This window comes from Pseudomonas sp. QS1027 (assembly GCF_002814235.1).
GTDB lineage: Bacteria > Pseudomonadota > Gammaproteobacteria > Pseudomonadales > Pseudomonadaceae > Aquipseudomonas.
In genome coordinates this window covers 112,364-223,591 of record NZ_PHSU01000020.1, presented here as the reverse complement: position 1 = coordinate 223,591, position 111,228 = coordinate 112,364, and the positions used below count along the sequence as shown (strand labels likewise).

The 111,228-nt window shown below is 63.3% G+C and carries 108 protein-coding genes (2 of these 108 only partly in view); 54 read left to right on the top strand and 54 right to left on the bottom strand.

What is annotated here, in order from left to right:
* From tssM to CWE01_RS19625, 9 genes are all read left to right on the top strand, one after another.
* On the top strand, positions 1–1,457 hold the end of the coding sequence (gene tssM, locus CWE01_RS19665; protein WP_100942205.1) for a type VI secretion system membrane subunit TssM. The gene continues 2,047 nt to the left of window position 1, outside the view; only the last 1,457 of its 3,504 coding nucleotides appear in the window; its start codon lies beyond the left edge, outside the window; its stop codon occupies positions 1,455–1,457.
* Positions 1,454–2,107 carry a type VI secretion system-associated protein TagF gene (tagF, locus tag CWE01_RS19660; protein WP_100942204.1) on the top strand — a complete coding sequence of 218 codons (654 nt, stop codon included), beginning with the start codon at positions 1,454–1,456 and terminating at the stop codon, positions 2,105–2,107. The genes tssM and tagF overlap by 4 nt, the downstream gene beginning before the upstream one ends.
* On the top strand, positions 2,108–2,836 hold the full coding sequence (locus tag CWE01_RS19655) for a PP2C family serine/threonine-protein phosphatase (protein ID WP_100942203.1): 729 nt from the start codon (positions 2,108–2,110) through the stop codon (positions 2,834–2,836).
* 14 nt (positions 2,837–2,850) lie between these two features.
* Positions 2,851–5,919, top strand: coding sequence for a serine/threonine-protein kinase (locus tag CWE01_RS19650; protein ID WP_100942202.1), 3,069 nt, complete (start codon positions 2,851–2,853; stop codon positions 5,917–5,919).
* Positions 5,919–6,635, top strand: coding sequence for an ABC transporter ATP-binding protein (locus CWE01_RS19645; RefSeq protein ID WP_100942201.1), 717 nt, complete (start codon positions 5,919–5,921; stop codon positions 6,633–6,635). The genes CWE01_RS19650 and CWE01_RS19645 overlap by 1 nt, the downstream gene beginning before the upstream one ends.
* Positions 6,632–7,837, top strand: a complete 1,206-nt coding sequence (locus CWE01_RS19640) for an FtsX-like permease family protein (protein WP_100942200.1) — start codon at positions 6,632–6,634, stop codon at positions 7,835–7,837. The genes CWE01_RS19645 and CWE01_RS19640 overlap by 4 nt, the downstream gene beginning before the upstream one ends.
* Positions 7,830–9,557, top strand: coding sequence for an SUMF1/EgtB/PvdO family nonheme iron enzyme (locus CWE01_RS19635; protein WP_100942199.1), 1,728 nt, complete (start codon positions 7,830–7,832; stop codon positions 9,555–9,557). Before CWE01_RS19640 ends, CWE01_RS19635 begins: the two co-directional genes overlap by 8 nt.
* A gap of 83 nt (positions 9,558–9,640) precedes the next feature.
* The gene (gene tagQ, locus CWE01_RS19630; RefSeq protein WP_100942198.1) at positions 9,641–10,582 is read left to right on the top strand and encodes a type VI secretion system-associated lipoprotein TagQ; all 942 of its coding nucleotides are present in this window, start codon (positions 9,641–9,643) and stop codon (positions 10,580–10,582) included.
* Between the two features lie 140 nt (positions 10,583–10,722).
* Entirely contained in the window at positions 10,723–11,100 is a 378-nt protein-coding gene (locus CWE01_RS19625; protein WP_100942197.1) for an SCP2 sterol-binding domain-containing protein, read from the top strand.
* A 30-nt stretch (positions 11,101–11,130) separates the two neighbouring features.
* Here the strand turns inward: CWE01_RS19625 and CWE01_RS19620 are convergent, their stop codons facing one another.
* The 6 genes from CWE01_RS19620 to exbB form a co-directional block, all read right to left on the bottom strand.
* A complete protein-coding gene (locus CWE01_RS19620) occupies positions 11,131–12,531 on the bottom strand; it encodes an aminoacyl-tRNA deacylase and HDOD domain-containing protein (RefSeq protein ID WP_100942196.1) in 1,401 nt (466 codons plus the stop codon).
* Between the two features lie 78 nt (positions 12,532–12,609).
* A complete protein-coding gene (recG, locus tag CWE01_RS19615; protein WP_100942217.1) occupies positions 12,610–14,685 on the bottom strand; it encodes an ATP-dependent DNA helicase RecG in 2,076 nt (691 codons plus the stop codon).
* A 5-nt stretch (positions 14,686–14,690) separates the two neighbouring features.
* On the bottom strand, positions 14,691–15,611 hold the full coding sequence (locus tag CWE01_RS19610; RefSeq protein ID WP_100942195.1) for a hydrogen peroxide-inducible genes activator: 921 nt from the start codon (positions 15,609–15,611) through the stop codon (positions 14,691–14,693).
* Between the two features lie 187 nt (positions 15,612–15,798).
* Positions 15,799–16,548, bottom strand: a complete 750-nt coding sequence (locus tag CWE01_RS19605; protein ID WP_100942194.1) for an energy transducer TonB — start codon at positions 16,546–16,548, stop codon at positions 15,799–15,801.
* The gene (gene exbD / locus CWE01_RS19600) at positions 16,545–16,970 is read right to left on the bottom strand and encodes a TonB system transport protein ExbD (RefSeq protein ID WP_100942193.1); all 426 of its coding nucleotides are present in this window, start codon (positions 16,968–16,970) and stop codon (positions 16,545–16,547) included. The genes CWE01_RS19605 and exbD overlap by 4 nt, the downstream gene beginning before the upstream one ends.
* 6 nt (positions 16,971–16,976) lie before the next feature.
* Positions 16,977–17,951, bottom strand: coding sequence for a tonB-system energizer ExbB (exbB, locus tag CWE01_RS19595; protein ID WP_100942192.1), 975 nt, complete (start codon positions 17,949–17,951; stop codon positions 16,977–16,979).
* A 191-nt stretch (positions 17,952–18,142) separates the two neighbouring features.
* On the opposite strand from exbB, the gene CWE01_RS19590 reads away from it, so the two are divergent.
* Positions 18,143–19,000: an SDR family oxidoreductase gene (locus CWE01_RS19590; protein ID WP_100942191.1), complete on the top strand. Its 858-nt coding sequence runs from the start codon at positions 18,143–18,145 to the stop codon at positions 18,998–19,000.
* 1 nt (position 19,001) lies between these two features.
* On the opposite strand, the gene CWE01_RS19585 is transcribed toward CWE01_RS19590, so the two are convergent.
* The 6 genes from CWE01_RS19585 to CWE01_RS19560 all read right to left on the bottom strand — a co-directional run bounded on the left by CWE01_RS19585 (position 19,002) and on the right by CWE01_RS19560 (position 24,335).
* Positions 19,002–19,736 carry a hypothetical protein gene (locus CWE01_RS19585; protein WP_100942190.1) on the bottom strand — a complete coding sequence of 245 codons (735 nt, stop codon included), beginning with the start codon at positions 19,734–19,736 and terminating at the stop codon, positions 19,002–19,004.
* 79 nt (positions 19,737–19,815) lie between these two features.
* Positions 19,816–20,196 (bottom strand): RidA family protein, encoded by a 381-nt coding sequence (locus tag CWE01_RS19580; protein ID WP_100942189.1) that lies wholly within the window; start codon positions 20,194–20,196, stop codon positions 19,816–19,818.
* 45 nt (positions 20,197–20,241) lie between these two features.
* Complete coding sequence (gene spoT, locus CWE01_RS19575) at positions 20,242–22,347, bottom strand: bifunctional GTP diphosphokinase/guanosine-3',5'-bis pyrophosphate 3'-pyrophosphohydrolase (protein WP_100942188.1); 2,106 nt, start codon at positions 22,345–22,347, stop codon at positions 20,242–20,244.
* 60 nt (positions 22,348–22,407) lie between these two features.
* A complete protein-coding gene (gene rpoZ / locus CWE01_RS19570) occupies positions 22,408–22,671 on the bottom strand; it encodes a DNA-directed RNA polymerase subunit omega (RefSeq protein WP_100942187.1) in 264 nt (87 codons plus the stop codon).
* A gap of 167 nt (positions 22,672–22,838) precedes the next feature.
* Positions 22,839–23,459 carry a guanylate kinase gene (gmk, locus tag CWE01_RS19565; protein WP_100942186.1) on the bottom strand — a complete coding sequence of 207 codons (621 nt, stop codon included), beginning with the start codon at positions 23,457–23,459 and terminating at the stop codon, positions 22,839–22,841.
* A 12-nt stretch (positions 23,460–23,471) separates the two neighbouring features.
* Positions 23,472–24,335, bottom strand: a complete 864-nt coding sequence (locus tag CWE01_RS19560; protein WP_100942185.1) for a YicC/YloC family endoribonuclease — start codon at positions 24,333–24,335, stop codon at positions 23,472–23,474.
* Positions 24,336–24,560: 225 nt separating this feature from the next.
* On the opposite strand from CWE01_RS19560, the gene rph reads away from it, so the two are divergent.
* Positions 24,561–25,283, top strand: coding sequence for a ribonuclease PH (gene rph, locus CWE01_RS19555; protein ID WP_100942184.1), 723 nt, complete (start codon positions 24,561–24,563; stop codon positions 25,281–25,283).
* A 35-nt stretch (positions 25,284–25,318) separates the two neighbouring features.
* Positions 25,319–25,687 (top strand): DUF4870 domain-containing protein, encoded by a 369-nt coding sequence (locus CWE01_RS19550; protein ID WP_100942183.1) that lies wholly within the window; start codon positions 25,319–25,321, stop codon positions 25,685–25,687.
* A 65-nt stretch (positions 25,688–25,752) separates the two neighbouring features.
* On the opposite strand, the gene CWE01_RS19545 is transcribed toward CWE01_RS19550, so the two are convergent.
* Positions 25,753–26,532, bottom strand: coding sequence for an exodeoxyribonuclease III (locus CWE01_RS19545; protein ID WP_003176915.1), 780 nt, complete (start codon positions 26,530–26,532; stop codon positions 25,753–25,755).
* An 83-nt stretch (positions 26,533–26,615) separates the two neighbouring features.
* On the opposite strand from CWE01_RS19545, the gene pyrE reads away from it, so the two are divergent.
* Both pyrE and CWE01_RS19535 read left to right on the top strand, forming a co-directional pair.
* Positions 26,616–27,257, top strand: coding sequence for an orotate phosphoribosyltransferase (pyrE, locus tag CWE01_RS19540; protein ID WP_100942182.1), 642 nt, complete (start codon positions 26,616–26,618; stop codon positions 27,255–27,257).
* 36 nt (positions 27,258–27,293) lie between these two features.
* Positions 27,294–27,851 (top strand): DUF4124 domain-containing protein, encoded by a 558-nt coding sequence (locus CWE01_RS19535; protein WP_100942181.1) that lies wholly within the window; start codon positions 27,294–27,296, stop codon positions 27,849–27,851.
* A 190-nt stretch (positions 27,852–28,041) separates the two neighbouring features.
* Here CWE01_RS19535 and argB read toward each other — a convergent pair whose 3' ends face one another.
* The 4 genes from argB to coaBC all read right to left on the bottom strand — a co-directional run bounded on the left by argB (position 28,042) and on the right by coaBC (position 33,331).
* Positions 28,042–28,947 carry an acetylglutamate kinase gene (gene argB, locus CWE01_RS19530; protein ID WP_100942180.1) on the bottom strand — a complete coding sequence of 302 codons (906 nt, stop codon included), beginning with the start codon at positions 28,945–28,947 and terminating at the stop codon, positions 28,042–28,044.
* A 64-nt stretch (positions 28,948–29,011) separates the two neighbouring features.
* Entirely contained in the window at positions 29,012–30,397 is a 1,386-nt protein-coding gene (locus tag CWE01_RS33695) for a phosphomannomutase/phosphoglucomutase (protein ID WP_218176790.1), read from the bottom strand.
* A gap of 1,264 nt (positions 30,398–31,661) precedes the next feature.
* Positions 31,662–32,117 carry a dUTP diphosphatase gene (gene dut, locus CWE01_RS19520; protein ID WP_100942178.1) on the bottom strand — a complete coding sequence of 152 codons (456 nt, stop codon included), beginning with the start codon at positions 32,115–32,117 and terminating at the stop codon, positions 31,662–31,664.
* Between the two features lie 5 nt (positions 32,118–32,122).
* Positions 32,123–33,331 carry a bifunctional phosphopantothenoylcysteine decarboxylase/phosphopantothenate--cysteine ligase CoaBC gene (gene coaBC, locus CWE01_RS19515; protein WP_100942177.1) on the bottom strand — a complete coding sequence of 403 codons (1,209 nt, stop codon included), beginning with the start codon at positions 33,329–33,331 and terminating at the stop codon, positions 32,123–32,125.
* 134 nt (positions 33,332–33,465) lie between these two features.
* Between coaBC and radC the strand changes: the two genes are divergently transcribed.
* Complete coding sequence (gene radC / locus CWE01_RS19510) at positions 33,466–34,140, top strand: DNA repair protein RadC (RefSeq protein ID WP_100942176.1); 675 nt, start codon at positions 33,466–33,468, stop codon at positions 34,138–34,140.
* Between the two features lie 119 nt (positions 34,141–34,259).
* On the opposite strand, the gene CWE01_RS19505 is transcribed toward radC, so the two are convergent.
* On the bottom strand, positions 34,260–35,849 hold the full coding sequence (locus CWE01_RS19505; RefSeq protein WP_100942175.1) for an ABC transporter substrate-binding protein: 1,590 nt from the start codon (positions 35,847–35,849) through the stop codon (positions 34,260–34,262).
* A gap of 450 nt (positions 35,850–36,299) precedes the next feature.
* Here CWE01_RS19505 and rpmB point away from each other — a divergent pair, with 450 nt between their 5' ends.
* The 3 genes from rpmB to CWE01_RS19490 all read left to right on the top strand — a co-directional run bounded on the left by rpmB (position 36,300) and on the right by CWE01_RS19490 (position 38,241).
* Positions 36,300–36,533 (top strand): 50S ribosomal protein L28, encoded by a 234-nt coding sequence (rpmB, locus tag CWE01_RS19500; protein ID WP_100942174.1) that lies wholly within the window; start codon positions 36,300–36,302, stop codon positions 36,531–36,533.
* Between the two features lie 11 nt (positions 36,534–36,544).
* The gene (gene rpmG / locus CWE01_RS19495; protein WP_003177274.1) at positions 36,545–36,700 is read left to right on the top strand and encodes a 50S ribosomal protein L33; all 156 of its coding nucleotides are present in this window, start codon (positions 36,545–36,547) and stop codon (positions 36,698–36,700) included.
* Positions 36,701–36,861: 161 nt separating this feature from the next.
* On the top strand, positions 36,862–38,241 hold the full coding sequence (locus CWE01_RS19490; protein WP_100942173.1) for a hypothetical protein: 1,380 nt from the start codon (positions 36,862–36,864) through the stop codon (positions 38,239–38,241).
* Here CWE01_RS19490 and CWE01_RS19485 read toward each other — a convergent pair whose 3' ends face one another.
* Entirely contained in the window at positions 38,242–38,604 is a 363-nt protein-coding gene (locus CWE01_RS19485; RefSeq protein ID WP_100942172.1) for a cupin domain-containing protein, read from the bottom strand.
* A 237-nt stretch (positions 38,605–38,841) separates the two neighbouring features.
* On the opposite strand from CWE01_RS19485, the gene CWE01_RS19480 reads away from it, so the two are divergent.
* Together CWE01_RS19480 and CWE01_RS19475 are read left to right on the top strand one after the other, a co-directional pair.
* Positions 38,842–40,335 carry an aldehyde dehydrogenase gene (locus CWE01_RS19480; RefSeq protein WP_100942171.1) on the top strand — a complete coding sequence of 498 codons (1,494 nt, stop codon included), beginning with the start codon at positions 38,842–38,844 and terminating at the stop codon, positions 40,333–40,335.
* A gap of 227 nt (positions 40,336–40,562) precedes the next feature.
* The gene (locus tag CWE01_RS19475) at positions 40,563–41,708 is read left to right on the top strand and encodes an MFS transporter (protein WP_100942170.1); all 1,146 of its coding nucleotides are present in this window, start codon (positions 40,563–40,565) and stop codon (positions 41,706–41,708) included.
* A 10-nt stretch (positions 41,709–41,718) separates the two neighbouring features.
* On the opposite strand, the gene CWE01_RS19470 is transcribed toward CWE01_RS19475, so the two are convergent.
* Both CWE01_RS19470 and CWE01_RS19465 read right to left on the bottom strand, forming a co-directional pair.
* Positions 41,719–43,272: a phospholipase D family protein gene (locus CWE01_RS19470; protein WP_100942169.1), complete on the bottom strand. Its 1,554-nt coding sequence runs from the start codon at positions 43,270–43,272 to the stop codon at positions 41,719–41,721.
* 60 nt (positions 43,273–43,332) lie between these two features.
* A complete protein-coding gene (locus CWE01_RS19465) occupies positions 43,333–44,766 on the bottom strand; it encodes a PLP-dependent aminotransferase family protein (RefSeq protein ID WP_100942168.1) in 1,434 nt (477 codons plus the stop codon).
* Between the two features lie 182 nt (positions 44,767–44,948).
* On the opposite strand from CWE01_RS19465, the gene CWE01_RS19460 reads away from it, so the two are divergent.
* Both CWE01_RS19460 and CWE01_RS19455 read left to right on the top strand, forming a co-directional pair.
* Positions 44,949–45,194 carry a DUF1127 domain-containing protein gene (locus CWE01_RS19460; protein WP_100942167.1) on the top strand — a complete coding sequence of 82 codons (246 nt, stop codon included), beginning with the start codon at positions 44,949–44,951 and terminating at the stop codon, positions 45,192–45,194.
* A gap of 236 nt (positions 45,195–45,430) precedes the next feature.
* Entirely contained in the window at positions 45,431–45,784 is a 354-nt protein-coding gene (locus CWE01_RS19455) for a YkgJ family cysteine cluster protein (protein WP_100942166.1), read from the top strand.
* 2 nt (positions 45,785–45,786) lie between these two features.
* Here the strand turns inward: CWE01_RS19455 and CWE01_RS19450 are convergent, their stop codons facing one another.
* A complete protein-coding gene (locus CWE01_RS19450; protein ID WP_017125528.1) occupies positions 45,787–46,275 on the bottom strand; it encodes an Lrp/AsnC ligand binding domain-containing protein in 489 nt (162 codons plus the stop codon).
* Between the two features lie 159 nt (positions 46,276–46,434).
* On the opposite strand from CWE01_RS19450, the gene dadA reads away from it, so the two are divergent.
* From dadA to CWE01_RS19420, 6 genes are all read left to right on the top strand, one after another.
* On the top strand, positions 46,435–47,739 hold the full coding sequence (gene dadA / locus CWE01_RS19445; protein WP_100942165.1) for a D-amino acid dehydrogenase: 1,305 nt from the start codon (positions 46,435–46,437) through the stop codon (positions 47,737–47,739).
* The gene (locus CWE01_RS19440) at positions 47,711–48,064 is read left to right on the top strand and encodes a RidA family protein (protein ID WP_100942164.1); all 354 of its coding nucleotides are present in this window, start codon (positions 47,711–47,713) and stop codon (positions 48,062–48,064) included. The genes dadA and CWE01_RS19440 overlap by 29 nt, the downstream gene beginning before the upstream one ends.
* Before the next feature lie 88 nt (positions 48,065–48,152).
* On the top strand, positions 48,153–49,226 hold the full coding sequence (alr, locus tag CWE01_RS19435; RefSeq protein ID WP_100942163.1) for an alanine racemase: 1,074 nt from the start codon (positions 48,153–48,155) through the stop codon (positions 49,224–49,226).
* Positions 49,227–49,354: 128 nt separating this feature from the next.
* Positions 49,355–49,903 (top strand): cupin domain-containing protein, encoded by a 549-nt coding sequence (locus tag CWE01_RS19430; protein WP_100942162.1) that lies wholly within the window; start codon positions 49,355–49,357, stop codon positions 49,901–49,903.
* 185 nt (positions 49,904–50,088) lie between these two features.
* Positions 50,089–50,508 (top strand): cytochrome c5 family protein, encoded by a 420-nt coding sequence (locus CWE01_RS19425; protein ID WP_100942161.1) that lies wholly within the window; start codon positions 50,089–50,091, stop codon positions 50,506–50,508.
* A gap of 145 nt (positions 50,509–50,653) precedes the next feature.
* Positions 50,654–52,576: an acetyl-CoA hydrolase/transferase C-terminal domain-containing protein gene (locus CWE01_RS19420; RefSeq protein ID WP_100942160.1), complete on the top strand. Its 1,923-nt coding sequence runs from the start codon at positions 50,654–50,656 to the stop codon at positions 52,574–52,576.
* 30 nt (positions 52,577–52,606) lie between these two features.
* Here the strand turns inward: CWE01_RS19420 and CWE01_RS19415 are convergent, their stop codons facing one another.
* From CWE01_RS19415 to CWE01_RS19385, 7 genes are all read right to left on the bottom strand, one after another.
* Entirely contained in the window at positions 52,607–53,128 is a 522-nt protein-coding gene (locus CWE01_RS19415) for a fimbrial protein (protein ID WP_100942159.1), read from the bottom strand.
* 59 nt (positions 53,129–53,187) lie between these two features.
* Positions 53,188–53,721, bottom strand: a complete 534-nt coding sequence (locus CWE01_RS19410; protein ID WP_100942158.1) for a fimbrial protein — start codon at positions 53,719–53,721, stop codon at positions 53,188–53,190.
* A 62-nt stretch (positions 53,722–53,783) separates the two neighbouring features.
* Positions 53,784–54,734: a fimbrial protein gene (locus tag CWE01_RS19405; RefSeq protein ID WP_256579385.1), complete on the bottom strand. Its 951-nt coding sequence runs from the start codon at positions 54,732–54,734 to the stop codon at positions 53,784–53,786.
* Between the two features lie 96 nt (positions 54,735–54,830).
* Positions 54,831–57,443, bottom strand: a complete 2,613-nt coding sequence (locus CWE01_RS19400) for a fimbria/pilus outer membrane usher protein (protein ID WP_100942157.1) — start codon at positions 57,441–57,443, stop codon at positions 54,831–54,833.
* A gap of 135 nt (positions 57,444–57,578) precedes the next feature.
* Positions 57,579–58,364 (bottom strand): fimbria/pilus periplasmic chaperone, encoded by a 786-nt coding sequence (locus tag CWE01_RS19395; RefSeq protein WP_100942156.1) that lies wholly within the window; start codon positions 58,362–58,364, stop codon positions 57,579–57,581.
* A 19-nt stretch (positions 58,365–58,383) separates the two neighbouring features.
* The gene (locus tag CWE01_RS19390) at positions 58,384–59,154 is read right to left on the bottom strand and encodes a fimbria/pilus periplasmic chaperone (RefSeq protein ID WP_100942155.1); all 771 of its coding nucleotides are present in this window, start codon (positions 59,152–59,154) and stop codon (positions 58,384–58,386) included.
* A 63-nt stretch (positions 59,155–59,217) separates the two neighbouring features.
* Positions 59,218–59,781: a fimbrial protein gene (locus CWE01_RS19385; protein WP_100942154.1), complete on the bottom strand. Its 564-nt coding sequence runs from the start codon at positions 59,779–59,781 to the stop codon at positions 59,218–59,220.
* Positions 59,782–60,081: 300 nt separating this feature from the next.
* Here CWE01_RS19385 and CWE01_RS19380 point away from each other — a divergent pair, with 300 nt between their 5' ends.
* Positions 60,082–60,750 carry a response regulator transcription factor gene (locus CWE01_RS19380; protein ID WP_100942153.1) on the top strand — a complete coding sequence of 223 codons (669 nt, stop codon included), beginning with the start codon at positions 60,082–60,084 and terminating at the stop codon, positions 60,748–60,750.
* A gap of 14 nt (positions 60,751–60,764) precedes the next feature.
* Here the strand turns inward: CWE01_RS19380 and CWE01_RS19375 are convergent, their stop codons facing one another.
* Together CWE01_RS19375 and rep are read right to left on the bottom strand one after the other, a co-directional pair.
* On the bottom strand, positions 60,765–61,334 hold the full coding sequence (locus CWE01_RS19375) for a xanthine phosphoribosyltransferase (RefSeq protein ID WP_100942152.1): 570 nt from the start codon (positions 61,332–61,334) through the stop codon (positions 60,765–60,767).
* 56 nt (positions 61,335–61,390) lie between these two features.
* Complete coding sequence (gene rep, locus CWE01_RS19370) at positions 61,391–63,400, bottom strand: DNA helicase Rep (protein WP_100942151.1); 2,010 nt, start codon at positions 63,398–63,400, stop codon at positions 61,391–61,393.
* Positions 63,401–63,666: 266 nt separating this feature from the next.
* Here rep and CWE01_RS19365 point away from each other — a divergent pair, with 266 nt between their 5' ends.
* Complete coding sequence (locus CWE01_RS19365) at positions 63,667–65,337, top strand: bifunctional diguanylate cyclase/phosphodiesterase (protein ID WP_100942150.1); 1,671 nt, start codon at positions 63,667–63,669, stop codon at positions 65,335–65,337.
* A gap of 24 nt (positions 65,338–65,361) precedes the next feature.
* Here CWE01_RS19365 and CWE01_RS19360 read toward each other — a convergent pair whose 3' ends face one another.
* Positions 65,362–66,765 (bottom strand): NorM family multidrug efflux MATE transporter, encoded by a 1,404-nt coding sequence (locus CWE01_RS19360; protein ID WP_100942149.1) that lies wholly within the window; start codon positions 66,763–66,765, stop codon positions 65,362–65,364.
* Positions 66,766–66,917: 152 nt separating this feature from the next.
* Between CWE01_RS19360 and CWE01_RS19355 the strand changes: the two genes are divergently transcribed.
* From CWE01_RS19355 to CWE01_RS19345, 3 genes are all read left to right on the top strand, one after another.
* A complete protein-coding gene (locus tag CWE01_RS19355; protein ID WP_100942148.1) occupies positions 66,918–67,838 on the top strand; it encodes a LysR substrate-binding domain-containing protein in 921 nt (306 codons plus the stop codon).
* Between the two features lie 180 nt (positions 67,839–68,018).
* A complete protein-coding gene (locus tag CWE01_RS19350; protein ID WP_100942147.1) occupies positions 68,019–69,995 on the top strand; it encodes a methyl-accepting chemotaxis protein in 1,977 nt (658 codons plus the stop codon).
* 140 nt (positions 69,996–70,135) lie between these two features.
* Positions 70,136–71,350, top strand: a complete 1,215-nt coding sequence (locus CWE01_RS19345; protein WP_100942146.1) for an aldose 1-epimerase family protein — start codon at positions 70,136–70,138, stop codon at positions 71,348–71,350.
* A 66-nt stretch (positions 71,351–71,416) separates the two neighbouring features.
* Here CWE01_RS19345 and CWE01_RS19340 read toward each other — a convergent pair whose 3' ends face one another.
* The 4 genes from CWE01_RS19340 to CWE01_RS19325 form a co-directional block, all read right to left on the bottom strand.
* Positions 71,417–72,910, bottom strand: coding sequence for a YifB family Mg chelatase-like AAA ATPase (locus CWE01_RS19340; RefSeq protein WP_100942145.1), 1,494 nt, complete (start codon positions 72,908–72,910; stop codon positions 71,417–71,419).
* A gap of 377 nt (positions 72,911–73,287) precedes the next feature.
* The gene (locus tag CWE01_RS19335; protein ID WP_100942144.1) at positions 73,288–73,587 is read right to left on the bottom strand and encodes a DNA-binding protein; all 300 of its coding nucleotides are present in this window, start codon (positions 73,585–73,587) and stop codon (positions 73,288–73,290) included.
* The gene (locus CWE01_RS19330) at positions 73,584–73,922 is read right to left on the bottom strand and encodes a type II toxin-antitoxin system RelE/ParE family toxin (protein WP_100942215.1); all 339 of its coding nucleotides are present in this window, start codon (positions 73,920–73,922) and stop codon (positions 73,584–73,586) included. Before CWE01_RS19330 ends, CWE01_RS19335 begins: the two co-directional genes overlap by 4 nt.
* Positions 73,923–74,300: 378 nt before the next feature.
* Positions 74,301–74,561 carry an accessory factor UbiK family protein gene (locus CWE01_RS19325; RefSeq protein WP_100942143.1) on the bottom strand — a complete coding sequence of 87 codons (261 nt, stop codon included), beginning with the start codon at positions 74,559–74,561 and terminating at the stop codon, positions 74,301–74,303.
* Between the two features lie 417 nt (positions 74,562–74,978).
* On the opposite strand from CWE01_RS19325, the gene glnK reads away from it, so the two are divergent.
* The 4 genes from glnK to sutA all read left to right on the top strand — a co-directional run bounded on the left by glnK (position 74,979) and on the right by sutA (position 77,765).
* Complete coding sequence (gene glnK, locus CWE01_RS19320) at positions 74,979–75,317, top strand: P-II family nitrogen regulator (RefSeq protein WP_002555808.1); 339 nt, start codon at positions 74,979–74,981, stop codon at positions 75,315–75,317.
* A 34-nt stretch (positions 75,318–75,351) separates the two neighbouring features.
* Entirely contained in the window at positions 75,352–76,692 is a 1,341-nt protein-coding gene (locus CWE01_RS19315; RefSeq protein ID WP_100942142.1) for an ammonium transporter, read from the top strand.
* Between the two features lie 212 nt (positions 76,693–76,904).
* Positions 76,905–77,330 carry a secondary thiamine-phosphate synthase enzyme YjbQ gene (locus CWE01_RS19310; protein ID WP_100942141.1) on the top strand — a complete coding sequence of 142 codons (426 nt, stop codon included), beginning with the start codon at positions 76,905–76,907 and terminating at the stop codon, positions 77,328–77,330.
* A gap of 102 nt (positions 77,331–77,432) precedes the next feature.
* Positions 77,433–77,765, top strand: a complete 333-nt coding sequence (gene sutA / locus CWE01_RS19305) for a transcriptional regulator SutA (protein ID WP_100942140.1) — start codon at positions 77,433–77,435, stop codon at positions 77,763–77,765.
* Between the two features lie 132 nt (positions 77,766–77,897).
* Here the strand turns inward: sutA and CWE01_RS19300 are convergent, their stop codons facing one another.
* Genes CWE01_RS19300 through CWE01_RS19275 form a run of 6 tightly spaced genes read right to left on the bottom strand, consistent with a single transcriptional unit; the run spans position 77,898 to position 82,496 of the window.
* Positions 77,898–78,605 carry an HAD family hydrolase gene (locus tag CWE01_RS19300; RefSeq protein WP_100942139.1) on the bottom strand — a complete coding sequence of 236 codons (708 nt, stop codon included), beginning with the start codon at positions 78,603–78,605 and terminating at the stop codon, positions 77,898–77,900.
* The gene (gene xerC / locus CWE01_RS19295; RefSeq protein ID WP_100942138.1) at positions 78,605–79,501 is read right to left on the bottom strand and encodes a tyrosine recombinase XerC; all 897 of its coding nucleotides are present in this window, start codon (positions 79,499–79,501) and stop codon (positions 78,605–78,607) included. Before xerC ends, CWE01_RS19300 begins: the two co-directional genes overlap by 1 nt.
* A gap of 2 nt (positions 79,502–79,503) precedes the next feature.
* Complete coding sequence (locus CWE01_RS19290) at positions 79,504–80,229, bottom strand: DUF484 family protein (protein WP_100942137.1); 726 nt, start codon at positions 80,227–80,229, stop codon at positions 79,504–79,506.
* A 13-nt stretch (positions 80,230–80,242) separates the two neighbouring features.
* A complete protein-coding gene (dapF, locus tag CWE01_RS19285) occupies positions 80,243–81,073 on the bottom strand; it encodes a diaminopimelate epimerase (protein WP_100942136.1) in 831 nt (276 codons plus the stop codon).
* A gap of 4 nt (positions 81,074–81,077) precedes the next feature.
* On the bottom strand, positions 81,078–82,325 hold the full coding sequence (gene lysA / locus CWE01_RS19280; RefSeq protein ID WP_100942135.1) for a diaminopimelate decarboxylase: 1,248 nt from the start codon (positions 82,323–82,325) through the stop codon (positions 81,078–81,080).
* A 9-nt stretch (positions 82,326–82,334) separates the two neighbouring features.
* On the bottom strand, positions 82,335–82,496 hold the full coding sequence (locus CWE01_RS19275) for a lipoprotein (RefSeq protein ID WP_100942134.1): 162 nt from the start codon (positions 82,494–82,496) through the stop codon (positions 82,335–82,337).
* Positions 82,497–82,710: 214 nt separating this feature from the next.
* Between CWE01_RS19275 and cyaY the strand changes: the two genes are divergently transcribed.
* From cyaY to rnk, 3 genes are all read left to right on the top strand, one after another.
* The gene (cyaY, locus tag CWE01_RS19270; RefSeq protein ID WP_100942133.1) at positions 82,711–83,067 is read left to right on the top strand and encodes an iron donor protein CyaY; all 357 of its coding nucleotides are present in this window, start codon (positions 82,711–82,713) and stop codon (positions 83,065–83,067) included.
* Positions 83,067–83,291: a DUF1289 domain-containing protein gene (locus tag CWE01_RS19265; protein ID WP_100942214.1), complete on the top strand. Its 225-nt coding sequence runs from the start codon at positions 83,067–83,069 to the stop codon at positions 83,289–83,291. The genes cyaY and CWE01_RS19265 overlap by 1 nt, the downstream gene beginning before the upstream one ends.
* Before the next feature lie 158 nt (positions 83,292–83,449).
* On the top strand, positions 83,450–83,863 hold the full coding sequence (rnk, locus tag CWE01_RS19260; RefSeq protein ID WP_100942132.1) for a nucleoside diphosphate kinase regulator: 414 nt from the start codon (positions 83,450–83,452) through the stop codon (positions 83,861–83,863).
* Between the two features lie 58 nt (positions 83,864–83,921).
* Here rnk and CWE01_RS19255 read toward each other — a convergent pair whose 3' ends face one another.
* The 3 genes from CWE01_RS19255 to CWE01_RS19245 form a co-directional block, all read right to left on the bottom strand.
* Positions 83,922–86,768 (bottom strand): class I adenylate cyclase, encoded by a 2,847-nt coding sequence (locus tag CWE01_RS19255; RefSeq protein WP_100942131.1) that lies wholly within the window; start codon positions 86,766–86,768, stop codon positions 83,922–83,924.
* Between the two features lie 176 nt (positions 86,769–86,944).
* Positions 86,945–87,190 (bottom strand): TIGR02647 family protein, encoded by a 246-nt coding sequence (locus tag CWE01_RS19250; RefSeq protein WP_100942130.1) that lies wholly within the window; start codon positions 87,188–87,190, stop codon positions 86,945–86,947.
* A 176-nt stretch (positions 87,191–87,366) separates the two neighbouring features.
* A complete protein-coding gene (locus tag CWE01_RS19245) occupies positions 87,367–87,651 on the bottom strand; it encodes a hypothetical protein (protein WP_100942129.1) in 285 nt (94 codons plus the stop codon).
* 125 nt (positions 87,652–87,776) lie between these two features.
* Between CWE01_RS19245 and CWE01_RS19240 the strand changes: the two genes are divergently transcribed.
* A complete protein-coding gene (locus CWE01_RS19240) occupies positions 87,777–88,436 on the top strand; it encodes a glutathione S-transferase family protein (protein ID WP_100942128.1) in 660 nt (219 codons plus the stop codon).
* A 98-nt stretch (positions 88,437–88,534) separates the two neighbouring features.
* Here CWE01_RS19240 and argH read toward each other — a convergent pair whose 3' ends face one another.
* Positions 88,535–89,929 (bottom strand): argininosuccinate lyase, encoded by a 1,395-nt coding sequence (gene argH / locus CWE01_RS19235; protein ID WP_100942127.1) that lies wholly within the window; start codon positions 89,927–89,929, stop codon positions 88,535–88,537.
* A 185-nt stretch (positions 89,930–90,114) separates the two neighbouring features.
* Between argH and CWE01_RS19230 the strand changes: the two genes are divergently transcribed.
* The 8 genes from CWE01_RS19230 to rsd all read left to right on the top strand — a co-directional run bounded on the left by CWE01_RS19230 (position 90,115) and on the right by rsd (position 97,539).
* On the top strand, positions 90,115–91,197 hold the full coding sequence (locus tag CWE01_RS19230) for a sensor histidine kinase (protein ID WP_100942126.1): 1,083 nt from the start codon (positions 90,115–90,117) through the stop codon (positions 91,195–91,197).
* The gene (locus tag CWE01_RS19225; RefSeq protein ID WP_100942125.1) at positions 91,194–91,940 is read left to right on the top strand and encodes a LytTR family DNA-binding domain-containing protein; all 747 of its coding nucleotides are present in this window, start codon (positions 91,194–91,196) and stop codon (positions 91,938–91,940) included. Before CWE01_RS19230 ends, CWE01_RS19225 begins: the two co-directional genes overlap by 4 nt.
* A 139-nt stretch (positions 91,941–92,079) precedes the next feature.
* Positions 92,080–93,021 (top strand): hydroxymethylbilane synthase, encoded by a 942-nt coding sequence (hemC, locus tag CWE01_RS19220; protein ID WP_100942124.1) that lies wholly within the window; start codon positions 92,080–92,082, stop codon positions 93,019–93,021.
* Positions 93,018–93,785, top strand: a complete 768-nt coding sequence (locus CWE01_RS33910) for a uroporphyrinogen-III synthase (protein ID WP_177145348.1) — start codon at positions 93,018–93,020, stop codon at positions 93,783–93,785. Before hemC ends, CWE01_RS33910 begins: the two co-directional genes overlap by 4 nt.
* A gap of 18 nt (positions 93,786–93,803) precedes the next feature.
* A complete protein-coding gene (locus CWE01_RS33905) occupies positions 93,804–94,931 on the top strand; it encodes a uroporphyrinogen-III C-methyltransferase (protein ID WP_177145349.1) in 1,128 nt (375 codons plus the stop codon).
* Positions 94,928–96,151 carry a heme biosynthesis HemY N-terminal domain-containing protein gene (locus tag CWE01_RS19210; protein WP_100942123.1) on the top strand — a complete coding sequence of 408 codons (1,224 nt, stop codon included), beginning with the start codon at positions 94,928–94,930 and terminating at the stop codon, positions 96,149–96,151. Before CWE01_RS33905 ends, CWE01_RS19210 begins: the two co-directional genes overlap by 4 nt.
* A 225-nt stretch (positions 96,152–96,376) precedes the next feature.
* A complete protein-coding gene (locus CWE01_RS19205) occupies positions 96,377–96,892 on the top strand; it encodes a disulfide bond formation protein B (protein ID WP_100942122.1) in 516 nt (171 codons plus the stop codon).
* Positions 96,893–97,080: 188 nt separating this feature from the next.
* Positions 97,081–97,539, top strand: coding sequence for a sigma D regulator (gene rsd / locus CWE01_RS19200; RefSeq protein ID WP_100942121.1), 459 nt, complete (start codon positions 97,081–97,083; stop codon positions 97,537–97,539).
* 64 nt (positions 97,540–97,603) lie between these two features.
* Here rsd and CWE01_RS19195 read toward each other — a convergent pair whose 3' ends face one another.
* Positions 97,604–98,269: an FKBP-type peptidyl-prolyl cis-trans isomerase gene (locus tag CWE01_RS19195; protein WP_100942120.1), complete on the bottom strand. Its 666-nt coding sequence runs from the start codon at positions 98,267–98,269 to the stop codon at positions 97,604–97,606.
* Positions 98,270–98,442: 173 nt separating this feature from the next.
* Here CWE01_RS19195 and CWE01_RS19190 point away from each other — a divergent pair, with 173 nt between their 5' ends.
* The gene (locus CWE01_RS19190) at positions 98,443–99,486 is read left to right on the top strand and encodes an AlgP family protein (protein WP_100942119.1); all 1,044 of its coding nucleotides are present in this window, start codon (positions 98,443–98,445) and stop codon (positions 99,484–99,486) included.
* Here CWE01_RS19190 and CWE01_RS19185 read toward each other — a convergent pair.
* The gene (locus CWE01_RS19185) at positions 99,483–99,947 is read right to left on the bottom strand and encodes a TIGR02444 family protein (protein WP_100942118.1); all 465 of its coding nucleotides are present in this window, start codon (positions 99,945–99,947) and stop codon (positions 99,483–99,485) included. The two genes, CWE01_RS19190 and CWE01_RS19185, sit on opposite strands and share 4 nt — an antisense overlap.
* 50 nt (positions 99,948–99,997) lie before the next feature.
* Here CWE01_RS19185 and CWE01_RS19180 point away from each other — a divergent pair, with 50 nt between their 5' ends.
* Complete coding sequence (locus CWE01_RS19180; RefSeq protein ID WP_100942117.1) at positions 99,998–101,908, top strand: ATP-binding cassette domain-containing protein; 1,911 nt, start codon at positions 99,998–100,000, stop codon at positions 101,906–101,908.
* Positions 101,909–101,988: 80 nt separating this feature from the next.
* A complete protein-coding gene (locus CWE01_RS19175; RefSeq protein ID WP_100942213.1) occupies positions 101,989–102,621 on the top strand; it encodes a LysE family transporter in 633 nt (210 codons plus the stop codon).
* A 119-nt stretch (positions 102,622–102,740) separates the two neighbouring features.
* Here CWE01_RS19175 and CWE01_RS19170 read toward each other — a convergent pair whose 3' ends face one another.
* From CWE01_RS19170 to CWE01_RS19150, 5 genes are all read right to left on the bottom strand, one after another.
* Positions 102,741–103,484, bottom strand: a complete 744-nt coding sequence (locus CWE01_RS19170; protein ID WP_100942116.1) for a penicillin-binding protein activator LpoB — start codon at positions 103,482–103,484, stop codon at positions 102,741–102,743.
* Between the two features lie 3 nt (positions 103,485–103,487).
* Positions 103,488–104,078, bottom strand: coding sequence for a penicillin-binding protein activator LpoB (gene lpoB / locus CWE01_RS19165; protein ID WP_100942115.1), 591 nt, complete (start codon positions 104,076–104,078; stop codon positions 103,488–103,490).
* A gap of 42 nt (positions 104,079–104,120) precedes the next feature.
* Positions 104,121–104,498: a YcfL family protein gene (locus CWE01_RS19160; protein ID WP_100942114.1), complete on the bottom strand. Its 378-nt coding sequence runs from the start codon at positions 104,496–104,498 to the stop codon at positions 104,121–104,123.
* 17 nt (positions 104,499–104,515) lie between these two features.
* A complete protein-coding gene (locus CWE01_RS19155; RefSeq protein WP_100942113.1) occupies positions 104,516–105,913 on the bottom strand; it encodes a COG3014 family protein in 1,398 nt (465 codons plus the stop codon).
* Between the two features lie 174 nt (positions 105,914–106,087).
* Entirely contained in the window at positions 106,088–107,440 is a 1,353-nt protein-coding gene (locus CWE01_RS19150; RefSeq protein ID WP_100942112.1) for a COG3014 family protein, read from the bottom strand.
* A 204-nt stretch (positions 107,441–107,644) separates the two neighbouring features.
* On the opposite strand from CWE01_RS19150, the gene CWE01_RS19145 reads away from it, so the two are divergent.
* Together CWE01_RS19145 and CWE01_RS19140 are read left to right on the top strand one after the other, a co-directional pair.
* Positions 107,645–109,543, top strand: coding sequence for a cytochrome c/FTR1 family iron permease (locus tag CWE01_RS19145; protein WP_100942111.1), 1,899 nt, complete (start codon positions 107,645–107,647; stop codon positions 109,541–109,543).
* A gap of 154 nt (positions 109,544–109,697) precedes the next feature.
* Positions 109,698–110,939 (top strand): sterol desaturase family protein, encoded by a 1,242-nt coding sequence (locus CWE01_RS19140; RefSeq protein ID WP_100942110.1) that lies wholly within the window; start codon positions 109,698–109,700, stop codon positions 110,937–110,939.
* On the opposite strand, the gene CWE01_RS19135 is transcribed toward CWE01_RS19140, so the two are convergent.
* Positions 110,917–111,228, bottom strand: the 3' portion of a protein-coding gene (locus CWE01_RS19135) for a DedA family protein (RefSeq protein WP_100942109.1). 291 nt of this gene lie beyond the right edge of the window; 312 of the gene's 603 nt are visible here — the last part of the coding sequence; its start codon lies beyond the right edge, outside the window — the gene reads right to left on this strand; the stop codon is at positions 110,917–110,919. The two genes, CWE01_RS19140 and CWE01_RS19135, sit on opposite strands and share 23 nt — an antisense overlap.

Genomic DNA, 111,228 nt, shown 5'->3' with positions numbered 1-111,228 from the left:
AGCCCCTGGGCGATCCCCTGAGCGGCTTCTTCACCGCCAAGGGTTATCGCCAGGCCTTCCTGCTGACCAGCCTGAACCAGGCCAATACCGTTGCCGAAGAGCAATGGGTGCTGGGCCGCGACCCGGCCGAACAGCAGAACGTCGCCAGCCTGGCGGCGGATGTGCGGCGCCTGTATTTCCAGGACTACCTGCGCCAGTGGGACGCCTTGCTCGCCGATATCGACTTCGTGCCCATTACCAGCGTGGCCCAGGCCTCCGATGTGCTGCGGGTGATTTCCGGGCCGACCTCGCCGCTGAAAAAGCTGCTGGTGGCGGTGGCCAAGGAAACCGATCTGCAACAGGAAGAGCGCCAGTTGGCGGCCCAGGGCAAGCCGGTCGAGGGCAATGTCGACCAGCTCAAGCAACGCCTCGGTTCCCTGCTTGGTCAGGAACAGGCGACGGGCAACACCGCGCCGGTGGAGACGCAGGATCCGGTCAGCGCACACTTCGCCGAGCTCAATGCCCTGGTCAACAAGGGTGAAGGCGAGCCGGCGGCCATCGATGCCTTGCTGGCGGACCTGAATGCGCTTTATGTGCAGGTCAGCGCCATGTCCGGCGCCAGTGGCGATGCGCTGCTCGGTGAGGCGAAGAACCAGGCCTCGGCCGCTGCCACACGGGTCAGCCTGAATGCCGAACGCCAGCCACCGCTGGTCCAGGGGCTGGTCAAGTCGGTGGTCACGTCCACCACCAACAGCATGATGGGCGGAGTGCGTAATCAACTGAACGCGGCCTGGACCAGCGAAGTGCTCAACGTCTACCGGCAATCCCTCAGCGGCCGTTATCCGCTGGCGCCCGGCAGTGCCCGGGATGCGACGCTGGAGGACTTCGGCCTGTTCTTCGGGGTTGGCGGGGTGATGGACAACTACTTCCGCAAGTACCTGCAACCCTACGTCGACACCTCGGCGACCCCTTGGCGTTGGCAGCCGGGGGCGGCGCAGAAGCTCGGGATTTCCCCTGGCGTGTTGCAGACCTTCCAGCGTGCCGCGGCGATTCGCGATGCGTTCTTCCGTTCCGGTGGCACCCAGCCGACCGTGCGTTTTGAACTCAAGCCGGTAGCGATGGATGCGTCCATCACCCAGTTCCAGCTTGAGCTCGACGGCCAGCAGGTCGGTTATGACCACGGCCCGAGCCGGCCGGTGGCAATGCAATGGCCGAACCCCGGCAGCGTCGGCGTGGTGCGCCTGTCGATCACGCCGCCGTCGGCCAGCGGGCGTTCCGGGATCACCCTGGACGGGCCCTGGGCCTGGTTCCGCCTGCTGGAGCAATCGGACCTGGTGGCCGGCAACGCGCCGGATCGTTTCAACCTGCGGTTGCAGGTGGACGGCGCGAGCATCTCCTACGAGTTGCGCGCCAGCAGCGCCTTCAATCCCTTCAAGAGCCGCGTGCTCAATGGCTTCAGCCTGCCGGAGCGGTTATGACGACGGTGGGTTTCTACGGCAAGCTGGCCAGCCGCGGCGACTTTGTCAGCCGTGGCCTGCCGCAGAGCTTTATCCAGCCCTGGGATGCCTGGCTGGCTTCGGGCTTGCTCGCCAGCCAGCAGCAACTCGGTGCTGACTGGCTGGGCGTGTACCTGGTCAGCCCGCTCTGGCGTTTTGTGCTGGCGCCGGGCGTCTGCGGGGCGGACGCGGTGGCCGGGGTGTTGATGCCGAGCATCGACCGGGTCGGGCGCTACTTTCCGCTGACCGTGGCCGTGGCCCTCGATTCCGGGCATGCCCTGGCGGCGGTGGTCGGTGGCGCGGACCTTTGGTTCGAACGGGCCGAAGCCCTGTTGCTGGCGACACTGGAAGAAGACGCCGGTTTCGAGGCTTTCGACCAGGGGGTCCAGGACCTGGGCGGCCTGCCGTTCGCCAACCGGGCACCGAGCAGCGAGTTCGCCGGTTTGCAGCGCTTTGCCGCGCTCGATGCGCCGAGCCGCGCCAGCGCCCTGGCCGAGCAGGCCTGCGTCGGCAGCAGCCTCTGGTGGGGACGGGGGTCGCAGCGGATCGAGGCGGGACTGATGCGTTGCGCGGGCCTGCCGGCGACCGCCGATTTCGGCAGTTTCCTCCTGGGCAGGGGGGCGTCGATCTAAATGGCTCACACACCTGCAATCACTTACCAGTCGGCCAGCTACAGCCATGTCGGCATGGTTCGCCAGATCAACGAGGACGCCTGCCTGGAACTACCCGGCGCCGGGCTCTGGGTGGTGGCCGACGGCATGGGCGGGCACGCGGCGGGGGACTATGTCAGCAGCCTGATCGTCGACACCCTGCGGCGCATTCCGCCCTCGGACTCCCTGGCGCTCTACACCTCGGCGTTGCGTTCGCGGCTGGCCGAGGTCAACGCCGCCGTGCGCGAGGAAACCGCCCATCGCGGCGTGGCGATGATGGGCAGCACCGTGGTGCTGTTGGCGGCGCGCGGGGCCGAAGGCGTTTGCCTGTGGGCCGGCGACAGTCGCCTGTATCGCCTGCGTGACGGCCAGTTGGAAAGCGTTTCCCGTGATCACAGCTATGTCCAGGACCTGCAGGACAGCGGCCTGCTCAGCGAGGCCGAGGCGCGGGTGCACCCACGGGCGAACATCGTCACCCGGGCGATTGGCGTGGAGGCGCAACTGGAGTTGTCGATGGTGCCGTTCCAGGTACTGCCCGGCGACACCTACCTGCTGTGCAGCGACGGCTTGAACAAGACCGCCGAAGACGCCGAGATCCGCGACGTGCTGGCCCATGCCGACCCCTATGACGTGGTCCGCAGCCTGGTGCACCTGGGCCTGACCCGGGGCGCCCCCGATAACATCACGGCGATTGTCGTCAAAGCCACCTGAAGACCCCCGACACCATGGAAATTCTGATTCCCGGATTCGATATAGGCGAGGAGATTGGCGAAGGCGCCATGGCAACCGTCTATCTGGCGACCCAACGGTCGCTGGAGCGCAAGGTGGCGCTGAAAGTGATGGCGGCCGCGCTGGCCGCCGACCCGACCTTCTGCGAGCGTTTCCTGCGTGAAGGCCGGACCCTGGCGCGGCTGTCGCATCCGAACACCGTGACTATCCACGACATCGGCAATGTCGGTGAGCTGTATTACATGGCCATGGAGTACCTGCCCAACGGCACGCTCAAGGAGCGGATCGCGGCGGGCCTGAGCCCGGAGCAGGGGCTGGGCTATGTCCGGCAGATCGCCTCGGCCCTGGGGTATGCCCATGCCAAGGGCTTGGTGCACCGGGATGTGAAACCGGCCAACATCCTCTTTCGCGCCGACGGCACGGCGGTGCTCTCGGACTTTGGCATTGCCAAGTCCCTGGACGACCGCACCCAGTTCACCCAGGCCGGGTTTGCCGTGGGCACGCCGAGCTACATGAGCCCGGAACAGGCCCGGGGCCAGGACCTCGATGGGCGTTCGGACCTGTATGCGCTGGGCGTGGTGCTCTATGAAATCCTGGTCGGCAAGTTGCCCTATATCGGCACCGATGCGTTGTCCACGGCCCTGGCGCACCTGACCGAGCCGCTGCCGGAGTTGCCGCTGCAGCATGGGCGCTACCAGGAAGTCCTGCGCCAGCTGCTGGCCAAGGACCCGGCGGAGCGTTTCGCGGATGCGACGGCCTTGCTGCGGGCGCTGGATAACCTGCCGGCGGAAAACCTCGACGCGACCCTGGTCCAGCCGTTGGCGATTGTGCGACCGGCTCCGACTGTGCCGCCGGCCAGCGACCTGGGCGGACTGACGCCGGTGTCGATCGAGATTCCCACGACGGCGCCGACGGCTGCACCCACACCACCACCGCGACCCGCGACCAAGCCGGTGCTCGACCTCTCCGCCGAGTCCGGACAACGACGTGGCCCTGTGTTGACGCTGGTCGCCGTGGCGGTGGCCGCCGCCCTTGGCCTGGCGGGCGCTGGTTACTGGTGGTTGGGGCGTGACAACCATCCCGCGACGCCAAGCACGGCTGCGCAGCCGCCGGCCAAAACACCCTTGGTGTCGAGTCCGCCACCGGCTTCGAATCCGCCACCGGTTCAGCCGCCCAGCGTGACCCAACCCGTGGCGGCGGATCTCGACGGCGGCCAGCGGCCCCTGTTGATGGCCGGCAAGAAGACCCTGTTCCAGCGGGTCCTGAGCAAACCCGGTGCGAGCTTTTCCAGCGAACCGGGGGCCAAGCCGGACAAACCGCTGCCGGCGTTCTCGGTGCTCTACGTCTACCAGCGCAAGACCGTCGACGGCGGCACCTGGCTGCGGGTCGGCGCGGCCACTGACGGTCGCAGCGAGGGTTGGTTGCCGCAGGATGCGGTCAGCGACTGGAAGCAGAGCCTGGTGCTGAAATTCACCGAGCGCTCCGGGCGGGCGCCGGTGATGTTCCTGCGTGACGCCGCCGATATCGACAAGCTGCTGGCCAGCCCGTCGGCGGCGAAGAACCTGTTGCTCAATGCGCAGAAAAATCCCCAGGACAATCAGCGCGTGCTGGCCCTGGAGCCGGCCGCCAGCGCGGTGCCGCAGAACCAGTTCTACCTGCTGCCGATTTTCGATTCGCGCGAAAGCCTGGATGAGAACGGCCAGCCGGTGCAGTTGCTCAACGTCGCCTCCATCGACCCCGGCAGCACGCCGAAAGCCCTCGGCAACGGCGCCGCCCCGGCCGTCGCGGCCGATACCTTCCGCACCGCCATCGTACTGGTGGTGGATACCACCGAGTCGATGCAGCCGTATATCGATCAGGTCCGTGACGTGGTCCATGAGCTGCAAAGCCAGATCGCCCAGCGCGGCGAGCTGGACAGCGTGAGCTTCGGCCTGATCGGCTTTCGCAACAATATCCAGAAGACCCCGGGCCTGCAGTACCTGACCAAGACCCTGGTGACCCTCGACCAGGGCCGCGATCCCGAGCGCTTCCTGGCGTTGGCGCGGGACGTGAAGGCTTCGACCATCTCCAGTCACTCGTTCAACGAGGACTCCTTTGCCGGGGTCATGCAGGCGGTCGATGGCATGGACTGGTCGGGCTACGGCGGCCGGCTGATCCTGCTGGTCACCGATGCCGGTTCGTTACGCAAGAACGACCCCTACAGCAGCACCAAGATGAACGAAGCGGAGATCCGCCAGGCCGCGCTGGGCAAGCAGATCAAGATCTACGCCTTGCACCTGCGCACCGATGCCGGGAAAAAGAACCACGCCTTCGCCGAGCAGCAGTACCGGACCCTGACCGCCGATGCCAACCCGCAGATCGGCGACCTGTATATCCCGGTCCAGGGCGGCGACGTGCACAAGCTCGGCGAGCGGGTCGGCGAGATCGGCTCGGTGTTCGCCAACCTGGTGCACCAGGTGCGCAGCAACCAGACCCAGGCCGTGCCGCTGCTGGCCGCTTCGCCGAGCCTGGCGGACAAGTCGGCGGCCATCGGTTATGCCATGCACATGGATTTCCTCGGCCACAAGGCCGCCAGCCAGGCGCCGCAACTGGTCAGCGCCTGGACCGCCGACCGCGACCTGACCAACCCGGCGCTGCCGGCGTTCCAGGTCTGCGTGATGCTGACCAAGCTGCAACTCAACGAGCTGCAACAGTCGCTGAAACTGATCGTCGACGCGGCGCGCAAGACCCAGACCTCGCCCAAGGATTTCTTCCAGGAAATCGCCAGCGCCAGTGCCTACATGAGCCGCGATCCGCAGGCCCTGCGCAAGGGCGGCAACCTGGCCGACGGCGGCCTGCTCGGCGAGTACCTGGAAGGCCTGCCGTACCGCAGCAAGTCGCTGAGCATGACCCAGGACCTCTGGCTGTCGCTGAGCGTGGCCGAACAGGAAGATTTTATCGACGAACTGGACTCGAAGATCCGCCTCTACGAAACCTTCCACAACGATGTGGCCAATTGGGTCCGGTTCGGCGATGCCGAGCCGGGTGATGCGCTGTACCGCGTGCCGTTGTCGACGTTGCCGTGATGATCAGTCTGCGAGAAGTGCGCAAGACGCGGGGCCAAGGTGCCCAGCGCTACAGCCTGGAGGTGCCGCGCCTGAGCCTGGTGCCTGGCGCGCAATGGGCGGTGGTCGGGCCCAGCGGTTGTGGCAAGAGCACTTTGCTCGATCTGTTGGCGCTGGTATTGGCGCCGGACCGCGCCGGTCTGTTTGTCTTCGACGACCCGACCGGTGCGCAGGATATTACCGCGCTGTGGCGCGAGGGCCGGCACGATCGCCTGGCGGACCTGCGCAGCCGGCAGCTCGGTTATGTGCTGCAGACCGGCGGCCTGCTGGGTTTTCTCGATGTGCGCGGGAATATCGCCTTGTCGCGCCGATTGTTGGGCCTGAAGGAAGACGGCAGCGTCCAGCGGCTCGCCGAGCAACTGGAAATCGCCGATCAACTGGACAAGAAACCCCAGGCGCTTTCAGTCGGCCAGCGTCAGCGGGTCAGTTGCGCCCGGGCCCTGGCCCACGGTCCACGGCTGCTGCTGGCCGATGAACCGACGGCGGCCCTCGATCCGCTGAATGCCGGACGGGTCATGCAATTGCTGTTGAACCAGGCCCGGGAGCAGGGCGCTTGTTGTGTGATCGCCACCCACGACGAAGCCCTGGTACGCGACCTCGGCGTGCCGGTGTTGCGGATTGCCTGCCAGCGCGATGGCGACGGTGGTGTGACGGCGGTTCTGGAGCAGACGCCATGACTCGCGCCACTCTGATCGCCGGCCTGGCCTGGCAGGACTATCGCACCGACTGGCGGCTGTCGGCCTGTGCGGTGCTGGCCCTGGTGGCGGTGATCGCGCCGTTGCTGGTGCTGTTCGGCCTCAAGTTCGGCCTGGTCAGCAGCCTCACCGAACGCCTGGAACGCGACCCGACGGTGCGCGAGATCATTCCCCTCGGCGGCGGGCGTTTCAGTGCGGCGTTTATCGCCGGGCTGGGGCAGCGGGAAGACGTCGCCTTTGCCTTGCCGCGGACCCGGCAGATCGCCGCGACCGCCGACCTCTCGACCAGCGCCCAGGGGCCGGTGGTCAATGTGGAAATGCTGCCCACCGCCGAGGGGGATCCCCTGCTCGGTGCCTTGCCCGCGCCGGTCGGCCTGGCGGCGATGCTGCTCAGCCAGACGGCGGCGGAGAAGCTCGGGGTGAAGGCCGGCGACTGGTTGCAGGTGTCTTTCGGCCGGCAGGTGGCCGGTCGCCTGGAAAGCCGCCACACGCAGATCCAGGTCCAGGCGGTGTTGCCGCTGGAAGCCTTTGAACGCGATGCGCTGTTCGCTCCGCTGGGCCTGCTGGAGGCCGCCGAGGACTATCGCGACGGCCGTGGCGTGCCGGTACTCGGCTGGGCTGGCGAACCGGCGGGCACCGCCGCGCAGCGGGTCTATCCGGGGTTTCGGCTGTATGCCCGTGGGCTGGCCGATGTCGAGCCGCTGCGGCGCTATTTCGCCGAGCGCAACCTGCTGGTCTCGACCCAGGCCCAGACCATTGCCCAGGTGCAATCCCTGAGTCGCAACCTCGGCATCGTGTTCTGGGTCATCGCGGCATTGGCCCTGGCCGGTGCCTTCGCGGCGCTCTTCGCCGGTGCCCTGGCGGCGGTCGAGCGCAAGCGCCGCGAGTTGTCGGTGCTGCGTCTGCTCGGTCTCGGCACGGCCGCGTTGCTGCTGTTTGTCGTCCTGCAAGCGTTGTACAGCGGCCTGTTCGCGGTGCTGTTGAGCGGCCTGCTCTACAGCGTGGCGGAGTGGGGCCTGAACCGTTTGTTCGTACAGGCGGCCGGCGAGTACGCCAGCCGCCTGTTATTGCCGCATTACCTGCTGGCACTTTTCAGCGTGCTGGCGGTCTGTGCTCTGGCTGCCGCCCTGGGGGGCTGGCGCGTGGCGCGGATAGAAGCTTCGGAAGGAATCAGAGATGTATAAGTTGCGCAGCGCGGCCCTGGCGGTTCTCGTCGCTTCCCTGTGCCTGGGCTCCTGGGCGCGGGCCGATGAGGACAGCGAAAAACTCGACAACCCCAAGCCCCTGGCCGACGACATCAGCCTGCCGTTGCCCTGCGAGGGCGAGATGGTTTTCCGCGCGGTCTATGTGCTGGCGCGCGGCACCCTCGACGACCGCGAGATCAGCCTCGGCTATCCCTTCAGCGAGGACGAGCCGGGCTACAAGCAGTCGTTTATTTCCGGTTATCGCCGGGACTTTATCAACGGCCAGTTCACCCTCAAGGACCTGCCCGACGCCTGGCAGAAATCCATTGCCCCGACCCTGCCGAAGACCGACGCCGACTCGCTGCTCAAGCCGATGTTCTATTTCATCGGCAAGTACACGGTCACGGCGCGCCAGTACGCGTTGGTGATGGCCCAGGCACAAGCCCTGGCCAGCGGCGAACCGGCGCCGGCCTGCGATGCGCTGAGCGGCGTGGCCGGGCGTCTGCCCAAGGTCAAGGTGTCGCGTTTCGACGCCGAGCGTTTCTCGGCGGTCTACAGCGCCTGGCTGATGAAGTATCACCGTGACCTGCTACCGGTCAGCGGCCGTGGTGCGTCAGCCGATGATGGCGGCCTGGGCTTTGTCCGCCTGCCCACCGAGGTCGAGTGGGAATTCGCCGCCCGTGGCGCCCAGGCGGTCAGTCGCCAGGACCTGGAAGGCCGTCTGTTTCCCCGTCGCGCGCCGGGTAGCGACAGTGACGGGCCGCTGTCCGACTACGCGGTGTTCAACCAGGTCGCCGGCGGCACCGGCCAGGCGGCGCGGCTGATGCCGATCGGCACCAAGCTGCCCAACCCCATCGGCCTGTTCGACGTGATCGGCAACGCCGCGCAGATGGTCCAGGAATCCTTCCAGCTGGTGCATGCCGGCCGCCGCCAGGGCACCTACGGCGGTTTTGTGGTCAAGGGCGGCAACTACCTGGAAGGTGAGGGCACGCTGTTTACCGGCATGCGTCGCGAGTACCCGCTGTTCGCCGCCGATGGTACCGAGCAGAGCAACGAGACCACCGGTTTCCGCGTGGCCGTCGGCGCGCTCTCGGCGCCGCGCTCGCGCTACAAGGAGCTGTTCAGCCAATGGCAGCAGGAAGGCCGGCTGGCGTCCCTGACCGACGCCATCGACGACGCCCAGGACCCGACCAAACGCCTCGACGGGATCATTTCCGCCAGCACCGATCCGAAGTTGCAAGCCGAGCTGGGGCTGGTCAACGAAGAGCTCAAGCGCAACGTCTCGTTGATCGCCCGCCAGCGTGAAGAGGCGGCCGGCAACCTGATCCAGTCGGCGGCCCTGGTGGCCGAGACGGTCAATAACTACAACATTCGCCTGACCAACCTGAAGAAGAGCCGCCAGCAGGCCGTCGATGCCAAGGACGAGGCTGCCGCCAAGCTGTTTGCCGGGGCCATCGAGAACGGCACCAGCGCCCTGGACGGCGCGGTGGCGATCTATATCGACAACCTGGCAACGGCCACGCGCTACACCGATGCGGTGATCCAGGCGCAATTCCAGCGGGTCAAGGAAGAACTCAATCGCAAACCCGTGCTCGGCAACAGCCTGGTCGCACGGGCCACCTTGTTCGTTCGTCATGTCGGGGATTACCGCAAGCAACAGCGGGCCGACCCGGCGGCGATCTTGAAAGCGTTACTCGCGTCGACCGCTCAGCAGCCATGAGCGGTGGGTATCCGGCGAGTGTAGAGGGGACTCGGACGGCAGGGTGCCGTACCGGGCAGTCAAACCAAAAAAGGGAAATAAACATGATCTTCTCCAGCAAACCCCTTGTTTCGACCTCCAAGTGCCGCGCCGCGCTGTGGGTTGCCGCCGGATTCAGCACCGTGCTGATGGGCGGTTGCGCCACTTCACCGACCTCCAAAGTCGGCGCGACCACCAAGGTCGAGTTCTACCCGACCTGCTACGAGCCGGTGCAGCACCTGCGTGCGACTGACTCGGACATGACCAAGTCGATCGCCACCGGCGCGGTGATCGGTGCCCTGGGCGGTGCCGCTCTCGGCGCGCTGACCGGCGACGACTCGGCCAAGCGTGGCCGCAATGCCGCCATCGGCGCGGCCGGCGGTGCCCTCGCGGGCGGCGCGGCGGGTTACTACACCGAGAAGCAGAAGCAGATCACCGATGACAACCAGCGCATCGGTTCCTACGCCCTGGACATCAACAAAAGCGCCGCCGACATGGACCGCAACACGGCCTATGCCAAGGCGTCGCAGAGCTGCTACCAGCGTGAGTTCGCCAACCTGGTTTCGGCGCGCAAGGCCAAGACCATCGGCGACGCCGAAGGCCGCAAGCGCCTGGCGGAAATCGTTTCCGGCCTGAAAGAGTCCAATGACCTGATCGTCGCCGTGAACGGGCGCTCGGCCGAAGACCTGAACAACTACACCCAGGCCTACGAGCAGGATCTGCGTCAGGTCGGCGTGCAGCGTACCGACGTGGTCACCGTGGCGACCGCCGACAGCAACCCGGTCGTGCCGACCACCACCAAGGGCAAGAAGGTGAAAGTGGCGAAGAAGGCGCCGCTGCCGGTCGTGCCCAAGGAAGCGGTCGCCACCGAGAAGACCATCCAGGACGCCAACGCCAAGAAAGCCGTCAGCCAGGACGTGGCCACCAGCGGTCAGTCCCAGGTCAACAGCATGTGCAAGAACCCGGACCTGGGCGACTGGGCGCCGGTGCCTTGCCCGAACGCGTAAGGGGCAGATCGTCTGACAATTTGTCGGTATAAGCGTTAAACGCCTGCCGATCTCCCGGGTAACGTGGGAGATCGGTGGCGTTCTTCAGGTAAAGCGCTACACTGCGCCGGCCGTTACTCTTTTCTGCCGAGGCTGTGTGCATGAAATTTCGTTTTCTTCTCTGGGCACTGGGTCTGTTGATGGCCCGGGCCAGCCGTAAAAACCCCGCCTTCCAGCAACAACTGGCCGACAAGGCCCTGGTGTTCCAGCTGCAGACCCTGGACGGCAAGGTCGCCCGTCACTTTATCGTCAACGATCAGCGCATCAGCAGCCGCTCCGGGACTTATCCGGAGCCTGCGTTTGCGATTGTCTTCAAGGATGCCGCCTATGGCTTCGCCACGCTGCAGGCGAAGAACAAGCAACTGGCGTTCATGACGGGGATTCAGGACAAGTCGATTCAGATCAAGGGCAATCCGGCGCTGGTGATGTGGTTCCAGGGCTTGATGAAGTACCTCAAGCCGCGGAAGAAGAAGGCCTGAGCCTTCGGCGCCAGGCTTGCTGGCGCCGCTTCAGCCCTGGCTGAACTGCGAAGCCAGTTCGCGCAACAGCACTTCGGCTTCCAGCACCTTGTTCACCACATCGTCAGCCTTGTCGCGGGTCAGGCCCAGGCGCTCGAGCAAGGCATCCGGGATCTCTTCATCCGGGCCCGAGCCGATATTGCGGCTGCGCAGCAGGCGCACGGCCAGGCACACCAGGTTCGGATAGGCGGCATAGTCGCCGTCGTAGCTCGGGTCGTGCTGGAAGCGCAGCGCGGTGGACAGCTCTTCCGGCATATCCCAGTAGCGCATCAGCCAGGCCCCGATCTGCTCGCGGCTGATACCCAGCAAATGCTGCTCGATGTAGCTGTGGCACAGGTGCGGGTTGACCTCCAGGTGCCGGCAGATCAGCGAGAAATGCGGCGGGAAGACGTGAGCCAGCAGCAGGTAGCCGAAGTTGTGCAGCAGACCGGCGAGGTAGGTCAGGCCGGCTTCCGGACGCTGGGCGCGCGGCATGGCACGGGTCAGGCCTTCGATCACCGCGGCGGTGTAGATCGATTGCTGCCAGTAAGGCGTGCTGTGTTGCGGGTGGTCCTTGGGCAGGCTCAGGGTCTTGCCCAGGGCCAGGCCCAGCGCCAGGTTGATCACCAGGTCGAAACCGAGCACACGGACAATCGCGTCTTCCACCGAACGGATCTTGCCCGGCGAGGCGTAGTAGGGCGAGGCCGCCCAACTCACGACCTGGGCCGCCAGCGCCGGGTCGGTTTCGACCACGCCGGTGATGTCGTCGATGGTGGCGTCGGGGTCGACCCGCAGCTTGATGATTTTTTGCGCGGTTTCCGCCAGGGGCGGAATCTCGATGGTCGCTTCCAGGCGCTGCTGGATCCGCCGCGCGGTGAAGGCTTGCACGGCCTGGGTGATCTCCTCGCGGTCATCGTCCGGGCGGTCGAGGTTGGGGCGGATGCTGGCCACGGATTCGCCGAAGCTGGCGGCACTGGCCTTGCTCAGCATGCCCTTGAAGTCGTCGCTGGAGATTTCCAGCAGCAGTCCGGCTTCACCGGAGTCGATCAGCAGGCTCGGTTCACGCAGCAGCTGTTCTTCGTAGAGGCACGGCGAACTGGTCAGCCCGGGCAAGCCCGGCAGCAGGTGCAGGCTGTGTTTGCCAAGCATGCGCTCCATGCGTTCGGTGGGCACCGCTGTCAGGCGCCGGCCGGTCAATTCGGTCAGGCGATTGAGGTCGAGCAACTGGTCCTGGGGAAACAGGACCATGAGTGCACCGACTGCGTCGTCGAGCAGCACGGCCTGGACCTTGCGCGCGGCCGGCAGACCAGGGTGGTCCAGGACCTCGCTATAGCGGATGGCGAGCTTGTCGAGCAGCAGCCGGACCACAGACGGGGTGTGCGGGGTTGCATCGATGAGGGCAACTTCTGTCATGGTCTGTATCCGGGTTCCTACAATTTTCCCAGTATAACCAGCTTGGCCGCGCTAATGGTCTATAAACTGTGAGGTCTATCACACTTGGCCGTATTGCTGGCCGTGGCGCAGCCAGCGTTCGAGCAGCGGACTGACATGCTGCGGCCAGCGTGCGATCAGGGCTTGCGCGGCATCGCGGACCGCCGGCAGCAGATCGGCGTCGCGCATCAGGTCGGCAACCTTGAATTGCAGGAGCCCGGTCTGGCGGGTGCCGAGCATTTCCCCCGGGCCGCGCAGCTCCAGATCCTTCTCGGCGATGATAAAGCCGTCGTTGGTCTCGCGCATGATGCCCAGGCGTTGGCGACCGATCTGCGACAGCGGCGGATGGTAGAGCAGCACGCAGTGGCTGGCGGCGCTGCCCCGGCCGACCCGGCCGCGCAGCTGGTGCAGTTGCGCCAGGCCCAGGCGCTCGGGGTTCTCGATGATCATCAGGCTGGCATTGGGTACGTCGACGCCGACTTCGATCACCGTGGTCGCCACCAGCAGTTGCAGGGCGCCGGCCTTGAATTCGGCCATCACCGCGGCCTTTTCCGCTGGTTTCATGCGTCCGTGGATCAGTCCGACACGCAGTTCGCCCAGGGCCGCGGTGAGCTCTTCGAAGGTGGTCTCGGCGGCCTGGCAGGTGAGTTCTTCGGACTCTTCGATCAGCGTGCAGACCCAATAGGTCTGGCGGCCTTCGGCGCAGGCGGCCCGCACCCGTTCCACCACTTCGAAGCGCCGGCTGTCGGTCACCAGCACGGTGTTCACCGGCGTGCGGCCCGGCGGCAGTTCGTCGAGGATCGAGGTGTCGAGGTCGGCATAGGCGCTCATCGCCAGGGTCCGCGGGATCGGCGTGGCGGTCATGATCAACTGGTGCGGGCACATCCGTCCGCCGACGCCTTTCTGGCGCAGGGCCAGGCGCTGCTGGACGCCGAAGCGGTGTTGTTCGTCGATGATCACCAGGGCCAGGTTCTTGAACTGCACTTCGTCCTGGAACAGCGCGTGGGTGCCGACCACCATGGGCGTGCCGCTGGCGATCTGCTCCAGGGCGGCGACCCGCGCCTTGCCCTTGAGCTTGCCGGCCAGCCAGGCGGTTTCGATGCCCAGTGGTGCCAGCCAGCGCTGGAAATTGATGAAGTGTTGTTCGGCAAGGATCTCGGTCGGCGCCATCAACGCCACCTGGTAACCGGCCTCCAGGGCCTGCAAGGCGGCCAGGGCGGCAACCACGGTCTTGCCGGCGCCGACGTCGCCCTGGATCAGCCGCAGCATCGGCTCCGGCTGGCTGAGGTCGTAGGCCACTTCGTTGCCGACCCGTTGCTGGGCGCCGGTCGGCGGGAAGCCGAGGTTGGCGAGAAACTGTCCGGGCAGCCGTTGCGCTTTCGGCAGGGCCGGTGCGCGCAGGGCCTTCAGGCTTTCGCGCAGGCGTTGCTGGGACAGTTGGTGCGTGAGCAGTTCTTCGAAGGCCAGGCGGTGTTGAGCCCAGTGATGGCCGAGGGCGAGTTCGTCGACGTCGGCATCGGCGGGCGGCTGGTGCAGGTAGCGAATGGCTTCATCCAGCGGCGCGAGATGATAGTCGCGGGCCAGTTCCTGCGGCAGCCAGTCCGGCAGGCTGCGCGGGCCGAGCATCGCCAGGCTTTGCTGGCAGAGCTGGCGCAGGCGTTGCTGGGTCAGGCCTTCGGTCAGCGGGTAGATCGGCGTCAGGGTGGTGTCCACCGGCGGCGGTTCGTCGCCGCTGATGGCGCGGTATTCCGGGTGATAGATTTCCAGGCCGGAAGCGCCGGGGCGGGCTTCGCCGTAGCAGCGCACGTGGGTGCCACGCTTGAGGCCGTCCTTTTGCGCGGTGCTGAAATGGTAGAAGCGCAGGCTCAGGCTGCCGGTGCCGTCGTTGAGGCGCACCAACAGGCTGCGGCGCTTGCCCATGACCACGTCGGCGCCGCTGACCACGCCTTCGACCACGGCGTCCTGGCCCGGACGCAGGGCGCCGATGGGCACCACGCGCGTGCGGTCCTGGTAGCGCAAGGGCAGGTGGAACAGTACGTCCTGGAGATTCTCCAGGCCGACCTTGGCCAGCTTCTCGGCCATGGCCTCGCCGACGCCCTTGAGCGCCGTGACCGACACTTGCGACAGTTCAGCCACGTCGATCAGCTCGCTGCGGGAGGCTTGGCCACCGAGCACAGGCGGATCGAGTCGGCGAGGATTTCAATCGCCTTGGGCCGCGGGAAGCTGGCGCGCCAGGCGATGGCCACGGTACGGAACGGCACCGGCGGCGTCAGCGGACGCACTTCGATCACGCCGGCAGCGTAGTGATGGCTGTCCACGGCCGACAGCGGCAGGACCGAAATGCCCAGGCCGGAAGCGACCATGTGGCGGATGGTTTCCAGGGAGCTGGACTCGACCGTGGTGTGCTTGGCCGCGTCGCCGCCCTTGGTCAGGGTCGGGCAGGCTTCGAGGACCTGGTCGCGGAAGCAGTGGCCTTCGCCCAGCAGCAACAGGCTCTTGTCGTTGAGCAGGGCGCTGTCGATGGTTTCCTTCTTGGTCCAGGGGTGCGAAGCCGGCATCAGGACGTAGAAGGGTTCGTCGTAGAGCGGCAGGGTCAGCACGTCGGCTTCGTTGAACGGCAGGGCGATGATCACCGCGTCCAGTTCGCCGTTGCGCAGCTTGTCGCGCAGCACGTGGGTGAAGTTTTCCTCGATGTACAACGGCATCTGCGGGGCGACCCGGTGCAGTTGCGGGATCAGGTGCGGGAACAGGTAAGGGCCGACGGTGTAGATCGCGCCGACTTTCAGCGGGGCGGTCAGCTGGTTCTTCCCGGCCTGGGCCAGTTCGCGGATACCCTGGGCCTGTTCGAGGACCTTCTGCGCCTGGGCAACGATGGTTTCGCCGACGGGAGTCAGGCGCACGGCGCTCTTGCTGCGCTCGAAAATCAGCACACCGAGTTCGTCCTCCAGCTTTTTCACGCCGACCGACAGGGTCGGTTGGCTGACATGACAACGCTCGGCCGCGTGGCCGAAGTGTTGTTCCTGGGCGAGGGTGACGATATAGCGTAGTTCTGTAAGAGTCATAGCGAGCGTCCATGAGGTTGCCGGGCCAAGCATAACGGCTGCAATCGATAGACGCACGTTATCAGACGCAGGAAGAACGACGATTGTCGTTCAGGGCGGTTTTAGTGGGTTTCTATTGGGTCGTGCAGCTCGATTCTGCGGGAGCGAAGCTTGGAGTGGCCTGGGCCAGCTTCGTTCCCACAGCGGCCTAGCGAGCGCGCTTGTCGATGGAATAGACGAACGGCGCGACGATCTCGATGCTGCCGTTGGTCAGCATATCGGCCGGCGGCTTGGGCAGCGGTTGGGCACGACGGATCATTTCCAGGGTGGCCCGGTCCAGATCGGCGTTGCCCGAGCGGCCCACCAGTTCATACGAGAGCACCTTGCCTTCGGCATCCACGACGAAACGCAGACGGTTCAGACCTTCCTTGCCCCGTGACTGCGCCGCCGGCGGGTACTTCTTGTACTTGCTCAGGTGGGCCAGCAAGGTACCTTCCCAGCTGGCTTTCGCCGCGACCTGCTGGGGCGAAGGGCCTGGCGCCGGTGCCGCGGATTTTTCCGGTGGTGTGTTGGTCGGCGGCGTGTCGGAAGGTTTCTCTTGCGTCGGCTTTTCCTTCACCGGCTCCGGTTTCACCTGGGGCTTGGGCGGTTGCGGCTTGGGTTTGGGCTTGACCGGCTTGGGCACCGAGATCGTCGGCTTGGGCGCTTCGGCCAGCTTGGGCAATGGTAACTCTTCCACGGGCGCGGGCGGCTGCGGCGGCGTGATGACCTTGGGCGGTGCCGGTGGCGGTGGAGCGGGGGGCAATGGCGCCAGTTCGACCATCATCGCCTGTGGCGGCAGCTCGATGGGTTTGGACACCGACCAGTTCAGCGTGGCAATGATCGCTACCGCATGAATGCCCAGCACCAGGCCCAGGCTGGCGCCGTAACGCGTCAGCTTTTGGCGCGTATTGATCATTTCTTGGCTGCCGTCTCGAGTCCGACCAGGCCGACCTTCAGGTAACCGGCGGCGCGCAGGGCATCCATCACGCGCATCAGGTCGCCATAGTCCACGCCTTTATCGGCCTGGAAGAAAATGGTCGTGTCCTTCTTGCCGTGGGTGCGGGCGTCGAGCGTCGGGCCCAGGGCCTCGGCCTTGACTTCGTCTTCACCGAGGAACAGGCGCTGGTCGGACTTGACGCTGAGGAACACCGGCTTTTCCGGTCGCGGTGCCGGCTTGGCGGTGGACGCAGGCAGGTCGACCTTGATGTCCACGGTGGCCAGGGGGGCTGCCACCATGAAGATGATCAGCAGTACCAGCATCACGTCGATAAACGGCGTGACGTTGATTTCGTGGTTTTCGGCGAGATCGTCGCCGCCTTCGTTCAAATGCAGGCCCATGGCTGATTACCCCACTTTCACCATGTGCGGCGCTTGTGCGGAGCGCTCGGACGGTTGGTGGTCGAGGTCACGGCTGACCAGCAGCAGGACCTGGGCGGAGGCGTCGGAGACCTGGGCCTTGTAGCCGGCGATGGAGCGGGCGAAGACGTTGTAGATCACCACGGCCGGGATCGCGGCGACCAGGCCCAGGGCGGTGGCCAGCAGGGCTTCGGCGATACCCGGGGCAACCACGGCAAGGTTGGTGGTCTGGGTCTTGGCGATGCCGATAAAGCTGTTCATGATGCCCCAGACGGTGCCGAACAGGCCGACGAAGGGCGCGGTGGAACCGATGGTGGCGAGCACGCCGGTGCCGCTGCTCATGTTGCGACCACAGGCGGCAACCAGGCGCTCGAGGCGGAAGCTGACGCGTTCCTTGATGCCTTCCCTTTCGCGGCTGTTGACCGACAGGTGCATTTCTTCCAGGGCGTCATGCACCAGCAGGTGGGCGAGGGTGCCCTCCTTGTTGGCGGTTTCGCTGGCTTCCTTGAGGGTGCGGGCCTTTTTCAGGGCGAGCATCTCGCGGCGCAGGCGACGTTTGGCGCCCAGCAGTTCGAAGCCCTTGGCAACCCAGATGGTCCAGGTGATTATCGAAGCGATGGCCAGGCCGATCATCACGATCTTGACGATGATGTCGGCGTTCTTGTACATGCCCCAGGGCGACAGGTCGTGGGCCATGCCCAGGCTGTTGTCTTCGGCGGGCAGTGCGTCGGCATCCGTGGTGTCGGCCGGTACGCCGGCGTCAGCCTGGGCTGGAGCGGCGGCGCTCGGTACGACGGCGGGGGCGGCATGATCAGCTGGCGCCGCGGCGACAGCGGCCGGCGCGGGGTGCGAAGCGGCTTCGTCGGCGAAGGTCACGGTCGGCACCAGCAACAGGCTGAACAGCAAGGCTGCCGTGCGCAATGGGCTTTGGGTTGACGAAACGGGGCGTGGATTGCGTGTCATGCTGGCCGGACCTGAGAAAAGATAGAAGAGGGTCTTGTCCTTCCAGGCCTCGTGGGGCCGAGAACATTTGGTCGGGCATTATTGCAAGTAATTCTTGTTAACAGAAGTAATAGCTTCTCTTTTTTTCTTCCATTGCTAACCGCTGGTCAATTTTCAGCGCCATTTTTTCGCTTTTTTCCTGGAGATCCGTGATGTCTGCTCCCTCTGTTCTGATCGCCGGTTGCGGCGATGTCGGTAGCCGCCTGGCGACGCAATTGCTCGCCCAGGGTTGGCAGGTCCATGGTCTGCGGCGCTCGATCGAGCGTTTGCCGGAGGGTGTCCTCGGGGTGGCCGGTGACCTGTTCGCCGAGCAGCGGCCTGAGACCTGGCCGAGTGGCCCGCTGGATTACCTGGTGTATTGCGCCGCCGCGACCGAGCACGATGAGGCGGGTTATCGCGCAGCCTACGTCGAGGGGTTGCGGCATGTATTGAGCTGGCTCAGGCAATCTGGCCAGCGGCCACGGCGCCTGCTGTTCGTCTCCAGCAGCAGCGTGTATGTGCAGCAGACGGGCGAGTGGGTCGACGAGACTTCGCCGACCGAAGCCGAGGGTTATTCCGGGCGCTTGATGCTGGAGGCCGAGCAGGTGGCGCTGGATAGCGGCATTCCGGCGACCCGGGTGCGCCTGACCGGTATCTACGGGCCGGGTCGCGAGTGGTTGTTGACCCAGGTCCGGCGCGGTTATCGGGTGGCGGTGGAGCCGCCTTTATATGGCAATCGGATTCATGCCGACGATGCGGCTGGCCTGCTGGCGTTTCTGCTGGAGGCTGATCGCGACGGGAAGGTGCTGGAGGATTGTTATATCGGTGTCGATGATGCGCCGGCGCCGCTGGCCGAGGTGGTGGGCTGGTTGCGCGAGTACCTGGGGGTGACCGAGTGGGCCGAGGATGCCAGCGTTCGCCGCACGGGCAGCAAGCGTTGCAGCAATGCCCGGGCGCGGGCCCTGGGCTGGGCACCGCGTTATCCGAGTTTCCGCGAGGGTTATGCGGCGATTCTTGAAGGGCGCTGCTGAGTTATTTCTCCAGCAACCATTGGCGAGGGCCAGGGTTGAGCTGCGGCTGGTCATCGGGCTGGGCCGAGTTCAGCGCCTGGAAGATTTCCAGTTGCTTGCCCTTGCGCACGAAGATCCAGGCCGCGCCCTTGTTGCCTTGCTGCAACCAGATGCTGTCGTTCTCACCGCTCATGGAGGCGCAATCGCCCGCCAGGCACAGGGCGTAGCGGTCGGCGCCGGGCAAACCTTCGAGGCGTCCGTCCGGCAGGAATTTCACCTGGCCGCCTTCGCCCGGGCCGCTGCTGATCTTCCAGTCGCCACCCATATAGGCCGCGTACAAGGCCTGCTCGAAGCTGGCGCCCACCGGCGCATTGGCCGGCAATTGGGTCTCGGCCCGCACGAATGGCTGTTCAGGCTCCGAATCGCTGGCGCTCTGGATCAGTTCCTTGCCGTCGCGCGCCAGCGCAGTACCGGCGCTGCCGTAGAAATCGACATGCCACTGCTTGCCGTCCGCGCGCACATGGCCCTCGGGGCGTTCGAAACCGTTGCTGTAGCGGGCCTGGCCGTTACGGGTGTCGATGCTCCATTCCAGGTTCGGCCCGTAGGTTTCCAGGGCCTCGCGCAAGCTGCCCTTTTTAACGGCGGCATCGATGGCGGCCTGGTTGATCCAGGTGCCGCTGATGTCGTATTTGGCGGGGTCGCTGGCGCAACCGCCGAGCAGGAGGGCAAACACCGAGAAGGCAAGCGCTTTGCGCATGGTGGAATCCTTTGCAGACGAAGCTGGCGCAGCGGGAGGGCTGCACCAGGCAGTGCGGGGTTGTTCGAGGGTGGGGCGGTTACTCGAGGACCAGGATCGCGTCCATCTCGACCTGCGAGCCGCGTGGCAGGGCGGCAACACCAATGGCGGCGCGGGCCGGGTATGGCTGCTGGAAGTACTTGCCCATGATCTCGTTGACCTTGGCGAAGTGGCTCAGGTCGGTGAGGAAGATGTTCAGCTTGACGATGTCCTTGAACGAACCGCCAGCCGCTTCGGCCACGGCCTTCAGGTTTTCGAAGACCTGTACGGTCTGGGCTTCGAAGCCGTCCACCAGTTCCATGGTTTTCGGGTCGAGGGGAATCTGGCCGGACATGTAGACGGTGTTGCCAGCCTTGATCGCCTGGGAGTAGGTGCCGATGGCGGCTGGGGCTTTGTCGCTGCTGATAACGGTCTTGCTCATGAACAGGTTCCTTGTAATGGGCGGCTACGTAGACGGGCTATTGAGCTATGCGCGCATGCGGGTGATGCGGATCACCCCGGTCAGGGCGCGCAGTTTCTTGATCACGCGGGCCAGGTGCACGCGGTCGTGCACGCTGACCACCAGTTGGACCACGCTGATGCGACCATCGCGTTCGTCCATGCTGATTTTCTCGATATTGCCGTCGGCGGCATTGACGCTGCTGGCCAGCAGGGCGATCAGGCCGCGCTGGTGTTCCAGCTCGACGCGCAGCTCGACGTTGAATTCGCCGGTGACATCCTTGGCCCAGGAGAGCTGGATGCATTTTTCCGGGTTGTGGCGGATTTCGCTGATATTGCGGCAGTTGTCCAGGTGCACCACCATGCCTTTGCCGGCGGACAGGTGGCCGACAATCGGGTCGCCCGGAATCGGCGTGCAGCACTTGGCGTAGCTGAGCACCAGGCCTTCGGTGCCGCGGATCGCCAGCGGACCTTCGGGGCTGGGCAACTGTTCGCCTTCGCCGAGCAGGCGGCGGGCGACCACATAGGCCATGCGGTTGCCCAGGCCGATGTCTTCCAGCAGGTCTTCGATCAGTTCCAGGCGGTATTCGTGGAGCATGGCCAGCACGCGCTCGCCCGGGATCTTGTCCAGGGCACTGTCGAAACCGTTGAGCACCTTGTTCAGCAGGCGTTCGCCCAGGCTGATGGATTCGGAACGGCGTTGCAGTTTCAGGGCGTGGCGGATATGGGTGCGGGCCTTGCCGGTGACGACAAAGTTGAGCCACGCCGGATTCGGGCGCGCGCCGGGGGCACTGACGATCTCGACCGTGGAACCGCTTTGCAGCGGTTCGGACAGCGGCGCGAGACGGCGATTGATCCGACAGGCAATGCAGCTGTTGCCGACGTCGGTATGCACCGCGTAGGCAAAGTCCACCGCCGTGGAGCCTTTCGGCAGCTCCATGATCCGGCCCTTGGGCGTGAACACGTAGACCTCGTCCGGAAACAGGTCGATCTTCACGCTTTCGATGAATTCCAGGGAGTTGCCGGCGCGTTGCTGCATTTCCAGCACGCCCTTGACCCACTGGCGGGCCCGGGCGTGGGTGCCCTTGGGCTGCTCGTCGCCGCTGGACTTGTACAGCCAGTGGGCGGCGATGCCGTTGTTGGCCATCTCTTCCATTTCGCGGGTGCGAATCTGGATCTCGATCGGTACGCCGTGCATGCCGAACAGTGTGGTATGCAGCGACTGGTAGCCGTTGGCTTTGGGAATTGCGATGTAGTCCTTGAAGCGGCCGGGCAGGGGTTTGTACAAATTATGTACAGCGCCGAGGACCCGGTAGCAGGTGTCGACCTTGTCGACGATGATCCGGAACGCGTAGACGTCCATGATCTCGTTGAAGGCCCGGCGCTTGCCGCGCATCTTGGTGTAGATGCCGTACAGGTGCTTCTGCCGTCCGCTGACTTCACCCTGGATGCCGTCGACGGCCAGGCAGTGGCTCAGGGACTCTTCGATCTTGTTGACGATTTCCTTGCGGTTGCCCCGGGCGCGCTTGACCGCCTGGTAGATCCGCGCGGAACGCATCGGGTGCATGGCCTTGAAGCCGAGGTCTTCGAATTCGATGCGGATCGCATGCATGCCCAGCCGGTTGGCGATGGGTGCATAGATCTCGAGGGTTTCCTTGGCGATGCGCCGGCGTTTTTCGCCGGACAGCACTTCAAGGGTGCGCATGTTGTGCAGGCGGTCGGCGAGCTTGACCAGGATCACGCGAATATCGCGGGCCATGGCCATGGCCATCTTCTGGAAGTTTTCCGCCTGGGCTTCGGCCTTGGTCTCGAAATTCATCTGGGTCAGTTTGCTGACCCCGTCGACCAGTTCGGCCACGGTTTCACCGAACTGCGCTTGCAGCGCTTCCTTGGCGATCCCGGTGTCTTCGATCACGTCATGGAGCATGGCCGCCATCAGGCTCTGATGGTCCATGTGCATGTCTGCAAGAATATTGGCCACCGCCAGCGGATGCGTGACGTAGGCTTCGCCGCTGCGACGGCGTTGACCGTCATGGGCTTGTTCGGCGTAGAAGTACGCCCGGCGGACCAGGTTGACCTGGTCGGCGCCGAGGTAGGTCGATAAGCGATCGGCGAGGGCGTCTATGCTCGGCATGAGGTTTCCCCCGACCGAAGCCTTGTACCCTGCGCCGTGCTACGTCGACCAGGCATAGGCTTAGACGGCCTCGTTGGACTCGTCCTCGAAGGCGGCGAAGACCGGGTCTTCATGGACGATATCCTGTTCAGCGATGAACTCGTACGTCACGTAGCCTTCGGCGATTTCCCGCAGCGCCATTACGGTTGGTTTGTCATTTTCCCACGCCAGCTTCGGCTCTTTGCCGCCGGTCGCCAGTTGACGAGCACGCTTGGTGGAGAGCATGACCAGCTCAAAACGGTTAGCCACATGTTCTAGGCAGTCTTCAACGGTTACGCGGGCCATGGTGTTCCTCGTAGCAAATGCGGTAATCACGCTACCCGGATGGGCGAGCGGACTGAACAGTTTAAAAAATCACCAGCGTTTAGGGAAGCGCTGATTTTCCCAGTCGCTTCGCCACCGCGCCACGAGTACCAATGTAAAGCCCTCGCGGCGCTTTTGGGAAGTGTTGCTTATGCCAGCAATTCACTCAATAGTTGAGTGAAATGTTGCTGCTGGGGGCGCTGCTGCAAGCGATTGGCGCGGAAAATCGCCTTCAGGTCGTCCAGCGCGTGGGCAAAATCGTCGTTGATGATCAGGAAATCATATTCGACGTAGTGGCTCATTTCGCTGACCGCTTCGCGCATCCGCCCTTCGATGATCGCGTCGCTGTCCTGGCCACGGTTGGTCAGGCGCTGGCGCAGGGCCTGCTGGCTCGGCGGCAGGATAAAGATCGAGCGGGCCTCGGGCATTTGCCGACGCACTTGTTCGGCACCCTGCCAGTCGATTTCCAGGATCAGGTCGTGGCCTTCGTCCAGGGTCTGCTGCAGGCGGCTCTGGGACGTACCGTAGAGGTTGCCGAAGACTTCGGCCTGCTCGAGGAAGTCACCGTGCTCGACCAGGCGCACGAACTCGGCGCGGTCGACGAAGTGGTAGTTCACGCCGTCGGTTTCGCCCGGGCGCATGGCGCGGGTGGTGTGCGAGACCGAGACGCGGATTTGCGGCTCGGCATCGATCAGGGCCTTGACCAGGCTGGTCTTGCCTGCGCCCGACGGTGCGGAAATGATGTAGAGGGTGCCAGTGCTGTGGGTCATGTCGGGTTAGCCTTACTCGATGTTCTGTACTTGTTCGCGCATTTGCTCGATCAACACCTTGAGGTTGACCGCCGCCTGGGTGCTGCGCGGGTCGAAGGCCTTGGAGCCGAGGGTGTTGGCTTCGCGGTTGAGTTCCTGCATCAGGAAGTCCAGGCGTCGGCCGGCCGCGCCAGCGGACTTGAGCACCCGGCGGACTTCGATGATATGGGTGGCGAGGCGGTCGAGTTCTTCGGCCACGTCGCTTTTCTGCGCCAGCAGGACCATTTCCTGCTCCAGGCGGGTCGGATCCAGCTCGGCTTTCATGTCGGCGAAGCGGTCGAGGACTTTCTGGCGCTGGGTGGCGAGCATCTGCGGAACCTGTTCGCGCAGGGTCGCGACATCGCCTTCGATGGCGTCCAGGCGCTCGACGATCAAGCGGGCCAGTTCCGCGCCTTCGCGCTGGCGGCCGTTCTTGAGTTCCTCGAGTCCCTGGGTGAACAGGGCCAGGGCTTCGTTGTTCAGGGCCTGCGGATCGCTGGCGTCGGCCACCAGCACGCCAGGCCAGGCGAGCACTTCCAGTGGGTTCAGCGCGGCAGGCTGCTTGATCAGGCCGGCGACGGTTTCGGCGGCGGCGATCAGTTGGGTGGCGCGCTCGCGGTCAATCTGCAGGGCCTTGCCGGTGGTTTCCTCGGTGAAGCGCAAGGTGCATTCCAGTTTGCCCCGGGAGAGGCCCTGGCGCAGGGCTTCGCGCACCGCGCCTTCGAGGTCGCGGAACGATTCCGGCAAACGCAGGTGGGGTTCCAGGTAGCGGCTGTTGACCGAGCGCAGCTCCCAGCTCAGGGTGCCCTGGCTGACGGCGCTTTCGACGCGGGCGAAGGCGGTCATGCTGTGGACCATGGAAGTACCTCGCGATTCAGGTCCGCCGCCGCAGGGGCGGGCCGGACCGATGAATGAATTAAAGCCGACAGGCAGCAAAGGCGCAGGATTGTAGCGCAGTGCGGCCGCTGTCCCCAAACCGCAACACTGTCATGACGCAGGCCGTAAGGTATTTAGAGGTGCCCAGCACAGGCCCTGGCCTCTATAATGCTCGGTAGATTTCCGTCCTCGTACAGGTATTCCCAGATGAAACGTCCAAGTGGTCGCGCTGCCGATCAGCTCCGCTCGATCCGCATCACCCGCAACTACACCAAACACGCCGAGGGATCCGTACTGGTCGAGTTTGGTGATACCAAAGTGATCTGCACGGTCAGCGTCGAGAACGGTGTGCCGCGTTTCCTCAAGGGTCAGGGCCAGGGTTGGCTGACCGCCGAGTACGGCATGCTGCCGCGCGCCACCGGCGAGCGTAACCAGCGTGAAGCCAGCCGCGGCAAGCAAGGTGGCCGGACCCTGGAGATCCAGCGCCTGATCGGTCGCTCGCTGCGCGCCGCGCTGGACATGTCCAAGCTGGGCGACGTGACCCTGTATGTCGACTGCGATGTGATCCAGGCCGACGGTGGCACCCGCACCGCATCCATCACTGGCTCCATGGTCGCGCTGGTCGATGCCCTGGCGGTGATCAAGAAGCGTGGCGGCCTGAAGGGCGGTAGCCCGCTCAAGCAGATGATCGCCGCGGTATCGGTGGGCATGTACCAGGGCGAGCCGGTACTCGACCTGGACTACCTGGAAGACTCGGCAGCCGAGACCGACCTGAACGTGGTCATGACCAGCACCGGTGGCTTCATCGAAGTCCAGGGCACCGCCGAAGGCGCGCCGTTCCAGCCGGAAGACCTGAACGCGATGCTGGCATTGGCGCAGAAAGGCATGAACGAAATCTTCGAATTGCAGAACGCCGCGCTGGCCGACTGAGGATTCGAGCTTTTTCCAGGATGAAGGAGAGCGCCATGAGTGATGAACAACTGCCCGTACCCGCACCGAGCCAGGAAGTCAGGCAGTGGGCAATGTTCTGTCATTTGTCGGCGTTTCTTGGCTACTGGTTTCCATTCGGCAGCCTGATCGGGCCGCTGATCCTGTGGCAGATGAAGCGCGAGCAGGACCCTTTCATCGATGCCCAGGGCAAGGAAGCGCTGAATTTCCAGATCACCGTGGCGATCGCGGCGATGGTCTGTATTCCGCTGATGTTCGTCCTGATCGGCATTCCGCTGTTCGGCTTGCTGGTGATCGCGGCGGTGGTGTTGACCATCATTGCCGGGGTCAAGGCCAATGAGGGCGTGGCTTACCGCTATCCCTTCACCTGGCGGCCGGTCAAGTAGCCCCTGATGCCGACACGCAAAAAAGCCGACGTGATGTCGGCTTTTTTGTCGCTGCGAAAAGACCCTTAGATGGTCAGCGTCCAGTCGTAGTCGACGATCAGCGGCGCGTGCTGCGAGAAACGCGGCTGGCGCGGCAGGCGTGCGCTACGGACGAAACGGCGCAGGCCCGGGGTCAGCAACTGATAGTCGAAACGCCAGCCGAGGTTGAGCATCTCGGCCTGTTCGTTATCCGGCCACCAGCTGTACTGGTCGCCTTCGCGGCTGACTTCGCGCAGGGCATCGACATAACCCATGTTGCCGACAATCTCGTCCATCCAGGCCCGTTCCGGCGCCAGGAAACCCGGGGATTGCTGGCTGTCGCGCCAGTTCTTGATATCCAGCTTCTGTTGCGCGACGTACAGCGAGCCACAGTAGATGTATTCGCGACGTTTGCGCCGCTGTTTGTCCAGATAGCGGGCGAAGTCGTCCATAAGCTTGAACTTCTGGTTCAAGTCTTCATCGCCGTTCTGCCCCGAGGGAAGCAGCAAGGTCGCGATGCTGACCTTGTCGAAATCGGCTTGCAGGTAGCGCCCGTAGCGGTCTGCCGTCTCGAAACCGAGACCGCTGATGACAGCCTTCGGTTGCAACCGCGAATACAGAGCCACGCCACCCTGGGCGGGGACTTCGGCATCGCAGGCATAAAGGAAGTAGCCATCCAGTTGGAAGGCTGGGTCGTCCAGTTCAAAGGCGGAGGCACGGGTGTCCTGCAGGCAGATGACGTCGGCATTCTGAGCTTGCAGCCAACTGAGCAAACCACGCTCGACTGCGGCTTGAATACCATTGACGTTCACACTGATGATCCGCATAAATGGCCCCAAAAATCACGTGCGTGTATGATACCCCAAGGTCTACCTAATTAGCTAAATCCGTGGTATTTGGGGCTTTTTTCATGCAGGCGTATCAACGCGACTTCATTCGTTTTGCCATCGATCGCGGGGTTTTGCGCTTCGGTGAGTTCACCCTGAAGTCGGGACGTACCAGTCCTTACTTCTTCAATGCCGGTCTGTTCAACAGCGGTTCGGCCCTGGCCCAGCTGGGGCGTTTCTATGCGTCGGCGATCGTCGAGAGCGGCATTCCGTTCGACGTGCTGTTCGGCCCGGCCTACAAGGGTATCCCCTTGGCGGCAGCCACCGCCGTGGCCCTGGCCGAGCATCATGGGCGTGATCTGCCCTGGTGTTTCAACCGCAAGGAAGCCAAGGCCCACGGCGAAGGCGGCAGCCTGGTCGGCGCGCCATTGGCCGGCGATGTGCTGATCATCGACGACGTGATCACCGCCGGCACCGCGATCCGCGAAGTGATGCAGATCATCCAGGCCCAGGGCGCCAAGCCTGCCGGCGTGCTGATTGCACTCAACCGCCAGGAACGCGGCAATGGCGAGCTGTCGGCGATCCAGGAAGTCGAGCGTGACTTCGCGATCCCGGTGGTCAGCATTGTCTCCCTGACCCAGGTCCTGGAGTTTCTCGCCGACGATGAGCAACTCAAGCAGCATTTGCCTGCGGTTGAGGCTTATCGCGCGCAATACGGGATCTGACGTCCCTTGCGCCGTGGGTATCGGTGGTTGCCCCTGATGCTCTGTGTGTCCTTTGCCGCCCAGGCCGAGGACGCATCCGGCGTGCTGTTGTATCGCTATGTCGACAGCCGGGGCGTCACGGTGCTCGACCGCCAGGTGCCCCCGGAGTACGCGGGCAAGGGTTATCAGGTGCTGAACTCGCGGGGGCGGGTGGTGCAGACGATTGCACCGGCGCCGACGGCCGAGGAGCTGGCGCGTCTGCAGGCGCAGAAAGCCCAGGCCGATGCCAATGCGCAGCTGTTGCAGCGTTATTCCAGTGTCGGTGAGGTAGACAAGGCCCAGGCTCGAAAGCTTGCCGAGCTGGACGCGATGATCGCGAGCATCCAGACCAATCTGCAGGCCTTGCTGGCGCAGCAGGCCAGTCTGCAAAGTCAGGCGGCGGAGCAGGAGCGGGCGGGGCACGAGGTGCCGCCGCAGTTGCTCGGGCAACTTGCAGGGATACGGGATGAACAGGCGCGACTGAGGGCCGATATTGCCCGGGACCAGGCGGCGCGAGTCCAGGTGCAACAGGATTTCGCGGTGGATCGGGCGCGGGTGGAGCAGTTGACGCGCTGAGGCGTGGTCGGCACGAGCCTGTAAATACTGCCTTGACCCTCGACGCGTAGCTACGGCCGACGCGATCCTTGTAGGAGCCTGGCTTGCCAGCGAAGAGGCCCGCAAGATCTCTGCAAGACTCAAGGGCCTCATCGCTGGCAAGCCAGCTCCTACAGGGGGTTGTTGCGTTTTTGAAGCCGTATTTCTGTGATCAGTGACGCTTGCGGTTGCTGATCAGGGTGCCCATGCCGGTATCGGTGAAGATCTCCAGCAGCACCGCATTCGGCACCCGGCCGTCGATGATCAGCGAACTGCCGACGCCGCCCTGTACCGCTTCCAGTGCACAACGAATCTTCGGCAGCATGCCGCCATAGATGGTGCCGTCGGCGATCAGCTCGTCGACCTGGACGGTGCTCAGGCCGGTCAGGACCTTGCCTTCCTTGTCCATCAGGCCGGCGATATTGGTCAGCAGCATCAGCTTCTCGGCCTTCAGGGCCTCGGCGATCTTGCCCGCCACCAGGTCGGCGTTGATGTTGTAGGACTCGCCATTGGCACCCACGCCAATCGGCGCGATCACCGGGATGAAGTCACCCTTGACCAGCAGGTTCAGCAGATCGGTGTTGATCCCGACCACTTCGCCGACCTGGCCGATGTCGATGATTTCCGGCTGGGTCATTTCCGGGGTCTGGCGGGTCACGGTGAGCTTTTTCGCGCGGATCAGCTCGGCGTCCTTGCCGGTCAGGCCGATGGCGCTGCCCCCGTGACGGTTGATCAGGTTGACGATGCTCTTGTTCACTTGCCCGCCCAGGACCATCTCCACCACGTCCATGGTCTGGGCGTCGGTCACGCGCATGCCGTCGATAAAGTGGCTCTCGATGGACAGGCGCTTGAGCAGGTCACCGATCTGCGGGCCACCACCGTGGACCACCACCGGGTTGATCCCCACCGCTTTCATCAACACGATGTCGCGGGCAAAACCGGTTTTCAGCTCTTCGCTTTCCATGGCGTTGCCGCCGTACTTGATCACCAGCGTCTTGCCGACGTATCGGCGGATGTAAGGCAACGCTTCGGAAAGAACCTTGGCGGTATTGGCAGCGGCATCGCGTTCGAGGGTCATTCAGGGCTCCGGTGGAACAAGTGGTCGGACGGTGCAAAGACTACGCTTTTACACCGTCCAAAGGTCAGAACGGTAGTGGGAGATCAGGCGCAACACGTTTCAATTGGGCGTGGAACACGTCCTTGATGCGCTGCAATTCGGCGTCGCTGTCGGCTTCGAAGCGCAGCACCAGCACCGGCGTGGTGTTGGAGGCGCGGACCAGGCCCCAGCCCTGGGGATAGTCGACCCGCACACCGTCGATGGTGGTCAAGTTGGCGTCGCCCCAGTCGGCGTCGCGTTGCAGTGCATCAATGATGCTGAATTTGCTCACGTCGGTCACATTGATATTGATTTCCGGCGTGGAAATATCGTTCGGGAAGGTCGCGAACAGCTCTTCGGCGCTGGATTTCTCCTGGCTGAGGATCTCCAGCAGGCGCGCGGCGCTGTAGATGCCGTCGTCGAAACCGAACCAGCGTTCCTTGAAGAAGATATGGCCGCTCATTTCGCCGGCGAGCAGGGCACCGCTTTCCTTCATCTTTTTCTTGATCAGCGAGTGGCCGGTTTTCCACATCACCGGACGACCGCCGTATTCGCGGATCAAGGGGGTCAGGCGGCGGGTGCACTTGACGTCGAAAATGATGTCCGCGCCCGGGTTGCGCGCCACCACGTCCTTGGCGAAGAGCATCAGCAGGCGGTCGGGGAAGACGATGCTGCCGGTGTTGGTCACCACACCGACGCGGTCGCCGTCGCCGTCGAAGGCCAGGCCCAGGTCGGCATGGCTTTCCTTGACCTTGGCGATCAGGTCCACCAGGTTCTCGGGCTTGCCCGGATCCGGGTGGTGGTTGGGGAAGTGGCCGTCGACCTCTTCGAACAACGAGATCACTTCACAGCCCAGGGCCTCGATCAGCTTGGGCGCGATGACCCCGGCGGCGCCGTTGCCGCAGTCGACCACGACCTTGAGTTTCCGCGCCAGGACGATGTCGTTGCGGATCTGCTCGAAGTATGGGGTGAGGATGTCGACTTTCTCGACACTGCCCTTGCCGCTGCTCAGGTCGTTGGTCTTGAGGCGGGTGTGCAGGGCCTGGATCTGTTCGTTGGCCAGGGTGTCGCCGGCGATGACGATCTTGAAGCCGTTGTAGTTCGACGGGTTGTGGCTGCCGGTGAGCATCACCCCGGACTTGCCGGCCAGCACGTTGGCGGCGTAGTACAGCGCCGGGGTCGGCACCAGGCCGACATCGCTGACGTGGCAACCGCTGTCGTGCAGGCCCTGGATCAACTGCTGGACCAGCTCCGGCCCGGACAGGCGACCGTCACGACCGACCGAAACGTTGGGTTCGCCCTGGGCCAGGCTCTGCGCGCCGATGGCGCGGCCGATCCAGTAGGCGGTTTCGCCGTTCAGGGTCTCCGGGACCGTGCCACGGATGTCGTAGGCGCGGAAAATGCTGTCAGGGAAGGTCGGGATGCTGTTCATCGTTGGGGGCTCCGTTCCCAGGAAATCCTGGTGTTCGTCGAGAATATCGATATCGAGAATGTCGGTATCTTGGAACAGCGGATCGGCCCAGACGATACTTGGCGTCGTGGGCTGGATCGGCGCTGGGGCGCTGCGGATCGCAGTGCCTGGATCAATGCCGGCAGGCTCGGGATGACCGTTGCGCAAGGAAAAGCGCGCCAGTTCCTGAGCCAGCCCATTGAGGGCCGGCAGGCTCAAGCTGAAGGCTTTGACGGCTTTGCCGCCGGAGAGTTCGCGAAACAGTTGCTCCAGCTGTCGGGCATCGCCGTCGAGACGGTTCTGCAGGCGTTTGTGCGGCAGGTAGATGCCCAGCAGGGCACCGCCCAGGGCGAACAAGGCGGCGAGTACCGTCAAGGCGTAGGCGCTCAGGGGGTAGGACAGCTTGAGCGAAGGGCCCGGGCTGAACTTCAGGACCCAGTTGGGGTTGCCGGTGCCAAAGGGATAGCTTTCGTCCGCTGCCGCCGTTCCGCGCTGGTCCAGCACTTGTTCCGGGCTGCCGAGGACACTTTGCGTCAGGCGCAGCTCGCCGGTTTCCGGGTGCCAGGTGGTGAAGGGCTGGAGCAGTCGCTGCAGGTCGAAGACCAGCAGCAGGGTGCCGCCACTCTGGGCATCGGCGGGGGCCTTGAGCGAGGCCGCGCTATAGACCAGCCAGCGTTGGCCGATCTTGTAGGCTTCCGGCGCCGGGTGGGTGCCGCGTTCGGTGCGGGTGATCAGGTCCAGAGCCGAGAAATTCAGCGGCGCGGCGCGGTCATTGCTCGGTTGGGCCTGGCCGGGCAGGTAGAGCTGCGCGTCCACCAGGCCGTTGGCGAAGCGCAGGCCGGCTTCCGCAGCCTTGACCTGGTCGGCGTTCTGGCTTTGCAGGGCCTTGAGCAGCGAAGGGTCAAGGGCCGCCGCCTCGGTCTGGGCGATCAGGTCGTGGGTCGCCTGGCTCAGGCCTGCGGCCGCCACGGCGCCGGGGGCTTGCGCCAGGCTGCCGCGCAGCGTCTGGTTCCAGGGGCCAACCACGCCAAACCACAGGAGCGCGGCGGCCAGGGCCAACCCACCGAGGGCAAGCTGCAGCCCTGGTAGCAGAGGGTTGGTGGCGTCGCCAGGAGGTGGATGGTCGTTGCTTTCATGACCGCCGGCGGTCTTTGCGTTGCGCTTGAAGCCTTTCAAATACTGCCTCCGAGAGGGTCATCCTGAAAATCAACGCGCACCGTTCGGACCGGGCCTGGATCAGCTTAGGTCAATGGCTGCCCGAATGCCCGAAGCCACCGGCACCGCGTTGGCTTTCGTCAAAGGTTTCAACCAGTTCGAAGTGTGCCTGGACCACCGGCACCAGCACCAGCTGGGCAATCCGCTCGCCGACGACGATGTTGAAGGCGGTCTGGCCACGGTTCCAGCAGGACACCATCAGTTCGCCCTGGTAGTCGGAGTCGATCAGGCCCACCAGGTTGCCCAGCACGATGCCGTGTTTGTGGCCCAGGCCGGAGCGCGGCAGGATCAGGGCGGCAAGGCCCGGATCGCCGATGTACACCGACAGGCCGGTGGGGATCAGCAAGGTCTGGCCCGGTTCCAGTACGGTGTCCTGCTGCAGCATGGCGCGCAGGTCGAGGCCGGCGGAGCCGGGCGTGGCGTACTGTGGCAGCGGGAATTCGCCGCCGATGCGTGGGTCGAGGATCTTGGCTTGCAAAGCGTGCATGAAAATTAAACCTGGTTCAGTCGTTCGGCGATAAAGGAAACCAGCTGGCGGGCAATCTTGCCCTTGCTGGTCTGGGCAAACAGCGTCGCGTGGAGCTCGCGGTCGATCACGCTGCAGGCGTTTTCCTCGCTGTTGAAGCCAATGCTGGGGTTGGCCACGTCATTGGCGACGATCAGGTCGAGGTTCTTGTCCTTGAGCTTGCGCGCGGCGTAGTCGAGCAGGTGTTCGGTTTCGGCGGCGAAACCGACGCTGAACGGACGGTCGGCACGGCTGGCGATAGTGGCCAGGATGTCCGGGTTACGCACCATCTGCAGCAGCAGGCCGTCGCCGTTCGTAGGGTCTTTCTTGAGTTTTTGCGGGGCAACGACTTCCGGGCGGTAGTCCGCGACCGCTGCCGAGGCGATAAACAGGTCGCAGGGCATGGCGGCTTCGCAGGCGGCGAGCATGTCGCGGGCGCTGACCACGTCGATGCGGGTCACCCGGTCCGGGGTCGGCAGGTGCACGGGGCCGGTGATCAGGGTCACCCGCGCACCGGCTTCCACCGCGGCTTCGGCCAGGGCGAAGCCCATTTTTCCGGAGCTGTGGTTGGTGATATAGCGCACCGGGTCGATGTTTTCCTGGGTCGGGCCGGCAGTGATCAGCACGTGTTTGCCGGTCATGGCCAGGTGCTGGAAGCAGTCGGCGGCGCACTGCGCCAGGTCCGTGGCTTCGAGCATGCGTCCCAGGCCGACGTCGCCGCAGGCCTGGCTGCCAGAGGCCGGGCCGAAGACTTTGAGGCCGCGGCTTTGCAGCAATTGGGTGTTGGCCTGGGTGGCCGGGTCGCGCCACATGGCCTGGTTCATCGCCGGGGCGATGGCCACGGTGGCGTCGGTGGCGAGCACCAGGGTGGTCAGCAGGTCGTTGGCGATGCCCTGGGCCAGACGGGCGATCAGGTCGGCGGTGGCCGGGGCGATGAGCACCAGGTCGGCCCATTTCGCCAGCTCGATATGGCCCATGGCGGCTTCGGCGGCCGGGTCGAGCAGGTCCAGGTGCACCGGGTGCCCGGACAGCGCCTGCATGGTCAGGGGGGTGATGAACTCGCTGCCGCCACGGGTCATGACCACGCGCACTTCGGCGCCCTGGTCGAGGAGTCGGCGAACCAGCTCGGCGCTCTTGTAGGCAGCAATGCCGCCGCCGACGCCGAGAACGATGCGTTTCCGATACAGCCGCTGCATAGACCTGCCTTTTAGTCCGGTGATGGCTACCCCCTGACGACGCCTCCCCAGGCCGGATCAGGGGTAAAAATGATGGGCTAAGATAACACAGCGACCGCCAGGGAACAGCGGCGCCACAAGGACAGGGAGGTGGAATGAGTATTCGTGATTGGCCGGCGGCGGAGCGGCCGCGGGAGAAGTTGCTGGAGCAGGGCGCGGCGAGTCTGTCGGACGCCGAGTTGCTGGCGATCTTTCTGCGTACCGGGGTTTCCGGCAAGAGCGCGGTGGACCTGGCCCGGCACCTGTTGAGCCGGTTCGGCAGCCTGCGCAATCTGCTGGAGTCCGACCAGCAGGCGTTTGGTCGCCAGTTGGGGCTGGGGCCGGCGAAGTTCGCGCAATTGCAGGCCGTGCTGGAGATGGCCCGCCGGCATCTGGCCGAGCGCCTGCGCCGCGACTCGGTGCTGGAAAGCCCGCGAGCGGTGCGCGATTACCTCAAGGCGATGCTGCGCCATGAGCCCCATGAGGTGTTCGCCTGCCTGTTTCTCGACAGCAAGCATCGGGTGCTGGCGTTCGAGCCGCTGTTTCACGGCTCCATCGACAACACCAGCGTCTATCCACGGCAGGTGGTCAAGCGGGCGCTGGCGCACAACGCGGCGGCGTTGATCCTGTGTCACAACCACCCTTCGGGGGTCGCCGAGCCCAGCCAGGCCGATCATGTGCTGACCAAACGGCTGAAAACGGCGCTGGAGTATGTGGATGTGCGGGTGCTCGATCACTTTATCGTCGGCGAGGGCGAACCCTTGTCGATGATGGAGCGTGGCTGGATGTAGGGGAGCCGGGGATGATCCCCTGTAGGAGCCGGCTTGCCGGCGATGGCGTCTGTAAGGGCGCCGCAAGGATCGAGGGCCTCATCGCCGGCAAGCCGGCTCCTACACAGGGTGTGCCGATTTCAGGGCTTGAGGCTGACCTTGGAAAAATCCTGCCGCCCGAACGGACTCACTTCATAGCCATGGACGTTCTTGCGCAGCAAGGCGAAGGCCGTCGGATGCGCCAGCGGCACCCACAGCGCCTGTTGCTGGATCTGCGCCTGGGCCTGCTCGTACAGCTTGCTGCGCACCCCTTGTTCGCTGGTGGTCTTGCCGGCACTGATCAGCTTGTCCAGCCCCGCGTCGCAGTAACGGGCGAAATTGGTGCCCGATTTCACCGCCGCACAGGAGAATTGCGGGGTCAGGAAGTTGTCCGGGTCACCGTTGTCGCCGGCCCAGCCCATGAACAGCAGGTCATGCTCACCGGCCTTGGCCCGGCGGATCAGCTCGCCCCATTCGATCACGCGGATCTGCGCCTGGATGCCGACTTCGGCGAGGTCGGCTTGCAGCAACTGTGCGCCGAGGCTCGGGTTGGGGTTGAGCAGGCTGCCCGACGGGCGTGTCCAGATGGTGGTCTGGAAACCGTCCTTGAGCCCGACCTTGGCCAGCAGGGCCTTGGCTTTTTCCGGGTCATGGGCGTAGCCGGGCAGGTCCTTGGCGTAACTCCAGGTGTTGGGCGGGTACGGACCGTTGGCGGCCTCGGCGGTTTCTTCGAACACGGCCTTGAGGTAGCTGGTCTTGTCGACGGCGAGGTTGATCGCCTGGCGCACTTCCGGCTTGTCCAGGGGTGGGTGCTGGCTGTTGATCGCGATGAAAGCGGTCATGAAGGCCGCGGTTTTTTCCACCTTGAGCGTCGGCTCTTTACTGGCGGCCGCAACATCCAGGGGCTTGGGCGAGAGCGCGATCTGGCATTCATTGCGCCGCAGCTTTTGCAGGCGGACGTTGGCATCCGGGGTAATGGCGAAGATCAGGCTGTCGACCGCCGGCTTGCCGGCGAAGTAGTCCGGGTTGGCGCTGTAGCGGATCGAGGCGTCCTTCTGGAACCGGCCGAACACGAACGGGCCGGTGCCGATCGGTTGGCTGTTGAGTTTTTCCGGGGTGCCCGCGGCCATCAGCTTGTCGGCGTATTCCGCCGGATAGATCGAGGCGAAGCCCATGCTCAAGGCGGCGAGGAAGGTCGAGTCGGGGTGATCGAGGGTGAAACGCACGGTCAGCGGATCAACCGCCTCGATCCGTTTGATCAGGCTTGGCAGTTGCAGCGACTGGGCGTGGGGGAAACCGCTCTGGGCGATCTGGTGCCACGGGTTGGCCGGGTCGAGCATGCGTTCGAAGCTGAAGCGCACGTCGGCGGCGCTCAGGTCGCGGGTCGGCTTGAAGTAGTCGGTGTGATGGAATTTCACCCCCGGATGCAGCTTGAACTCGTAGACCAGGCCGTCGTCGGACACGGTCCAGCTGTCAGCGAGGCTGGGCACCAGCTTGCCGCTGTCGGCATCGAAGTCCACCAGGCGGTTCATCAGCACGTCGGCCGAGGCATTGGTGGTGCTCAGCGAGTTATACTGCACCACGTCGAACCCATCGGGGCTGGCTTCGGTGCAGACGCTCAGGGTGCTGGCGGCGAAGGCCGGCACCGCGAGGAAGGGGACGAGCAATAGCGGTAGGGCAGCGAGACGCATATTCAGTATCCTTTGCAGGTCGTTGTCCCATCTGCGAGTGCAGTCTGGAAAAGTCCTACCCTAGAGGTATGGACGGTAATTGACTATCCCGTTTTTACCGGGTTTTTCAGTTTGCCTGCTTCCCTCGATATTTTCACCGCACGGTTTGGCGGGCCTTTTGCGCCGCTGACCGGTATTGTGCGACGAGCGGCCTTTCGGGGCGCCAGCCCACGTTGCTGGCGTCCTGGCCGCTCATTGGCGGTGCGCCGTCGAGGTTTTAATCGCACTTGATGTTGTTGCACCTGAGTCTTTCTGGTATAAAGCAGCGCTCTTTTCTAGGGGCCCGGTTCCTTCGCTTGTAGGTGTAGCCGGTAAGACCCTTAAAGAAACGCGGCGCCTGGCGCCAAATGACTGAGAGATTAAGCGGCCAACCCATGCCGGGTTGGGCATGTGGTTTTAGAGGGCTGAGGCATGTCTAGAGTCTGTCAAGTTACCGGTAAGGGTCCGGTGACTGGGAATAACATTTCCCACGCAAACAACAAAACCCGTCGTCGTTTCCTGCCGAACCTGCAGCATCACCGCTTCTGGGTCGAGTCCGAGAAGCGTTTTGTGCGTCTGCGCGTATCCGCCAAGGGCATGCGTATCATCGACAAGCGCGGCATTGATGTCGTGCTGGCCGAAATCCGTCGCGATGGCAAGGTATAAGGAGCTAAATCATGCGTGAATTGATTCGTTTGATCTCGAGCGCCGGTACTGGTCATTTCTACACGACTGACAAGAACAAGCGCACTACTCCGGACAAAATCGAGATCAAGAAATATGATCCGGTTGTTCGTAAGCACGTGATCTACAAGGAAGGCAAAATCAAGTAATTGATTTTGTTTTTCGAGAAAAACCCCGACTCGTTCGGGGTTTTTTTTTCGCCTTTTTTCGGCCCGCTCCTGCCGTTTGCGTGTCTGATTCCTACATTTTTCCCGTTGCGCCTTTCCTAGACTGGGTGAACACCGAAAGGATGCGGATGTGGAGAACGCTCATGATGATTGCGAGGAGGTTTGGAATTTTGCTGCTGGTGGTCCTGGCGGCGGGCAGTATTGCGGTTTCGGCGGAGCCGCCGAATGAACAGGCCGGCACGGACGCCTATGTGCGCAGGATGACCGAGGCGACCCGGGCCGCCTGGCCTGCGCTGGCTGAGTTCAACGAGGTCACCCGGGTCTTCGCGGATGTTCAGCTGCTGACCAGCAACGGGCGGCGGGCCTGGTTGATGAACGCTCACGGCGGGCATGAGATCGACATGGCGGCCGTCAGGGCGCTGGGGCTGTCGTATGGATACAAGTCGTTCGACAAGCTCCGCTGGCAAGGTCGCCCGACCGTCTTTGTCGGGATGGGCGAAGCGTTGCCCGAGGATGAGCTGCTGCGGCTGAAGGACCCGCAGGCGGTCCCCGAGCTGTTCAGCCTGGCGACCCACGAGGCCTTTCATTTCTACGCCGAAGCAGCCTGGGCGCATCATCCGGATGCCGAGCGCAGCATCCGTTATCCCGCCGTTGCCGAGCCGCGGCTGTATCGCAACCTGATGATTCGTCACTTGCTGGCGGCAGCCCGGGGTGAGATCGATGGGGTCGAGCGGGCCGGCTACTGGTATCGCCGCTGGTTGGACGAGCATGCCGATGAGTCGACGGACATTCGCAATACCGACCGCTCCGAAGGCAGTGCCCGCTATGTGGAGTGGGTTGCCCAACTGCTGGCGCTCGGGCTGGGGCCGGGCACTGTCGAATGGCAACGGCTGATGCTCGAGAAGCTCAGCCTCTCGAGCCGGACCGAGTATCTGGCGGCCGATCATGAAAGTTATGCACTGGGTGCCCTGGCAGGGCATCTGCTCGATCGCCGGGGTGTGAACTGGCTGCCTCGCGTTGCCCGGGGAGAAATGCCCGTGTCGATTCTCCTGGGTTCGGTGGTGCCCCTCGAAAACCCGCCTGACGAGTCCCTGGGGCGACGCCTGCGAGAAGCGATTGCCGAGACCAATCGCGAGGCGGCGCAAGCCTTCGAGCCCTTTCTGCGGCGCTTCAACGACCCGGCGGGCCAACGCCTGCTGGTGCCGCAGGGAGCCATGCAGGGGAGTTTCGGTCTCGGCAATACCTACCGTATCGCCGCGCTGTCCGAGAAAATTGAAACCGGAGTCGATGCCCGGTTCGCCTTGAGCGACGGTCGTATCGACCTGCGGACGGCGACGGTGGCCTCCCATGTCAAAGAGGACTGTGGCCGGAAGGATTTCTACTGGATCCTGGCCCTGAGCGAGGCCGAGTTCGAGGAAACGGCCGAGGGGCGCCTGCGTTTCGAGCGCGATGACCTCCAACTGGACATTCCCTATCCGCTCAAGTCCAGCCAGGACCCACGGTCCTGGTGTGTCCAGGTCTGATCAGGCTTTCTGTTCGAAGACCACATAGATTTTGCGGCAGTGCTCCAGCACTTCCCAGGTGCCCTTGAAGCCCGCCGGGATCACGAAGCGATCGCCGGCGCGCAAGGTTTTGGCGTTGCCGTCTGCGTCGCGCAGCACCGAGACGCCCTGGACGATTTCGCAGTATTCATGCTCGGTGTAATTCACCGTCCACTGGCCCACCGCGCCTTCCCAGACGCCGGCATTCATCTGCCCGCAAGGGCTGCCATAGTGGTTGTAGATCGTTTGCTCGGGATCGCCCTTGAACACTTTCTCCGCTGCCGGCCGAAAGCGTTCCGGTACGGGAGTGGCTTCGCTGAAATCGACGATGTCCTGGATGCTCATGGTGCTCTTCCTCTGCGGTGACGGGCCTGGGGTCGCAAGCACCGAGTCTATGTTTATTAAAACGAACATGGCAACGGCGTTTGACGAGTCTTTGTCAAATATATTGAAACTTCAGGTGCCGCTGGTTTAGGGTGGTGGGTGCCATGGGCCCAGATCGGGGCCCGTTGGGCAGAATTCCGAACGGTGCTGGCGCAAGAGCGCATGGCTCCAGTATTTCAATAAGAGGAGGACACTCGAATGACCACCCTGACTCGTGCTGACTGGGAACAACGTGCCCGTGAGCTGAAGATTGAAGGCCGCGCCTACATCAATGGTGAATACACCGCCGCGGTCTCGAATGAGACGTTCGAGTGCATCAGCCCGGTCGATGGCCGCCTGCTGACCAGCGTCGCCAGCTGCGATGCGGCCGATGCCCAGCGCGCCGTCGAGAGTGCCCGCGCGACCTTCAATTCCGGTGTCTGGTCGCGCCTGGCCCCGGCCAAGCGCAAATCGGCGATGATTCGTTTCGCCGCGCTGCTGAAGGTCAATGCCGAGGAGCTGGCCCTGCTGGAAACCCTCGACATGGGCAAGCCGATCAGCGATTCCCTGCACATCGACGTGCCCGGCGCGGCCCAGGCCCTGAGCTGGAGCGGCGAGGCCATCGACAAGATCTATGACGAAGTGGCCGCCACTCCCCACGATCAACTGGGTCTGGTGACCCGCGAGCCGGTGGGCGTGGTCGCGGCCATCGTGCCGTGGAACTTCCCGTTGATGATGGCTTGCTGGAAGCTCGGGCCGGCGTTGTCCACCGGTAACTCGGTGATTCTCAAGCCTTCGGAAAAATCCCCGCTGACCGCGATCCGCATTGCCGCCCTGGCGGTTGAAGCCGGTATTCCGGCGGGCGTGCTGAACGTGTTGCCGGGTTACGGTCACACCGTCGGCAAGGCCCTGGCCCTGCACCAGGATGTCGACACCCTGGTGTTCACCGGTTCGACCAAGATCGCCAAGCAACTGCTGATCTACTCCGGTGAGTCGAACATGAAGCGTGTCTGGCTCGAAGCCGGCGGCAAGAGCCCGAACATCGTCTTTGCCGATGCTCCGGACCTGCAGGCCGCCGCCGAATCCGCGGCCAGCGCCATCGCCTTCAACCAGGGCGAAGTCTGCACCGCCGGTTCGCGCCTGCTGGTGGAACGTTCGATCAAGGACCGCTTCCTGCCGCTGGTGATCGAAGCGCTGAAGGCCTGGAAGCCGGGCAATCCGCTGGACCCGGACACCAATGTCGGTGCCCTGGTGGATACCCAGCAGATGAATACCGTGCTGTCGTACATCGAATCGGGCCATGCCGATGGCGCCAAGCTGGTGGCCGGTGGCAAGCGGACCCTGCAGGAAACCGGTGGCACCTACGTCGAGCCGACCATCTTTGATGGTGTGAGCAACGCGATGAAGATCGCCCAGGAAGAAATCTTCGGCCCGGTACTGTCGGTGATTGCCTTCGACAGTGTGGAAGAGGCGATCAGCATTGCCAACGACACGCCGTATGGCCTGGCGGCGGCGGTCTGGACCGCGAACATCTCCAAGGCGCACCTGACCGCCAAGGCCCTGCGGGCCGGCAGCGTGTGGGTGAACCAGTACGATGGCGGCGACATGACCGCACCGTTCGGTGGGTTCAAGCAGTCGGGCAACGGCCGCGACAAGTCGCTGCATGCGTTCGACAAGTACACCGAGCTGAAGGCGACCTGGATCAAGCTGTAATCATCAGGACGCAACAAAACCTGTAGGAGCCGGCTTGCTGGCGATGAGGCCCTCGAACCTTGCATGGTTCTTGCGGACGCTATCGCCAGCAAGCCGGCTCCTACAGGTCGGGGTTTAATCAGGATCTTGTCTGCATGATCGGGCAACGCCCCTGGCACAGCCGGACTCTCCGCAAGGAAGTCCGGCTGTGTCGTCTTGAACAAAAACTATCCACAGGAGTGTGGAACATGCGTTGGGCGACTTATTTCGCCGTGCTGGCTTCGGTACTCAGTGTCGGGCTGGCACTGGGCGTGAGCATGCCGTTGGTGTCCCTGCGGTTGGAAAGCTGGGGTTATGGCACCTTCGCCATTGGCGTAATGGCAGCGATGCCGGCCATCGGCGTATTGCTGGGGGCCAGTATCTCCAGCCATCTGGCGGCGCGCTTCGGCACTGCCCGGCTTATGGCCCTCTGCCTGTGGGCCGGGGCCTTGTCCATCGGTTTGCTGGCGCTGCTGCCCAGCTACCCGGTGTGGCTGGTGCTGCGCCTGATGATCGGGGTGATCCTGACCATCGTCTTCATCCTCGGCGAGAGCTGGATCAACCAACTGGTGGTCGAGCAATGGCGCGGACGCCTGGTGGCGCTGTATGGCAGCACCTATGCGCTGAGCCAACTGTCCGGTCCGCTGCTGCTGGCCGCCGTGGGTACCGAGGGCGACTACGGTTTCTGGGGCGGCGTGGGCTTGCTGGTGGCCGCGCCGTTCCTGTTGCTGGGGCGCAGTGGCGCGCCAACGACGGAGTCCAATCGCGTCACCCTGGCGGACTTGCTGGGCTTCTGTCGGGGGTTGCCGGCCATTGCCTGGGCCATTTCGCTGTTTGCCGCCTTCGAGGCGATGATTCTGACGTTGCTGCCGGTCTACTGCCTGCGCCAGGGCTTCACGGCGGATATTGCCCTGGCGATGGTCAGCACCGTGGTGGTGGGCGATGCCTTGTTGCAGTTGCCGATTGGCGCCTTGGCCGACCGTTTGTCCCGGCGCGCGCTGTTCACCGGTTGCGCCCTGGCCCTGATGCTGTCGAGCCTGGCGGTGCCGCTGTTGCTCGACACCTTGCTGATCTGGCCGTTGTGGGTGCTGTTCGGGGCCAGCGCGGGCGGGCTGTTCACCTTGTCGTTGATCCTGATCGGCGAGCGTTATCGCGACGACGCGCTGGTGCGGGCCAACGCCCATGTGGCGCAGCTGTGGGGCATCGGCTGCCTGATCGGGCCGTTGGTGGCGGGGGCGGGCAGCCAGTGGATCAGCGGGCATGCCTTGCCGTTGTTCATGGCTGCGGGGGCCTTGGGCTTGCTGGTGCTGGTGTTGCGTCAGGGCGCCTTCGGCACCGCGCAGCCGGCCGGCTGATGGCGAACCTTCAGAGCATGCGCTCCAGCCCTATATGGTTGGCGAACCAGGCGTTGAACCGGCGCCACCAGTTGCCCGGCTCGTGGTGCAGCTCGTGGAGCTGGCCGTGGTCCTCGGTGACCCAGACAATCTGTCCCTGCTCCAGGCGCGGCTGGTAGCTCAGGGCCGGGGCCATGCCGCGCAAGGCCAGGGCCCGGACGTGTTCCGCCAGTTCCGGGCTGTCCACCAGCACGCCGACTTCGGTATTCCACAGGACCGAGCGCGGATCGAGGTTGAACGAGCCGATAAAGGATTTCTCCCGGTCGAAAATCATCGCCTTGCTGTGCAGGCTGGAGTCCGAGCCGCTGTAGGCTCCTCTGTGAAACAGGTGCGGTCCGCTGCCGCCAAGGTTCCCTGGCTGGCGGCGCAGTTCGAAGAGTTTCACGCCGTGTTCCAGCAACGCTTTGCGGTAAGGCGCGTAACCGCCGTGTACGGCCGGTACGTCGGTGGCTTCCAGCGAATTGGTCAGCAGGCTGACCGAGACCCCCGCATCGGCACGCCCGGCCAGGTAGACCAGCCCCGGTTGACCGGGCACGAAGTAGGCGGAAATCATCATCAGTTCGGTATGAACGTTCTGCAGTTCCGGCGCCAGCTGCGTGGTCAGCAACAAGCGCGGGTCCGGCTCGCCCCTGGCCAGGACCTTGCTCGGCGCGTCCCACAGCGCCTCGCTCCAGGCCCAGATCAGCTCATGGCGCCAGATATCCATGTGCGGCTCGCTCATGTAGGCCCGAAGTTTCAGGTACAGGGCGGTGTTGTGCTGGCGATAGCTGCCGAGCGAGTCCTTGAGCTGTTGTCGGGCCTTGGCCAACTCCGCCGCGGAGGGTGGGGTTGAGAGGAAATCGCCGATGGGCGTGCTCAGGGCGCTGTTCCAGTACTGGTCGAAACTGTGTCCGAGTTGTTCGGCCACGGGCCCGAAGCCGAGCAGGTCGATGTCGGTGAAGTTCAGGTCCGGCTGGGCGCCGAAATATTCGTCGCCGAGGTTGCGGCCGCCGACGATGGCCGCGCTGTTGTCGGCCAGCCACAACTTGTTGTGCATCCGCCGATGTTGCTGCGACAGATTGAACAAGCGGCCCAGGGTGCGGGTGGCACCGGTGCTGCGGCCCAGGTTCAGCGGGTTGAACAGGCGGATCTGGATATTTGGATGGGCGGCCAGGGTGCCGATGACCGAGTCGAGCCCGTCGCTGGTGGTGTCGTCCAGCAGGATGCGCACCCGTACGCCGCGATCGGCGGCCTTGAGCAGCTCATCCACGAGCATGCGGGTGCTCAGGCCGTCATGGACGATGTAGTACTGCAAGTCCAGGCTGACCTGGGCATTGCGGATCAATTCGGCCCGGGCCCTGAACGCCTCGCTGCCGTTGGGCAGCAGGCGAAAGCCCGAACGTCCCTGCCAGGGCGCGGCCTGGGCCTGGATCGAACGGCCGAAGCTCGACTCGCTCGCCGCCAGGGCCTGGCTGGGAAGCCGTGGAACATCCCGGGTCGCGCATCCGCTCAAGAGCAGGGCAATGAGCAGCAAACAGGCTTTCAATGGTCATCGCCCCGGATCATGGCAGGTGTGGGCATATGGACGCTGTCCGGCGGCTAAAGGTCAATCGATACTGCTCTCGTTTTGTGCCAGTAATTTGATCGCGGCGGCGCCGACTTTGCGCACGGCCTCTTCGATCAGCGGCGTCGGCTTGGCAGCGTAGTTCATGCGCAGGCAATTACGGTATTTGCCCGAGGCGGAAAAGATGCTGCCCACGGCGATCTGCACGCCCTGGTCCTGCAATGCCCGGTTCAGGCGCAAGGCATCGAAACCCTCGGGCAGTTCGACCCAGAGCATGAAGCTGCCCTGGGGGCGACTGGCGCGGGTGCCGGCGGGAAAATAACGGCTGATCCAGTCGATCATCAGATCGCGGTTACGCTGGTATTGGCTGCGCATGCGCCGCAGATGGGGCTCGAAATGGCCGTTTCTGAGGAAGTCGGCGATGGCCAGTTGCGGCTGCGGTGCCGTGGAGCCGGTGCTGATGTACTTCATGTGCAGCACCCGCTCGAGGTAGCGACCGGGCGCGACCCAGCCGATGCGCAGGCCCGGGGCGAGGGTCTTGGAGAAGGAACTGCAGAGCAGCACGCGGCCGTCTTCATCGAAGGACTTGATGGTGCGCGGACGGGGGTAGGTGTAGGCCAGTTCGCCATACACATCGTCTTCGATAATCGCCACGTCGAAGCGCTGGGCCAGGGTCAGCAGGGCCCGTTTGCGCGACTCCGGCATGATGTAGCCCAGCGGGTTGTTGCAATTGGGGGTCAGCTGTATGGCCTTGATCGGCCACTGTTCGAGGGCCAGTTCGAGGGCGTCGAGGCTGATGCCGGTGATCGGGTCGGTGGGGATTTCCAGGGCCTTCATGCCCAGCCCCTTGAGGGTCTGCATGGCGCCGTGGAAGCTGGGGGAGTCCACCGCGACGATGTCCCCCGGCTCGCAGATGGAGCGGATGCTGGTGGACAGGGCCTCGTGGCAACCGGTGGTGATCACCAGGTCGTTTGGGCCGAGCTGGCAGCCGGAGTCGAGCAGCAGGCGGGCCACCTGTTCGCGCAGCCCGAAGTTGCCGTGGATATTGTCGTAGGCCAGGCCGGGCATGTCCTGGCGCCGGCTGATCTGCGCCAGGCTGCGCAGCAGCGGTTTCAGGGTCGGGCTGTCGATGTCCGGCATGCCACGGCCCAACTGTACGGTGTCCTCGCGGGGGACGGCACGGATCAGTTCCAGCACCTGTTCCCATTGCGAGATATCCACAGGGCGTTGCGCCGGCCGCCCGATGACCGGCAACGCAGGCAGTTCGCGGCCTACGGGCACGAAGTAGCCGGACTTGGGTTTCGGCTGGGCCAGCCCGCTGTCTTCCAGGACGCGGTAGGCCTGCTGCACCGTGCTCAAGCTGACACCGTGCTCCACACTCAACGCCCGTACAGAAGGCAGGCGGTCTCCGGGACGATAGAAACCCTGTTCTATGCGGGTTCCAAGCAGTTCGGCGAGGTTGACGTAGAGAGTCATGGCGCAGGTCTCGGGTGAAGTGGGAAGCATTGGCCGGTACAGATGGGGTAAAAATACAGGATTCAGTCGTGCTTTGGCGAGATCTGTATTGGATTAATAAAAATTGATTGAATCTGTAATGGTTTTGGCCGTTCGCCCATCCTGTGTACTCATGGCAACCGAGTAACAAAGGAGCAGAGGTAATGAACGGCATGAGCGATGTGCGTCTGGTATTGCGCAGTCAGGAACTGGTGATCGAGCACGAGCGGGTAGTCAAGGCGTCTTCCGCCCGTGGCAGCACGCCGGCCTTCGGTTCCATGGGTCTGTTCTGGCATCGCCTGCGCACCCGCAAGACCTTGCTGGAACTCACACCCGAGCAACTGCGCGATGTCGGCTTGAGTCCGGATCAGGCCAGGGAAGAAGGCTTGAAACCGTTCTGGCGTCCTTGACGCGAAACCTGTGGGGGCCCGGCTTGCCGGCGATGGCGTCCAGATAGATGGCGCATGGCTCAAGGGCCTCATCGCCGGCAAGCCAGCGCCTACAAAGGCGGTGATTGCACGATATTTTGCGGTGATACGCAGATCGGCAGGAGGGCGACTGGGTTTCTTCAGATGAACAGGTTTGCTGTCGGGAGCGGCCTTTTCAGGCAAAATCCGCGCTTATTCTTCTTTCCGGTCGTTGTTCGATGAGCTGTAACAGCCAGAAAATCCGCTTTCTGCGCCAGCAAATTCCGTCTTTCGACTGTGTGCCGGGCTGTCACGACTGCTGTGGGCCGGTGACCACCTCGTCCGAGGAGATGGCCCGCCTGCCGCGCAAGACCGCCGCCGAGCAGGAAGCGGCGCTGGACGAGCTCAATTGCGTGCACCTGGGACCGAACGGTTGCACGGTGTACGACGAGCGACCGCTGATCTGCCGCCTGTTCGGGACGACGCCGACGCTGCCTTGTCCCAATGGCCGACGTCCCGTGGAGATGATTCATCCACGGGCCGAGCAGCAGGTTCACGAATACATCGCCAGCACGCGTCAGGTACTGGTCTAGGTTCAATCCGGAATCGGCAGGTTCAGGCTCTCTTTCACTTCTTCCATCACGATGTAGCTCTTCGATTCCCGCACGTGGGGCAGCTTGAGCAGGATATCGCCGAGCAGCTTGCGATAGGAGGCCATCTCGGAAATCCGCGCTTTCACCAGGTAGTCGAAATCCCCCGAGACCAGGTGGCATTCCAGCACGTGCGGCAATTTCAGCACGGCGCGTCGGAATTCTTCGAAGGTATCGCCCGACTTGTAGTCGAGGCTGATTTCGACGAACACCAGCAGGCTGCCCTTGAGGTGCTGCGGGTTCAACCGGGCGTTGTAGCCCATGATGATGCCTTCGCGCTCCAACCGGCGGACCCGTTCGGTGCAGGGCGTAGTGGACAGGCCGACCTTTTCGCCAAGCTCAGTGAACGAGATGCGCCCGTCGGCCTGCAGGATGCGCAGGATATTGCGGTCGATCTTGTCCAGCTCGCGCTTGGTCTGATGGTTGGTTCTCATTAGGGAATGCCCCTCCGTCAAAAGCGATAGTGCCGAGAATTCTCGCCAAATATAGGCACTTATATAGTGAAAAGCACTGGCTATTGTTTTTTACACTGCGCGCATCTTGGCTTTGAACACTAAACATCGGCGCCTGGCCGCGGATTGAGGAATAGACACATGCGAGTTCTGGTATTGGGTAGCGGCGTCATTGGTACCACCAGTGCTTATTATCTGGCCCGGGCCGGCTTCGAAGTGGTGGTGGTCGACCGTCAGCCGGCCGCCGCCATGGAAACCAGCTTTGCCAACGCCGGCCAGGTCTCGCCTGGTTATGCCTCGCCCTGGGCCGCGCCGGGCGTGCCGCTCAAGGCCATCAAGTGGTTGCTGCAGCGCCATGCGCCGCTGGCGATCAAGGCCACCGCCGATATCGACCAGTACCTGTGGATGGCGCAGATGCTGCGCAACTGCACCGCCAGTCGTTATGCGGTGAACAAGGAGCGCATGGTCCGCCTGTCCGAGTACAGCCGTGACTGCCTCGACGAACTGCGCGCCGAAACCGGTATCGCCTATGAAGGCCGCAGCCTGGGGACCACCCAGCTGTTCCGCACCCAGGCGCAGCTCGATGGCGCGGCAAAAGACATCGCGGTACTGAAAGAGTCCGGCGTGCCTTACGAATTGCTCGACCGTGCTGGCATTGCCCGGGTCGAACCGGCCCTGGCCAGCGTCACCGATATCCTCGCCGGGGCCCTGCGCCTGCCGAATGACCAGACCGGCGACTGCCAGATGTTCACCAGCCGCCTGGCCGAAATGGCCGTCAAGCTCGGTGTGGAGTTCCGCTTCGGCCAGGACATTCAACGGCTCGACCATGCGGGCGACCGCATCAACGGCGTGTGGATCGACGGCAAGCTGGAAACCGCCGACCGCTACGTGCTGGCGCTGGGCAGTTATTCGCCGCAGTTGCTCAAGCCGCTGGGGATCAAGGCGCCGGTCTATCCGCTCAAGGGTTACTCGCTGACCGTGCCGATCACCAACCCGGCCATGGCCCCGACTTCGACTATCCTTGATGAAACCTACAAGGTCGCGATCACTCGTTTCGACAACCGCATCCGCGTCGGTGGCATGGCGGAAATCGCCGGTTTTGACCTGTCGCTGAACCCGAAACGGCGCGAAACGCTGGAGATGATCGTCGGCGATCTTTATCCTCAGGGCGGCGACCTCGAGCAAGCCAGTTTCTGGACCGGTTTGCGTCCGACCACACCCGACGGTACGCCGATCGTGGGGGCGACCTCATTCCGCAATCTGTTCCTGAACACCGGTCACGGCACGCTCGGCTGGACCATGGCTTGTGGCTCCGGTCGCCTGCTGGCTGACCTGATGGCGAAGAAAAAGCCGCAGATCAGCGCCGAAGGCCTCGATATTTCCCGTTACGGCAAAACTCCCCAGGAGACTGCAAAACATGTCAATCCAGCGCCAGCTCACCAATGAGCGTTTGAGCCAGATCGTCGTTCATAACGGCACCGTGTATCTGGCAGGGCAGGTCGGCGACGATATGGGCGCCGGGATTGAAACCCAGACCCGTGAAGCTCTTGGCAATATCGAGCGTTTGCTGGATCTGGCGGGTACCGACAAGAGCAAGTTGCTGTCGGTGACGATCTACCTGAAAGACATCGATGCCGACTTCGCCGGGATGAATGCGGTCTGGGACAAGTGGCTGCCCAAAGGCGTCGCCCCGGCCCGGGCCACGGTTGAATCGAAGCTGTGCGAACCGGAAATCCTGGTCGAGCTGTCGGTTGTGGCCGCTCTGCCTTAAGTACGATCCCTCTCCCGGTGCGACGGCGGTTTCACTGCTTTTCGCACCGGTTTTTTATTCCCCGTTGACCGTCCAGAAGTTTGCCGCCATGCGTCCTGCCCGTGCCCTGATCGACCTCCAAGCCCTGCGTCACAACTATCAATTGGCCCGTGAAGTATCGGGTGCCCGAGCCCTCGCGGTGATCAAGGCCGATGCCTACGGTCATGGTGCGCTGCGCTGTGCCCAGGCCCTGGAAGCCGAGGCCGATGGTTTTGCCGTGGCCTGTATCGAGGAGGCCCTCGCGTTGCGGGCCGGGGGTATTCGCGCGCCGATCCTGTTGCTGGAAGGCTTTTTCGAGGCCGACGAACTGCCCCTGATCGTCGAACATGACTTCTGGTGCGTGGTGCATGCGCTCTGGCAGCTGGAAGCCATCGAGCAGGCGGTGTTGGCCAAACCGATCAATGTCTGGCTCAAGTTGGATTCGGGCATGCACCGGGTGGGGCTGGAGCCGGCCGACTATCAGGCGGCTTACCAGCGCCTGCAGGCCAGTGGCAAGGTGGCGAAGATTGTCCTGATGAGCCACTTCGCCCGCGCCGACGAACTGGGCAACCAGCGCAGCGTCGAACAGGTGGCGACCTTCGAGGCCGCCCGCCAGGGTTTGTCGGCTGAGGTCAGCCTGCGCAATTCTCCGGCGGTGCTCGGCTGGCCGCAGATTTTCAGCGACTGGGTCCGTCCCGGTATCCTGCTGTTCGGCTCGACCCCCTTCGAAGAAGAAAACCCGCTGGCCGCGCGCTTGCAGCCGGTCATGACCCTGGAGTCGAAAGTCATCAGTGTGCGTGAACTGCCGGCGGGTGAGCCGGTGGGGTACGGCGGCCAGTTCGTGGCGCCGAAGCCGATGCGCATTGGCGTGGTGGCCCTGGGGTATGCCGACGGCTATCCGCGTCACGCCCCGACCGGCACGCCGGTGCTGGTGGCCGGTCAGCGCAGCCAGTTGCTGGGACGGGTCTCGATGGACATGTTGTGCATCGATCTGACCGATGTGCCCCAGGCCGGGCTGGGTTCGACGGTGGAATTGTGGGGCAAAAACGTCCTGGCCAGCGAGGTCGCGGCCCGGGCCGAGACCATTCCTTATGAGATTTTCTGCAACCTGCGCCGGGTACCACTGCTCTACACCGGGAGCTAGCGGGTAACCCGCTGCGCCACAGATCGTCTCGCCGACTCGGATTCGGGCTCGAGTGTTGTAAATACTGAACGCTATGCCATGATATCGCTCAATTACAACATCGCCTGAATCCCTGGGAGGCTGCCGTATTGGACGTCGGTGAACGACTGCAATCCATCCGTAAACTGAAAGGTCTGTCTCAGCGTGAACTCGCCAAACGCGCGGGCGTCACCAATAGCACCATTTCAATGATTGAGAAAAACAGTGTCAGCCCCTCGATCAGTTCGCTGAGGAAGGTTCTTGGCGGCATTCCCATGTCCATGGTCGAGTTCTTTTCCGAGGAAATCCTCCAGGAAAAACCGACCCAGATCGTCTACAAGGCCAACGAGCTGATCGATATCTCCGATGGTGCCGTGACCATGAAGCTGGTCGGTCGTGCCCATCCCAGCCGTGCTATCGCTTTCCTCAATGAGATCTATCCTCCAGGTGCCGATACCGGAGAGGAAATGCTCACCCATGAAGGCGAGGAGACTGGCATTTTGCTGGAAGGTCGACTGGAGTTGGTGGTCGGTGCAGAAACTTTCGTCCTCGAAGCGGGCGACAGCTACTATTTTGAAAGCACCAAGCCGCATCGCTTCCGTAATCCGTTCGATACCCCCGCGCGACTAATCAGCGCAGCGACACCGGCGAATTTTTAAGAGCAGAGGCGTCAGGTCAGGGATTTCAAGGCGCCCGGCAGTATTGATTGGCCACTCGGCTAATAACCTTGTGAGTATTAGGGTTGTTTCGCAGTGGCAGTCGAACCGTTATACTCACGCCGCCTGCGAAACCGTGGTTGCGGGCGTGATTAGCCACCATTGAGGGTGTACGCGTGAATCCAATTATGAAAATGCTGGCCGTACCAGCAACCGTAGTCGCCCTGTGGGCAATCAGCGCTCAGGCTTCGACCATCAATGACGACATCGCCAAGCGCCTCGATCCGGTGGGCAAAGTGTGTGTCCAGGGTGAAGAGTGCAAGGGCATGGAAGTGGCGGCTACCGTGGGTGGTGGCGGTGGTGCCAAGACGCCGGACGAAGTGATTGCCAAACATTGCAACGCCTGCCATGGCACCGGTCTGCTCGGTTCGCCGAAAATCGGCGACGCCGCGGCCTGGAAAGATCGCGCCGATCACCAGGGCGGCCTCAGTGGCCTGCTGGCCAAGGCCATCACCGGTCTTAACGCAATGCCGCCAAAAGGCACTTGCGCCGATTGCTCCGATGACGAGCTCAAAGGTGCGATCGAGAAAATGTCCGGACTGAAATAAGACCGATCATCTCTGAAAAAGCCGCTTACGAGCGGCTTTTTTGCATCTGGCGAAGATTCGCTCCAGTGTCGCCGGGCTGTCATTTGCAGCAAATTCCCGGCAAGCTCGGTCGAACCTCAATTCACGGAAAGGCGAGGAGGATCCGATGGTGCAATCCTGTTCTATCGAATGTGCAGTCGATGAGGTGCTGGCACGGCTGCCGGCGCATATCCACATGGCCAGCCCCTTGGGCCTGGGCAAACCCAACCGGTTTATCAACGCGCTCTACCAGCGCATCCGGCAATTGCCGGAGCGTCGGCTGACGATCTACACGGCCTTGAGCCTCGGCCGCCCGTCCCTCGGTGACGGCTTGCAGCGGCGTTTCCTCGAACCCTTTGTCGAACGGATATTCGGTGACTACCCCGAACTGGATTTCCTCGCCGACCTGCGCCGGGACAGCCTGCCGCCGAATATCCACGTCCAGCAGTTCTTCATGCAGCCCGGCAGCCTGTTGCACAGTACTCAGGCCCAACAGGATTACGTCAGCAGCAACTACAGCCATGCCGCCCGCGACATCAACGCCGCCGGCCTGAACCTGATCGCGCAACTGGTGGCCGAGTCCCCGGAGCATCCCGGGCGTCTGAGCCTGAGCTGCAACCCGGACATCACCCTCGACCTGCTGCCGATGATCGCCCGCCGCCGCGCCGCCGGGGAGACCATCCTGGTGCTGGCGCAGGTTCACAGCGACCTGCCGTACATGCCGGGGGATTCCGAGCTCAGCCGTGAGGCCTTCGACCTGCTGATCGACGAGCCGGAGCGCAGCACCCTGTTCTCCACTCCGAACATGCCGGTGGACACCCAGGATCATTTTATCGGCCTGCACGCCAGCACCCTGGTGCGCGATGGCGGCACCCTGCAGATCGGCATCGGCTCCATGGGCGACGCCTTGACCGGCGCCTTGCTGGCCCGGCAGGCGGACAACGAGGGTTACCAGGCCTTGTTGGCGGATATCGACCTGTTGCCCTGGAAAGCGCTGCTCGACAAGGAGGGCGGTGTCGAGGCGTTTGCCGAGGGGCTTTACGGTTGCAGCGAGATGTTCGTCAACGGCCTGCTGGTGCTGGCGGACGCGGGTATCGTGCGGCGCAAGGTCTACGCCGACCTTGAGCAGCAACGCCAGGCCAACGCCGGGACCCTCGACAGCACCCGGCAGACGGGTGGCATTGCGGTGCATGGCGGCTTCTTTCTCGGGCCGCGCAGTTTTTATCAGCGCCTGCACGAGCTGTCCCGGGACAAGCTGGGCGAGTTCAACATGACCGCCATCAGCTACATCAACGAGTTGTACGGCCAGGAAGCACTCAAGCGCTTGCAGCGTCTCGACGCACGTTTTATCAACAGTGCCTTCACCATGACGTTGCTCGGCGCCGGCGTTGCCGACCAGCTGGAAGACGGCCGGGTGCTCAGCGGTGTCGGCGGGCAGTACAACTTTGTGGCCCAGGGGCATGCGCTGGAGGGCGCGCGGTCGATCCTGATCCTGCGCAGCTGGCGCGAATCGGGCGGTGAGGTCAATTCGAACATCGTCTGGGAGTATGGGCATTGCACCATCCCCCGGCATCTGCGGGATATCGTGGTGACCGAGTACGGCATTGCCGATCTGCGCGGGAAGACCGACGCCCAGGTCATCGAAGCGTTGCTGAATATCGCCGATTCGCGCTTCCAGTCGGAACTGATCGAGCAGGCGCAAAAAGTCGGAAAGTTGCCGGGGAGTTTCCGTCTCGATCCACGTTTTGCCGATAACAGCCCGCAACGTTTGGAGGCGATTCGCACGCGTCACCCGCATCTGTTCCCGGAGTATCCGCTGGGTTGTGATTTCCAGCCCGAAGAGCGGGATCTGTTGCGGGCGTTGAACTGGCTCAAGAGCAAACTCAAGCTCACTGAGGCGCTTGAGTTGGGCAAGGCGACGCTCGACGCGCCCGAACCGTCGGCGTTCCCGGTGCATCTGGAGCGCATGGGGCTGGCGCAGCCGCAAGGCCTGCGTGACGAGTTGTACCAGCGTCTGCTGCTGGCGGGGCTGCAGGCCACTGCCGGCTAGCGGACGGGGGGCTGGCGCAGGGCGTACGCCTCAGTTGTAGGTGACGTCCACCGTCGCCAGGCTTTCCAGCTCGCCTTCGCTGACCGTACCGGACTTCCAGTAGGCCGCCCCCAGCGGCAGCACTGCCTGGCCGCCGGTCGGCGTCAAGGTGCGGGCATTGTCGTTGCCGTCGGCGCGGATGGTCTGTTGCACGCCCCCCAGGCGTGAGTACAGCCACAGCGTAAGGCCGTTGGCGTCACCGGTATTGGCGAAGCGGGCGCCATCCGAGGGGGCCGGTGTGCCTTGGAACGTGAAGGTGACACTGCTGATGTCCGAGTCGCAGCGGGCGCTCAGTTCGAAGGGCCTGTGACCTGCCGAGTCGACGCCCGTGAAGTCATCGATCTTGACCGGTGGCAGGGAGATGGCGCGCTCGATGTCATCGGCAATCAGGTTGCAGGTGCCGCCCTCGATAGTGCCTTCGAAGCGTAGATTGCCCGGGTTCAGGGTCTCTGTGGCCGAAGCTTGGGCGATGGCCGCGAGCGCCAGCGCCAGGGGGATCAGGTAGGTTTTCATCGGGTGTTGTCCGTTCTGGCGGGCCGACGGGAGGTGGCGGCCTGTTAGGGCTTGGGGCGTCAGTTGTAGGTAATGGTCACGGAGGCCGTGGTGATCGTCGTGCCTTTGCCGACGCTGCCGATGACGGTCTTTTTGTAATACGCGCCCATGGGCAGTACCGCCTTGCCGGCGCTTGTGGGAATGGTTCTCCCGCGAGCGGCAGGGTTGCCGTTGGCTGGGATGTTGGAGGCGGTTCCCCCGATGCGCGATTCAATCGCGGTAGCGACGCCGCGGGCGGTACCGCCGATATTGGCGAAGTGTGCCGGCAACCACGTGTCCGGTGTGCCGTCAAAGGTGAAGGTGACATTCCTGATATCCGCATCGCAGTCGGCGGTCAGGTTGAATGTCTTGAGCCCGGCCCAAGTGGAGTTATCGAAGTCGCTGACCTTGACCAGGGGCAACTCGATCGTGCGGCTGACATCGCCTGCGTCCAGACGGCATGTACCACCCTCGATATTCCCTGTGAACCGCAGGCTGCCGGTCGTGGCAGCCTGGGTAGTGTTGGTGATCATGGCTGCAGCCAGTAGGGGCAATACGAAAAGAGGTGCTTTCATTGCAGGTATCCTTGTCAGATAAGAGTGATTGACGCATTGCACTCGACGAGCGGTCTGCTGGCTCAGTTGTAAGTGATGTTGACGGTGACGGTACTTGCCAGCGTGCCTTTGGTCAGGGTGCCGGTAGTCTTGTGATAGGCCGCCCCCAGTGGCAGCACCGCTCGGGTGCCTGACACCGCCACGGTACGGGTGCCGTTATGGCTGAGGGTTGATTCGACGCCGCCGATGCGTGAGTACAGCCACAGACCCACACTGCGGGCGTCGCCCGTGCTGGCAAAGAGCGCCGAGTTTCCGCTGGCTGGAGTGCCGGTGAATCTGAAGGTCACGTTTGAGGCATTGCTGCAATCGGCGGAGATGTCGAAGGTTTTCTTGCCGATCCAGGTGCCGGTGAAGTTCGAGAGCCGAACGGGGTCCAGCTGGATCGTGCGGCTGACGTCGCCAGCGGCGAGGTCGCAGGTGGGGATACGGGGGTTGATAGTACCAGTGATGTATATCGAGAACTGTTCACTGCCTCTTGAAATCATCCAGGTGTCCGCCACATGCCGGTTAACACTTCCACCGGAAGAGATAGCGCCCGTCTTGATAAGTTTATAGGTGAGCGTATAAGCGTGATAAGCCTCGGTGGAGAAGCTGGCAATTAAGGCTTTCTCGACACCTTGCTGCACGCCCCTACGCCTGGCGGGCTCCGCGGAAATGACAATGCCGACTCCATTCACGCCAGTGGGATATACGCTATGGGTTTGGCCACCCTCCACATAGCGAGAAAGCTCACCGGCAGCCCCCTGAACATAGGGAGCGTAATGACTGTTTGGCGTGCAATACCACTGGGCTCTGGGCAATAGATTGGTCCAGCCCGGAGTCAGCGGGGCGCCAATGGCGACATTATCTTCGACTGTCACTGTACCCATCGGAATGTTGAGTTGAGTATAAGTTCTCGTGCAGGCCGCCATTGCGGCCTCCGACAATAGAACGAGAAAAAGTACGGAAAGCATTTTAGCGGTTAAAGGTTTCATATCAGGTCAATCAACCTCTGTTCTATGATCGGTTACAACTCACTGTGAAGTTCGGCAGCTTGATAGCGTCAGGCAGTGAAAGTTCGACAGCGGCGTTCAATAGGTCGCGTCCTTTGTTTGATTGTTTGCCTCGCCCGACTCTTCCTCGGCGGCTACCGGAGCGCTGGGCCGGCACACGCCTTCCATCTGCCGCAAGCCTTCGGATTCGGGCAGGGTGCCCAGGTCGTAGACAATCTGGCAGGTGTCCGTGCTGGCCGAGCCCCACTTGACCGTCAGTTGGCCGCTATCCCGTGCTACCCGGACAAACGCCTTGCTGCTTTGCCCGACCACGCCCGTGCCGGCGCCGCTTTCATCGAACACATCGGCACCGAAGGGCAACGGGCTGCCATCCTCGCGCAGGGCATTGATGATCAAGGCCCGTCCGCTGCTGGTCTCGTACTTCATCACCACCACGGAACCGGCCCGGGGCGCGACGTTGTGCGAGGCGGACTTGAGCTCCACGTCATGGGACATGTCCTTGGGGTCCAGCTCGACCACGTTCTGGCGGTACGGCGTGAGGTGCGGCACCACGGCGTAGCCGTTGTCGTCCACCTGCGCGTTGTTGCTGCCGACCCAGGCGCCCTTGGCCCCGGGCGCATTGACCAGGCCGATGGTGTCGCCCAGTTCCGGGGTCAGGGTCAGGCCGTCGGCATGGGCCACCAGGCCGCCGGACAGGCCCAGGGATTGCGAGTGGTAGCCGTTGCCCTGGCTGTAGCTGGTAGAGGTCTGGGCATAGCGGCTGCGGTATTGCAGGTCGGCGTTGAAACTGTTGCCGACGCCATTGTCGGCGTGACTGGCCGAAGCTCCGTAGTTGATCTCGTTGCGTTCGCCCCAGGTGCCGCTGAGGCCGGTCCGGAGGCTGTTTTGCTGGTCGCCATGAGTCAGCGTGCTCGACAGGTTGGGTGCGCGGTTCGAGTAGCCCAGCGGCAGGCTGACGGTGAGGTCGATCTGGTTGCTGCTGCGCTCGGTCAGCAGGTCGCGGGTACGCTGGGCACTGACGGTGTAGTTCATGCGTTGCCAGTTGCTGCTGTAGCCGGCGCTGAAGCTCAGGCTGCCGCCCTTGCGGTTCCAGTAGTTCTGCGACGAGCCGGTGAGGAACAGCGAACCCTGTTCCAGGCTCTGGTTGATGCTGATATCCAGGCGTTCGCGGACCCGGCTGATATTCTCCAGGTTGCCTCCGTCACGGGCCAGTTCACGCAGTTGCGCGGTATCCCGCGCGGTGAGGAAACCGTCGGTGGAGTAACGGAAGGCGCCGAGGGCGAAGTTGGTCCCGGTGTCGGCGAAGTTCTTGTTGTAGCGGGCCTGCAGGCTCTGGCCCCGGCGGTTTCCATTGCCTGGCAGCTCGGCATGGGAGGTGGTCGCATCCAGCGAAATCGCACCCAAGGGGGTATTGAGGGCCGCGCCGAGGATTTGCGAGTTGTAGCCTTCCGAGGCCAAGGCCCCGGTATAGCCGGTGAGCAGGTTGTTGAGACCGTACTGGAAGGTGCCCTGGCTCAGCCAGGGATTGCTGTTGATGCCGAGCTCGGCCATCTCGCCCACGCTCAGGGAATAGCGGCCATAGCCCGGCCGGAGCAGCTTCACATCGGAGGCGAAAGGTACGATGAATTGCCGCTGGCGCCCGTCGGCCTCGGTGACGGTGACCTCCAGGTCGCCGCCGTAGCCGGTGGGGAACAGGTCGTCGAGCACGAAGGGGCCCGGCGGCACACTGACTTCGTCGAGCAGTATGCCGCGCTGGCGTATGCTGACCCGGGCATTGCTCTCGGCCACGCCACGGACGATGGGCGCATAGCCGGTCTGCGAGTCGGGCAGCATGCGATCGTCGGTGGCCAGGGTGGCGCCGCGCAGGCGAATGCTGTCGAACAACTCGCCGGTGGTGTAGATCTCGCCGGCCATGAGTTGCGATTGCAGCCCGGGCAGTTCCCGTTGCACATAGGTGGCGCTGCTCTGGTAGCTGCTGCCGGTATTGCTGCCGCTGTAGGCGCCGTTGTGTCGCAGGTGCCAACCGTCCAGGTTGAGACCGGTGTTCAGCCTCAGGGAGTTGGAGAACGATGAACGGCCCTGGTTGCTGTTCCTGAACGCGTTGGCGTCGTAGCGGATGAACGCCGCGTTCACGCCCGTGTCCCAGTGTTCCGGACTGACATAACCACGTGCCTTGCGTGACAGATAGATCTGCGGGACTTGCAGGTCCAGCCGGCTTTCGCCGGCATCGAAGCGGGCGCTGGCGCCAGGTAGATAGGTACTGATATCGCCGCAGGTCGGCGTGCTCGGCAATGGCGGCGGAACGTTTTCGCCGGCTTCGGCGGCCTTTTTTGCCACCCCGTCGAGGTCGACCCCGAGCCTGATCAGCAGGGTGCGGTCCAGGCAAAGCTGGGCGTTTTTCTGACCCTCGACGCTGGCGAAGGTCAGTTCGTCGCGGCCGATCCAACCGCCGTTTACGGTGATATCGGCGCGATACTGTCCCGGCAGGACCACATTGCCTTCGTTGAAACGCGAGATGTCGATCTGCCCGCCACCTCCCGGAAAGAAGGCCGGGTTGAATTCCACCTGCTCGACCTCGTCGGCGGCCAGGGCGCTGCCGGCGCCCAGCAGCAGAAGGCTGTGAATGATGTGGGCCAGGCGGCTGCGCACAGGGTGCGATCCGCCGGCTACGGGTTGTGTCTTCGATCTCATCGCTAACGTTCCAAACCTTGTGTATTGCCGGATTCGGGCAAGCCGCTCCCTGCCGTCGCGCGTTCAGGATCGCGACGGGGCCGGAGGTGTCGTTACGGGTGGGCGTTCAGTGACGCCGGGTCTTCGTTCAGCCCGTCATGGCGTGACCTGGACCTTGTGCGTGTGCCGGGCACCGTAGTCGTCGATGACCTGGAACTCGACCTGGGCGCCGGCACTCGGCGCCGACTTCAGGCTGGGCAGGGGGAAACGGTTGCTGGCCTGGGGATTGACCATGTTCTCGGCGGCCGTCTCGCCGACCGGCTTGGCATGGCGTTGGCCGGCCGCCAGCAGATCCACCGAGTCGAAGTTCAGGTGATAGGGCGTCGGGTTATGTACCTCCAGGGCCAATCCCTGTTCGGTTTTCACCAGCTTCCAGCGCAACTTTTCGGTGGCTTGTGCCGCCTCGTACGGCAGGCCCTGTGGTCGGAAGAACACCTTGATGCGGGTCTTGAACGCCAGTTGCAACTGGTTGCCCTGCTCCGAATTTGGGGTCTTGGGCGGGACTTCCAGCATGTTCAGCCAGAACAGGCTCTCGCGATCCTTGGGCAGCGGCTCGCCGGTATAGGCCAGGCGCACGACCTGCTGCTTGTCCGGCTCCATCCGGAAGATCGGCGGTGTGGCGATAAACGGGACCCTGGCCTGTTCCGGTGTCACCTCCTCGTCGCCGCCGTCCAACCAGACCTGCACCAGCGCGGGTTTCTGGTTCTTGTTCTCGAACCGGATGCTCATTTCCTTCTGGTTCGCCGGATACACCACGCGGGTGCCGGTGATAATGACGCTGGCCTGCACGGTGAAGCTGGCGATCAACGTCAGGGTCGCCAGGACGAGCCCGGCGGCGTGGCGGGTGGAGCGGGCGGTGTGCTGGGATCTGAGGGTGTTCATGGGCAATCGTCGGTCCGGTTCAAGAGGGGATGTCGGCGGTATGGCTGACCCGCGCGCCGAAATCGCTGATGGCGGTGAACTCGACCTTCAGTGCACCCGGGGGCGGAGTCCGCAGGGCGGGCAGGGCGAAGCGCTTGATATCACCGGCCGGGAGCAACAGGCTGTCGTTGGCCTCCTTGTTCGGGGCTTTCGGATAACGTTCGTTGCCGCTTTTGCCCACCAGTTCGACCGAGCCCAGAGAGACGTGATAAGGCGTCGGGTTGACGACTTCCAGAGCGTGACCACCTTCGTGGCGCACCAGCTTCCAGCTCAGCTTCGGTGCCGCGGCGGCCTTCGAATAGGGCAATCCCTCGGGGCGGAAGAACACCCGCAGGCGGGAGCGAAACGACAGCTCCAGCAGGCTTCTGTCCTTGGCATCGGCGGCAGTCGGCTGTACTTCCAGGACATTCAGCCAGAACAGGCTTTCGCGGTCCGTGGGCAATGGCTCGCCGGTATAACGCAGGCGTGGAGCCTGCTGCTTTTTCGGTTCGATACGCAGGATCGGCGGTAGCGCGGTGAAGGGCGCCTGCGCGGTTGCAGGTGTTGCAAGTTTGTCGCCGTCATCGAGCCAGAGTTGAACCAGGGCGGGGCGTTCGCCCTTGTTCTCCAGTCGGACCACGACTTCCTGTTGTTCGGCGGGATAGATCACGCGCGTGCCGTGGATGATCACGGCGGCAAACGAAGACGTAGCGTGCAGCGATGCCGTCAGAAGGGCACAGATGACCATGCCCGAACGAGCCAGGTTGTTCATTGGCGAAGCTCTCGTATTGAAGGCTGGACCCGCGCGACAGGGCGCGGGCCCGTTGGATGAGGCTTAGTCGGCGTACTCGACCATGAAGCCGACGCGGGTCGCGACCTCGCCTTCGCCTGCGGCACCGGTGGCGTAGTACTGGGCAGCCAGGGGAATGAGCGCCTGGTTGTCGGCGATGACCACACCCTCGGATTTTTCGGTGTAGACGTGGATCGGCGTGCCGTCGCGCTGGGTCACCTCGACCTGGACATTGAGGGCGGCATCCGCACCGTCGTCGATGTTCAGGCGCCCGGTAGCGACGTCGATCGCCGGGCTGGTCGGGTCGAACGCGACCATTGCGGTACGTCCGTTGGTGCAGGCCGTTTCGCCTGGCGCGCCGACGCGAATCGTGAAACCGGTGAGGTTGGCGCGATCGCCAGTGTTGGTCAGACGCGAGGCGGACACACCACCCAGGTCGACGTTCTTGACCACGGTGCCGCCGCCTGGCACTTCGCCTTCAATGGTGCAGGTCACGTCGGTCACCAGGCCGTTGAAGTTGATGATGCCATCGTTGGCCGCGGAAGCCGGCAGGGCGATAAGGGCGGCGAGGGCAAGGGAGACGGCGGCAGAGACTTGAGAGATTTTCATCGGATTACCTTGAATGGTTTCAGTTGATGTCTCTTCCGACGGGCTCGCAGGGAAGGCTATAGCCTGTCGGATGAGGGTTACCACTCTCGTGCAAGCCGGACTTGCGGACTATCGAGATAACTCGAACCCTGGCAGTTTCGAGATTTCTCGAATGGTTTGTCGTTTGTGCTCCCGGTCCTGGCTGCTATAAGTCTGAAAGTTCTGTAGGTCTTAGCCGGGCCCCTCCCGTTGCCGGCCTGGCTTTCATCGTTCAGGAGGTTTGATCCAATGAGTTACGTATTCCCTGGTCCCCGCACCGTCATGCTGCTGGACGACCATGAGGTGATAAGGGTTGGCACGGCCTTGTGGTTATCCAAGGAGTCCGATCTCGAGATCATCGGTTCCTTTTCCACGAGTGGGGAACTGTTCGCCGCGCTGGCCAAGCGGCGCCCCGATATCCTCGTCGTCGATTTCATGCTCGGTCCGCTGGAGATCGACGGTGTCAACCTGATCCGCGCGCTGCGGGTGCGTTATCCCGAGTGCCGGACCCTGGTGCTGTCGGCGCAATACACGCCGGCGACCGTGTCGCTGGCGCTGCAGGCGGGAAGCTGGGGGTTCTTCGGCAAGTCCCAGCGGCTGGACGAACTGGCGGCCGCGATCCGTACCGTGGCTCGCGGCAAGATCTACCTGCACCCGGCCATGGCCCGGGAGGTGGGGGTGTCGGAGGCGGCGCTGTGCAAGGTGTCGGTCGCCGCCGAGCGCACGTGCGGCTGCACGCACGATGAGATTCTTTCGCCGCGGGAGCGGGAAGTGTTGCGCTGCTTCCTGGATGGCATGTCGGTGAACGGGATTGCCGCCAAGTTCTCGCGCAGCGCCAATACCATCAGCACGCAGAAGCAGTCGGCCTATCGCAAGCTGGGGATCAAGACCGACAGCGAGCTGTTCAAGTTATCCGGCTCGCTGCGGGACTCGAGTGCGATAGGCCTCTGATTTCCGGGCCCTGCTCAGATAAAGCTGACGACCCCACCGGCCAGGGACTTGACCCGGGCCAGCGATTCCACGCGATAACCCTGGGCATCCAGCTCGGCACGGCCGCCCTGGAAGGATTTCTCGATGACGATGCCCAGGCCGGCCACGGTCGCGCCGGCCTGCTTGATGATCGAGATCAGCGCCTGGGAGGCTTTGCCGTTGGCCAGGAAGTCATCGATGATCAGCACGCGATCGCTGCTGGTCAGGTGGCGTGGGGAAATCGCCACGGTGTTTTCCACCTGCTTGGTGAAGGAGTACACCGTCGCCGACAGCAGGTTTTCCGTCAGGGTCAGGGACTGGTGCTTGCGGGCGAAAATCACCGGCACGCCGAGGTTCAGCCCGGTCATGATCGCCGGGGCAATCCCCGAGGCCTCAATGGTGACGATCTTGGTAATACCCGAATCGGCGAACAGCGCGGCGAATTCGTCACCGATCAGTTTCATCAACTGCGGGTCGATCTGGTGGTTCAGGAAGGCGTCGACCTTCAGGACCTGATCGGAAAGCACGATGCCTTCTTCGCGAATTTTCTTATGCAGTGCTTCCACGGAACGTCCTCGAATAGCGCCTTGTGCGCTGAAGATAGATTAAAAAATGTGCAATTCTAGCGCTTTAACATCGCGCGTATATCCGCCAATGCCGAATTGCCGCGTACGGCTTTCACTTCGGTCGGCGTGTCGTCGTTGCCTTCCCAGGCCAGGTCGTCCGGTGGCAACTCATCAAGAAAGCGGCTCGGCGCGCAGTCGATGACCTCGCCGTACTGCTTGCGCTTGGCGGCAAAGGTGAAGGCCAGGGTCTGACGGGCGCGGGTAATACCGACGTAGGCCAGGCGCCTTTCTTCTTCGATGGTGTCGGCTTCGATGCTTGAGCGGTGTGGGAGAATTTCCTCCTCCATGCCCATGATGAACACGTAGGGGAATTCCAGCCCCTTGGACGCATGCAGGGTCATCATCTGCACGCCTTCGGCGCCGTCCTCTTCTTCCTGCTGGCGCTCGAGCATGTCCCGCAGCACCAGCTTGCCGATGGCGTCCTCGACGGTCATATCGCCGTCTTCGTCTTTTTCCAGGGTGTTCTTCAGCGCTTCGATCAGGAACCAGACGTTGCCCATCCGGTAGTCCGCGGCCTTGTCGCTGGAACTGTTGGTGCGCAGCCAGTTTTCGTAGTCGATGTCCATGACCATGCTGCGCAGGGCGGCAATCGGGTCTTCGCCGGCGCACTGCTCGCGCACCCGGTCCATAAAGCGCTTGAAGCGCGCCAGGCGGTCGGTGAAGCGACTGTCCAGGTGTTCGCCCAGGCCGATTTCGTCGGTGGCGGCGTACATCGAGATCTTGCGTTCGGTGGCGTAGTTGCCGAGTTTTTCCAGGGTGGTCGAACCGATTTCCCGGCGTGGGACGTTGATCACCCGCAGGAAGGCGTTGTCGTCATCCGGGTTCACGATCAGGCGGAAGTAGGCCATCAGGTCCTTGACTTCCTGGCGTCCGAAGAAGCTGTTGCCCCCCGACAGCCGATAGGGAATCTGGTGGTGCTGCAGCTTCAGCTCGATCAGCTTGGCCTGGTAGTTGCCCCGGTAGAGGATGGCGAAATCGCTGTAGGGCCGGTCGGTGCGCAGGTGCAGGCTGAGGATTTCCATGGCCACGCGCTCGGCCTCGGCGTCCTCGTTGCGGCAACGGATCACGCGGATCTCATCGCCGTGGCCCATTTCACTCCACAGCTGCTTTTCGAATTCGTGCGGGTTGTTCGAGATCAGCACGTTGGCGCAGCGCAGGATACGGCTGGTGGAGCGGTAGTTCTGCTCCAGCATCACCACTTTCAGGGACGGGTAGTCGTCCTTGAGCAGCATCAGGTTTTCCGGCCGCGCACCGCGCCAGGCATAGATCGACTGGTCGTCGTCGCCGACCACGGTGAACTGGTTGCGCGTGCCGATGAGCATTTTCACCAGCAGGTACTGGCTGGCGTTGGTGTCCTGGTATTCGTCCACCAGCAGGTAGCGGACCTTGTTCTGCCACTTTTCGAGGATGTCGGCATGTTCCTCGAACAGCTTCACCGGCAGCAGGATCAGGTCGTCGAAGTCCACCGCGTTGAACGCCTTGAGCGTGCGCTGGTAGTGGGTGTAGACGATGGCCGCGGTCTGCTCCTTGGGGTTGCGCGCATTCTCCAGGGCCTGGGGCGGCAGGATCAGGTCGTTTTTCCAGGAGCCGATCATGTTCTTGATCTCGTCGACGCCGTCGTCGCCCGAGTATTCCTTCTGCATGATGTCGGTCATCAGGGCCTTGACGTCGGCCTCGTCGAAGATCGAGAAGCCCGGCTTGTAGCCCAGCCGCGCATGCTCCTTGCGGATGATGTTCAGCCCCAGGTTGTGGAAGGTCGACACCGTCAGGCCACGGCCTTCGCCGCCCTTGAGCAGGGTGCCGACGCGTTCCTTCATTTCCCGCGCGGCCTTGTTGGTGAAGGTCATGGCGACGATGTACTGGGCGCGGATGCCGCAGTTCTGGATCAGGTGGGCGATCTTGCGGGTGATCACGCTGGTCTTGCCGGAGCCGGCACCGGCGAGCACCAAAAGAGGGCCGCCGACGTAGTTCACGGCTTCTTGCTGCCGGGGATTGAGTCGGGACATGACGGAGTCAGGAGTCTGTTGCGAAAAGGGCGGGCATTTTAACAGGCTGGAAGGATTCTGCTGCGTCTCTCCGACACTGTGACGTGCCGCTCTATCTAAATTTGCCGGTTTTGTTACTTTCACGCAGGATGCGCGGCGTAATTACAGCTATTGTTCACCTTTGTGTTACACAACGAAGCGCTTGATAATCACTCGTATTTGAAGTCGCCCCGAAGCGTGTCGCAATGTTGATCGTCAACGTTTTTTGCAGAGTCTAGGGAGTCAGCTTGTCTACGCCTGTGGAACCCTTGCGTTTGCTGCTACTGGCCGATGAGCCGGAGTGGGCGGCCTTGTTGCGCGAGTGTCTGGCTCCTATGGGAGATTCGGCCGTGCTGATCCATGCGCCGTCCTGGGAGGTGGTCAGCCGCCTGTTCGAGGCCGACCGCACGGCGTTGTTGTTGACGGTGCCGAACCTGCAGCCGGCGCCGGGGCGCTGCCATCTGCCGACCATCCTGTTGCTGGACGAAGAACCGCTGATCGCGCCGTTGGGCGTCAGCGACTGGCTGGTTCGCCAGGGCCTCGATGCGTCGACCCTGCGCCGCTGCCTGCGCCATGTGCGTGAACGCGGCGTGCTGGAAAACACCTTGCAGCGCCTGGCCGAGCAGGACCCGCTGACCGGGATCGCCAATCGCCAGGGTTTCCAGACCCTGCTGGCGGCGCGGCTGGCCGAGAACGAAGGGCGCGGCCTGGCCCTCGGGCACCTGGACCTGGACAATTTCCGCCATGCCAACGACGCCCTCGGGCACCAGGCCGGCGACCGGCTGATCCTGCAGGTGGTCGCGCGGCTCAAGAGCCAGCTCGAGGCCGGTGACCAGTTGGCGCGCCTGGGCAGCGACGAATTCGCCCTGCTGATCGATACCCGTCGCGCCCCCCAGCGCGCCGAGTGTGTGGCCGAACGGATTGTCGAGGTCATGGCCGAGCCTTACTGGATCGATGGCGAGAGCCTGCTGATCGGTTGCAGCCTGGGCATCGCCCATACCCGCGCCAATGCCGGAGCCGACCCGCTGATGTGGCATGCGCATATCGCCATGCAGCAGGCCAAGAGCACCCAGGGCTGCACCTTTCACATCTTCAATGAACGCATCAATCGCAACGCCCGCAGCCTCGCCGACCTGGAAAGCGAATTGCGCCGGGCCTTGCGCCGCGATGAACTGGAACTGCATTACCAGCCGCGCCTGGACCTGCGTAGCGGCCAGATCGTCGGGCTTGAAGCCCTGGTGCGCTGGCGCCATGGCGAACGCGGGCTGTTGCCGCCCAGTGAGTTCGTGCCCCTGGCCGAGCAAAGCGGCCTGATCGTGCCGTTGGGCTACTGGGTGATTTCCCGCGCGCTGCGGGATATGCAGGCCCTGCGCGAGCGCGGCCTGGCGCCGTTGCACATGGCGGTCAATCTGTCGTTCCGGCAGTTCCAGGACAGCCAGTTGCTGCCAACCTTGAGCCGGCTGATTACCGAGCGTGGTGTCGAGGCGCAGTGGCTGGAATTCGAACTCACCGAAACCGCGGTGATGCGCCGCAGCGACCTGGTCAAGCAGACCATGGATGCCCTGAGGCGGCTGGGGGTGCGTTTTTCCCTGGACGACTTCGGCACCGGATTTTCCTCCTTCGTGCACCTCAACAGCCTGCCGATTGCCTTGCTCAAGGTGGACATGAGTTTTGTCGGCGGCATGGAGCAGCGCGAGGAAAACCGCAAGCTGGTGCATGCCATGGTCAACCTGGCCCACAACCTTCATCTGGAAGTGGTCGCCGAAGGGGTGGAAACGCCGGGGCAACTGGCCTTGCTGCGCGAGTTCGGCTGCGACCAGGCCCAGGGTTACCTGATCAGCAAGCCGCTGCCACTGACGGAGTTGGTGGAATTCCTGACGTTCGGTGCCGCCCAGGCGGCGGTACAGGAAGTGGTGTGACACCGCGGGAGGCAGCCTGTCGGTTCAGGCTGCATCCATGACGCTGCGCCGTGGGCTCTGCGCCCCATGACGTCCGAGCATCCGCTTCATCCGCCATTCAAACGCCAGCGTCAGGCTCACTGCCGCGCAAGCCAGGCCCAGCGCCAGGCCCCACCAGACGCCGGTCGGGCCGCCGTTGAAGTCGAACGCCAGCACCCACGCCGCTGGAGCACCGATCAGCCAGTAGCAGGCGAGACCGACGAGGAAGGTGGTCTTGGCATCTTTCAGTCCCCGGATCGCGCCCATGGCGATGGTCTGGGTGCCGTCGAACAGCTCGAACCAGGCGGCCACCGCCAACAGCCGGACGGCCAGCTCGATGACTGGCTGGAACGCCGGGTCGTTGCGATCCAGGAACAACCCGACCAACTGATTCGGTGCCAGCCAGAACAGCGCGGCAAAGGCCAGCATCGCTGCAGCGCCGAAGGCGATACCGACCCGACCGGCCAGGCGTGCGTCCAGCAGTTGCCCGGCGCCGTAGTGCAGGCCGATGCGCATGGTGATGGCGTAGGAAATCCCCGCCGGCACCATGAACGCCGCCGAGACGATCTGCAGGGCGATCTGGTGCGCCGCCAGTTGCGTGCTGCCCATGGTGCCCATGCACAGCGCGGCGAAGGCGAACAGCCCGACCTCCACGGCATAGGTGCCGCCAATCGGCAGGCCCAGGCGCCAGAGCTCGCGCAGATACTGCCAGTTGGGCCGTGACAGGCCCCGCAGCAGCGGGTAGTTGCGGTACGCCGGGTGCCGTTTGATATGCCAGGCCAGCGCCAGGGCCATGCAGCTGGCGACAACCGCCGTGACCAGGCCGATACCCGCCAGGCCCAGCTTCGGCAGGCCGAACATCCCGGTGATCAGGGCATAGTTGAGGGCGAAGTTGGCCACGGTCCCGCACAGGCTGATCACCATCACCGGGGTGGCGCGGCCCAGGGCGCTGGTGAAACCGCGCAGGGCCATGAAGCTCAGGTAGCCGGGCAGGGCGAAGGGCAGCACGGTGAGGAACTGTGTGGCGGCGTGCACGTTGGTCGGTGTCTGGCCGAACATCAGCAGCACCGGCTTGAGGTTCCACAGCAGCAGGCCGGCCACCAGGGCCATTGCCCAGGCCAGCCACAACCCGGCCTGGGTCAGGCGGGTCGCGCCTTCGATATCGCCGGCGCCCTGGCGAATGGAGACCAGGGTGCCGACGGCCGCGATCACGCCAATGCAGAAAATCGACACGAACGAATAACTCGCCGCGCCCAGGCCGCCGCCGGCCAGGGCCTCGGGGCTGAGTCGAGCCATCATCAGCGTGTCGGTCAGCACCATCAGCATATGCGCCAACTGCGAGGCGATCAGCGGCCCGGACAGCCGCAGGATGGCCCAGAGTTCGGTGCGTGCTGAATGCTTCATGATCATCAGGCTCGACAGGTGAAAGGCAGTGAGAACCGTGGATTCTCAAGGTTCCCGGGCATTTGCACAAAGGGATAAAACCGATTGCTCGCATGATAAAAACTCATGCAAGGCGGTTTCTGCTAGGGTTGGCGCATTGCGTTATCGGAGCGCTCCCCATGTCCCGTCGTCTGCCTCCTCTCTATGCCTTGCGCGCTTTCGAAGCGGCGGCCCGCTACAGCTCGTTTACCCGGGCGGCGGAGGAATTGTCGATTACCCAGAGTGCGGTCAGCCGACATATTCGTACGCTCGAAGAGCACTTTGCCTGCCGACTGTTCCAGCGCAACGGGCGCAATCTGCAACTGACCGAATCGGCGCGCCTGCTGCTGCCGGGTATCCGCGACGGTTTCGGTGCCCTGGAACGGGCCTGCAATACCTTGCGCGCCGAAGACGACATCCTGCGCATGAAGGCTCCCTCGACCCTGACGATGCGTTGGCTGCTGGCGCGGCTGAGCCGCTTCCGGCATTTGCAGCAAGGCAATGAGGTGCAGCTCACCAGTGCCTGGATGGATGTCGACAGTGTGGATTTCAACCAGGAGCCGTTTGATTGTGCGGTGCTGCTCAGCAACGGCCATTTCCCGCCCGATTGGGAGGCCAGCTACCTGTTTTCCGAGTGGTTGATTCCGGTGGGAGCACCTACGCTGCTCAATGAGCAGCCTTGGGATGCCGAGCGTCTGGCCAGCGTCGAACTGCTGCACCCGACGCCCGATCGGCGCGACTGGCGCAGTTGGCTGGAGCGCATGGGCCTGTCCGAACGGATCTCGCTCAAGGGTGGGCAACTGTTCGACACCCTGGAACTGGGGATGATTGCCGCCGCGCGGGGTTACGGCGTGTCCATGGGCGACTTGCTGATGGTGGCCGAGGATGTGGCCCAGGGACGTCTGAGCCTGCCGTGGCCGACCGCCGTCGACAGCGGTGAGAAATATTACCTGGTCTGGCCGAAAACCCGACCGGGCGGGGAGCGCCTGCGGCGGCTCAGCGATTTCCTCCAGGGCGAGGTCGCGGCCATGGTTTTGCCCGATGTCGAGCGCCTGGGCTGATACGCTGTTTTTGGCGGAAACTGATATCCATCCAAATAACTCAAGTATTCTCCGGCGCCGCCGAATCTACCGACATGGAACCGGCGTCAAAAAACGGTTCGCGCATATTTTGTTCATTGGAAATGTTTCCGTGCGGCCTGAAGTACCCACAGGATTCGCCGCCCGCCCAGGAGCCGTATCATGTCTCGACCTCGTGCCCGTATAGCCTCGCAACTGGGGTTGGCACTCGCCGTTATCCTGGCGTTGGTAATCAGTGGCAGTACCGTGTTTGCCCTGCGTTCGCTGGACACCGCCAACCTCGACACCCGCGAAGAGCACCTGGCCAGCGAAGCGCGTTTGCTCGCCGACCAGTTGAACACCTTCCACAGCACCTTGCGCGAAAGTACCCAGCGCCTGAGCGGACTGTTCGAAAAGCGTTTCGGCAGTGGCTTGAGCGTGCGGCCCGAGGAGTTGATCAAGGTGGGCAGCGTACAAGCGCCGGGCCTCTACCTGGGCAATGAGCTGCTGAACAACAACTTCACCGAGGTGGACGAGTTCAAGCAGATGTCCGCGGGTGTTGCGACCCTGTTTGTGCGCAGCGGCGAAGATTTTGTCCGAGTCAGCACTTCCCTGACCAAGCAGGACGGCAGCCGTGCCATCGGCACCTTGCTCGATCACCAGCACCCGGCCTACCAGCGCTTGCTGGCGGGGCAGGGTTACGTCGGGCGGGCGGTGTTGTTCGACCGTTCCTACATGACCCAGTACACACCGGTTCGGGATGCCGGCGGCAAGGTGATCGCGGTGCTGTTCGTCGGTTTCGACTACACCGATGCGCAAAATGCCCAGTTCGACAACCTCAAGCGCTTTCGCATCGGCACGGCCGGTTCCCTGGCCTTGCTTGATGAGCAGAAACACTGGCTGGTGCCGCCGGCCGGGGTGACGGATCTCGAACAGGCGACTCCGGTGATTCTCGATCTGGCCCGGCAACCGGGTCGTGGGCGTTTCTGGAATGACAAGAACGAGGACTTCTACAGTGTCGCGGTGACCTTTGACGGCGGGCCGTGGACCGTGGTGGCAAGCATGCCCAAGTCCGAGATCCGCGCCGTGACCTGGAGCGTCGGCATTCAACTGGTGATCGGCAGTCTGCTGGCCATGCTGTTGGCGGTCGGTGCGGCGATCTGGCTGCTGCGCAGCAAGTTGCGGCCCTTGGACGACCTGGTGCGCCAGGCGCAAGCCCTGGGGGCGGGGGATTTGAGCGTACGCCTGAACGTGTCCAGCCATGACGAGATCGGCCAGTTGGCCGACAGCTTCAACCAGATGGGGCAGGCGCTGTCCTCCATGGTCGAGCACATCCGCAAGGCGGCTGGCGAAGTCAGCAGCCGTGCCCAGGTGCTCTCCGGCTTGTCCGGCGGCGCCTATGAAGGGATGGAACAGCAATCCGGCGAGATCACCAGCATGGCCGGCGCGGTGGAAGAGTTCAGCGCCACTTCGCTGAATATCGCCGACAACATGGGCAATACCGAACGGCTGGCCCAGGAAAATGCCCGGCAGACGCGAATCGGCCGCACTGCCATGGAGGAGGCTTCGACGTCCCTGGAACAGATTGCCGGCTCCCTTGGCAGCACGGCGCAAGTGATCAACGCGTTGGGGCAACGTTCCGAGGAGATCGGCGGGATTGTCGGCGTGATCACCTCGATTGCCGACCAGACCAACCTGCTGGCCCTGAACGCGGCCATCGAAGCGGCCCGTGCCGGCGAGCAGGGTCGCGGCTTTGCCGTGGTGGCGGATGAAGTGCGCAGCCTGGCAGGGCGTACCCGTGAAGCCACCGAGCAGATTTCCGGCATGATCCAGAGTATCCAGCAACAGACCGGCCATGCCATCAGCACCATGGAAGAGGGCAATCGGCTGATGCAGGAAGGCCTGTCGCGCAATGCCAATGTGGCGTCGGCCCTGGCGCAGATTGATGAGCAGAGCCGGTCGGCGGGGCAGCAGTTCGCGGTCATCACCACCGCGACCCAGGAGCAGAGCAGCACCGCGACGTTGCTCAGCAGCAACCTGCAGAGCATTGCCCTGGCCAACAGCGAGCAACGTGAAGTGGTGTCCAACCTGGCGATCACGGCCCGGGAGCTGGAGACACTGGCGGCGGAGCTGCGCCAGGAAGTGGATCGCTTTCGCTGAGAGCAGCCTCTTATTCGCAGGCGCTGGAATACAGGCTGTAGTGCGCGCGGTCCTCGGGCTGGCGCGCATTTTTTTCGACTGACTTGCTGAATCGTTTCATCAAGGCTATAAAAGTCGGACAATTCCAATAAGGACAGCCCATGACTTCTCTCCGATTGCTCTTCGGCGTTACCGCCTTGACCGCTGCTTCCCACGCCATGGCCTGGGACTACGTGCTGCTCGACAGCGACACGCCCGCGCAGAACCGTCAGATCACCAGCCAACAACTGGGGATCAAGACCGACAAACCCTTCTCCATCACGATGCGCACCTTGCATGGCGGCCGCCAGGAAGGGGTCAGCATCGTCGATATCGACAATGGCACGATGAAACTCTCGGTGGTCCCGACGCGGGGCATGAACGTTCTGCACGCGTCCGTGGGCAATGTGCGCATGGGGTGGGACTCGCCGGTCAAGGAAGTGGTCAATCCAGCCTTTATCGAGCTCAACGGCCGTGGCGGCCTGGGTTGGCTGGAGGGTTTCAACGAGATGGTGGTGCGTTGCGGCTATGAGTGGGTCGGGCACCCGGGGCTCGATAACGGCGAACTGCTGACCTTGCATGGCCGCGCGGCGAATATTCCGGCCAGCAAGGTCACCCTGCATATTGATGAGAAGCCGCCTTATGCCATCCGTTTGCAAGGCGAGCTGAAGGAGCAGGCGTTCAAGAAAGTCGACTTCTCCGTGGCTACCGAACTGTTGACGGTGCCTGGCAGCGTGAGCTTTGCGCTCAACGATACGTTGACCAACAACGGCGATTATCCGAAGGAATACCAGGCGCTGTACCACAGCAACTTCAGCACCCCGTTCCTGGAGCAGGGCGCGCGTTTCGTGGCGCCGGTGAAGCAGGTTTCGCCGTTCAACGACAAGGCCAAGGGCGACCTGCCGGACTGGCAGACCTATCGCGCGCCGACCAAGGACTATGACGAGACCGTCTACAACGTCGTGCCTTATGCCGATGCCAAGGGCGACACCCTGGCGGTGTTGCACAACAAGGCCGGCAGTCTCGGGGTTTCGGTCGGGTTCAATACCCAACAGCTGCCGGTGTTCTCCCTGTGGAAAAACACCGATACCCAGGGCCAGGGTTATGTCACCGGGCTGGAGCCGGGGACCAGCTTCTCCTACAACCGCCATTACCAGCGTCCGCTGGGGCTGGTGCCGACCATCGAGGCCGGGCAGAAGCGTCAGTTCCAGATCAGCTACAGCCTGCTGGCGGACAAGGCGGCTGTGGATAAGGCGGTGCAGCGGGTGACGCAGATCCAGGACGGGCGCAAGACCGAGGTGCGGGGCACGCCGTTGGTGGATTTGAGCAAGGAATAACCGGGTGGGGATGGGCTGGCCGATGATGGCGTGTATCGGTCAGGCCTTCTTCAAGTGATGCCACTTCTATTGGGACGCTGGTCGATACTGCAACGCTTCGGCCAGATGCTCCCGGCTTATGTTTTCCACCTGTTCCAGGTCCGCCAAGGTGCGTGCGACCTTGAGCAGTCGATGGGCTGCCCGCAGCGAAAGCGTCAGCCGTTCACAGGCCGTCTCCAGCCATTTTTCGTCGCCTGTGGATAACTTGCAGTGCGTGCGCAATGCCGGTAAATCGAGAAACGCGTTGGCGCATCCCTGGCGCTGTTGCTGACGGTGTCGGGCTTCGGCGACCCGGGTGGCGGCCTGTGCTGTGTTGTCACCGTCTTGCTGGCTGGGGCTGAGCGCCGTGGCTTCGCGGGCGACGGTCAGGTGCAGGTCGATACGATCCAGCAGCGGGCCGGAGAGTTTGTTGCTGTAGCGCTGGATCTGTTCCGGGGTACAGCGGCAACGTCCACTGGGGTCGCCAAGATATCCACAGGGGCAGGGATTCATCGCCGCCACCAGTTGGAAGCGTGCCGGGAAGCGCATCCGGTCGCGGGCGCGGGAAATCACGATATGGCCGGACTCCAGCGGTTCGCGCAAAACCTCCAATACCCGGCGGTCGAATTCCGGCAGTTCATCGAGGAACAGCACGCCGTGATGGGCGAGGGTGATTTCACCGGGCTGTGGCCGCGATCCGCCGCCCACCAGCGCGGGGCCCGAGGCCGAGTGATGCGGTTGGCGAAAGGGCCGCTGGGGCCAGTTGCTCAACGGCACATGACTGGCGACCGATTGGATGGCCGCGACTTCCAGGGCTTCCTGTTCGTCCAGTGGCGGTAGCAGGCCAGGTAGGCGGCTGGCGAGCAGGGTCTTGCCGGTACCGGGCGGGCCGCTGAACAGCAGGTTATGCGCCCCGGCGGCGGCGATCAGCAGGGCGCGTTTGGCGGCGAGTTGGCCTTGCACCTCGCTCAGGTCCGGGTAGGGCTTGCTCAGGTGCAGCAGGCCGTTGGATTCGAAGGGTTTGATCGGCGCATGTCCGTTGAGATGGGCCACCAGTTGCAGCAGGTGGTCGACGGCAATCACCGTCAGCCCGGAGGCCAGCGAGGCCTCTTCGGCATTGGCTTGTGGCACCACTAATGTGCGCCCGGCTGCGCGTGCAGCCAGTGCCGCCGGCAGCACGCCTTGCACCGGGCGAATGGCACCGGACAAGGCCAGTTCGCCCAGGCATTCCAGGTTGTCCAGGGTCAGGGCGGGTACCTGCACGCTGGCAGCGAGGATGCCGAGGGCAATCGCCAGGTCGAAGCGTCCTCCGTCCTTGGGTAGGTCGGCTGGGGCGAGGTTCAGGGTAATGCGCCGGGCCGGAAAATCGAGGGCTGAATTGAGGATCGCGCTGCGGACCCGGTCCTTGCTTTCCTTCACGGCGGTTTCGGGCAGCCCGACCAGCGTCAGCATCGGCAAGCCGTTGGCCAGATGGGTTTCGACGGTGACGGCGGGGGCTTCCACGCCCACCTGGGCGCGACTATGGACGATGGCCAGGGACATGTTCTTTCCTTGAACGCGAAGGGGCCGCTTCCTGCGGTTCTGGAAGACTAGTTGAGTGGGGGAGGGGATTGGGGGCTTTTATGTGTCGAGACGATTCGTTGTCTGTTCGTGGGGCGTGACGCAAGGTTAGCGCTGGGCAGTGAGGTCGCCAGAAACAAGTAGGCCCCGCATAACGGGGCCACATATACCTAGGTTCTTCACCGTGTCAGTAACCCGGGAGTGGAATGGCTAGGGCTGCGAAGAAATTGTATTGGAATCTTTTTTCCCTTGGTAGTGATGGCGACACCAGAGCGCATTCAGGTCTGTGAAACTGAGGGAAGCATCTTGCCGACTAATCCATGGTTAGAGGTTCCACTGTACCAGGCTGAGGGAGAATCTCAGTGGGCCGTTAGTGGTTGAACAGCCAACCTCAACCCCATAACACGCAGGATCGCGGTAAGACTGCTGACAGCCGGATTACCTTCGGCGGACAAGGTCCGATAGAGCTGAGTCGGATTCAGCTCGGCTGCCTTGGCGACGCCGCGCACACCGCCAAAAGCTTCTGCCATCTGGCGAAGGGCAATTAGCAGCTCAGCCTGTTCGCCGTCTTCCAGGATGCTGTTCAGCAGTTCTGCCGCGTAGGCCGGGTCGCTGCGGAACACCTCGGCCATTGCGGCGTCATGGGATCTGTCTTTCATTCTTCGTTCTCCTGTCCGTTGCTGCGCTTCCAGTCGCGCCAGTAGTCATATGCCCGGTCTACGTCGGCGTCCTGACTGCGTTTGTCGCCGCCGAGTAGAAGCAGCACGACGGTCAACCCCGCTTTGGCGTAATAGACCCGATACCCCGGTCCTGCGTCGATCCGCAGCTCCCATACGCCATCACGCAGAGATTTGTGGTCGCCGAAGTTGCCCAGTTCAACGCGCATGATGCGCCGGTCGATGGCAATTCTGGCCTTGATGTCACGTACCCTCGCGCGCCAGTTGCCGAAGGGGTCCCGTCCGTTGCCGTCGACGTAGTGTTTTATCTCTATCATCATCCATGAACTCAATGTCGTTTATAAACGATAAAATGTCAACTTCGCTCGATGGGTGAGAGAGCGAATGGTGGAGCTGGAGAAAACGCAGATTTTGCTCGAGGGGGAAAGCGGCAGCCGTGAGGCTGTGACGAAGAACTATAAGTGGGCACCGTTGCCTACGAAACGGAGGCAAATTGCCCGTTTTGCAACCAGAGAATTCAGCGCTGAAGGCAGGCAGCAGATGCCCTTTGGGCGGATATATCGAAGAAGGTGCGATGGTGCGCGAGATGAGGCGAGTGATTCAGACGGGGTATTGCGAGGAGTCAAGATTTCCAGCAGGAGTGATCAAACAGCAACCCATTGCTCCCGCATGAAGCAGGAGCGGGCGATGAAACCTTATTCCACCGGAGGATTCAGTCTGGCCTCCAGCTCCGCCACCTTCGCCTCCAGACTCTCCAACCGTGCCCGCGTCCGGGCCAACACCACCATCTGGCTGTCGAACTCTTCCCGGGTGACCAGGTCCAGCTTGCTGAAGCCGCTCTGCAACAGCACCTTGAACTGACTTTCGAATTCCTGGCGGGGCAGGGGTGTTTCGCCGCTGAACAGACGGGAGGCGTGGCCGCTCAGGGCATCGAGGAAAGCTTTGGGCGCAAGCATGGCTAAGGTTCCGAAAACAGATTGCCGACCAGTGTATCACGCAGTGTCTATAGTGATTTTCATGGGGACGGACGCACGGTTATCGCGCATCGCGCCAGCGCAGTGCGCACCGTTGTTGTGCGTATAGCCTGGGCGCAACGTGCTTTTTCATCCTCCACAGCGGCCAAGGGACTGAAATCAGTGGTTTTTACGGAGCTGGCAAGCTTTCTGCTTAGTTGCCAGTGACCCATGCACTGATGCAGTCGCTGTGACGAATGCAGTGCGGCAGACGAAGCTGGGAAGTTTCGCCAGCAGCGGTTAGCTGGCGTCGGGCGGTAGATGTGGACCGACGATGCGTTACAAAGCCAGGCACTGCGCTTAGACTTGAGTCGGGTTTGTTTTCCTGGGGCAAGTCCACCAATTCGGGAGAGAGTTTTCATGAAGCTAGTCACTGCCATCATCAAGCCGTTCAAGTTGGACGACGTGCGCGAGTCGTTGTCCGAGATCGGCGTGCAGGGCATTACCGTTACTGAGGTCAAAGGCTTCGGTCGGCAGAAGGGTCACACCGAGCTGTATCGCGGCGCGGAATACGTGGTCGACTTCCTGCCCAAGGTGAAGATTGATGTCGCCATTGACGACAAGGATCTTGACCGGGTTATCGAGGCGATAACCAAGGCGGCCAACACCGGCAAGATCGGTGACGGCAAGATCTTTGTGGTCAATCTGGAACAGGCTATTCGCATCCGTACCGGCGAAACCGATACCGACGCAATCTAAGCCGCCAAACCCCAACGCCCCAGGAGAAAACAATATGACTCTGCGTAAATTCGCAGGGCTAGGAGCCCTGTTGTCCCTCGTAATGCCAGCCTTGGCAATGGCGGCGGACCCGGTACCTGCTCCAGTCCTCAATTCCGGCGATACCAGCTGGATGCTGACCTCGACAGCCCTCGTGCTGTTCATGACGATCCCAGGCCTCGCGCTGTTCTACGGCGGCATGGTTCGCTCGAAAAACATTCTTTCCGTGATGATGCAGTGCTTCGCCATTACCGGGCTGATCACCATTCTGTGGTTCATTTATGGCTACAGTCTTGCGTTCGATACCACCGGGATGGAAGCCAACGTCGTCAACTACAACTCCTTCGTCGGCAGCATGGCCAAGGCCTTCCTCGCGGGTATTACGCCGGCCAGCATCACCGGGCCGACGGCGCTGTTCCCCGAGGCGGTGTTCGTCACCTTCCAGATGACGTTCGCCATCATCACCCCCGCGCTGATCGTCGGTGCCTTCGCCGAACGCATGAAGTTCTCCGCGATGCTGGTGTTCATGGGGGTGTGGTTCACCCTGGTCTATGCGCCGATTGCGCATATGGTCTGGAGCGGTCCGGGTTCCCTGCTGGGTGACTGGGGCGTGCTCGACTTCGCCGGCGGCACCGTGGTGCACATCAACGCCGGTGTTGCCGGCCTGGTGGCCTGCCTGGTGCTGGGCAAGCGCAAAGGCTTCCCGACCACCCCGATGGCGCCACACAACCTTGGTTACACCCTGATGGGCGCGGCCATGCTGTGGGTCGGCTGGTTCGGCTTCAACGCCGGTTCCGCTTCCGCGGCCAACGGCACCGCCGGTATGGCGATGCTGGTCACCCAGATCGCTACCGCCGCCGCTGCACTGGGCTGGATGTTCGCCGAGTGGCTGACCCACGGTAAGCCAAGTGCCCTGGGCATCGCTTCGGGTGTGGTTGCCGGTCTGGTTGCCATTACCCCGGCTGCTGGCACCGTTGGCCCGATGGGCTCGCTGATCATCGGCCTGGCGGCTGGTGTGGTGTGCTTCTTCTGCGCCACCACGCTGAAACGCAAACTGGGCTACGACGACTCCCTGGACGCCTTCGGCGTGCACGGTATCGGCGGTATCCTCGGCGCGATCCTGACCGGTGTGTTCGCCGCACCGTCCATGGGCGGCTTCAACACCGCTACCACTGACGTCGCCGCACAAGTCTGGATTCAGTGCAAAGGCGTCGGCTTCACCGTCATCTACACCGCGATCGTCACCTTCATCATCCTCAAGGTGCTGGATGCCGTGATGGGGCTGCGCGTGACCGACGAAGAAGAGTCGGTGGGCCTGGACCTGGCGCAACACAACGAGCGCGGTTACAACCTGTAAACGCCGCGAAAAAAATTGCCCGGCTTGCCGGGCATTTTTTTGCCTGGAGTTTGTCATTGCAAAAGGGACTGAAAGGATTTATCCAAAGGCATTATGGCCAAAACCCCAGGGCGTTTTTGTAAGGGCCGATTGCTTACAGCAAAGCAAGAGTATTAGGCGCTTTGCTTTTTTCCACAGCGCGCTAGAATGCGCGCCGAAGGGCGGAGAACTGTATGTGGCAACAGACCCTGATTACCTTGCGGGCCAGGCCCCGGGGTTTTCATTTGGTGACCCAGGAGTTGCTCGACGGTTTGCCTGAACTCCAGGCGTGCCAGGTCGGTCTGTTGCATTTGTGGCTGCAGCATACCTCGGCCTCGTTGACCATCAACGAGAATGCCGATCCGGCGGTCCGTCGCGACTTCGAACGTTTTTTCAACCGGCTGGTACCCCAGGTCAAGGCCGATTATGAACACAACGACGAAGGCGCGGACGACTTGCCGGCGCACTTCAAGGCCAGTTTGCTTGGTTGTCAGCTGACTTTGCCGGTAACGGCGGGACGGTTGGCCCTGGGGAGCTGGCAAGGTGTCTATCTGGGCGAGCACCGGGATCATGGCGGTGCTCGTAAAGTCCTTGCCACCCTTTACGGTGACGGGGCATAAGCCGCTGGTATGCAGCGGATGTTGAATTTTTTCCAGCAGCCTTCGACAGTCGGCGTAGCTGGGCTATAACTAATCTGCTTTTCGCAAGTCATGAGGTAGAACATGAGCGACGATGATCTGGAAAACGACGACCTCGAGGTCGGTGAAGACGACGAAACCGAAGAAGGCCTGGAAGCGGCATCTGCTGAAGATGTAGACGTTGCCGATGACGATGGTGGTGACGCGCCGGTACCGACTGCCAAGGGTAAGGCCAAGGCGGCGGTGTCGGTTGACGAACTGCCGAGCGTTGAAGCCAAGAACAAGGAACGCGACGCCCTGGCCAAGGCCATGGAAGAGTTCCTGGCCCGTGGCGGCAAGGTGCAGGAAGTCGAGGCCAATGTGGTGGCCGATCCACCCAAGAAGCCCGATAACAAATACGGCAGCCGGCCTATCTGAGTTTCAGCGCCGGTTTTCTGGTTTGTTGAAAAAGCCCGCCGTCGCTGCGGGCTTTTTCATGGGCGGACAGTGGTGTTTGGCACCGGCTGCGCCGGTGATCGCGAGCAAGCTTGCTCCTACAGGAGCGTGCGCTCAGGCAGGGATATTCCAACCGGCCAGCAGCGCCGGCAGCTCGCTCAGGCTGCGAACCTGTGCATCCGGTTGCCGCTGCGCTTCCCAGGCCTTGCCCGTCGGGTTGTACCAGATCGCCCGCAGGCCGGCCTGTTGGGCCCCGGCGATGTCGTCCCCGGGATGATCGCCGATATGCACCGCCGCGCTGGCCGGGACATTGCCTCCGCGCACCAGGGCCTCATGGAACAGCCGTGCATCCGGCTTGGCGATGCCGATGTCTTCGGCACACAGGGCAAAGCGGAAATAGTCGGCGAGCCCGAGGCGGCGCACGTCGGCATTGCCATTGGTGACCACGCCCAGGGCAAAGGAGCGGCCCAGGGCCTCCAGGGTCGGTTCGACCTCCGGAAACACCTCGATCTGGTGCCGGGCGTGGATAAACACCTCGAAGCTCTCATCCGCCAGCTGTGAAGCCTGTGCGTGGGGGTAGCCAGCCTCTTCCAGGGCATGGAACAGTACTCGCCGGCGCAAGGCGCTGATGCGGTGCTTGAGCGTCGGCTCCTTGAGCAACACCCGTTCACGAATCGCCCACAGGTGCTCCACCGGCACGCCGCCCAGGTCCGGGGCATGCTCGGCCAGCCATTCACGCAAAACGGTCTCCGCGCTGTGGATCACCGGCGCGGTATCCCACAGGGTATCGTCGAGGTCGAAGGTGATCAGCTGAATCGTCATTACTCACTGTCCTTGCTGCGTTTGGCCCGGGGATGGGCGCTGTCATAGACGGTTGCCAGGTGCTGGAAGTCCAGGTGGGTGTAGATCTGCGTGGTCTTGATGTCCGAGTGGCCGAGCAGTTCCTGCACGGCGCGCAGGTCCTGGGACGACTCCAGCAGGTGACTGGCGAAGGAGTGCCGGAGCATGTGCGGGTGCAGGTTCTGCCCCAGTTCGCGCTCGCCGGCGGCCTTGACCCGCAGTTGAATGGCCCGGGGCCCGAGGCGGCGGCCTTGCTGGCTGACGAATACGGCGTCGTCCGGTGGATTGCTCAGGGCGCGCAACGGCAGCCAGTTCTGCAAGGCTTCCCGGGCTTTGCGGCCGATGGGCAGGACGCGGGTCTTGCTGCCTTTGCCGTGGACCTGCACCAGGCCGTCGGCCAGGTCCAGCTGCTCCAGGTCGAGCCCGGTCAGTTCCGACAGGCGCAGGCCCGAGGAGTAGAACAGCTCGAGAATGGCCTGGTCGCGGCGGGCGATAAAGTCGTCCTCCACCCCGCCGTCGAGCAATTGCAGGGCGCGGTCGGTGTCCAGGGTCTTGGGCAGACGGCGTTCGCCCTTGGGCGGTGCCAGGCCGCTGGCCGGGTCGTGATTGCACAGGCCTTCGCGGTTGAGGTACTGGTACAGCCCGCGCACCGCCGACAGCAGGCGGGCCAGGCTGCGGGAGGACTGGCCCTGCTGGTGCAGGCGGGCGATCAGGCGGCGCAGGCGCTGGATATCCAGAGCGCTCCAGCTGCCGATCTGTTCCTTGGTGCAAAAGACCAGGACCTTGTCCAGGTCGCGGCGATAAGCCTGCAGCGTATGGGGCGACACCTGGCGCTCACTGCGCAGGTGCTCGCAGTAGGCGTCCAGCTGCCGCTCCATGGCTAGCGCACCGAGCGCAGGGCGGGGGTGAAGCGCGGTACGACGCGGCCCATGACTTCGGCGATGTAGCTGAGGAACAGGGTGCCCACCGAGCTTTTGTAGTGTTGCGGGTCACGGCTGGCCACGGCGAGGACGCCATGCATGCCCTGATAGCTGATGGCGACCACCGCGGTGGAGCCGATCTGCTTGCGTTGTTCTTCGCCGAACAGGAAGTCCAGCTCGTGCTCGCGCAGGCTGCCGCTGATGCTCTTGCCTTCCGAGAGCAGGCCGCCGATGGCTTGCTGGGCTTCGGCATGGCTGACCCAGCGGCCCACCGGCATGGCGTTGTCGCCAAACAGGACCAGGCTGACGAAGGGCACCTGGAAATCCTGGCGCAGGCTGTCTTCGACGGCCATGACCAGGTCGTCGAGGCTGGCGGCGTCCATCAGCGCGAGGATCAGGCGGCGGGTTTTCTCGAACAGGCGATCGTTGTCCCGGGCCACGTCCATCAGTTGCGACAGACGATGGCGCATCTCGATGTTGCGCTCGCGCAGGATCTTCATCTGGCGTTCGACCAGCGACACGGTATCGCCGCGCCGATGAGGAATACGCAGCGCCGGCAGCAGCTCCTCGTGTTCGACGAAGAAGTCCGGGTGAGCCTCCAGGTAGGCGGCGATCTGCGCCGCCTCAAGGCTCTGTGCAGGCGACTCGTTGGGCTGTTCGGCTGGAACCTGAGGCTGGTCGGTCATGGTATTGGCTCGCTTATAGACGCACTTGTCCTTCATACACCCGAACGGCAGGACCCGTCATCATCACCGGTTCACCGACACCCGCCCATTCGATGGACAGGCGTCCACCCGGCAGGTCGAGGGTCACCGGCGAATCCATCCAGCCCTGGCTGATGGCAGCCACCGCGGCGGCGCAGGCGCCGGTCCCGCAGGCCTGGGTTTCCCCGGCGCCACGTTCCCAGACTCGCAGTTGCGCACGGTGGCGGTCAATCACTTGCAGGAAGCCGACATTGACCCGGGCCGGAAAGCGCGGGTGATGTTCGATCTTCGGTCCCAATTCATGCACCGGCGCGCTGTTGATATCGCTGACCCGCAGCACCGCATGGGGATTGCCCATGGACACGGCGGCCAGGTCGACGTTCTGACCGTCGACATCCACGGCGTAGCTGGTGGCCTGTTGCTCGGCCAGGAACGGAATCTCGGCCGGCGCCAGGCGCGGCGGGCCCATGTTCACGCTGATCTGGCCGTCCTGGCGGACGTCCAGCTCGATGACCCCGCTCTTGGTTTCGACGCGGATCAGGCGTTTGGCGGTCAGGCGCTTGTCGAGCACGAAACGGGCGAAACAGCGCGCACCGTTGCCGCACTGTTCCACTTCCGAACCGTCGGAGTTGAAGATCCGATAGCGGAAATCCACTTCCGGATTGCTCGGTGCCTCGACGATCAGCAACTGGTCGAAGCCGATGCCGGTGTGGCGGTCGCCCCATTGCTTGGCGTGCTTGGGCTGGATATGCGCGTGCTGGCTGACCAGGTCGAGGACCATGAAGTCGTTGCCCAGGCCGTGCATCTTGGTAAAACGCAGCAGCATGGTTTTACTCCGGCAGCAGGCTTTCGCCGGCATACAACTCGGCGACCGTCTCGCGACGACGCACTTCGAACATCTGCGCGCCATCCACCAGCACTTCGGCGGCGCGGCCGCGAGTGTTGTAGTTGGAGCTCATGACAAAACCATAGGCCCCGGCCGAGTGCACGGCCAGCAGGTCGCCTTCCTCGAGGGCCAGCTGACGTTCCTTGGCCAGGAAGTCGCCGGTCTCGCAGATCGGCCCGACGATGTCGTAGACCCGCCCGGCGGCTTCGCGCGGACGCACGGCGCTGACGCCCATCCAGGCCTGGTAAAGGGCCGGGCGGATCAGGTCGTTCATCGCCGCGTCGACGATGGCGAAATCCTTGTGTTCGGTGTGCTTGAGGTACTCGACCTGGGTCAGCAGCACGCCGGCGTTGGCGACGATGTAGCGGCCCGGCTCGAACATCAGCCCCAGGTCGCGACCGGCGATACGCTCGCGCACGGCCTTGATGTAGTCGCCGACCAGCGGTGGTTCTTCGTCGCGATAACGCACGCCGACGCCGCCACCGAGATCGATGTGCTGCAGGTAGATGCCGCATTCACCGAGGCGATCGATCAGCGCCAGCAGGCGGTCGAGGGCGTCGAGGAAGGGCTCCAGGGTGGTCAGTTGCGAGCCGATATGGCAATCGACGCCCAGCACTTCCAGGTTCGGCAGCTGTGCGGCGCGGATGTAGACATCCTCGGCATCGGCAATGGCGATGCCGAATTTGTTCTCTTTAAGGCCGGTGGAGATGTACGGGTGGGTACCGGCGTCGACATCCGGGTTGACCCGCAACGAGATCGGCGCACGCACGCCCAGCTCGGCGGCCACCACTTGCAGGCGTTCCAGCTCGTCGGTGGACTCGATATTGAAGCAGTGCACGCCGACTTCCAGGGCGCGACGCATGTCTTCACGGGTCTTGCCGACGCCGGAGAAGACGATCTTGTCGGCGCTGCCACCGGCGGCCAGGACACGTTCCAGTTCGCCACGGGAAACGATGTCGAAACCGGCACCGAGGCGCGCCAGGACGTTCAGCACGCCCAGGTTGGAGTTGGCCTTGACCGCGAAGCAGACCAGGTGCGGCATGCCTTCGAGGGCATTGGCATAAGCGTTGTACTGCGCCTCGATGTGGGCGCGGGAATAGACGTAGGTGGGCGTGCCAAAGCGCTCGGCAATGGCGGACAAAGCTACACCTTCCGCGAACAGCTCACCGCCACGGTAGTTAAAAGCTTCCATGGTGATCCCTTAGTAGGTGTCGTGCTGGTGCGCTTTGGCTTGCGAGGACTTGGCCTGGTCGTCCGGGTTCTGGCTGCCATCGGGCAGATACAGCGGACCTTTTTGACCACAGGCACAGACGAGGCAAGCGATCGCGAGGAGCGCAGCAAGGGAAGAGATCAGGCGCTTCATGGCGAAATCCTTTGAAAAAGCATTAATTGCGCCGGAGTATACCGGCCACCCGGCGGCTTGCCTATGCGGGCCGCTGCCCGTCCGGCGGCGTCTGGGTACCGTGTGTGGATTATTGATGTCACTCTTGGCCTCACGTGGTTATGCTTTGCTATCGTCCGGGAGCGCTCGTATCTTGCGACGCTTGAAGGGACACGCATTTTTCGAGGTTCGCGCAATGAGTTTGACTGACGCCCGTTTTCACGATCTGGTCGATAGCACCCTGGAAAACCTGGAAGAGGTGTTCGATGAAAGTGGCCTGGATGTGGACCTGGAAAACTCCAGCGGTATGCTCACCGTGAAGTTCGAAGGCGGCAGCCAACTGATCTTCAGTCGCCAGGAACCGCTGCGTCAGCTCTGGCTGGCGACGGCCCATCCCACCGGTGGCCATCACTTCGAGTACAAGGAAAGCAGCAGCGAGGATGAAGACGGCAGCTATTGGTTCTGTGTGAAGAGCGAAGAGAAACTCAACGAGATCCTCGCGCGCTTTACCCTGAAGCAGGTCGGTGTCGACCTGGACTTCGAAGAGATCTGATCGTGACGCAGCAAAACGCTCCGGTACGCCCCGCCAAGCCGTTGTACAGCAACGTCAGCCCGGCCGTGCCGTCGCCTTGTGTGAGCCTTTGCCGGCTGGATGAGCAGAAAATTTGTATCGGCTGTTTTCGGCACGTCGAGGATATCCGCGAGTGGCGCGCGGCGGATGATGCGCGCCGGCGGGTGATCTGCGAGCAGGCCCGGCAGCGTCAGGCCCAGGCCTGACGGATTGTCGGGGGCAGGCCCCTCCCGCCTCGGGTTGTGTATTTGCGCCGCTGTGGTAGTGTCCGACTACGCCTCGCGTCGACGAGGCCTGTGAAAACCCCGCCTTTCGTGGCGGGGTTTTGCTTTTATCGTGCAGAAAAAAGGAGTCTGCCTGGATCATGAGCACCGCACCTTCCATCATCCTCACCCGCCTTGACGTGCAACGTCTGGAGCGCCTGATCGACAGCCTGGATGACACGCTGCCCGGCGTCATCGCGTTGCAAGCCGAACTGGACCGTGCCGACAGCGTGGTAGGCCACGAAGAAGTGCCCGCCGGTGTCGTGACCATGAATTCCCGGGTGCACTGCCGTGAAGAGGTCAGCGGCAAGGATTATCGCCTGACCCTGGTGTACCCGCAGGACGCCAATGCCGATGAAGGGCGGATTTCCATTCTCGCCCCGGTGGGCAGCGCGTTGCTCGGCTTGCAGGTCGGCCAGCACATCGATTGGCCGGCTCCGGGCGGCAAGACCCTGAAGCTGAACCTGCTGGAAGTGGAATACCAGCCGGAAGCCGCCGGCGACTTCCACCTCTGAGCCCGCCGTGGCGCCCCTGGCCGGGCGCAAACCTGGCTACCATTCGCCGCGGGAGCCCTCAGACCTGCTCCAGTGCCAGGTTCAGCGCGCTTTCCAGCTCGGCCTTGTAGCGCAGGTAGAGATTGCTCGAACCCTGTCCGTCACCGATCAGCGCACTCAGGTCCAGATCGGTGATGTAGCAGCGGTAGCGTTCGATTTCCCGCCGCTGCCCGACGATTTCCCGGGCGACCGTGATAAACAGCTGGTCGCCGTATTCCAGTTCGGAAAACTCCCGCTGATTGCAGTACAAGGTGACCTGGACTGCATCCGTCCCGGCCTTGCCGACAATCGCCTGGACGTCATAGAACGGTTTGTTGACCGGGGTTTGCGGCGCCGGTCGGGCTTCAACCCGGCGCGCTCGTCCTGGTCCCGAGGGCAGCACCTGGTAGTAGAGAATTTCCAGCGCCGCCGAGGGCTGTGTCGCCTCCATGGGCATCAGCGCCTCGCGGCGGTAGAGAATCGACTGCAGGAAGCGTTGCAGCGGCACCAGCAGGCTTTGCTCGTCATGGAACGGCAGGCGCTGTTGCCACAGGGCGTTGAACTCGTCCAGCACGTACAGCTCGGCGTAGGTTTCGTTGATCCGGTAGAACACCTGCACGCATTCGGGCTGGCCCATGGGCAGCACCAGCGCCAGGTCGTGCTCCTCCATCGCCCGGATGTCCACGTACAGCGGGCTGTAGGCGGACAATTCCTGGTTCAGGTAGTTGAGCAACTCCGCCAGGCTGTCCAGGGCGATGTGCTTGACATGACCCTGCACCAGTTCCAGGACGTGATAGTGCTGCTGGACCTGGACCAGATAACGATGGTTGAGGTTGCCGAGCAACAGTTCCTGGGCGGTGTTGAGCACTTCCTCGACCCGCTGGGCGATGAACTGCGCGCGGTTGTGGCAGAAGCAGCGTACCCGCAGGCGTGGCAACTGGCGCCCGATCGGCAGGTGGTTGAGGTAGTTGCACAGGCAGTCGAGCAGTGCGTGAGGGCCGTGGTAACGGTTGATCAGCACTTCGTTCCAGCTGTTTAGCGTGACCTGGTCTAGGGTCAGCACCAGGTTTTCCCTGACGCCGGCGTAACTCAGGGAGTCGGTGCGCTCGGTGGTCATCAGGATATTCAGGTCGCGGTGGTGCTTGAGCGGATCGACCCCGATGTTCACCAGGATCAGCACTTCGGCGGCAATACTCGGGCGCAGCAACTGTTCCTCGCTGACGCTGCCCAGCGGCAGGGGGAGTGTCTGTTGCAGGCTGCCCAGCAGGTTGAACAGTTCGAATTCGGTCAGGTCGCTGCTGCCAGGGTGCAGCGACAGGCGCGTGGTGGCGTCGATCACCCCATTGCGATGGCACCAGGTCAGCAGCTCCAGCAACTCGCGGCTGCGCTTGATCGGGGCGAAGTTTTCCCATTCCAGGGCGTTCAGGCTGCCGTTGTACAGGCCCCAGTGGGTTTGCCCCGGTTCCTTGCGGTTGGGCGACTGGACCAGGGTGAGGGTGTCTTCGGCCAGGTCCGGGGCGATGCCGGGGTTGATGAACTCGATCTTCCCGGCCTTGCGCTCGAACGCGGCGTACAGGCGGCGGCCGAGGACATTGAGGTCGCGCTTGTTGATCAGGCTGACCGCCTGTTCGGTGCGGGCGAACTGGGTCAGGAAGCGGTAGCTGTAGTTGAGTTCGTTGACCAGGGCGCGGCGTTCGGCGCTGACCTGGCGGACTTTCCACTGGCTGCGGCTGTCAAGCAGCGCCAGTTGCCGGCGGTCCCAGCCCCACTCGGTGGCCAGGCGCAGCAGCAGCAGGCGCTGCCAGCTGCGGTTGCGCGCACTCTGGCCGGTCAGCTTGCGGTTGACCTTCAGGTACAGGCTGCGCCGCACCAGCTCCAGGCGTTCCGGTTCGTTGCGGGCCTTGAGGTACTCCTCGATGCGCCGGTAGACCACGATGTAGGGATCCAGCTCGTCGAGGTCCAGCTGATTGGCGAACACCGCCTGTTTGAAGCGCAGGCTCAGGCATTCGACATTCGGGTGTTCGCTGGCGTAGACCTCGATCAGCAACAGCTTGAGCACCGATTTGTAGGGTGACTCGATGCCCTTGAACAGTTGCCAGAGCCCGGCCCCGATGAATTCCCCCGGGGGGATCCGCGCCAGATGGCCGAGATCGAGGGTTTCGTTGGCGCGGATAAAGCGCTTGGACAACAAGGTGTGGGTGTACTGGTCGTAGCGCTGCTCCTCATACACCGGCACCAGCCACCACAACGGCGTGCGCCCGGCGAGCCAGATGGCGGTGCGGTAGAACTCGTCCAGCAACAGGTAATGCTGGGTGGTGCCGCAGTCTTCCGAGCTCAGTTGCGTATCGCGCTCGCCGCGCACGAAGCGGCTCGGGTCGATCAGGAAGAAATGCGCCTCGGCGCCCTGGCTGGCGGCCCATTCCTCGAGCAACTGGCACTTCTTGCGCAGTTCGGCCAGTTCGCCCTGGCTCAGTTCGCTGGCGTGGCAGACCCACATGTCCATGTCGCTCTGCTCGGCCTGGGCCAGGGTGCCGAGGCTGCCCATCAGGAACAGGCCATGGATCGGGCGCGGTGGATTGCCGTGGCGGGTCTTATAGGAAAAGGAGCGGGTCAGGCGCTGGGCTTCGGCCAGGGCCAGCTCGCCGGGCTCATAGTCAGATAGCCCGGCCGGTGTGCTGCCCGAGACATAACCGGGCAGCAACGGATGATTGACGTGGAAAAACAGCGGCAACAGGTTCAGCACCACCTGTTGGCGCGGCGACAGGCCTTCGAGGGCGCGATCCAGGCGTCCCTGGTTGAGCTTGAGGAAGCGCGCACGCAGTTGGCTGAGGACTTTGCGATCGATTCCCTCGTCCAGGTTCGGGCGAATTTCGTGGGTACGCGTCATGTCTAACTCAAACCGGCTCGCGGGGCTCGAAAGGAAGGGGTTCGCAAGGGTGGCAGTTTAGCGCCGAAGTGGCAGGACGCTTAAACAGAATTTCTTCCGGCCGCCGGCTTTTCAGCGTTTTGTCGTCGGCGCCCGCGAGATCCGGCAGGAGAAGATCCCGTGGGCGCGGCGAAGGGTCAGGCGGCTTCTTTGATGGCCAGGATGGTCAGCAGGCCTTGGGCATGTTCGGCCGCGTCACGGCCCAGGCTGGTCAGGTAACCGCCGTCGGCTTGGGTGATGAGCTCTTTCTCGAACAGGCGTTGGGCGGCGGCAATGGCTTTTGGCGCGGCGGTCTGATGAATTTTCAGGCCTTCCTGGGAATTGCCCAGATTGAACAGTGCAAGGATTTCCAGTTCGGCAACCAACTCAGGGGTATACGACATAAGGACTCCAGACTTTCTAGGAATTGTTGGACGACAGCGCCCCTAAGGTGATCGCAGTTGAGCGCTCTGTCCAGTCTTCGATGCGGGGGCGGTCGAACGGCGGGGACAGCGCCCCGGGACCGAGTGGTGACGGGGCGTTATCAGTGTAGACAGGGGGCGCTGCAAATCCAGGAGACTTACGTGTTCTCGGGCGGGAGTTCCGGCAATTTACGCAATGCGGTCTCGTACCATTCTGTATTGAATGCACGATCTTCATCGAGCATCGCATCGATCTCCACCGCCAGCACATGGGCCATCAGGGTGAGGATCTCTTCGCGCTCGTAACCCACCAGGGTCAGCTTGTTGAAGATCGCCTTGGCCGCCGGCGGGTTGTCGGTCTCGATCTGGTTTTCGACGGCCTGGACCAGGGTGCTTTCGGCGAACGCTTCGTCGTCGTTGTCGATATCGGTTGGTTCGCTCATGGCGGACTCCTCAAGGAAAGGCGGCCAGTTTAACTGCATTCAGGGGCGTGATGCTGCTGGCGAGAGAGCGTTCGAGGTTCTATAACTGCCGGGGCCAACCCCCTGCACGGCCTGGAGGCTTTGTGATGCTCAAACTTTATGGATTCGCGGTCAGCAACTACTACAACATGGTCAAGCTGGCGCTGCTGGAAAAGGACCTGCCTTTCGAGGAAGTACCGTTTTATGCCGGACAGACCCCGGAGGCCCTGGCCATCAGCCCGCGTGGCAAGGTCCCGGTGCTGGGTGTCCCGCAGGGTTTCATCAACGAAACCGCGGTGATCCTGCCTTACATCGATGACACCCAGCCGGGGCCGAAGCTGTTGCCGGCCGATCCTTTCCAGCGTGCCCGGGTGTTGGCGCTGGCCAAGGAAATCGAGTTGTACATCGAGTTGCCGGCGCGGGCGTCGTTCGCCGAAGCGTTCTTCGGGATGCCGGTGCCGGAGGCGATCAAGGAGAAGACCCGGGCCGAATTGTTGCTGGGTTTTGCCTCGCTCAAGCGCCATGGCGCGTTCACGCCTTATGTGGCGGGCAGCGAGTTCAGCGTGGCGGATATCTATTTTCTCTACAGCGTCGACCTGGCCTGCGCGGTCGGCCAGAAGCTGTTCGGGATGGATTTGCTGGAGGGGATGCCTGAAGCCAAGGCGTTGCTGGAACGCCTGCAGCAGTGGCCGAATGTGCAGCGGATCGCGGCGGACAAGGAAGCGGCGATGCCGGCGTTCCTGGCGATGGTTGCCGCCAAGAAGTAAGAACAACGCGGTTTTGTAGGAGCGGCCGGTCGACGCTCGATTGCCTGCGAAGCTTTTAGCGACCTCAAGGTCTTCTTCGCAGGCAAGCTCTATACGGATCAGCGGCTGGCGAGCAACGCCTGGCCCCGTGCAACGGCCAGCTTCACCTGCGCCGGTGCCGTCCCACCGATATGGTTACGGGCATTCACCGAACCTTCCAGGGTCAACACCGCAAACACGTCGTCCTCGATCTGGTCGCTGAACTCGCGCAGTTCCTTCAGGCTCATTTCCGCCAGGTCCTTGCCGCTTTCCACGCCGTACTTCACCGCATGGCCGACGATCTCGTGGCAATCACGGAACGGCAGGCCACGACGTACCAGGTAATCCGCCAGGTCGGTCGCGGTGGAGAAACCCCGCAGGGCCGCTTCGCGCATCACTGCGTGCTTGGGTTTGATCGCCGGGATCATGTCGGCAAACGCCCGCAGCGAATCGCGCAGGGTGTCGGCGGCGTCGAACAGCGGTTCCTTGTCTTCCTGGTTGTCCTTGTTGTAGGCCAGCGGCTGGCCCTTCATCAAGGTCAGCAGGCCCATCAGGGCACCGAACACCCGGCCGGTCTTGCCACGTACCAGTTCCGGCACGTCGGGGTTCTTCTTCTGGGGCATGATCGAGCTGCCGGTGCAGAAGCGGTCCGGCAGGTCGATGAACTGGAATTGCGCGCTGGTCCACAGCACCAGCTCTTCGGAGAAACGCGACAGGTGCATCATCGCGATGCTGGCCGCCGAGCAGAACTCGATGGCGAAGTCACGATCCGAAACGTTGTCCAGGGAGTTGCCGCCGACCGCGTCGAAACCCAGCAACTGGGCGGTGTATTCACGGTCGATCGGGTAGGTGGTGCCGGCCAGCGCCGCGCTGCCCAGGGGCATGCGGTTGGTGCGCTTGCGGCAGTCGACCAGGCGCTCGTAGTCGCGGCTGAGCATTTCGAACCAGGCCAGCATGTGATGCCCGAAGGTCACCGGCTGGGCGGTCTGCAAGTGCGTGAAGCCGGGCATGATGCTGCCGGCTTCGCGTTCGGCCTGTTCCAGCAGGCCTTTTTGCAGGCGAGTGATTTCAGCCAGGATCAGGTCGATCTCGTCGCGCAGCCACAGGCGGATATCGGTGGCCACCTGGTCGTTGCGGCTGCGACCGGTGTGCAGCTTCTTGCCGGTGATGCCGATACGGTCGGTCAGGCGCGCTTCGATATTCATGTGCACGTCTTCCAGGTCCACGCGCCAGTCGAACTGGCCGGCCTCGATTTCGCCCTGGATGGTTTTCAGGCCGTCGGCGATGCTGTCGCGTTCGGCATCGGTCAGCACGCCGACCTTGGCCAGCATCGTGGCGTGGGCGATGGAGCCCATGATGTCGTGGCGATAGAGGCGCTGGTCGAACGTGACGGAGGCGGTGAAGCGTGCGACGAAGGCGTCGACGGGTTCACTGAAGCGGCCGCCCCAGGACTGATTGGTCTTGTCGGTGCTCATGAATTCGCTCGTGATCTGCTGAAAGTGGATTGCCGGAAAAGTCGTCGCCGATCATAGCAGGGTTGCGCCCAGACCCGTCAGCCGGCCAGTGCCCACCGGGTGGATTTGCGCCGCCGGCGGATTATATTTCGACCGAATCTGTCGGACGGCTTGTCGTCGCGTGCGGGTGCGCAGAGACTGGTCCCATGCCTATTTCACGATCGAACGAAGGGCGTGACGCGCCCGCGACCCAGGAATTCTTCCTCCCGGAACTCTGCCTGCCCGAGGCGCTGCTGGTGCTGGTGGTATTGGCCGAGTTGCTGGTGATGGTGCTGGTGCTGGCCGAGCCGATGCCCGTCGGTTTCGACTGGGTGCGCCTGGCGCTGACTTCCTTGTATGTGCAGTGGATCGTGCTGTTGTCGGCGGCCTTGTTGTGCGGCGCGCGGGCCTGGCTGGCGCGTTTGCGGCCGTGGCTGGCCGGGGTGTTGTGCTGTGCCATGGTGGTCGGGCTGAGCCTGGTCTGCACCGGCCTGACCCAGTACTTTTCCCTGGCGGGTCCGCCGTCGGGGGAGGACGCGCTCGGACACTATCTACGCCATGGCTTGATCAGCCTCATCATGTCGGCCCTGATGTTGCGCTACTTTTATTTACAAAGTCAGTGGCGTCGCCAGCAGCAGGCGGAGTTGCAGGCGCGGATCGAGGCTTTGCAGGCGAGGATCCGCCCGCACTTTCTGTTCAACAGCCTGAACAGCATCGCCAGCCTGGTGGTGAGCAATCCGCAACAGGCCGAGCAGGCCGTGCTGGATCTGTCCGACCTGTTCCGCGCCAGCCTGGCCAGACCCGGCAACCTGGTGGCTTGGCGTGACGAGCTGGAATTAGCGCAACGATATTTGTCGATTGAGCAATATCGTCTTGGCAACCGTCTACAGTTGGACTGGAGGGTGGGCACAATTCCAGAGGATTTGCCGATCCCGCAATTAACCTTGCAACCACTGTTGGAAAACGCTCTGATCTACGGCATCGCACCGCGCATCGAAGGCGGCGTGGTCAGGGTCGAAGCCGACTACAAAGAGGGAGAGTTCATATTGTGTATCAGCAATCCCTACGACGATGCCGTACCACGGCAGGTGTCGGGCGGTACTCAATTGGCACTGGCAAATATCGGTGCCCGACTTACGGCACTTTTCGGGCCTCGCGCTAGTCTTAGCGTGGATCGCCGTGACGGTCGTCACTTCACCTGTCTACGCTATCCTTGTGCGAGACTCACGCAGGAATCCAGTGCAATATGAATGTCCTGATCGTTGATGACGAACCCCTGGCCCGCGAGCGCTTGAGCCGTTTGGTCGGCGAACTCGAGGGTTACAGTGTCCTGGAGCCCAGCGCCACCAATGGCGAAGAGGCATTGTCCCTGATCGAGAGCCTGAGGCCCGATGTGGTCCTGCTCGATATCCGCATGCCCGGCCTCGACGGCCTGCAAGTGGCGGCGCGGTTGTGCGAGCGCGAGGCGCCGCCCGCCGTGGTGTTCTGCACCGCCCATGACGAGTTTGCCCTGGAAGCCTTCCAGGTCAGCGCCGTGGGTTACCTGGTCAAGCCCGTGCGCGCCGAACACCTGCTCGAAGCGCTGAAGAAGGCCGAGCGTCCGAACCGCGTGCAACTGGCGGCCCTGACACGACCCGCCGCCGAATCCGGCGCCGGTCCACGCAGTCACATCAGCGCCCGCACCCGCAAGGGCATCGAGCTGATTCCGCTGGACCAGGTGATCTACTTTATTGCCGACCACAAGTACGTGACCCTGCGCCACGAAGGCGGCGAAGTGTTGCTGGACGAGCCGTTGAAGGCCCTGGAAGACGAGTTCGGCGACCGCTTTGTGCGTATTCACCGCAACGCACTGGTGGCCCGTGAACGCATCGAGCGCCTGCAACGTACGCCGTTGGGACATTTCCAGCTGTTCCTCAAGGGGCTGGGCGGTGACGCACTGATCGTCAGCCGACGCCATGTCGCCGGCGTGCGCAAGATGATGCAACAGCTTTAATCCGTGCCTTGCGCGTGGCGCAGGGTGCCGTCAACCCGGTATTTCCAGGCCAGGGAGGCCGCTTATTGGCTGATACAAGTCAAAGCGGGCCGGGCCGAGCTGTTATTATCTGCCGTATCTATTCAGTACGGATCGATCCATGTCTTCTCGCGAAATCCGCATCGCTACCCGTAAAAGCGCGCTGGCCCTGTGGCAGGCCGAATATGTCAAGGCCCGTCTGGAGCAGGCTCATCCCGGTTTGTCGGTCATCCTGGTCCCCATGGTCAGTCGCGGCGACAAGCTGCTCGACTCTCCGCTGTCGAAAATCGGCGGCAAGGGGCTGTTTGTCAAGGAGCTGGAAACCGCGCTGCTCGAGCACGAGGCCGACATCGCCGTGCATTCGATGAAAGACGTGCCGATGGATTTCCCCGAAGGCCTTGGCCTGTTCTGCATCTGCGAGCGCGAAGACCCGCGCGACGCCTTCGTTTCCAACACCTACGCCAGTCTTGACGCCCTGCCGGCCGGCAGCGTGGTCGGCACTTCGAGCCTGCGCCGCCAGGCACAATTGCTGACCCGTCGGCCCGACCTGCAGATCCGTTTCCTGCGCGGCAACGTCAATACCCGCCTGGCCAAGCTGGACGCCGGTGAGTACGACGCGATTATCCTCGCTGCCGCCGGCCTGATCCGTCTCGGCTTTGAAGACCGCATCACCTCGGCCATCAGTGTCGAAGACAGCTTGCCAGCCGGCGGCCAGGGCGCGGTGGGCATCGAATGCCGCAGTGCCGACACGGAAATCCATGCCCTGCTGGCGCCCCTGCACCATGCCGATACCGCCGTGCGGGTCACCGCCGAGCGTGCCTTGAACAAGCACCTGAATGGCGGTTGCCAGGTGCCGATTGCCTGTTACGCCGTACTCGAAGGCGAGCAGATCTGGCTGCGTGGCCTGGTCGGCGATCCGAAGGGCGGCCTGCTGCTCAGCGCCGATGCCCGGGCTCCGCAAGCTGATGCCCAGGCCCTCGGCGTGCAGGTTGCGCAGGCGCTGCTGGCCCAGGGCGCGGACGCGATTCTCCAGGCGGTCTACGGCGAGGCCGGCGAAGAGTGAGCGGTTGGCGCCTGTTGTTGACCCGGCCGGCGTCAGAGTCGGCGGAGCTGGCGAGCACCCTGGCCGCGGCCGGAATGTTCAGCAGCAGCCTGCCGTTGCTGGAGACCGAACCCGTGCCCCTCGACGGCGCCGGGCGGGCAATGATCTACGACCTGGCCCACTACAACGCGGTGATCGTGGTCAGCAAGCCAGCGGCGCGCCTGGCGGTCGAGCTGGTGGACCAGTACTGGCCGCAGCCGCCGTTCCTGCCATGGTTCACGGTCGGTGCCGCGACTGCGCAGATCCTCGCCGACTACGGCCTTGAGGTTGATTATCCCGCCGAGGGCGACGACAGTGAGGCCTTGCTGGCTTTGCCGACGTTGCAGCAGGCGCTGGCGCACCCCGAGCCGCGGGTCTTGATCCTGCGCGGCGAGGGCGGACGCGAGCTGCTGGCCGAGCGTTTGCGCACCCGGGGTGCTAGTGTCGACTACCTTGAGTTGTACCGTCGGCTGCTGCCCGATTACGCCGAGGGCGTCCTGGCCGAGCGTGTCGCGGCGGAACGCCTGAACGCCCTGGTGGTCAGCAGTGGGCAGGGTTTTCAACACCTGCACCAATTGGCGGCGACGGCCTGGCCGGAACTGGCGCGCCTGCCGTTGTTTGTTCCAAGCCCGCGGGTGGCCGAAATGGCCCGTGCCGCAGGGGCCCAACATGTGGTGGATTGCCGTGGTGCCAGCGCCACGGCTTTGCTAGCGGCGTTGCGGGAGCATCCCGTACCCGCTCTCTAGAATGCAAAGGATGGACACGTGAGCGAAACAGCCTTGCCAAAAGAAGAAGCCCAGCCGGTGATCGATACCCCGGCTCAACCGCCCACGGCGCCCGTGGCGCGTCGTGGCAATGGCCTGGCGCTCCTCGCCCTGTTGCTCGGCGCCGCCGGCGCGGCGGCGGGCGGTTGGGGTGTCTGGCAGGTGCGCAACCTGCAAGCCAACCATCAACAGCAGAGCGGGCAACTGCAAGACCTGGGCAACCAGGCGCAGTCCCTCAAGCTGAGCGAACAGCAGTTGGCCTCGCGTCTGGACCAGTTGCCGGGTGCCGGCGAACTGGAGGAGCGCCGTCGCCTGGTGACGCAGTTGCAGGGCGATCAGCAGCGTCTGAACCAGCGTCTGGAAAGCGTGCTGGGTGCCAGCCGCAAGGACTGGCGCCTGGCCGAGGCCGAGCATCTGCTGCGTCTGGCCAGCCTGCGCCTGTCGGCGTTGCAGGACATCACCAGCGCCCTGGCCCTGGTGCAGGGCGCCGACGATATCCTGCGTGAACAGAACGACCCGGGCTCCTTTGCCGCCCGCGAGCAGGTGGCCAAGAGCCTGGCCGCGCTGCGCAGCACCGAGCAGCCGGACCGCACTGGCCTGTTCCTGCAATTGGGTGCCTTGCGCGACCAGTTGCCCCAGCTCAACGAGCTGGCCCCGGAGTACAAGGACCGCGGCGACTCCCTGCTCGGCCTGACCGCCGACGGCGATGGCGCCAGCCGCTGGGCCGTGTGGTGGGATGAGATCTCGCGTTATATCCGCATCGACTTCAATGCCAACAAGAACATCCGGCCATTGCTCGCCGGGCAGAGCCTGGCGCAGGTCCGCCTCGCCCTCGGCCTGGCTCTGGAACAGGCCCAGTGGGCCGCCTTGAACGGTCAGGCCGGGGTCTACACCCAGGCGTTGACCGAGGCCCGCGACGTGCTGACCGGCAGCTTCAATCCGGACAACCCGCAGAGCAAGGTCATGCTCGAACGTCTTGCCGAGCTGAGCAAACAGCCGGTGACCGTGGTCACGCCTGATCTGGCCGGAACCCTGGCGGCGGTGCAGGCCTATCTTGAACGGCGACATGTCGAGATCGAAACCCCGGTCAGCCCGAACGTCACCCCGGTCGAGGGGACCAGCCCATGAAGCGCTTCCTCCTGATCCTGGTACTGGTCGTCGCCATCGCGGCGGGCCTCGGCTATGCGATCTCGCGGCACGCGGGTTACGTCCTGATCGCCTATGACAGCTTCCGTTACGAATCGAGCCTGTGGGCCTTCCTGGCCGTGCTGCTGCTGGCATGGCTGGTGTTGTGGCTGGTGAAATTCCTGGTGGGGTTGGTAACCACCTCGGGTTCCGTGGCCAATCCCTGGTCCCGGCGCAATCGTAGCCGGCGCACCCAGGTGGCCATCGAACAAGGCCAGATGGACCTCGCCGAGGGCCGCTGGGCCAGTGCCCAGCGTCACTTGCAGCGGGCCGCCGAGGCCGAGCGCCAGCCGCTGCTGTACTACCTCGGCGCGGCCCGGGCGGCCAACGAACAAGGCAAGCACGAGGAGTGCGACAGCCTGCTGGAGCGCGCCCTCGATCGTCAGCCCCAGGCCGAGCTGGCAATTGCCCTCAGTCACGCGCAGTTGCAAGTTGACCGTGGCGACAGCGAGGGTGCACTGAATACCCTGCAAGCCATGCACGAGCGTCATCCCCACAGCATCCAGGTCCTGCGTCAGTTGCAGCGCCTGTATCAGCAGCGCGGCGACTGGTCGGCGCTGATCCGCCTGTTGCCGGAGTTGCGCAAGGACAAAGTGCTGGCCAAGGCTGAGTTGGCCGAGCTGGAACGCCGCGCCTGGGGCGAGAACCTGAGCCTGGCGGCCCGGCGCGAGGACGGCGAAGCGGGCCTGCAAGCGCTGGACCGGGCCTGGCAGCAATTGAGCTCGGCGCAGCGCCAGGAGCCACCATTGGTCCTGGCCTATGCCGAGCAATTGCGTCAGCTCGGCGCCGACGCCCAGGCCGAGGAGGCGTTGCGCGAGGCGCTCAAGCGCCACTACGACAGCCATCTGGCGCGTTTGTACGGCTTGTTGCGCGGACGCGATCCGGCCCGGCAGTTGCAGACCGCGGAAGGCTGGTTGAAAGATCATCCCGAGGATGCCGGCCTGCTGCTGACACTGGGGCGCCTGTGCCTGCAAAACAGTCTGTGGGGCAAGGCCCGTGACTACCTGGAAAGCAGCCTGCGGGTGCAGCGCCATCCTGAAGCCTGCGCGGAGCTGGCACGACTGCTCGCCCAACTCGGTGATACCGAGCGCAGCAACCAGTTGTTCCAGGAGGGCCTGGGCCTGTTGGACAAGCGTTTGCTGGCCTCGCCACTGCCGGTGTAAAGGCTGCTGGAGGACGGGGTGCGGCTTCAGGCATCCCGTCTTTGCGTGTCAGGATGCTTCCCTGTCCGCGATGAGGCCTGATTCCTACTGTTGGATTAATGGTTTCATAGGATGTCCGTCGGTAATTCCTTACAGGCTTAAGGAATTGTCTGCTCTGGCTCGTCTTGAAAGGGCCAAGGGCTTTCCTCTACCGTAACTGCCTGTCTCTCCTGTTACGGATAAGCCATGTTCTTGGCCCGCTCACGTTCTCTGTTCTCCCTGGCCTTGTTGACAGGTGCCCTGGTCATGGGCGCGTCGCTGTACCTGGAGCGTGTGACGGGGCTGGAGCCTTGCTCACTGTGCATCGTCCAGCGCTTTTTTCTCGCCGGGTTCTGCCTGGTCAGCCTGGTGGCGATGCTGCACGGCCCGGGCCGTATCGGTCGCTGGGTCTATGGCGGCCTCGACCTGTTGCTGGCCCTTGCCGGTGCCGCCACGGCGGCGCGACAGGTATTGCTGCAGCGAGTGCCGGCCGAGCAACTGATGATCTGCCAGCCAGACCTGCATTGCCTGATCCAGCAGGTGCCGACCCTTGAGGCGTTCAAGCTGATGTTCCGGGCCACGGCCGAATGTGCGGAGATCCAGTGGACCCTCTTCGACCTGAGCATTCCCGAGTGGAGCCTGCTGGCTTTTGTCGGCATGAGCCTGCTGATGATCTATCAGTTGGTGGGGCCGGATTCGGTGTCGGGTGGGGCGCAAAAGTAACCGGTAGTCGTGCTCCGGATTAAACACTTGTATGAACTTTCTCTCCTGCGTACCTTGAAGCAGGTGTCGAGCGGGCATAATCTGGCCCGCATCGCGTTATCGCAATCAGCTTGTTCTGTTTGGCCAAGTCAGGAGCCTCGATGTGCTCGGGGTATCGGTCGGCATGACCCAGAAGGGAAGAGATCACCATGCTCGAAAGTTGTCGGAATGCTCAGGAACGCTGGGGTGGAGTGCATCTGCTGATCGATCGCTGGCTGAAGGAGCGTCACGAGCTCGTGCGAGCCTACGATGCCCTCGGCGCCGAGCCGGATACACTGGCGCAGAATCCCAAGCCCTTGCAGGAATTCTGCGGTCTGCTGGTTGACTATGTGTCCGCCGGCCACTTCGAGATCTACGAGCAGTTGACCGGTGAGGCCAAGGCCTTTGGCGACAAGCGTGGGCTGGAACTGGCCGAGACCATTTACCCGCGTATCGATGTGATTACCGAGAAGCTGCTGGCCTTCAACGATCTGTGTGACGAAGGCCAGTGCGTCGCGCATAAATTCCAGGAGCTGGGCGGTCTGCTTCACGAGCGCTTCGAGCTGGAAGATTGCCTGATCGAAGTGCTGCATACGGCCCACAAGGAAAAGGTTGAAGCCCAGGCCTGATACCGCTGGCTACACATGAAAACGGTGCGCTCAGGCGCACCGTTTTACGTTATGGCGGCGATTGTCAGCTGGCCACGCCGAGCAGCTCGATTTCGAATACCAGCGGTGTGTACGGCGCGATCAGATCGCCGGCACCGTCTGCGCCATACGCCTGCGCCGAGGGCAGCACCAGGCGCCATTTCGCACCGACGGGCATCTGTGGCAAGGCGCTGCGCCAGCCATTGATCACACTGTCCAGGTGAAACCATTGCGGCTGTCGGTTCTGATCGAACACCGTGCCGTTGGGCAGGCGTCCGACATAGCGCACCTGGACCTTGCCGTTGGCCGCGACTTTTTCGCCAGTGCCGGGGGTCAGTTCCGTCATCAGGATACCGTCGGCCAATTCGTGGACGCCGGGCTTGGCCTTTTCTTCAGCGAGGAATTTTCGCTCGGCTTCCAGCGCGATTTCGCTCTGGGGTTTGGCCGCTTCCTGAGCGACCTGAGCGTCATGGGCGGCGAGAATCTGTTGGATTCGTTCGTCCTTCAAGGCGAGCGGCTTGCCCTGATAGGCCTGCTTCAAACCGTCGAGCAAGGCCTTGATCTGCAGGTCCGGAGCATCCTGGCGAAGACGTTCGCCGAGGCTGGCGCCGAGGCTGTAGGCAAGGTCGTGAGCGTCGTCGTTCGCGACCTCCGGCGCGGCTTGCGCAAGCGACCAGAACACACACAGTGACAGCAGAAAATAACGCGGCATAAGTACTCTCCGACCTCAGGTGCAGAGGATTATGCCAGTGCTCCGGATGAGTTGTTGAAGAAGCATTTTTCAACGCATGCAACGCGGGCCCTTCGATACTGTCAACATGCCCTAGCGGCGGTAGTCCCAGAGGACTAGTATGAGCCGCATTCACATCAGTCAGGAGGTACACCATGTCGGCCACCAAGAAGCCCGTAAATACTCCGTTGCATTTGCTCCAACAGTTGTCGGGCAGCCTGCTCGAACATCTGGAAACTGCTTGCACCCAGGCCCTGGCTGATGCTGAAAAACTGCTCGCCAAACTGGAAAAGCAACGCGGTAAAGCCCAGGAAAAACTGCACAAGGCGCGCACCAAATTGCAGGACTCGGCCACTGCCGGAAAAGCCAAGGCACAAGCCAAGGCCAAGAGCGCGGTCGGTGAGCTCGAAGAGTTGCTGGACAAGCTGAAAGCCAGCCAGTCGGACACCCGTGGCTACATCCTGCAACTCAAGCGCGATGCCCAGGAAAGCCTGAAACTGGCCCAGGGTGTTGGTCGTGTGAAAGAGGCGGTCACCAAGGCGCTGTCGAGCCGTACCGCTAAACCAGCTGCCGCCAAGCCTGCTGCAAAAGCTGCCGCTGCCAAACCAGTTGCGGCCAAGCCTGCTGCAAAAGTGGCTGCTGCCAAACCTGCCGCTGCCAAGCCTGCTGCAAAAGCTGTTGCTGCCAAACCAGCTGCCGCCAAGCCAGCTGCAAAAGTGGCTGCTGCCAAACCCGCCGCTGCCAAGCCTGCTGCAAAAGCTGTTGCTGCTAAACCAGCTGCCGCCAAACCAGCTGCCGCCAAACCAGCTGCCGCCAAGCCCGCTGCAAAAGCTGCCGCTGCTAAACCTGCTGCGGCCAAGCCAGCTGCAAAACCTGCCGCTGCTAAACCAGTCGCTGCCAAGCCCGCTGCAAAAGCTGTAGCTGCCAAACCGGTTGCCGCCAAGCCAGCTGCAAAACCTGCTGCCGCTAAACCGGCCGCTGCCAAGCCAGCTGCAAAACCTGCTGCTGCTAAACCGGCTGCCGCCAAGCCAACTGCAAAACCTGCTGCTGCCAAACCCGCTACCGCCAAGCCAGCTGCAAAGCCTGCTGTGGTCGCCGCCAAACCGGCAGCGCCTGCACCGGTCGCGCCAGCCGCTCCAGCCGCGCCGACTGCTCCAGCTCCAGTGACGCCTGCCGTAACCCCGACCAGCGCTTCCTAAGCCTGGTTCACCGCGACGCGCAGCTGCTGCAGCGCGTCGCTATTCAGGCCTGTGGCCCGGGCGGTAACCGTCTCCAGCCATGCGTCCAGATCTTCTGCGCCCACCTCGGGCCAATCCCGCGCCAACGCTTCCAGTCGCTGCAATAGCTGCTGCTCGGCAGCCAGCTCCAACGCCTTGACCTGATCCCTCAGCACTTTCAACTCGACGTCCTCCGAGGCTGCCGTGCGCCATTGCGTGCGCAACTGTCGCAGCGGCTTGACCACCTGGTCGTGCCAGGGCCCGGCGAGTGCCTGCAATTGCCCCGCGCGTTCGGTCTCGCAGCGCACCCCGCGCCGGCCCAGCCAGGCCGCGCAGAGCAGCAGGCAGACATTCGCCCCCTGCGCCTGGAGCGCCAGGCAGGTTTGTTCCACGCCGGGTTGGGCGTAAGTGTTCAGTGAAAACGTCCACAGGTCAGCATGCATGGTGAGATCCGCGCCAGTTGCGAGGGAAGCTGGTAGACTCCGCCGCCATTATGATTCGACTTCAGAACCTGACTTTACAGCGTGGCCCGCAACGTCTGCTAGAAGACGCCGAGCTGACCCTGCACGCCGGCCATAAAGCCGGCCTGATCGGTGCCAACGGCGCCGGCAAATCCAGCCTGTTCGCCCTGCTGAGGGGCGAGCTGCACCCGGACTCGGGTGATTGCTTCCTGCCGGCCGATTGGCGTATTGCCCACATGCGCCAGGAGGTCGATACCCTCGAGCGCCTGGCGGTCGACTACGTGCTCGATGGTGACGTGCGCCTGCGCCAGGTGCAACACGACCTGGCCGCGGCCGAAGCGGCCCATGACGGCGCCGCCCAGGCCCGTCTGCACGCCGAGCTCGACAGCGCCGACGGCTACACCGCCGATGCCCGCGCGCGCAAGCTGCTGGCAGGGCTGGGCTTCACCAACGACCAGATGGACCATCAGGTCTCGGCGTTCTCCGGTGGCTGGCGGATGCGCCTGAACCTGGCGCAGGCGCTGATGTGCCCGTCGGACCTGCTGCTGCTCGACGAACCGACCAACCACCTGGACCTCGACGCGATCATCTGGCTGGAAGACTGGCTCAAGAGTTACCCCGGTACCTTGCTGCTGATCTCCCACGACCGTGACTTCCTCGACGAAGTGGTCGATCACGTGGCCCATGTCGACCAGCGCAAGATCACCCTCTACCGGGGTGGCTACACCGCCTTCGAGCGCGCCCGTGCCGAGCGTCTGGCCCAGCAGCAACAGGCCTACGAGAAGCAGCAGGCGCAGCGTGCGCACATGGAAAGCTACATCGCCCGCTTCAAGGCCCAGGCCACCAAGGCCCGCCAGGCCCAGAGCCGGATCAAGGCCCTGGAGCGGATGGAAGAGCTGTCCGCGGCCCACGTCGATTCGCCGTTCGACTTTGTCTTCCGCGAGTCGCATAAGATTTCCAGCCCGCTGCTCGACCTGTCCGACGCGCGCCTGGGTTATGGCGACAAGACGGTCCTGGAGAAGGTCAAGCTGCAACTGACCCCGGGTGCCCGGATCGGCCTGCTCGGCCCCAACGGCGCGGGCAAGTCGACGCTGATCAAGAACCTCGCCGGCGAGCTGTCGCCGTTGTCGGGGCGCATGACCCGCGGTGAAAACACCGTGGTCGGCTACTTTGCCCAGCACCAGCTCGACTCGCTGGATTCCAAGGCCAGCCCGCTGCTGCACCTGCAACGCCTGGCGCCGACCGAGCGTGAACAGACCCTGCGCGATTTCCTCGGTGGTTTCGACTTCCGTGGCGCGCGTATCGACGAGCCGGTGCTGAACTTCTCCGGTGGCGAAAAGGCCCGCCTCGCGTTGGCGCTGATCGCCTGGGAGCGGCCGAACCTGTTGCTGCTCGACGAACCGACCAACCACCTCGACCTGGAAATGCGCCTGGCGCTGACCATGGCCTTGCAGGAGTTCAGCGGTGCGGTGCTGGTGGTTTCCCACGACCGTCACCTGCTCAAGAGCACCACCGACAATTTCTACCTGGTGGCTGACGGCAAGGTCGAAGAGTTCGACGGCGATCTGGAAGACTACGCCCGCTGGCTGGTCGAGTATCGCCAGCGCAACGCGCCGGTGAGCAATACGCCGGTCAACCTCGACAAGACCGACAAGAAGGCCCAGCGCCAGCAGGCTGCCGCGTTGCGTCAGCAATTGGCCCCGCACAAGCGTGAAGCCGACAAGCTTGAAGCCGAGTTGGGCAAGCTGCACGAGAAGCTGGCGAAGATCGAGGCGAGCCTGGGCGACAGCGCGGTCTACGAGGCGGCGCGCAAGGATGAGCTGCGTGATCTGCTGGCCGAACAGGCCAAGTTGAAAGTGCGCGAGTCCCAGTTGGAAGAAGCCTGGATGGAAGCCCTGGAGCTGCTGGAAAGTATGCAGGCGGAGCTCGAAGCCCTGTCCTGAGCGACAAAAAACAATAGTCAATTTCACGCCCACGGATTAGCTTAGAGGTTTGTAACAACTCTTGAGATCCGAGGTGCATGATGCTGCTTGAGACATGGCTGGCCTTTTTTGCCGCGTGCTGGGTCATCAGCCTATCCCCGGGCGCCGGTGCCATCGCCTCGATGTCCAGCGGCCTGCAATATGGTTTCCTGCGCGGTTACTGGAACGCCCTCGGCCTGCAACTGGGCCTGGCGGCGCAGATCGCGGTGATTGCCGCGGGCGTCGGGGCAATCCTCGCGGCGTCTTCCTCGGCCTTCTATGCCATCAAGTGGTTCGGCGTGGTCTACCTGGTGTACCTGGCGGTCAAGCAGTGGCGCGCGTTGCCCAGCAACATGGCCGAGGAGTCGACGATTCGCCCGGTGGGCAAGCCGTTGACCTTGATGTTCCGTGGTTTCCTGGTGAACGTCAGCAACCCCAAGGCCCTGGTGTTCATGCTGGCGGTGCTGCCGCAGTTCATCGATCCCCATGCTCCCCTGGTGCATCAGTACCTGATCCTCGGCGTGACCATGATCGGCGTCGACATGATTGTCATGGCCGGTTACACGGGCCTGGCGGCCAAGGTCCTGCGCCTGTTGCGCACGCCCAAGCAGCAGCGTCGGATGAACCGCACCTTTGCCGGGTTGTTCGTGGGGGCGGCGGGGTTCCTGGCGACCTTGCACAAGGCGACCACCTGAGGTTCAGCGTCGTCTGGGCGGACGCTATCGCCAGCAAGCCGGCTCCTACAGGTTAGCGTCGATTCTTGAGAACGATGCAAATCCTGTAGGCCGGCGATGAACGATAACGCGGTCGCGGATCAGTGCAGAATCCGAGGCGCCTCATCCGGCGGCAGATTGTTGCGCAGCGGCGGTGCAGAGCCCGGGCCCATATCCGGCCCACCCAATTGCAGGCTCAACTGCCGCGCCACATCCTCGCCCAGCGCCTTGGATACATCGCGGATCACCCGTGGACGGTTCAGCGACACGTGGATATCCCGGCTGTCGACCAGCTTGGTGTCCTGGCCTTCGCCCATGGCGGTGAACGCCGAGGTGATCTCGTAGGTGCGGGTATTGATCAGGCTGAAATCCCCCACCAGGGTCAGCCCCAGCACCGCCGAGTAGCTGTTGGTGTTGGCCAGCTCGTTGATGTCCTGGCTGAAGTCGATATCCGACACCGTACCGAACAGCACGTAGTCGGCGCCCTTGAAGCTGCCGCCCTTGATCCGCTTGATGACGTCGTAGACATCGCCCTTGGAACTGGCGGTATACGGCGTGCCCTGGATCAACTGGAACATCCCGCTGCGCAGGATCTCGCCCTTGATGTCACCGGTGAAGCGGCGCAGCTCGCCCTGCTCGATATAGCTGTTGCGGCTTTCGTACTCGTCATAGCTCGACGAGCCGCTGGCGCCGTAATAACTTTCCTGGTGATTGTCCCGCGCTGAAATATTGTGGATGTATTGCTCCACTTGCGCCTGGTACGCCAGGTCCGCCACCGCCACCTTGGGCGCGGCCTGGACGCCGAAGGCGCAGACCAGGCCGATCATGCCAATCCATGCACGCATTGTTTAACGCTCCGTGGTTTTGCGGATCTCTTTTTCGTCCATCCATTCGGCCAGGCCGCTTTCGACGTCGATCAGTTGCAGGCTGAACTTGTAGAACACGTCCTTGTAGTCGCTGCTGCGCTTGACGATCGAGCTGATCGAACCTTCCAGGCGGTACTTGGCGGCGATCATGTTGCCGGTCTTGCTGACGGTGCTCTTCTTGTACAGGCCGCTCTGGTTCTGCAACTTCAGCTGGTCGACCTGGCTCTGCATCTCGGTGTTGTCGCTGGCGAAACGGGCGGTGCCGCTCTTCATCAGCTGGGTCTTGATCGAGGTGGTGATCTCGCGGGTATCGATGTACTCGCTGGTCTTGTTCTTCACGTCGTAGACCTGCACCACCGGACGCCCTTGCAGGACACCGGACTGGGCCAGGGAACGGGTCATGGACTCGGCGATCATCTGCAGGTCGGTGGAACCGAACTCGTTGGTCACCAGTTCCACGGCCTTGGTGTCGCCGTAGCTGATGTTTCCGCCGCCCAGCACGGGCGAGGTGTTGTTGGCGCAGCCGCTGGCCAGCAGGGCGACGACGGCGAGGAGGGACAGGCGTGCAAACATGGAATGATTCTCTTCAAAAGGACGCGAGAGGGCGGCGTCGACTCAGGGGGTTTTGACTTCAAGACGGAAATCAGTGGCCTTGGGTGTCGGGGCAATGGCCTGCAGGAAGGTGCTCTGGGCGCCATACAGGTTCAGGGTCTTCCAGACTTCGTCGTCACTCACCGGGAAGCCGTCGTTGCCCAGCCAGGCGAAACGGTAATACATCATCTTGTTCTTGGTGCGGGTGTTGCTCAGTTGCACCTTGACGGTCAGGAAACCGTTTTCCCGGGCGACACGGATGGCACCGACCTCGATGTTCTCCATTTCGCCCATGGCGACGATCTTGCTCGCCGCGCTACCGGGGGCCGGTGGTGGCGGCGGCGGGGTGACGCACCCGGCCAGCAGGGCCAGGGCGACGGCGACAGTCAGTTTGGAACGCATGCACGAGACTCCTTTCTTCAAGGTTGTTTGAGGCTGGCCACGGCCGTCGGCCCGGTATCCGCCAGCCGTTGTGTGGCGATGCCGCTGGTGAACACCTGGTTGCCGACGGCGCGCAGGCTGATCACCTGATAGCGGCGGTCGACCGTGAAGGCCACGCGGGAACCGCCCAGTGCATTGGGCAGGGTGACCTGGTGCTCACCCTTTTTCAGGCGCAGGCGCACCACCTGGGTGGTGTCCGGCAGGGTCCGCCAGGTACGGGTGTCGGCGCCTTCGAGGACCGCGGAAGTGATGCCCACGGCCAGGCCGGCCAGCGGGTTGGTCTTGTTCAGCTTGGCCTGCGTCGCGCCGCGGCTGATGGCCCGCACGCTGGTGCGCAGGATGATCCCCGGCATGTCGTCACGCAGGGCGCGGCGGGACATGGCGGTGGTGCTGTTGAGCAGGGTCAGGTTCTGCGGCTGGCCGTCGACGCCGATCTGGGCGAAGGTGGCGGTCGAGGTGTCGGCCTGGATGATCGGGAACGACAGCGGGGTGATCACCAGATGCTTGTCGATCGGCAACGGCAGCGGGATGCTGATGGAGGCACGGGACGGCGCCAGGCCGCTCTGCACCACGATCAGGATATCGCTGTCGTCATCCTTGCCCGCGGGCTTGTCGAGATTGACCAGCGCCTGCTCCAGCAGCGGCGTGTTCGGACGCAGTTCGATGGCCTGGCGATAACCCGGTGCGGCGAGATCTTTTTCGCCGATGGCTTCGTAGACGAACCCTGCCAGATAATGGCTGAACGCGCTCTGGTAGCTGTTCTTCAGGCCGACCACTTCCGGCGCGTCGAGGCTGGCCACCGGATAGCCCTGGAGGTCCTTGTACTGGGTCTTGATGCCCTGCTGGTCGGCTTCGGTTTCACTCTTGAGGTATTGCTTGTCGCGCAGGTCGGCGATTACCGCTTCGCGCTCATGGGTTTTCTTGATCGCGATACGGGCGCCGTCGAAGTCGTTCAGGGCCAGCTGGTTCAGGGCCATCTGCGTGGTCAGCATGACCTTTTCGTAGTCGTAGCCTTCGTAGCGGCGGACCTTGTCGTTGATCAGGAAGCTGCCGAACTGGGCGAGGTACCGGGCGCTGTCCAGTTTGACCGCGTCTTCCCACTGGCCAACCATCTGGTCGGCGCTGCCCCAGGCTTTCTGGCTACCGGCCAGGTCGCCCTTGGCTTGCAGCAACTCGCCTTTTTCGAAGAAATACAGCAGGTCCTTGTCGGCGTCGCTGTTGTTTTTTTCCAGCAGGGTCAGAGCGCCGTCGACATTGCCCGAGGCCAGTTGCTGGTTGGTTTGCGCCAGTTCGGTGTCGTAGCTGCGCATCATCGAACAGCCGGACAGCAAGGTCGCGGCGCCGAGGGCGAACGAGAGGAGGGCACGGGATGCCATGGAATCTTCCCTGATGAAAAAATCAGCCGAGCATGCTGGTCGGGCTGAGATGGACCCATTGAGAGGGAAAGCGGCTACCCTGCCAATTCCTCATGAAACGAGGAGCTTTAATGCCATATCGCGATAACGAAGGCGCGCCAGTATAACTGTGGCCATTGGCTATGTAATGGCTTTTTAGACTCCTCCGGGCAGGAGAAAGACCTGGTGGCCGATGACCCGCAGGCTGACCACCTGGAAGGGATGCTCGATATTGACGCTCACCGGCACCGCGCCCTGGACGCCCGACAGCAGCAATTTATGCGCGCCAGGCTTGAGGCGCAGGCGCACCACCAGGGTGTTGTCCGGCAGGGTGCGCCAGGTCCGGGTGTCGGAGTCGCCGGTGAAGCCCTGGTAGACCGACGACGCCTTGGCCGGCGTGCGTTTGTTCTCCTTGGCTTGCAGTTCGGCATTGAAACGCACGCTCGCAAGGGCGAAGTTGATGATCGCGGGCATGTCGTCGTGCAGGGTGCGCAATGACATGTGGGTCGTGCTGTTGAGCAAGGTCAGCGACTGTGATTTGCCATCCACGCCGATCTGCTTGAGGGGCGCTGTCGACTTGTCGGCTACCAGCACCGGAAAAGGCTGGTTCACGGTGATCACCTGGCCGTCCTCGGTTTGCACCTGGATCGGCACGCGCAGCGAAACGAGCGCCGGGGCCAGGCCGGTCTGGACGATGATCAGCACGTCGCTGTCAGGGGAGGCCTCGGCGGGCTTGCCCAGGTTGGACAGGGCTTTTTCCAGCAGCGGTGTATTGGGCCGCAGCTCGATGGCCTGGCGGTAACCCGGCGCGGCGAGGTCGCGTTCGCCCAGGGCTTCATAGACGAAGCCGGCGAGGTAATGGCTGAAGGCACTCTGGTAGCCGTTTTTCAGGGCAATGACCTGCGGCGAGTCGAGGGTGGTCACCGGATAACCCTGCAAGTCCTTGTAACGCAGCTTGATGCCTTTGGCCTTGGCCTGGTCTTCGACCGCCAGGTATTGCTTGTCGCGCGCTGTGGCGATCAGGGCTTCGCGTTCGTGGCTTTTCTTGATATCGACGCGGGCGTCATCGAAGTCGTTCCGGGCCAGCTGGTTGAGGGCCATTTGCGTGGTCAGCATGACCTTCTCGTAGTCATAGCCCTCGTAGCGATGAAACTTGTCGCCGATGAGTCCGATGCCGAGGATCTGGTCGAGTCCCAGGTTCTTCAGGGTGGCGACGACCTGCGTCCCCTCTTCGTACTGGGACACCCGCTGGTCCGCGATGCGCCAGGCGTCCTGGCTGCGGGACAGATCGCCCTTGGCCCGCAGCAGTTCGCCTTTTTCCAGGTAATAGAGCAGGTCCTTGTCGTCCCAGGGGTTGTGTCGCTCGAGCAACTGCAGCGCGCCATCGACGTTGCCCGAAATCAACTGCTCGTTGGTGGCCTGGAGTTCCTGGTCGTAGTTGTGCAGCAGCCCGCAGCCGCCCAGGAGCAATGCACAGGAGAGCAGTGTGAGTAAGAGGCGCGAGGGCATGGTGTGTCGTTCCTTTCCTTGGCTGACGGGCAGTGGGATTTGAGCGCGGGGATTATGCACAAAGCCGTGGTCGAGATGGCACTCTTATGGCCATCACGATGCATGACCCAGCGCAAAACATTGAGCAATAGGGCCGATCAGGGTTGAGCCACACGCATTGAGAAGGAACAATGTGTGACTTCGCATTTAGATTTAGGCTTTTTCATGACTTTCCCCTCTCGTTTCCTGGCGTGGCTGATGCTGCCGCTGTTCGCTCTCTGCAGTTTCAACCTGTTGGCCGAAACGGTGGAGGGCGCTCCCCAGGCCCTGCATCTGCTGGACTATATCGGCGCCGATTACCCGCCCACGGTGCACGCGGGCCAGGTGGTCGACGATGGCGAATACCGCGAGCAGCTGGAATTTATCAAGGTCCTGCAAGGGCTGGTCGCCGCATTGCCGGCCAAGCCGGAGCAGGCTGAGCTGGTGCAGGGCATCGAGGGTTTGCAGGCGGCCGTGATGGCTCGGGAGGAGGGTGAAAGCGTTGCTCGCCAGGCCCGGCAACTGGGGGCGAAGCTGGCCGTGGCCTATGAGGTCAGCCAGGCGCCGATCATCACGCCGGACCCGACTCGCGGCGCGCCGCTCTATGCCCAGCACTGTTCGGTGTGTCACGGCGAGGCGGGGGCCGGCGACGGTCCGGCCGGTGTCGGCCTGACACCGCCACCCGCCAACCTGCGGGATGCCGCGCGGCTGGATCGGTTGAGTCTCTACGCGATCTACACCACCCTCGGCCTTGGGGTCGAAGGCACCGATATGCCGGCGTTCGCCGACCAGTTGGATGAGCGTCAACGTTGGGACCTGGCAACCTATATCGCTGGTTTCAGTGCCGCTCCTGCTGCGGTCAGCGACGGAAAAACCTACAACCTGGCCGAGCTGGCCCGTTCGACGCCGGCTGAAGTGCAGGCCGCCGAAGGCCCGGCGGCCGCCGTCACCTTCCGTGCCCAGCGCGCTCAGCCGCCACAGGTCAAGCGCGGTCCCGGGCAATTGCTCGACTACACCGCGACGACCCTGGACAAGAGCCTCGCGGCCTACCGTGCCGGTGAGCATGAACAAGCCTACGACCTGTCCGTTGCCGCCTACCTGGAAGGTTTCGAGCTGGTGGAAAGCTCCCTGGACAACGTCAACGCGACGGTGCGCAAGGACACCGAGAAGTCGTTGATGGCCTATCGGCAATCGTTGCAGGACGGCTTGCCGCTGGAGCAGGTCGAGCAGCGTCTGCATGTGGCCAAGGGCAAACTCAAGGAGTCGGCCGACCTCTTGGGCAATGATGGCCTGAGTCAATCGCTGAGCTTTATCTCCGGGCTGCTGATCCTGCTGCGCGAAGGACTGGAAGCGATCCTGGTACTGGCGGCGGTACTGGCTTTCCTGCGCAATACCGGCCAGCAGTCGGCGGTGCGCAGCGTGCATGTCGGCTGGGGCCTGGCGCTGGTCGCGGGGTTGTTGACCTGGGCGGCGGCGGCTTACCTGATTGATGTCAGCGGTGCCCAGCGCGAACTGCTCGAGGGCTTCACGGCGTTGTTCGCCAGCGTCATGGTGCTCTGGCTCGGGGTCTGGATGCATGACCGGCGGCACGCGGCGGCCTGGCAGGACTACATCAAGAGCAGCCTGGTCAGTGGTGGCGGGCGCTTCGGTTTCGCGCTGCTGGCGTTCTTCTCGGTGTACCGCGAACTGTTCGAAGTGATCCTGTTCTATGAAACCCTCTGGTTGCAGGCCGGCCCCGCGGGACACAACGCCGTGTTGGCCGGTGCCGCCACCGCGCTGGTGCTGTTGATCGGTCTGGCCTGGGTGATCCTGCGCGGTTCGGCGAAGCTGCCGCTGGCGTTGTTCTTCGGGATCAATGCCGGGTTGTTGTGCGCCTTGTCGGTGGTGTTTGCCGGACACGGGGTCAAGGCCCTGCAGGAAGCCGGGATCTTCGGCACGCGGCCGGTGGCGTTCTTCGAGTTCGACTGGCTGGGAATTCATGCCGACGCCTACTCGCTGGGTGCCCAGGCATTGGCGTTGCTGGCGATTGTCGTGCTGTACAGCCGCAGTCGGTTGGCGGAAAAGCGTCGGGTCCAAGCCGCCTGATAATGTGGGAGCCGGCAAGCCGGCTCCCACAGGGAACGCGTTCGACGTTCCCTGGTTTCTGGCGTTAAATGTCTACAGCTTTGGCATTCATTGTCAGCGGATTTTTCCGCCATAGCCCCTAATCTTTGCAGATCGACTCTGGAAGGTTGGCCCCATGGACTTCGTGCCTTACGCGGTACCGTTTTTCATTGCATTGATCGTCATCGAGCTGCTCGCCGATCGCTGGCGTGGCGTGAGCAACTACCGAATGGCGGATGCCATCAACAGCATGAGCACCGGCGTGCTGTCGACCACCTCCGGGCTGCTGACCAAGGGCGTCGGGATATTCGCCTACGCCTTTGCACTGGAGCACCTGGCGCTGTTCGAACTGTCCGCGCAAAAGCCCTGGGTCTGGGTGTTCGCCTTTGTCGCCTACGACTTCTGCTACTACTGGCTGCACCGCATGGGGCACGAGCGCAACATTCTCTGGGCCGCCCACTCGGTGCATCACCAGAGCGAGGACTACAACCTCAGCACCGCCCTGCGCCAGACCAGCACCGGCTTTCTCCTGAGCTGGATCTTCTATCTGCCATTGGCCGTGCTCGGCGTGCCGCTGGTGGTGTTTATCAGCGTGGCCTCGCTGAACCTGCTGTATCAGTTCTGGGTACATACCCGGCACGTGCCCAAGCTGGGCTGGTACGAGTGGTTCTTTGTCACACCATCCAACCATCGGGCGCACCATGCGCAGAATGCGCTGTACATGGATCGCAACTACGGCGGGGTCTTCATCCTCTGGGACCGGCTGTTCGGCACCTTCCAGGAAGAAGACGAGCGCGAGCCGGTGATCTTCGGCGTGACCACGCCGCTGGCCAGCTGGAACCCGTTGTGGGCCAACCTGCAGTTCTATGCGCAGTTATGGGCCGATGCCCGGCGTACGGAAAGCTACTGGGACAAGCTGCGGATCTGGTTTATGCGCACCGGCTGGCGTCCGGCCGATGTCGCGGCGAAATACCCGCTGAACAAACCGGATCTGAGCCAGTTCCGCAAATTCGAGGTGCCCCTGGAGATCCGTCAGCAGATCTACCTGGCCCTGCAATTCGCGGTCTATGTCGGCCTGGGCAGTTATCTGATGAATTTCGGCGAGCATTTGCCGCTGGCGGCGCTGCTGCTGGGCGCCGGCACTCTGGCGCTGGGCCTGTTCGTGCTTGGCGCGGCGCTGGAGAATCGCCCCTGGGCGCTGCGGCTGGAGCTGGTCCGCCTGGCGTTCAACCTGCCGCTGGTCTGGTGGGCGCCGTTGGTCGGACTGTGGCCGGCCAGCCCGTTGGCCTGGGTCGGCGTGCTCAGCTACAGCCTGTTGAGCCTGATCGGTCTGTACTACTGCAGCAAGCCGCGGGTCATTCGTCTGGCCGGTTCGTAGTTTCGGCCAGGCGGGCCTCGGCCCGGGCCAGGCGCGCGCTCCTGATGCGCCGCCAGCTCCACAGGAGCAGGCCGGCCACCAGCAGGCCGCCGAGGACCCACAGCTCGTATTTCTTCACGCTGCCGAGCATCCCTTCGAGAATCGCCCCGAAGTGATAGGCCGCCGCCGCCAGGGCCGCGGCCCAGATCGCCGCACCGATCCCGTTGAGCAACAGGTAGCGACCCGGCGGGTAACCCGACAGGCCGATTGCCACCGGCATCACCGTGCGCAGGCCGTAGACAAAGCGGAA

Coding starts and splice junctions, on each gene's coding strand:
- rpmG (WP_003177274.1), top strand. CDS start 36,545: ATGCGTGAATTGATTCGTTTGATCTCGAGCGCCGGTACTGGTCATTTC.
- dut (WP_100942178.1), bottom strand. CDS start 32,117: ATGCACGCTTTGCAAGCCAAGATCCTCGACCCACGCATCGGCGGCGAA.
- CWE01_RS19175 (WP_100942213.1), top strand. CDS start 101,989: ATGCTGCTTGAGACATGGCTGGCCTTTTTTGCCGCGTGCTGGGTCATC.
- sutA (WP_100942140.1), top strand. CDS start 77,433: ATGAGCGACGATGATCTGGAAAACGACGACCTCGAGGTCGGTGAAGAC.
- CWE01_RS19635 (WP_100942199.1), top strand. CDS start 7,830: ATGTATAAGTTGCGCAGCGCGGCCCTGGCGGTTCTCGTCGCTTCCCTG.
- radC (WP_100942176.1), top strand. CDS start 33,466: ATGAGTATTCGTGATTGGCCGGCGGCGGAGCGGCCGCGGGAGAAGTTG.
- exbB (WP_100942192.1), bottom strand. CDS start 17,951: ATGACACGCAATCCACGCCCCGTTTCGTCAACCCAAAGCCCATTGCGC.
- CWE01_RS19460 (WP_100942167.1), top strand. CDS start 44,949: ATGAACGGCATGAGCGATGTGCGTCTGGTATTGCGCAGTCAGGAACTG.
- CWE01_RS19325 (WP_100942143.1), bottom strand. CDS start 74,561: ATGCTTGCGCCCAAAGCTTTCCTCGATGCCCTGAGCGGCCACGCCTCC.
- CWE01_RS19140 (WP_100942110.1), top strand. CDS start 109,698: ATGGACTTCGTGCCTTACGCGGTACCGTTTTTCATTGCATTGATCGTC.
- pyrE (WP_100942182.1), top strand. CDS start 26,616: ATGCAGGCGTATCAACGCGACTTCATTCGTTTTGCCATCGATCGCGGG.
- CWE01_RS19380 (WP_100942153.1), top strand. CDS start 60,082: ATGCTGCTGGACGACCATGAGGTGATAAGGGTTGGCACGGCCTTGTGG.
- hemC (WP_100942124.1), top strand. CDS start 92,080: ATGTCTTCTCGCGAAATCCGCATCGCTACCCGTAAAAGCGCGCTGGCC.
- xerC (WP_100942138.1), bottom strand. CDS start 79,501: ATGGAGCGGCAGCTGGACGCCTACTGCGAGCACCTGCGCAGTGAGCGC.
- CWE01_RS19610 (WP_100942195.1), bottom strand. CDS start 15,611: ATGACTCTTACAGAACTACGCTATATCGTCACCCTCGCCCAGGAACAA.
- CWE01_RS19275 (WP_100942134.1), bottom strand. CDS start 82,496: ATGAAGCGCCTGATCTCTTCCCTTGCTGCGCTCCTCGCGATCGCTTGC.
- rpmB (WP_100942174.1), top strand. CDS start 36,300: ATGTCTAGAGTCTGTCAAGTTACCGGTAAGGGTCCGGTGACTGGGAAT.
- argH (WP_100942127.1), bottom strand. CDS start 89,929: ATGAGCACCGACAAGACCAATCAGTCCTGGGGCGGCCGCTTCAGTGAA.
- CWE01_RS19415 (WP_100942159.1), bottom strand. CDS start 53,128: ATGAAAACCTACCTGATCCCCCTGGCGCTGGCGCTCGCGGCCATCGCC.
- CWE01_RS19245 (WP_100942129.1), bottom strand. CDS start 87,651: ATGAGCGAACCAACCGATATCGACAACGACGACGAAGCGTTCGCCGAA.
- rnk (WP_100942132.1), top strand. CDS start 83,450: ATGAGCACCGCACCTTCCATCATCCTCACCCGCCTTGACGTGCAACGT.
- CWE01_RS19155 (WP_100942113.1), bottom strand. CDS start 105,913: ATGGCATCCCGTGCCCTCCTCTCGTTCGCCCTCGGCGCCGCGACCTTG.
- CWE01_RS19180 (WP_100942117.1), top strand. CDS start 99,998: ATGATTCGACTTCAGAACCTGACTTTACAGCGTGGCCCGCAACGTCTG.
- CWE01_RS19405 (WP_256579385.1), bottom strand. CDS start 54,734: ATGAAACCTTTAACCGCTAAAATGCTTTCCGTACTTTTTCTCGTTCTA.
- CWE01_RS19310 (WP_100942141.1), top strand. CDS start 76,905: ATGTGGCAACAGACCCTGATTACCTTGCGGGCCAGGCCCCGGGGTTTT.
- rpoZ (WP_100942187.1), bottom strand. CDS start 22,671: ATGGCCCGCGTAACCGTTGAAGACTGCCTAGAACATGTGGCTAACCGT.
- CWE01_RS19185 (WP_100942118.1), bottom strand. CDS start 99,947: ATGCATGCTGACCTGTGGACGTTTTCACTGAACACTTACGCCCAACCC.
- CWE01_RS19420 (WP_100942160.1), top strand. CDS start 50,654: ATGGTGCAATCCTGTTCTATCGAATGTGCAGTCGATGAGGTGCTGGCA.
- CWE01_RS19535 (WP_100942181.1), top strand. CDS start 27,294: ATGCTCTGTGTGTCCTTTGCCGCCCAGGCCGAGGACGCATCCGGCGTG.
- CWE01_RS19410 (WP_100942158.1), bottom strand. CDS start 53,721: ATGAAAGCACCTCTTTTCGTATTGCCCCTACTGGCTGCAGCCATGATC.
- CWE01_RS19480 (WP_100942171.1), top strand. CDS start 38,842: ATGACCACCCTGACTCGTGCTGACTGGGAACAACGTGCCCGTGAGCTG.
- CWE01_RS19145 (WP_100942111.1), top strand. CDS start 107,645: ATGACTTTCCCCTCTCGTTTCCTGGCGTGGCTGATGCTGCCGCTGTTC.
- CWE01_RS19340 (WP_100942145.1), bottom strand. CDS start 72,910: ATGTCCCTGGCCATCGTCCATAGTCGCGCCCAGGTGGGCGTGGAAGCC.
- CWE01_RS19330 (WP_100942215.1), bottom strand. CDS start 73,922: ATGATAGAGATAAAACACTACGTCGACGGCAACGGACGGGACCCCTTC.
- CWE01_RS19210 (WP_100942123.1), top strand. CDS start 94,928: ATGAAGCGCTTCCTCCTGATCCTGGTACTGGTCGTCGCCATCGCGGCG.
- CWE01_RS19625 (WP_100942197.1), top strand. CDS start 10,723: ATGAAATTTCGTTTTCTTCTCTGGGCACTGGGTCTGTTGATGGCCCGG.
- dadA (WP_100942165.1), top strand. CDS start 46,435: ATGCGAGTTCTGGTATTGGGTAGCGGCGTCATTGGTACCACCAGTGCT.
- CWE01_RS19170 (WP_100942116.1), bottom strand. CDS start 103,484: ATGCGTGCATGGATTGGCATGATCGGCCTGGTCTGCGCCTTCGGCGTC.
- argB (WP_100942180.1), bottom strand. CDS start 28,947: ATGACCCTCGAACGCGATGCCGCTGCCAATACCGCCAAGGTTCTTTCC.
- CWE01_RS19150 (WP_100942112.1), bottom strand. CDS start 107,440: ATGCCCTCGCGCCTCTTACTCACACTGCTCTCCTGTGCATTGCTCCTG.
- CWE01_RS19450 (WP_017125528.1), bottom strand. CDS start 46,275: ATGAGAACCAACCATCAGACCAAGCGCGAGCTGGACAAGATCGACCGC.
- CWE01_RS19195 (WP_100942120.1), bottom strand. CDS start 98,269: ATGCCGCGTTATTTTCTGCTGTCACTGTGTGTGTTCTGGTCGCTTGCG.
- CWE01_RS19560 (WP_100942185.1), bottom strand. CDS start 24,335: ATGGTCCACAGCATGACCGCCTTCGCCCGCGTCGAAAGCGCCGTCAGC.
- rph (WP_100942184.1), top strand. CDS start 24,561: ATGAAACGTCCAAGTGGTCGCGCTGCCGATCAGCTCCGCTCGATCCGC.
- CWE01_RS19395 (WP_100942156.1), bottom strand. CDS start 58,364: ATGAACACCCTCAGATCCCAGCACACCGCCCGCTCCACCCGCCACGCC.
- CWE01_RS19190 (WP_100942119.1), top strand. CDS start 98,443: ATGTCGGCCACCAAGAAGCCCGTAAATACTCCGTTGCATTTGCTCCAA.
- alr (WP_100942163.1), top strand. CDS start 48,153: ATGCGTCCTGCCCGTGCCCTGATCGACCTCCAAGCCCTGCGTCACAAC.
- exbD (WP_100942193.1), bottom strand. CDS start 16,970: ATGGGCCTGCATTTGAACGAAGGCGGCGACGATCTCGCCGAAAACCAC.
- tagQ (WP_100942198.1), top strand. CDS start 9,641: ATGATCTTCTCCAGCAAACCCCTTGTTTCGACCTCCAAGTGCCGCGCC.
- CWE01_RS19545 (WP_003176915.1), bottom strand. CDS start 26,532: ATGCGGATCATCAGTGTGAACGTCAATGGTATTCAAGCCGCAGTCGAG.
- CWE01_RS19315 (WP_100942142.1), top strand. CDS start 75,352: ATGACTCTGCGTAAATTCGCAGGGCTAGGAGCCCTGTTGTCCCTCGTA.
- CWE01_RS19645 (WP_100942201.1), top strand. CDS start 5,919: ATGATCAGTCTGCGAGAAGTGCGCAAGACGCGGGGCCAAGGTGCCCAG.
- CWE01_RS19250 (WP_100942130.1), bottom strand. CDS start 87,190: ATGTCGTATACCCCTGAGTTGGTTGCCGAACTGGAAATCCTTGCACTG.
- CWE01_RS19485 (WP_100942172.1), bottom strand. CDS start 38,604: ATGAGCATCCAGGACATCGTCGATTTCAGCGAAGCCACTCCCGTACCG.
- CWE01_RS19465 (WP_100942168.1), bottom strand. CDS start 44,766: ATGACTCTCTACGTCAACCTCGCCGAACTGCTTGGAACCCGCATAGAA.
- glnK (WP_002555808.1), top strand. CDS start 74,979: ATGAAGCTAGTCACTGCCATCATCAAGCCGTTCAAGTTGGACGACGTG.
- rsd (WP_100942121.1), top strand. CDS start 97,081: ATGCTCGAAAGTTGTCGGAATGCTCAGGAACGCTGGGGTGGAGTGCAT.
- CWE01_RS19620 (WP_100942196.1), bottom strand. CDS start 12,531: ATGACAGAAGTTGCCCTCATCGATGCAACCCCGCACACCCCGTCTGTG.
- CWE01_RS19355 (WP_100942148.1), top strand. CDS start 66,918: ATGTCCCGTCGTCTGCCTCCTCTCTATGCCTTGCGCGCTTTCGAAGCG.
- CWE01_RS19350 (WP_100942147.1), top strand. CDS start 68,019: ATGTCTCGACCTCGTGCCCGTATAGCCTCGCAACTGGGGTTGGCACTC.
- CWE01_RS19335 (WP_100942144.1), bottom strand. CDS start 73,587: ATGAAAGACAGATCCCATGACGCCGCAATGGCCGAGGTGTTCCGCAGC.
- CWE01_RS19590 (WP_100942191.1), top strand. CDS start 18,143: ATGTCTGCTCCCTCTGTTCTGATCGCCGGTTGCGGCGATGTCGGTAGC.
- dapF (WP_100942136.1), bottom strand. CDS start 81,073: ATGCTGCTGCGTTTTACCAAGATGCACGGCCTGGGCAACGACTTCATG.
- CWE01_RS19390 (WP_100942155.1), bottom strand. CDS start 59,154: ATGAACAACCTGGCTCGTTCGGGCATGGTCATCTGTGCCCTTCTGACG.
- CWE01_RS19205 (WP_100942122.1), top strand. CDS start 96,377: ATGTTCTTGGCCCGCTCACGTTCTCTGTTCTCCCTGGCCTTGTTGACA.
- CWE01_RS19455 (WP_100942166.1), top strand. CDS start 45,431: ATGAGCTGTAACAGCCAGAAAATCCGCTTTCTGCGCCAGCAAATTCCG.
- CWE01_RS19475 (WP_100942170.1), top strand. CDS start 40,563: ATGCGTTGGGCGACTTATTTCGCCGTGCTGGCTTCGGTACTCAGTGTC.
- rep (WP_100942151.1), bottom strand. CDS start 63,400: ATGTCCCGACTCAATCCCCGGCAGCAAGAAGCCGTGAACTACGTCGGC.
- coaBC (WP_100942177.1), bottom strand. CDS start 33,331: ATGCAGCGGCTGTATCGGAAACGCATCGTTCTCGGCGTCGGCGGCGGC.
- CWE01_RS19605 (WP_100942194.1), bottom strand. CDS start 16,548: ATGATCAATACGCGCCAAAAGCTGACGCGTTACGGCGCCAGCCTGGGC.
- CWE01_RS19160 (WP_100942114.1), bottom strand. CDS start 104,498: ATGCGTTCCAAACTGACTGTCGCCGTCGCCCTGGCCCTGCTGGCCGGG.
- CWE01_RS19400 (WP_100942157.1), bottom strand. CDS start 57,443: ATGAGATCGAAGACACAACCCGTAGCCGGCGGATCGCACCCTGTGCGC.
- CWE01_RS19360 (WP_100942149.1), bottom strand. CDS start 66,765: ATGATCATGAAGCATTCAGCACGCACCGAACTCTGGGCCATCCTGCGG.
- lysA (WP_100942135.1), bottom strand. CDS start 82,325: ATGGAAGCTTTTAACTACCGTGGCGGTGAGCTGTTCGCGGAAGGTGTA.
- gmk (WP_100942186.1), bottom strand. CDS start 23,459: ATGACCCACAGCACTGGCACCCTCTACATCATTTCCGCACCGTCGGGC.
- CWE01_RS19240 (WP_100942128.1), top strand. CDS start 87,777: ATGCTCAAACTTTATGGATTCGCGGTCAGCAACTACTACAACATGGTC.
- cyaY (WP_100942133.1), top strand. CDS start 82,711: ATGAGTTTGACTGACGCCCGTTTTCACGATCTGGTCGATAGCACCCTG.
- spoT (WP_100942188.1), bottom strand. CDS start 22,347: ATGCCGAGCATAGACGCCCTCGCCGATCGCTTATCGACCTACCTCGGC.
- CWE01_RS19490 (WP_100942173.1), top strand. CDS start 36,862: ATGATGATTGCGAGGAGGTTTGGAATTTTGCTGCTGGTGGTCCTGGCG.
- CWE01_RS19290 (WP_100942137.1), bottom strand. CDS start 80,229: ATGACCGACCAGCCTCAGGTTCCAGCCGAACAGCCCAACGAGTCGCCT.
- tagF (WP_100942204.1), top strand. CDS start 1,454: ATGACGACGGTGGGTTTCTACGGCAAGCTGGCCAGCCGCGGCGACTTT.
- lpoB (WP_100942115.1), bottom strand. CDS start 104,078: ATGTTTGCACGCCTGTCCCTCCTCGCCGTCGTCGCCCTGCTGGCCAGC.
- CWE01_RS19650 (WP_100942202.1), top strand. CDS start 2,851: ATGGAAATTCTGATTCCCGGATTCGATATAGGCGAGGAGATTGGCGAA.
- CWE01_RS19550 (WP_100942183.1), top strand. CDS start 25,319: ATGAGTGATGAACAACTGCCCGTACCCGCACCGAGCCAGGAAGTCAGG.
- CWE01_RS19385 (WP_100942154.1), bottom strand. CDS start 59,781: ATGAAAATCTCTCAAGTCTCTGCCGCCGTCTCCCTTGCCCTCGCCGCC.
- CWE01_RS19255 (WP_100942131.1), bottom strand. CDS start 86,768: ATGACGCGTACCCACGAAATTCGCCCGAACCTGGACGAGGGAATCGAT.
- CWE01_RS19225 (WP_100942125.1), top strand. CDS start 91,194: ATGAATGTCCTGATCGTTGATGACGAACCCCTGGCCCGCGAGCGCTTG.
- CWE01_RS19345 (WP_100942146.1), top strand. CDS start 70,136: ATGACTTCTCTCCGATTGCTCTTCGGCGTTACCGCCTTGACCGCTGCT.
- CWE01_RS19505 (WP_100942175.1), bottom strand. CDS start 35,849: ATGCGTCTCGCTGCCCTACCGCTATTGCTCGTCCCCTTCCTCGCGGTG.
- CWE01_RS19230 (WP_100942126.1), top strand. CDS start 90,115: ATGCCTATTTCACGATCGAACGAAGGGCGTGACGCGCCCGCGACCCAG.
- CWE01_RS19640 (WP_100942200.1), top strand. CDS start 6,632: ATGACTCGCGCCACTCTGATCGCCGGCCTGGCCTGGCAGGACTATCGC.
- CWE01_RS19580 (WP_100942189.1), bottom strand. CDS start 20,196: ATGAGCAAGACCGTTATCAGCAGCGACAAAGCCCCAGCCGCCATCGGC.
- CWE01_RS19300 (WP_100942139.1), bottom strand. CDS start 78,605: ATGACGATTCAGCTGATCACCTTCGACCTCGACGATACCCTGTGGGAT.
- CWE01_RS19585 (WP_100942190.1), bottom strand. CDS start 19,736: ATGCGCAAAGCGCTTGCCTTCTCGGTGTTTGCCCTCCTGCTCGGCGGT.
- CWE01_RS33695 (WP_218176790.1), bottom strand. CDS start 30,397: ATGAACAGCATCCCGACCTTCCCTGACAGCATTTTCCGCGCCTACGAC.
- CWE01_RS19655 (WP_100942203.1), top strand. CDS start 2,108: ATGGCTCACACACCTGCAATCACTTACCAGTCGGCCAGCTACAGCCAT.
- CWE01_RS19425 (WP_100942161.1), top strand. CDS start 50,089: ATGAAAATGCTGGCCGTACCAGCAACCGTAGTCGCCCTGTGGGCAATC.
- CWE01_RS19440 (WP_100942164.1), top strand. CDS start 47,711: ATGTCAATCCAGCGCCAGCTCACCAATGAGCGTTTGAGCCAGATCGTC.